The organism is Rhizobium sp. BT-226, from assembly GCF_025847085.2.
In the GTDB taxonomy this organism is placed as follows: Bacteria; Pseudomonadota; Alphaproteobacteria; order Rhizobiales; family Rhizobiaceae; genus Rhizobium; species Rhizobium sophorae.
The window spans coordinates 891,319-1,002,494 of the sequence record NZ_JAOYTI010000002.1 but is presented as its reverse complement, the minus strand read 5'-3'; the positions used below and the strand labels follow the sequence as shown (position 1 = coordinate 1,002,494).

At 61.9% G+C, this 111,176-nt stretch carries 106 protein-coding genes, 1 tRNA gene and 1 pseudogene (1 of these 108 running past the window's edge); 60 read left to right on the top strand and 48 right to left on the bottom strand.

Annotation, left to right across the window (positions count from 1 at the left end; all coding sequences use genetic code 11):
- Positions 1-946: the 5' portion of a dTDP-glucose 4,6-dehydratase gene (rfbB, locus tag OIU37_RS15185; protein WP_180693718.1), read on the bottom strand. 110 nt of this gene lie to the left of the window's left edge; 946 of the gene's 1,056 nt are visible here — the first part of the coding sequence; its start codon is at positions 944-946; its stop codon lies beyond the left edge, outside the window.
- Between the two features lie 181 nt (positions 947-1,127).
- Between rfbB and gmd the strand changes: the two genes are divergently transcribed.
- A complete protein-coding gene (gmd, locus tag OIU37_RS15180; RefSeq protein WP_168317439.1) occupies positions 1,128-2,189 on the top strand; it encodes a GDP-mannose 4,6-dehydratase in 1,062 nt (353 codons plus the stop codon).
- Positions 2,190-3,143 (top strand): GDP-L-fucose synthase, encoded by a 954-nt coding sequence (locus tag OIU37_RS15175; RefSeq protein ID WP_264257993.1) that lies wholly within the window; start codon positions 2,190-2,192, stop codon positions 3,141-3,143.
- Positions 3,144-3,304: 161 nt separating this feature from the next.
- Here the strand turns inward: OIU37_RS15175 and OIU37_RS15170 are convergent, their stop codons facing one another.
- Positions 3,305-5,281, bottom strand: coding sequence for an acyltransferase family protein (locus OIU37_RS15170; RefSeq protein WP_264257992.1), 1,977 nt, complete (start codon positions 5,279-5,281; stop codon positions 3,305-3,307).
- A 500-nt stretch (positions 5,282-5,781) separates the two neighbouring features.
- Positions 5,782-5,855 (bottom strand) — tRNA-Gln (locus OIU37_RS15165).
- Between the two features lie 244 nt (positions 5,856-6,099).
- On the opposite strand from OIU37_RS15165, the gene OIU37_RS15160 reads away from it, so the two are divergent.
- The 3 genes from OIU37_RS15160 to OIU37_RS15150 all read left to right on the top strand — a co-directional run bounded on the left by OIU37_RS15160 (position 6,100) and on the right by OIU37_RS15150 (position 8,941).
- Positions 6,100-7,665: an exopolyphosphatase gene (locus OIU37_RS15160; RefSeq protein ID WP_264257991.1), complete on the top strand. Its 1,566-nt coding sequence runs from the start codon at positions 6,100-6,102 to the stop codon at positions 7,663-7,665.
- Positions 7,666-7,679: 14 nt separating this feature from the next.
- On the top strand, positions 7,680-8,399 hold the full coding sequence (locus tag OIU37_RS15155; RefSeq protein WP_018497452.1) for an RlmE family RNA methyltransferase: 720 nt from the start codon (positions 7,680-7,682) through the stop codon (positions 8,397-8,399).
- Positions 8,400-8,557: 158 nt separating this feature from the next.
- Positions 8,558-8,941 carry a VOC family protein gene (locus OIU37_RS15150; RefSeq protein ID WP_264257990.1) on the top strand — a complete coding sequence of 128 codons (384 nt, stop codon included), beginning with the start codon at positions 8,558-8,560 and terminating at the stop codon, positions 8,939-8,941.
- 7 nt (positions 8,942-8,948) lie between these two features.
- Here OIU37_RS15150 and OIU37_RS15145 read toward each other — a convergent pair whose 3' ends face one another.
- Complete coding sequence (locus OIU37_RS15145; protein WP_171601526.1) at positions 8,949-10,373, bottom strand: DHA2 family efflux MFS transporter permease subunit; 1,425 nt, start codon at positions 10,371-10,373, stop codon at positions 8,949-8,951.
- Positions 10,374-10,634: 261 nt separating this feature from the next.
- Between OIU37_RS15145 and OIU37_RS15140 the strand changes: the two genes are divergently transcribed.
- The 3 genes from OIU37_RS15140 (at position 10,635) to OIU37_RS15130 (ending at position 13,847) form a co-directional block, all read left to right on the top strand.
- Positions 10,635-11,627: an MBL fold metallo-hydrolase gene (locus OIU37_RS15140; RefSeq protein WP_264257989.1), complete on the top strand. Its 993-nt coding sequence runs from the start codon at positions 10,635-10,637 to the stop codon at positions 11,625-11,627.
- Between the two features lie 178 nt (positions 11,628-11,805).
- Positions 11,806-13,290 carry an IMP dehydrogenase gene (gene guaB, locus OIU37_RS15135; RefSeq protein WP_128440017.1) on the top strand — a complete coding sequence of 495 codons (1,485 nt, stop codon included), beginning with the start codon at positions 11,806-11,808 and terminating at the stop codon, positions 13,288-13,290.
- A 2-nt stretch (positions 13,291-13,292) separates the two neighbouring features.
- Positions 13,293-13,847, top strand: a complete 555-nt coding sequence (locus OIU37_RS15130; RefSeq protein WP_168311475.1) for a hypothetical protein — start codon at positions 13,293-13,295, stop codon at positions 13,845-13,847.
- Positions 13,848-13,855: 8 nt separating this feature from the next.
- On the opposite strand, the gene OIU37_RS15125 is transcribed toward OIU37_RS15130, so the two are convergent.
- Complete coding sequence (locus OIU37_RS15125; protein WP_171602161.1) at positions 13,856-14,773, bottom strand: LysR family transcriptional regulator; 918 nt, start codon at positions 14,771-14,773, stop codon at positions 13,856-13,858.
- A 91-nt stretch (positions 14,774-14,864) separates the two neighbouring features.
- Here OIU37_RS15125 and OIU37_RS15120 point away from each other — a divergent pair, with 91 nt between their 5' ends.
- The 3 genes from OIU37_RS15120 (at position 14,865) to OIU37_RS15110 (ending at position 17,065) form a co-directional block, all read left to right on the top strand.
- Positions 14,865-15,620 (top strand): SDR family oxidoreductase, encoded by a 756-nt coding sequence (locus tag OIU37_RS15120; RefSeq protein WP_264257988.1) that lies wholly within the window; start codon positions 14,865-14,867, stop codon positions 15,618-15,620.
- Positions 15,621-15,728: 108 nt separating this feature from the next.
- Positions 15,729-16,145 carry an MAPEG family protein gene (locus tag OIU37_RS15115; RefSeq protein WP_168311473.1) on the top strand — a complete coding sequence of 139 codons (417 nt, stop codon included), beginning with the start codon at positions 15,729-15,731 and terminating at the stop codon, positions 16,143-16,145.
- Positions 16,146-16,423: 278 nt separating this feature from the next.
- Positions 16,424-17,065: a TetR family transcriptional regulator gene (locus OIU37_RS15110; RefSeq protein WP_244956110.1), complete on the top strand. Its 642-nt coding sequence runs from the start codon at positions 16,424-16,426 to the stop codon at positions 17,063-17,065.
- Between the two features lie 4 nt (positions 17,066-17,069).
- Here OIU37_RS15110 and OIU37_RS15105 read toward each other — a convergent pair whose 3' ends face one another.
- The gene (locus tag OIU37_RS15105; protein WP_206679624.1) at positions 17,070-18,026 is read right to left on the bottom strand and encodes a LysR substrate-binding domain-containing protein; all 957 of its coding nucleotides are present in this window, start codon (positions 18,024-18,026) and stop codon (positions 17,070-17,072) included.
- Positions 18,027-18,241: 215 nt separating this feature from the next.
- On the opposite strand from OIU37_RS15105, the gene OIU37_RS15100 reads away from it, so the two are divergent.
- Complete coding sequence (locus OIU37_RS15100) at positions 18,242-18,541, top strand: DUF1127 domain-containing protein (protein ID WP_180693713.1); 300 nt, start codon at positions 18,242-18,244, stop codon at positions 18,539-18,541.
- 155 nt (positions 18,542-18,696) lie between these two features.
- Here OIU37_RS15100 and OIU37_RS15095 read toward each other — a convergent pair whose 3' ends face one another.
- The 7 genes from OIU37_RS15095 to OIU37_RS15065 all read right to left on the bottom strand — a co-directional run bounded on the left by OIU37_RS15095 (position 18,697) and on the right by OIU37_RS15065 (position 25,010).
- Positions 18,697-19,563 carry a DUF937 domain-containing protein gene (locus OIU37_RS15095; RefSeq protein WP_171601521.1) on the bottom strand — a complete coding sequence of 289 codons (867 nt, stop codon included), beginning with the start codon at positions 19,561-19,563 and terminating at the stop codon, positions 18,697-18,699.
- Between the two features lie 174 nt (positions 19,564-19,737).
- Positions 19,738-20,067: a MurR/RpiR family transcriptional regulator gene (locus tag OIU37_RS15090; protein WP_129418033.1), complete on the bottom strand. Its 330-nt coding sequence runs from the start codon at positions 20,065-20,067 to the stop codon at positions 19,738-19,740.
- 56 nt (positions 20,068-20,123) lie between these two features.
- On the bottom strand, positions 20,124-21,143 hold the full coding sequence (locus OIU37_RS15085) for a Gfo/Idh/MocA family oxidoreductase (RefSeq protein ID WP_097621000.1): 1,020 nt from the start codon (positions 21,141-21,143) through the stop codon (positions 20,124-20,126).
- Between the two features lie 29 nt (positions 21,144-21,172).
- The gene (locus OIU37_RS15080; RefSeq protein WP_264257987.1) at positions 21,173-21,967 is read right to left on the bottom strand and encodes a TIM barrel protein; all 795 of its coding nucleotides are present in this window, start codon (positions 21,965-21,967) and stop codon (positions 21,173-21,175) included.
- 77 nt (positions 21,968-22,044) lie between these two features.
- Positions 22,045-22,833, bottom strand: a complete 789-nt coding sequence (locus OIU37_RS15075) for an ATP-binding cassette domain-containing protein (protein ID WP_029872562.1) — start codon at positions 22,831-22,833, stop codon at positions 22,045-22,047.
- A complete protein-coding gene (locus OIU37_RS15070) occupies positions 22,833-23,954 on the bottom strand; it encodes an ABC transporter permease (RefSeq protein ID WP_264257986.1) in 1,122 nt (373 codons plus the stop codon). The genes OIU37_RS15075 and OIU37_RS15070 overlap by 1 nt, the downstream gene beginning before the upstream one ends.
- A gap of 105 nt (positions 23,955-24,059) precedes the next feature.
- A complete protein-coding gene (locus OIU37_RS15065) occupies positions 24,060-25,010 on the bottom strand; it encodes a sugar ABC transporter substrate-binding protein (RefSeq protein ID WP_097620997.1) in 951 nt (316 codons plus the stop codon).
- A gap of 181 nt (positions 25,011-25,191) precedes the next feature.
- Between OIU37_RS15065 and OIU37_RS15060 the strand changes: the two genes are divergently transcribed.
- From OIU37_RS15060 to OIU37_RS15050, 3 genes are all read left to right on the top strand, one after another.
- Positions 25,192-26,187 carry a LacI family DNA-binding transcriptional regulator gene (locus OIU37_RS15060; RefSeq protein WP_264257985.1) on the top strand — a complete coding sequence of 332 codons (996 nt, stop codon included), beginning with the start codon at positions 25,192-25,194 and terminating at the stop codon, positions 26,185-26,187.
- 75 nt (positions 26,188-26,262) lie between these two features.
- Positions 26,263-27,174, top strand: coding sequence for a myo-inosose-2 dehydratase (gene iolE / locus OIU37_RS15055; RefSeq protein ID WP_264257984.1), 912 nt, complete (start codon positions 26,263-26,265; stop codon positions 27,172-27,174).
- Positions 27,175-27,241: 67 nt separating this feature from the next.
- Positions 27,242-28,126, top strand: coding sequence for a hypothetical protein (locus OIU37_RS15050; protein ID WP_264257983.1), 885 nt, complete (start codon positions 27,242-27,244; stop codon positions 28,124-28,126).
- A 66-nt stretch (positions 28,127-28,192) separates the two neighbouring features.
- On the opposite strand, the gene OIU37_RS15045 is transcribed toward OIU37_RS15050, so the two are convergent.
- From OIU37_RS15045 to OIU37_RS15030, 4 genes are all read right to left on the bottom strand, one after another.
- Positions 28,193-29,566 carry a glutamate--cysteine ligase gene (locus tag OIU37_RS15045; RefSeq protein ID WP_264257982.1) on the bottom strand — a complete coding sequence of 458 codons (1,374 nt, stop codon included), beginning with the start codon at positions 29,564-29,566 and terminating at the stop codon, positions 28,193-28,195.
- A 147-nt stretch (positions 29,567-29,713) separates the two neighbouring features.
- Positions 29,714-30,451: a 16S rRNA (uracil(1498)-N(3))-methyltransferase gene (locus tag OIU37_RS15040; protein ID WP_171601512.1), complete on the bottom strand. Its 738-nt coding sequence runs from the start codon at positions 30,449-30,451 to the stop codon at positions 29,714-29,716.
- Between the two features lie 20 nt (positions 30,452-30,471).
- Complete coding sequence (locus OIU37_RS15035) at positions 30,472-31,968, bottom strand: inorganic phosphate transporter (protein ID WP_264257981.1); 1,497 nt, start codon at positions 31,966-31,968, stop codon at positions 30,472-30,474.
- A gap of 62 nt (positions 31,969-32,030) precedes the next feature.
- Positions 32,031-32,561 (bottom strand): NUDIX hydrolase, encoded by a 531-nt coding sequence (locus OIU37_RS15030; protein ID WP_171601510.1) that lies wholly within the window; start codon positions 32,559-32,561, stop codon positions 32,031-32,033.
- Positions 32,562-32,793: 232 nt separating this feature from the next.
- On the opposite strand from OIU37_RS15030, the gene OIU37_RS15025 reads away from it, so the two are divergent.
- Both OIU37_RS15025 and OIU37_RS15020 read left to right on the top strand, forming a co-directional pair.
- The gene (locus OIU37_RS15025; RefSeq protein ID WP_171601509.1) at positions 32,794-33,705 is read left to right on the top strand and encodes a LysR substrate-binding domain-containing protein; all 912 of its coding nucleotides are present in this window, start codon (positions 32,794-32,796) and stop codon (positions 33,703-33,705) included.
- 280 nt (positions 33,706-33,985) lie between these two features.
- Entirely contained in the window at positions 33,986-35,146 is a 1,161-nt protein-coding gene (locus tag OIU37_RS15020) for an adenosylhomocysteinase (protein WP_264257980.1), read from the top strand.
- An 18-nt stretch (positions 35,147-35,164) separates the two neighbouring features.
- Here the strand turns inward: OIU37_RS15020 and OIU37_RS15015 are convergent, their stop codons facing one another.
- The gene (locus tag OIU37_RS15015) at positions 35,165-36,061 is read right to left on the bottom strand and encodes a LysR family transcriptional regulator (protein WP_171601507.1); all 897 of its coding nucleotides are present in this window, start codon (positions 36,059-36,061) and stop codon (positions 35,165-35,167) included.
- 262 nt (positions 36,062-36,323) lie between these two features.
- Between OIU37_RS15015 and OIU37_RS15010 the strand changes: the two genes are divergently transcribed.
- The 4 genes from OIU37_RS15010 to OIU37_RS14995 all read left to right on the top strand — a co-directional run bounded on the left by OIU37_RS15010 (position 36,324) and on the right by OIU37_RS14995 (position 41,027).
- Entirely contained in the window at positions 36,324-37,763 is a 1,440-nt protein-coding gene (locus OIU37_RS15010; protein WP_240602035.1) for an FAD-linked oxidase C-terminal domain-containing protein, read from the top strand.
- A complete protein-coding gene (gene glcE / locus OIU37_RS15005) occupies positions 37,760-38,959 on the top strand; it encodes a glycolate oxidase subunit GlcE (protein WP_264257979.1) in 1,200 nt (399 codons plus the stop codon). Before OIU37_RS15010 ends, glcE begins: the two co-directional genes overlap by 4 nt.
- Before the next feature lie 251 nt (positions 38,960-39,210).
- Complete coding sequence (glcF, locus tag OIU37_RS15000; protein ID WP_264257978.1) at positions 39,211-40,521, top strand: glycolate oxidase subunit GlcF; 1,311 nt, start codon at positions 39,211-39,213, stop codon at positions 40,519-40,521.
- Between the two features lie 65 nt (positions 40,522-40,586).
- Positions 40,587-41,027: a hypothetical protein gene (locus OIU37_RS14995; protein WP_264257977.1), complete on the top strand. Its 441-nt coding sequence runs from the start codon at positions 40,587-40,589 to the stop codon at positions 41,025-41,027.
- Positions 41,028-41,045: 18 nt separating this feature from the next.
- Here the strand turns inward: OIU37_RS14995 and OIU37_RS14990 are convergent, their stop codons facing one another.
- The 3 genes from OIU37_RS14990 to OIU37_RS14980 form a co-directional block, all read right to left on the bottom strand.
- Positions 41,046-41,720 (bottom strand): outer membrane protein, encoded by a 675-nt coding sequence (locus tag OIU37_RS14990; RefSeq protein WP_017959134.1) that lies wholly within the window; start codon positions 41,718-41,720, stop codon positions 41,046-41,048.
- Between the two features lie 120 nt (positions 41,721-41,840).
- Complete coding sequence (locus OIU37_RS14985) at positions 41,841-42,533, bottom strand: L,D-transpeptidase (RefSeq protein ID WP_264257976.1); 693 nt, start codon at positions 42,531-42,533, stop codon at positions 41,841-41,843.
- 135 nt (positions 42,534-42,668) lie between these two features.
- Positions 42,669-43,418, bottom strand: a complete 750-nt coding sequence (locus tag OIU37_RS14980; protein ID WP_264257975.1) for a L,D-transpeptidase — start codon at positions 43,416-43,418, stop codon at positions 42,669-42,671.
- Between the two features lie 248 nt (positions 43,419-43,666).
- Here OIU37_RS14980 and OIU37_RS14975 point away from each other — a divergent pair, with 248 nt between their 5' ends.
- Both OIU37_RS14975 and OIU37_RS14970 read left to right on the top strand, forming a co-directional pair.
- Positions 43,667-44,296, top strand: coding sequence for a DNA-3-methyladenine glycosylase I (locus OIU37_RS14975; RefSeq protein ID WP_264257974.1), 630 nt, complete (start codon positions 43,667-43,669; stop codon positions 44,294-44,296).
- The gene (locus OIU37_RS14970) at positions 44,293-44,799 is read left to right on the top strand and encodes a hypothetical protein (protein ID WP_171601500.1); all 507 of its coding nucleotides are present in this window, start codon (positions 44,293-44,295) and stop codon (positions 44,797-44,799) included. Before OIU37_RS14975 ends, OIU37_RS14970 begins: the two co-directional genes overlap by 4 nt.
- A 121-nt stretch (positions 44,800-44,920) precedes the next feature.
- Here OIU37_RS14970 and OIU37_RS14965 read toward each other — a convergent pair whose 3' ends face one another.
- A complete protein-coding gene (locus OIU37_RS14965; RefSeq protein ID WP_171601499.1) occupies positions 44,921-45,625 on the bottom strand; it encodes an HAD family hydrolase in 705 nt (234 codons plus the stop codon).
- Between the two features lie 343 nt (positions 45,626-45,968).
- On the opposite strand from OIU37_RS14965, the gene OIU37_RS14960 reads away from it, so the two are divergent.
- Positions 45,969-47,018: an aldo/keto reductase gene (locus tag OIU37_RS14960; RefSeq protein WP_264257973.1), complete on the top strand. Its 1,050-nt coding sequence runs from the start codon at positions 45,969-45,971 to the stop codon at positions 47,016-47,018.
- A gap of 65 nt (positions 47,019-47,083) precedes the next feature.
- Here the strand turns inward: OIU37_RS14960 and OIU37_RS14955 are convergent, their stop codons facing one another.
- The 3 genes from OIU37_RS14955 to OIU37_RS14945 form a co-directional block, all read right to left on the bottom strand.
- Positions 47,084-47,443 carry a DUF305 domain-containing protein gene (locus tag OIU37_RS14955; protein ID WP_264257972.1) on the bottom strand — a complete coding sequence of 120 codons (360 nt, stop codon included), beginning with the start codon at positions 47,441-47,443 and terminating at the stop codon, positions 47,084-47,086.
- A 75-nt stretch (positions 47,444-47,518) separates the two neighbouring features.
- The gene (locus OIU37_RS14950; RefSeq protein ID WP_264257971.1) at positions 47,519-47,881 is read right to left on the bottom strand and encodes a hypothetical protein; all 363 of its coding nucleotides are present in this window, start codon (positions 47,879-47,881) and stop codon (positions 47,519-47,521) included.
- Positions 47,882-47,937: 56 nt separating this feature from the next.
- Positions 47,938-48,699, bottom strand: coding sequence for a hypothetical protein (locus tag OIU37_RS14945; RefSeq protein WP_264257970.1), 762 nt, complete (start codon positions 48,697-48,699; stop codon positions 47,938-47,940).
- Positions 48,700-48,828: 129 nt separating this feature from the next.
- Between OIU37_RS14945 and hisS the strand changes: the two genes are divergently transcribed.
- The 3 genes from hisS (at position 48,829) to hisG (ending at position 52,394) form a co-directional block, all read left to right on the top strand.
- Positions 48,829-50,400, top strand: coding sequence for a histidine--tRNA ligase (gene hisS, locus OIU37_RS14940; RefSeq protein ID WP_240602043.1), 1,572 nt, complete (start codon positions 48,829-48,831; stop codon positions 50,398-50,400).
- A gap of 180 nt (positions 50,401-50,580) precedes the next feature.
- Positions 50,581-51,702 (top strand): ATP phosphoribosyltransferase regulatory subunit, encoded by a 1,122-nt coding sequence (locus tag OIU37_RS14935; protein WP_264257969.1) that lies wholly within the window; start codon positions 50,581-50,583, stop codon positions 51,700-51,702.
- A complete protein-coding gene (gene hisG / locus OIU37_RS14930) occupies positions 51,699-52,394 on the top strand; it encodes an ATP phosphoribosyltransferase (protein ID WP_180693693.1) in 696 nt (231 codons plus the stop codon). Before OIU37_RS14935 ends, hisG begins: the two co-directional genes overlap by 4 nt.
- An 81-nt stretch (positions 52,395-52,475) precedes the next feature.
- On the opposite strand, the gene OIU37_RS14925 is transcribed toward hisG, so the two are convergent.
- Positions 52,476-52,892, bottom strand: coding sequence for a DoxX family protein (locus tag OIU37_RS14925; RefSeq protein ID WP_180693692.1), 417 nt, complete (start codon positions 52,890-52,892; stop codon positions 52,476-52,478).
- Positions 52,893-53,207: 315 nt separating this feature from the next.
- Here OIU37_RS14925 and OIU37_RS14920 point away from each other — a divergent pair, with 315 nt between their 5' ends.
- Positions 53,208-53,918: a glutathione binding-like protein gene (locus OIU37_RS14920; protein WP_264257968.1), complete on the top strand. Its 711-nt coding sequence runs from the start codon at positions 53,208-53,210 to the stop codon at positions 53,916-53,918.
- 216 nt (positions 53,919-54,134) lie between these two features.
- On the opposite strand, the gene OIU37_RS14915 is transcribed toward OIU37_RS14920, so the two are convergent.
- From OIU37_RS14915 to groES, 3 genes are all read right to left on the bottom strand, one after another.
- Positions 54,135-54,587 carry a hypothetical protein gene (locus OIU37_RS14915; protein WP_264257967.1) on the bottom strand — a complete coding sequence of 151 codons (453 nt, stop codon included), beginning with the start codon at positions 54,585-54,587 and terminating at the stop codon, positions 54,135-54,137.
- Positions 54,588-55,320: 733 nt separating this feature from the next.
- Positions 55,321-56,961: a chaperonin GroEL gene (gene groL / locus OIU37_RS14910; RefSeq protein WP_018244970.1), complete on the bottom strand. Its 1,641-nt coding sequence runs from the start codon at positions 56,959-56,961 to the stop codon at positions 55,321-55,323.
- 72 nt (positions 56,962-57,033) lie between these two features.
- Positions 57,034-57,330, bottom strand: coding sequence for a co-chaperone GroES (gene groES / locus OIU37_RS14905; protein WP_003545797.1), 297 nt, complete (start codon positions 57,328-57,330; stop codon positions 57,034-57,036).
- A 395-nt stretch (positions 57,331-57,725) separates the two neighbouring features.
- On the opposite strand from groES, the gene OIU37_RS14900 reads away from it, so the two are divergent.
- The 4 genes from OIU37_RS14900 to OIU37_RS14885 all read left to right on the top strand — a co-directional run bounded on the left by OIU37_RS14900 (position 57,726) and on the right by OIU37_RS14885 (position 63,532).
- Positions 57,726-58,574: a TIGR01459 family HAD-type hydrolase gene (locus OIU37_RS14900; protein ID WP_171601490.1), complete on the top strand. Its 849-nt coding sequence runs from the start codon at positions 57,726-57,728 to the stop codon at positions 58,572-58,574.
- A 31-nt stretch (positions 58,575-58,605) separates the two neighbouring features.
- Positions 58,606-59,589 carry a bifunctional riboflavin kinase/FAD synthetase gene (locus OIU37_RS14895; RefSeq protein ID WP_264258493.1) on the top strand — a complete coding sequence of 328 codons (984 nt, stop codon included), beginning with the start codon at positions 58,606-58,608 and terminating at the stop codon, positions 59,587-59,589.
- A gap of 288 nt (positions 59,590-59,877) precedes the next feature.
- The gene (gene ileS / locus OIU37_RS14890; protein WP_171601487.1) at positions 59,878-62,769 is read left to right on the top strand and encodes an isoleucine--tRNA ligase; all 2,892 of its coding nucleotides are present in this window, start codon (positions 59,878-59,880) and stop codon (positions 62,767-62,769) included.
- Between the two features lie 133 nt (positions 62,770-62,902).
- Positions 62,903-63,532 carry a hypothetical protein gene (locus tag OIU37_RS14885; protein ID WP_171601486.1) on the top strand — a complete coding sequence of 210 codons (630 nt, stop codon included), beginning with the start codon at positions 62,903-62,905 and terminating at the stop codon, positions 63,530-63,532.
- 269 nt (positions 63,533-63,801) lie between these two features.
- Here OIU37_RS14885 and OIU37_RS14880 read toward each other — a convergent pair whose 3' ends face one another.
- Positions 63,802-64,239 carry a nucleoside deaminase gene (locus tag OIU37_RS14880; protein WP_240602551.1) on the bottom strand — a complete coding sequence of 146 codons (438 nt, stop codon included), beginning with the start codon at positions 64,237-64,239 and terminating at the stop codon, positions 63,802-63,804.
- 90 nt (positions 64,240-64,329) lie between these two features.
- On the opposite strand from OIU37_RS14880, the gene OIU37_RS14875 reads away from it, so the two are divergent.
- Genes OIU37_RS14875 through OIU37_RS14865 form a run of 3 tightly spaced genes read left to right on the top strand, consistent with a single transcriptional unit; the run spans position 64,330 to position 67,888 of the window.
- The gene (locus tag OIU37_RS14875; RefSeq protein ID WP_264257952.1) at positions 64,330-66,453 is read left to right on the top strand and encodes a pseudouridine synthase; all 2,124 of its coding nucleotides are present in this window, start codon (positions 64,330-64,332) and stop codon (positions 66,451-66,453) included.
- Positions 66,434-66,994: a 16S rRNA (guanine(966)-N(2))-methyltransferase RsmD gene (gene rsmD / locus OIU37_RS14870; RefSeq protein ID WP_264257951.1), complete on the top strand. Its 561-nt coding sequence runs from the start codon at positions 66,434-66,436 to the stop codon at positions 66,992-66,994. The genes OIU37_RS14875 and rsmD overlap by 20 nt, the downstream gene beginning before the upstream one ends.
- Positions 66,995-67,006: 12 nt before the next feature.
- Positions 67,007-67,888: a patatin-like phospholipase family protein gene (locus OIU37_RS14865; RefSeq protein ID WP_018244977.1), complete on the top strand. Its 882-nt coding sequence runs from the start codon at positions 67,007-67,009 to the stop codon at positions 67,886-67,888.
- A gap of 13 nt (positions 67,889-67,901) precedes the next feature.
- On the opposite strand, the pseudogene OIU37_RS14860 reads toward OIU37_RS14865, so the two are convergent.
- The 4 genes and pseudogenes from OIU37_RS14860 to OIU37_RS14845 all read right to left on the bottom strand — a co-directional run bounded on the left by OIU37_RS14860 (position 67,902) and on the right by OIU37_RS14845 (position 72,120).
- Positions 67,902-68,332, bottom strand: a pseudogene (locus tag OIU37_RS14860) (copper uptake system-associated protein).
- 12 nt (positions 68,333-68,344) lie between these two features.
- Positions 68,345-69,718, bottom strand: coding sequence for a PepSY domain-containing protein (locus OIU37_RS14855; protein ID WP_264257943.1), 1,374 nt, complete (start codon positions 69,716-69,718; stop codon positions 68,345-68,347).
- 89 nt (positions 69,719-69,807) lie between these two features.
- Entirely contained in the window at positions 69,808-70,215 is a 408-nt protein-coding gene (locus tag OIU37_RS14850) for a hypothetical protein (protein ID WP_171602158.1), read from the bottom strand.
- A gap of 90 nt (positions 70,216-70,305) precedes the next feature.
- Positions 70,306-72,120 carry a monovalent cation:proton antiporter-2 (CPA2) family protein gene (locus tag OIU37_RS14845; protein ID WP_264257941.1) on the bottom strand — a complete coding sequence of 605 codons (1,815 nt, stop codon included), beginning with the start codon at positions 72,118-72,120 and terminating at the stop codon, positions 70,306-70,308.
- Between the two features lie 119 nt (positions 72,121-72,239).
- On the opposite strand from OIU37_RS14845, the gene OIU37_RS14840 reads away from it, so the two are divergent.
- The 6 genes from OIU37_RS14840 to lpxK all read left to right on the top strand — a co-directional run bounded on the left by OIU37_RS14840 (position 72,240) and on the right by lpxK (position 78,067).
- Positions 72,240-73,586: a TldD/PmbA family protein gene (locus OIU37_RS14840; protein WP_171601480.1), complete on the top strand. Its 1,347-nt coding sequence runs from the start codon at positions 72,240-72,242 to the stop codon at positions 73,584-73,586.
- 16 nt (positions 73,587-73,602) lie between these two features.
- Positions 73,603-74,412 (top strand): 3'(2'),5'-bisphosphate nucleotidase CysQ, encoded by an 810-nt coding sequence (locus OIU37_RS14835; RefSeq protein ID WP_171601479.1) that lies wholly within the window; start codon positions 73,603-73,605, stop codon positions 74,410-74,412.
- 61 nt (positions 74,413-74,473) lie between these two features.
- A complete protein-coding gene (locus OIU37_RS14830; protein ID WP_017962996.1) occupies positions 74,474-74,722 on the top strand; it encodes a DUF4170 domain-containing protein in 249 nt (82 codons plus the stop codon).
- A gap of 172 nt (positions 74,723-74,894) precedes the next feature.
- A complete protein-coding gene (waaA, locus tag OIU37_RS14825; protein WP_129418081.1) occupies positions 74,895-76,214 on the top strand; it encodes a lipid IV(A) 3-deoxy-D-manno-octulosonic acid transferase in 1,320 nt (439 codons plus the stop codon).
- 9 nt (positions 76,215-76,223) lie between these two features.
- On the top strand, positions 76,224-76,946 hold the full coding sequence (locus tag OIU37_RS14820; protein ID WP_264257932.1) for an HAD family hydrolase: 723 nt from the start codon (positions 76,224-76,226) through the stop codon (positions 76,944-76,946).
- A gap of 77 nt (positions 76,947-77,023) precedes the next feature.
- Entirely contained in the window at positions 77,024-78,067 is a 1,044-nt protein-coding gene (gene lpxK / locus OIU37_RS14815) for a tetraacyldisaccharide 4'-kinase (protein ID WP_171601477.1), read from the top strand.
- Positions 78,068-78,072: 5 nt separating this feature from the next.
- Here the strand turns inward: lpxK and OIU37_RS14810 are convergent, their stop codons facing one another.
- Complete coding sequence (locus tag OIU37_RS14810; RefSeq protein WP_003545832.1) at positions 78,073-78,303, bottom strand: DUF2093 domain-containing protein; 231 nt, start codon at positions 78,301-78,303, stop codon at positions 78,073-78,075.
- A 67-nt stretch (positions 78,304-78,370) separates the two neighbouring features.
- Positions 78,371-80,173, bottom strand: coding sequence for a DNA mismatch repair endonuclease MutL (mutL, locus tag OIU37_RS14805; protein ID WP_171601476.1), 1,803 nt, complete (start codon positions 80,171-80,173; stop codon positions 78,371-78,373).
- A 184-nt stretch (positions 80,174-80,357) separates the two neighbouring features.
- Between mutL and OIU37_RS14800 the strand changes: the two genes are divergently transcribed.
- Both OIU37_RS14800 and OIU37_RS14795 read left to right on the top strand, forming a co-directional pair.
- Positions 80,358-82,082, top strand: a complete 1,725-nt coding sequence (locus OIU37_RS14800; RefSeq protein ID WP_171601475.1) for a response regulator — start codon at positions 80,358-80,360, stop codon at positions 82,080-82,082.
- A 153-nt stretch (positions 82,083-82,235) separates the two neighbouring features.
- Positions 82,236-83,600, top strand: a complete 1,365-nt coding sequence (locus OIU37_RS14795; protein ID WP_003545835.1) for a bifunctional diguanylate cyclase/phosphodiesterase — start codon at positions 82,236-82,238, stop codon at positions 83,598-83,600.
- A 71-nt stretch (positions 83,601-83,671) separates the two neighbouring features.
- Here the strand turns inward: OIU37_RS14795 and OIU37_RS14790 are convergent, their stop codons facing one another.
- The 5 genes from OIU37_RS14790 to OIU37_RS14770 all read right to left on the bottom strand — a co-directional run bounded on the left by OIU37_RS14790 (position 83,672) and on the right by OIU37_RS14770 (position 87,729).
- Positions 83,672-84,280, bottom strand: coding sequence for a PRC-barrel domain-containing protein (locus OIU37_RS14790; RefSeq protein ID WP_171601474.1), 609 nt, complete (start codon positions 84,278-84,280; stop codon positions 83,672-83,674).
- 234 nt (positions 84,281-84,514) lie between these two features.
- Positions 84,515-85,402 carry an SMP-30/gluconolactonase/LRE family protein gene (locus OIU37_RS14785; RefSeq protein ID WP_182210435.1) on the bottom strand — a complete coding sequence of 296 codons (888 nt, stop codon included), beginning with the start codon at positions 85,400-85,402 and terminating at the stop codon, positions 84,515-84,517.
- Positions 85,399-86,040 (bottom strand): 2-dehydro-3-deoxy-6-phosphogalactonate aldolase, encoded by a 642-nt coding sequence (locus OIU37_RS14780; protein ID WP_264257925.1) that lies wholly within the window; start codon positions 86,038-86,040, stop codon positions 85,399-85,401. Before OIU37_RS14780 ends, OIU37_RS14785 begins: the two co-directional genes overlap by 4 nt.
- A gap of 13 nt (positions 86,041-86,053) precedes the next feature.
- On the bottom strand, positions 86,054-86,965 hold the full coding sequence (locus OIU37_RS14775) for a 2-dehydro-3-deoxygalactonokinase (protein ID WP_264257923.1): 912 nt from the start codon (positions 86,963-86,965) through the stop codon (positions 86,054-86,056).
- On the bottom strand, positions 86,965-87,729 hold the full coding sequence (locus tag OIU37_RS14770; protein ID WP_372353369.1) for an SDR family NAD(P)-dependent oxidoreductase: 765 nt from the start codon (positions 87,727-87,729) through the stop codon (positions 86,965-86,967). Before OIU37_RS14770 ends, OIU37_RS14775 begins: the two co-directional genes overlap by 1 nt.
- 105 nt (positions 87,730-87,834) lie before the next feature.
- On the opposite strand from OIU37_RS14770, the gene OIU37_RS14765 reads away from it, so the two are divergent.
- The 11 genes from OIU37_RS14765 (at position 87,835) to OIU37_RS14715 (ending at position 99,140) form a co-directional block, all read left to right on the top strand.
- Positions 87,835-88,632 carry an IclR family transcriptional regulator gene (locus tag OIU37_RS14765; protein ID WP_264257922.1) on the top strand — a complete coding sequence of 266 codons (798 nt, stop codon included), beginning with the start codon at positions 87,835-87,837 and terminating at the stop codon, positions 88,630-88,632.
- A gap of 250 nt (positions 88,633-88,882) precedes the next feature.
- Complete coding sequence (locus tag OIU37_RS14760) at positions 88,883-89,617, top strand: LuxR family transcriptional regulator (protein ID WP_264257920.1); 735 nt, start codon at positions 88,883-88,885, stop codon at positions 89,615-89,617.
- Between the two features lie 531 nt (positions 89,618-90,148).
- The gene (locus OIU37_RS14755; RefSeq protein ID WP_180693675.1) at positions 90,149-91,321 is read left to right on the top strand and encodes an Mrp/NBP35 family ATP-binding protein; all 1,173 of its coding nucleotides are present in this window, start codon (positions 90,149-90,151) and stop codon (positions 91,319-91,321) included.
- A gap of 445 nt (positions 91,322-91,766) precedes the next feature.
- On the top strand, positions 91,767-92,744 hold the full coding sequence (locus OIU37_RS14750) for a magnesium transporter CorA family protein (RefSeq protein ID WP_319004728.1): 978 nt from the start codon (positions 91,767-91,769) through the stop codon (positions 92,742-92,744).
- 18 nt (positions 92,745-92,762) lie between these two features.
- The gene (locus OIU37_RS14745) at positions 92,763-94,661 is read left to right on the top strand and encodes a potassium transporter Kup (protein WP_171601466.1); all 1,899 of its coding nucleotides are present in this window, start codon (positions 92,763-92,765) and stop codon (positions 94,659-94,661) included.
- 333 nt (positions 94,662-94,994) lie between these two features.
- On the top strand, positions 94,995-96,224 hold the full coding sequence (locus OIU37_RS14740; protein WP_180693673.1) for a cell wall hydrolase: 1,230 nt from the start codon (positions 94,995-94,997) through the stop codon (positions 96,222-96,224).
- Positions 96,225-96,495: 271 nt separating this feature from the next.
- Positions 96,496-96,834: an AtpZ/AtpI family protein gene (locus OIU37_RS14735; RefSeq protein ID WP_012756239.1), complete on the top strand. Its 339-nt coding sequence runs from the start codon at positions 96,496-96,498 to the stop codon at positions 96,832-96,834.
- Positions 96,835-96,896: 62 nt separating this feature from the next.
- Complete coding sequence (locus OIU37_RS14730) at positions 96,897-97,649, top strand: F0F1 ATP synthase subunit A (RefSeq protein WP_064651444.1); 753 nt, start codon at positions 96,897-96,899, stop codon at positions 97,647-97,649.
- Positions 97,650-97,716: 67 nt separating this feature from the next.
- Positions 97,717-97,944, top strand: a complete 228-nt coding sequence (locus OIU37_RS14725) for a F0F1 ATP synthase subunit C (protein ID WP_003545854.1) — start codon at positions 97,717-97,719, stop codon at positions 97,942-97,944.
- A 77-nt stretch (positions 97,945-98,021) separates the two neighbouring features.
- A complete protein-coding gene (locus OIU37_RS14720; RefSeq protein ID WP_065282341.1) occupies positions 98,022-98,645 on the top strand; it encodes a F0F1 ATP synthase subunit B in 624 nt (207 codons plus the stop codon).
- A gap of 3 nt (positions 98,646-98,648) precedes the next feature.
- Positions 98,649-99,140, top strand: a complete 492-nt coding sequence (locus OIU37_RS14715; RefSeq protein WP_171601464.1) for a F0F1 ATP synthase subunit B — start codon at positions 98,649-98,651, stop codon at positions 99,138-99,140.
- 357 nt (positions 99,141-99,497) lie between these two features.
- Here the strand turns inward: OIU37_RS14715 and OIU37_RS14710 are convergent, their stop codons facing one another.
- Positions 99,498-100,187 (bottom strand): ribonuclease HII, encoded by a 690-nt coding sequence (locus tag OIU37_RS14710; protein ID WP_168311404.1) that lies wholly within the window; start codon positions 100,185-100,187, stop codon positions 99,498-99,500.
- Between the two features lie 224 nt (positions 100,188-100,411).
- Entirely contained in the window at positions 100,412-101,569 is a 1,158-nt protein-coding gene (locus tag OIU37_RS14705) for a PA0069 family radical SAM protein (RefSeq protein WP_168311403.1), read from the bottom strand.
- Between the two features lie 139 nt (positions 101,570-101,708).
- Between OIU37_RS14705 and OIU37_RS14700 the strand changes: the two genes are divergently transcribed.
- Together OIU37_RS14700 and OIU37_RS14695 are read left to right on the top strand one after the other, a co-directional pair.
- Positions 101,709-102,227 carry a glycosyltransferase family 2 protein gene (locus OIU37_RS14700; RefSeq protein ID WP_171602156.1) on the top strand — a complete coding sequence of 173 codons (519 nt, stop codon included), beginning with the start codon at positions 101,709-101,711 and terminating at the stop codon, positions 102,225-102,227.
- A 388-nt stretch (positions 102,228-102,615) separates the two neighbouring features.
- A complete protein-coding gene (locus OIU37_RS14695) occupies positions 102,616-102,951 on the top strand; it encodes a hypothetical protein (RefSeq protein WP_171601463.1) in 336 nt (111 codons plus the stop codon).
- Positions 102,952-102,973: 22 nt separating this feature from the next.
- Here the strand turns inward: OIU37_RS14695 and moaB are convergent, their stop codons facing one another.
- The 4 genes from moaB to OIU37_RS14675 form a co-directional block, all read right to left on the bottom strand.
- Positions 102,974-103,525, bottom strand: a complete 552-nt coding sequence (moaB, locus tag OIU37_RS14690) for a molybdenum cofactor biosynthesis protein B (RefSeq protein ID WP_020048682.1) — start codon at positions 103,523-103,525, stop codon at positions 102,974-102,976.
- The gene (locus OIU37_RS14685) at positions 103,525-104,421 is read right to left on the bottom strand and encodes a 4-(cytidine 5'-diphospho)-2-C-methyl-D-erythritol kinase (RefSeq protein WP_264257878.1); all 897 of its coding nucleotides are present in this window, start codon (positions 104,419-104,421) and stop codon (positions 103,525-103,527) included. The genes moaB and OIU37_RS14685 overlap by 1 nt, the downstream gene beginning before the upstream one ends.
- Positions 104,422-104,433: 12 nt before the next feature.
- Complete coding sequence (locus OIU37_RS14680; protein WP_264257876.1) at positions 104,434-106,266, bottom strand: tetratricopeptide repeat protein; 1,833 nt, start codon at positions 106,264-106,266, stop codon at positions 104,434-104,436.
- A 134-nt stretch (positions 106,267-106,400) separates the two neighbouring features.
- Complete coding sequence (locus tag OIU37_RS14675) at positions 106,401-107,417, bottom strand: polyprenyl synthetase family protein (protein WP_171601460.1); 1,017 nt, start codon at positions 107,415-107,417, stop codon at positions 106,401-106,403.
- Positions 107,418-107,524: 107 nt separating this feature from the next.
- Here OIU37_RS14675 and OIU37_RS14670 point away from each other — a divergent pair, with 107 nt between their 5' ends.
- Positions 107,525-107,752, top strand: coding sequence for a DUF2007 domain-containing protein (locus OIU37_RS14670; protein WP_264257874.1), 228 nt, complete (start codon positions 107,525-107,527; stop codon positions 107,750-107,752).
- 6 nt (positions 107,753-107,758) lie between these two features.
- Positions 107,759-108,529, top strand: coding sequence for a tRNA1(Val) (adenine(37)-N6)-methyltransferase (locus OIU37_RS14665; protein WP_264257873.1), 771 nt, complete (start codon positions 107,759-107,761; stop codon positions 108,527-108,529).
- Positions 108,530-108,558: 29 nt separating this feature from the next.
- On the opposite strand, the gene OIU37_RS14660 is transcribed toward OIU37_RS14665, so the two are convergent.
- The gene (locus OIU37_RS14660; RefSeq protein ID WP_264257871.1) at positions 108,559-109,899 is read right to left on the bottom strand and encodes an Nramp family divalent metal transporter; all 1,341 of its coding nucleotides are present in this window, start codon (positions 109,897-109,899) and stop codon (positions 108,559-108,561) included.
- Positions 109,900-110,069: 170 nt separating this feature from the next.
- On the opposite strand from OIU37_RS14660, the gene OIU37_RS14655 reads away from it, so the two are divergent.
- Together OIU37_RS14655 and OIU37_RS14650 are read left to right on the top strand one after the other, a co-directional pair.
- On the top strand, positions 110,070-110,930 hold the full coding sequence (locus OIU37_RS14655) for a S49 family peptidase (RefSeq protein WP_171601457.1): 861 nt from the start codon (positions 110,070-110,072) through the stop codon (positions 110,928-110,930).
- Positions 110,931-110,948: 18 nt separating this feature from the next.
- Positions 110,949-111,140: a hypothetical protein gene (locus tag OIU37_RS14650; protein WP_168311394.1), complete on the top strand. Its 192-nt coding sequence runs from the start codon at positions 110,949-110,951 to the stop codon at positions 111,138-111,140.
- Positions 111,141-111,176: the final 36 nt, after the last annotated feature.

Here is a 111,176-nt window from a genome sequence, read left to right as displayed (position 1 = left end):
ATGTTTCGACCGGGCGCCAGTCCAACTCTCGCTCGATCTTGGTCGCATCGATGGCGTAACGGCGATCATGACCGGGCCGATCACGCACAAAGGAGATCTGGGCCTTGTAGCTCGCCCCGCGTGGCAGGGGCCTCAATTCATCAAGGATCTCGCAGAGCGTATTGACCACCGATAGATTGGTCAGCTCGTTTCTGCCGCCGACATTATAGGTGTCCCCAACCTTTCCATTCTCCATAACGCACCGGATCGCGCTGCAGTGGTCCTTGACGAACAGCCAGTCGCGCACCTGCATCCCGTCGCCGTAGATTGGGATCTGCTTTCCCGAGAGTGCATTATGAATGACCAGGGGAATAAGCTTCTCGGGAAAATGATAGGGACCATAATTGTTCGAACAGTTCGTCGTCAGAACCGGTAACCCGTAGGTGTGATGATAGGCGCGAACCAGATGATCGCTCGCTGCCTTGCTTGCGGAATAAGGGCTGTTGGGTTCGTATTTGCGATGCTCGCTGAAGGGAGCCTCCGCCGGGGCAAGCGAACCGTAGACTTCGTCCGTCGACACGTGAAGAAAACGGAAGCTCTCTTGGAAGGCTTCATCCTGTGAGGCAAGAAATCCGCGGATAGCCTCCAACAGGCGAAAAGTACCGACAATATTCGTCTGGATAAATTCCTCAGGCCCGTGGATCGATCGATCGACGTGACTTTCGGCAGCGAAATTCAGGATTGCGCGAGGACGATGGGAGCGGAGCAATTCTTCGATAAGATCATAGTCCGAGATGCTGCCTTTGACGAACAGATGGCGCGGGTCCTCCCAGACGGAGGCGAGGTTCTCCAGGTTGCCGGCATAGGTCAGCACATCGAGGTTGACGATCGGCTCATCATGAAGCGCAAGCCAATCGAGTACGAAATTCGCACCGATGAAACCTGCCCCTCCCGTCACCAGGATCATATTTTCCCCCTTGGAGATCTGATAATTTGGAAAACTCTAGTCTCATTGTGCCAGTCCCACGTCAACCGCAGAGATCCGCGATGGCCATTTCGATTGCCTTGCTCGGTTACATGGGGGTTGCGCTAGTTCGGCCGTTTCCATAAACACATCCCGAAGATTGCATCGAAAGACGGCGTAGAAAATGACAAAAACCGCGCTTATTACTGGGGTGACTGGTCAGGATGGTGCCTATTTGGCCGAATTGCTTCTGAGCAAGGGCTATACGGTGCACGGTATCAAGCGGCGGTCCTCGTCTTTTAATACCGGCCGCATCGAACATATCTATCAGGATCCGCATGAGGCACATCCTCGCTTCATTCTCCACTATGGCGATATGATCGACTCGACCAACCTGCTGCGGATCGTGCAGCAGACGCAGCCCGATGAAATCTACAATCTTGCCGCACAAAGCCATGTGGGTGTCAGCTTCGAAACGCCTGAATATACGGCGGATGCCGATGGCATCGGGACGTTGAGGTTGCTCGAAGCGATCCGTATCCTGGGGCTTGAGGAAAAGACTCGATTCTACCAGGCATCGACCTCGGAACTCTACGGTCTTGTGCAGGAAGTGCCGCAGAACGAGAAGACGCCCTTTTACCCGCGTTCTCCCTATGCCGCAGCCAAGCTCTATGCCTACTGGATCGTCGTGAATTATCGCGAGGCCTACGGCATGCATGCGTCGAACGGCATTCTTTTCAATCACGAAAGCCCGCTTCGCGGCGAAACCTTCGTCACGCGCAAGATCACGATGGCGGTGGCTGCCATCCATCTGGGGCGGCAGGATAAGCTTTTCCTCGGCAATCTCGACGCCAAGCGTGACTGGGGCCACGCGCGTGAATATGTCGAGGGCATGTGGCGCATGCTGCAGCAGGACAAGCCGGATGACTACGTCTTGGCGACCGGTGAGACGACGAGTGTCCGCCAGTTTGTGGAGTGGGCTTTTGCCGACGTGGGCATTGCTTTGGAATGGAAGGGGTCCGGCGTCGACGAAAAGGGTTATGACTCCGTGTCCGGCGCCTGCCTTGTGGAAATCGACCCGCGGTATTTCCGCCCGACGGAAGTCGACCTTTTGCTTGGCGACCCGACCAAGGCACGTCAGAAATTGGGCTGGCACCACAAGACCCCGGTTCGCGAACTCGCCGCCGAAATGGTGCGTGAAGATATCAAGCACTGGAAGGCCCTGAACAGCAGGAAAGATAGCTGAGTGTCCGACTTGTCCAACAGGAAAATCTGGGTCGCCGGCCATCGCGGCATGGTGGGCAGCGCGCTTGTGCGCAGGCTTCACTCAGAAAATTGCACTGTCATCACGGCAACGCGACAGGAGCTTGATCTCAAACGGCAGGACGAGGTCGAGAGATTCGTCCAGACGAACAGACCGGATGCGATCATCCTCGCTGCTGCAAAGGTTGGCGGTATTCTTGCGAACGATGCCTTCCCGGCCGATTTCCTCTACGATAACCTGATTATTGAGGCCAATATCTTCGAAGCCGCACATCGTAACGGCGTCGACAGGCTTCTGTTTCTGGGCTCAAGCTGCATTTATCCTAAATTCGCGCCGCAGCCGATTTCTGAAGATGCGCTTCTGACCGGACCGCTTGAGCCGACCAACGAGTGGTATGCTGTCGCCAAGATTGCCGGGATCAAGCTGGCCGAATCCTACCGCAAGCAGCACGGACGCGATTATATTTCTGCCATGCCCACCAACCTCTATGGTCCGGGCGATAATTTCGATCTGCAATCCAGTCACGTTCTGCCGGCGCTAATTCACAAAGCGCACCTCGCAAAGGTGACGGGGGCATCCGAAATTGCCATCTGGGGAACCGGAAAGCCACGACGGGAATTCCTCCACGTTGACGATTGCGCGGATGCGCTGGTTTTCCTGTTGAAGAACTATTCGGACGCGCAGCACATCAATGTCGGTTCGGGAGAGGACATTGAAATCATCGAGCTCGCGCGGTTGGTTTGCCGTGTTGTCGGTTACGAAGGAAAAATTGCCCACGACCTCTCCAAGCCTGACGGGACGCCGCGTAAGCTCATGAGCACCGACAAGCTGAAGAACATGGGCTGGAAGCCACGCATCTCGCTGGAGGAAGGTATCCGCGCAGTGTATGATTGGTTTCTGCAGTTCGAAGGTAACGCCGCCGTGGCGCAACAATAGGTCGGGCATCCAGAACTCCAAAGGGCGGCGATTGGCGTGACGTGTGAGCCGTCAGCTTTAGGCGACGTGGCTGCTGCCCTTGATCGAGACGATGGGGTATGCCGAAAGTCCGGACTTGAACACCAATTTCACCGTCGTTCCCGGCGTCTGTCCGCTCAATCTCATGGAGAAGCGGAAGACGTTCGACCAGCGTTCGGCTGAGAACTTGCAGTTCGTTCGGATTGCCTGGCGTGCGGCGGTACCAGGAAATCGAGGAGACCGTCGCCCCGCAGGTCGGCGGTTCTCTTTTCCAGAATGTCACCGATCAGGGTCGTCAGAAATTCGGCTGTCAGATGGTTCCAGTCTGTGATGAACGGAACACCCCTGCTGCTCGTGAGGCATTTCTCCTTGTCGTAATCACAGTGAAGCTTGACGATATCGACGTAGGTGAAAGCAAGATGAGATGGGAAAAATGGCAGTTGATCCAAATGCTGGTTGGCCGGCGGATAGGTCGCTTCCCGCAGGCATATAGAGGCATCGGATCTTCTCTGAAACATGAGCCCCAGGCACGATTGCGATTCCTCGAGCTGGAAATAATTTCCGAAAACGAAAATTCGCGCGTCATCCGAGTGGCTTTTCATCCAGGAAAGAAGCTCAAACCTGAAGGGGTTGACGGTGTACTCAAAAGGCCGAAGGCTCGTGAGGAATATCGCTTTCGTTCGGCTGAGCAATGACTTGTCGTTGATATATTTTTCAAAGGGAATGCAGTATTTATCGTAAATGCTGGCGCGAGAGGGGGCCTTAACAATATCGTTCTTGATCTCTACCATGCAGTTCAAGTAGCTGACTGCCACGATTTGATATCGGTCGGTATCGATGTAATTTTTCAGCGCGATTGACCAGTTTCTGGCGTGCGAGTCCCCGATGATGAAGATAATGGGTTTCGCAGCTTGAATGTTGTCGTTCAGGCTTAGAAAAGTGCTTTCGAGCCGTGCTTCGTTCGCCTGTGCGAGAGGTGAATAGACTTCATCCAGCCTGTGAGGAAAACCGGCCATAGAGATTGCTGACAGGACAGCAGCCGCGATGGTTGCAACTGATGAGCTCAGGGTGATCCAGAGAGCGCGGCTTCTCCTGGTGTGGCGAAAGGGCTTTTCGATGACGACAAAGCTGACGACCGCGACCAGGACCGTCACTGCGATGGCGAGAAGCTTGTCACCATTGTCGAAATTCAAGCTTGTCAACCGCCAGAAGGCGAAGACCGGATAGTGCCACAAATATAAGGAGTAGGATATTAATCCGGTGAATGCCGCAGGCCGAGAAGCCAACAGGCGCCCGGCTGCGTTCTGCTGACCGGCGAATGCGAGCACCAGACAGGTCCCGATGACTGGGATCAAAGTCAACCGGCCAGGATGAACCGTATCCTTTCCAAAAAAGATGAGTGAACCAAGAACGAGGACAAGCCCGGCCGCCGCGAGGAACGGCCGAGGGCGAGTTCGTCCACGCCTCACCTCATGATAGGCGAGAAGTGTTCCGGCCAGCAGTTCCCAGGCCCGGGTGAGCGGCGAGTAGAAGGCCTGCTGCTGATCATACCGTACAATTAAGACACATAATACAAAGCTGAGTGATGCCACGAGCAAGACGCATGGCAAAAATCTTGATTTCAGGTATCGGAGCACGATCAGCAATAAGAACGGAAACCCGATATAAAATTGCTCCTCGACGCTCAACGACCAAGTGTGCAGAAAAGGCTTGAGAAGGGTGCTGGGCTCTCCGTACAGAGCCGCCGTTAAATAGAAATAGATATTCGATCCAAATATGAGCGCCGAACCTATGGAGTTCGCGTAATCCAGCAGTTCCGATGGTAGTAAAAGGCAATAAGCGAAAGGAATTGTCGCGAAAATGACTGCGAACAACGCAGGAAGAATTCTTCGCGCACGCCGAGCGTAGAATTTAAGGAAATCAATACGCCCGGTTGCTTCGATTTCTGTCAACAAGATTTGGGAAATCAGAAAGCCGCTGATCACAAAAAATACATCGACGCCGATGTATCCGCCCTGCAACAACGTGTGGCCGGCAACCGTGAACTCGGCGTGATACAGAATAACCGCGATCACCGATATGGCCCTTAGGCCATCGATCTCTGGTCTGTAAACCTTCAATGCTAGCGCCTGCCTTCGATATCCAGAGCGTAACTTTGTCGCGCCCAACATTGGCGCTTTTGGGCTGCCTAACACAGAGATCTTGGAGGGAGAACAGTATGGCCTGATAAAAGATTTGCGGGCGCGGCCGATTTCAATCTTTATTTTCTGCGCTGTTGTAAATCAGCATTCCGGAAGCCTAATTTGTTTTCCCAGTCGCTGACCAATTTTGTCTATCGGCCGTTCCAGAAGCGACAAGACGTCAGGCCGGCGCCAATAGCGCCTACCGTCGCTGCCCACCACGGCGCGCCCGAAATCAACTAAAATCGAAATGGGCGCGTGTAATGCGTAGATGCTGCAAGATGCTCGCCCAAGCCACGATGTCGGATTCGCCGACATGCTGCGCCAATCGATCCAAGTCATCAGGGCAGCGAAAAGGAAGCAGGCATTGGAGGAGGGGACGGGGAGGGCAGATAAAAGCAAACCCGTTTTGCCGTAAAATCAATCGCTTAGTAAAACATTGGCTGGGGAACCTGGATTCGAACCAAGATTAACGGAGTCAGAGTCCGTCGTTCTACCATTGAACTATTCCCCAGCATAAGCGAACCGGCGGGCGGTCGGCTGGTGTGCGGCGCTTATAACCAAAAGCCGGGGAATTGCAAATAGCTGTTTTGAAAAAAATCGGTGCTGCCGCGGAAAGCTGAAAACCGCCGCAAATCCCTTGGTCCAAAAAAGAATTTGGCGATTTCGGCGGGCGCTGATATTCTTGCGGCAACGCAAAAATCGAATGAGCGCCTGCTGCATATCCCAGGACTTGCGCGGCGCGGTGGAAAAATAACGTGGAAGACCCCGAAGGCGGCGCAAAGCTGCAATTTGACGGGGCGTCGGCGGCAGGGCGCAAGGACGGCAAGAAGTCCAGGCGCCGCAAGGGCAAGCGTGGCGGGCAATCCCGCAACGCGGCTCATCCCGCTTCGCATGAGCCTTCCGGCGGTGCCGGACAGCCTGCGCGCCCGATAGAAGATGCAGCCGGGAATCCGGCCCGCAAGCGCAAGCGTCGCCGTCGTGGTGGCCATGGTGCTGCGCAGGAAGGTTTACCTCATCCTCAGACGATGGATCAGACGGCGGGGGCGGGCAATATCGCCCGCTCCGATGGTGATTCGGCACCGAGCCGGCGCAATCGCCGCAAGCATCGAGGCAAGCGTGGCCTGCAGGGCCGGCCGCTGACATCGACAAAACCATCAGGTGCCCAGCAACAGGAAAGCCGCGCAGAAGAAACGGTGCTCAGGGCCGAACTGCGTGAAACACTGAATGGCGCGAGCGCCAACCGCAGGGGCCGCCAGGAAAGCCATTCCAGTTCCGGGCAGGGGGATCGTCAGACCGGCGAGCATATGTGGCCCGAGGAGCTCTACGCTGCCCTCGATCTCGGCACCAACAATTGCCGTCTCCTCATTGCCCAGCCGACCCGTCCGGGACAATTTCGCGTCGTCGACGCCTTTTCCCGCATCGTACGCCTGGGCGAAGGCCTTGCGGCCAGCGGTCGTCTGTCGGATGAGGCGATGGAGCGGGCGATCGAGGCGTTGAGGATCTGCGCTTCCAAGCTCAGGAGCCGGGAGATCCGCCGCATGCGGCTGATCGCCACCGAAGCCTGCCGCCAGGCCGTCAATGGCGAGGAATTCCTCAGCCGGGTCGTTGCCGAAACCGGCCTTGCGCTCGAAATCATCGATCGCGAGACAGAGGCGCGGCTTGCCGTCTCCGGCTGCTCCTCGCTGGTCGGTCGCGAGACGCGCTCCGTCGTGCTCTTCGATATCGGCGGCGGCTCGTCGGAGATCGCCGTCATCCGTATCGGCGACAACCGCTTCAGCCGCCTTGCCAATCACATCACCCACTGGACCTCGCTGCCGGTCGGCGTCGTGACGCTGTCGGAGCGCCATGGCGGGCACGACGTCACGCCGGAGGCCTTCGAAGGCATGGTGCGCGAAGTCGAAGGCATGCTTGGACGCTTCGATTGCCCGGAGATCGAGGTCGCCCAGACCGGCGACTTTCACCTGATCGGCACATCGGGCACGGTGACGACGCTTGCCGGCGTGCATCTCGACCTGCCGCGTTATGACCGGCGCAAGGTCGATGGCATCTGGCTGTCCGACGATGAGGTCTCCGCCATGCAGGCAAAGCTTCTCTCCTGGGATTTCGCAAGCCGCGCCGCCAATCCCTGCATCGGGCCTGATCGGGCCGATCTGGTGCTCGCCGGCTGCGCCATTCTCGAGGCGATCCGCCGCCGCTGGCCGAGCCCGCGCATGCGCGTTGCCGATCGCGGCTTGAGGGAAGGCTTGCTCACCGACATGATGGCCGATGACGGCGTGTGGCGGCGCAACCGCAACCGCCGCGGCCAGCGCGTGAGATCGTGAGATAAGGAAAAGGCATGACCAAGGCACCGATCGCGGGAAACCGTACCGGCCGCAAGCTCGGCCAGCGCGTCAAGAACAAGAAGATGAAGGCCTCCTCCCGCCAATGGCTGGAGCGTCACATCAACGATCCCTATGTGCAGCGCGCCCAGCTTGAGGGATATCGCGCTCGTGCCGCCTTCAAGCTGCTGGAGATCGATGAGAAACACCACATCCTGCGCGGCGCCAGGCGCATCATCGATCTCGGCGCTGCCCCCGGCAGTTGGTCGCAGATCGCAGCCAAGGTCACTGGCTCGACGGATGATGATATTCGTGTGGCTGCGATCGATTTCCTTGAAATGACCCAGCTGCCGGGGGTCAAGATCCTGCAGCTCGATTTCCTTGATCCGACGGCGCCGGAAAAGCTGTTGGAGGCGGTCGGCGGCACGCCCGATCTTGTCATATCGGACATGGCTGCACCAACCACCGGCCACCATCGCACCGATCATCTGCGCACCATGCATCTCTGCGAAGTCGCGGCACATTTCGCCGTCGAAGTGCTCCAGGAAGGCGGGCATTTCCTCACCAAGACCTTTCAGGGCGGCACCGAGCGTGAGCTGCTCGCCATGCTGAAGCAGAACTTTCGCCAGGTCGTCCATGTCAAGCCGAACTCGTCGCGCGCCGAATCGGTCGAGATGTTCCTGCTGGCCAAGGGGTTCAAGGGGCGCAAGGCCGAAGGCGAAGCAGAAGAAGCTTGATCTTCGGGCCGGTCCTGACGGATGATGGCGATCGACTGCATAATTCCTTAAATCGGGATCGATTTAAGGATAAAATAGGCAGCAATGGAAAGCGTTGCCGCGTCCCTTGTGGGTCCAAAAGGACGCGTGGCGCTGTCAGGATTTGAACCGCTGATCCCATGCTTCTTTACGTCACGCTCGGAACCAACGACCTCTATCACGCAGGGCATTTTTATGATGCGGTGCTGTCTCCCCTCGGTTATCGCCGCCAGCGCTCTTCCGAAGAGGAAATCGGCTATTCCGCCGACGGCGATACGCGCTGCCGTTTCTGGGTGGTGACGCCCTTCAATCGCCGCCGGGCGACCTCAGGCAATGGCGCCATGGTGGCACTTGCAGCCGAAACGCAAGCAGCTGTCGATGCCTTCCATGCGGCGGCAATCGCGGCAGGCGCCGTGGATGAGGGCGCGCCTGGCCTGCGCTCCTACCATGCCCATTTCTATGCCGCCTATGTGCGTGATCTCGACGGCAACAAGCTCTCCGCCGTCTGTGAAAACCCGGAGTAGCGGCTGCCTATTTCACCGCATGCTGTTCGGCTTCAACAGTTGCTGCCGATATTGCCTTGGAGCGGTGGCCGGAAACGAGTGCGCCGGCATTGCGGTCCATTCGGATGAAGGGAATGGTCGCAATGACCGTCAGTCCGGCGATGATGTAGAAGGCGAGGTGGAAATCGGCCACTTGCAGCGCTTCGCCGCGGAAATAGATCGAGCTCTCCAGGATCGCGGCGGCGACCGCGACGCCGAGCGCCAGGCTGACCTGCTGCATCACCGAACTCATCGATGTCGCCTGGCTGGCTTCGGCATCATCGATATCGGCGAAGGCAAGCGCATTGACGCCGGTGAACATGAAGGAGCGGGAGAAGCCGCCGAGCAGCAGCACGCCGATGATGACGAGGTGCGGCGTCGACGGCGTGAATAGGCCGGTGACAACAGTCACGAGCGTCGTCACCATGGCGGCGCCGAGAAGTGTGGTGCGGAAGCCGGCGGCGGCGAAGACGCGCTTTGCCATGAACTTGGTGGTGATCGCCCCGATCGCGCCGGCAAAGGTGATGAGGCCGGATTGAAACGGCGTCAGCCCGAAGCCGAGCTGCAGCATCAGCGGCGTCAGGAAGGGCATGGCGCCGACGCAAATGCGAAACAGCATGCCGCCCAAGGTGGAGGCCCGGAACGTCGGGTTCTTGAACAGGTTGAGATTGAGGATCGGCGCCGGATGCCGCTTGGCATGGCGCACGTAGAGGACGCCGCAGATGAGGCCGATCAAGGTGGCGGTGACGCCGATGATCGGGGGCAGGGCCGGCAGACTGACCACCGACAGCCCGAAGACGACACCCGCGGCCGAAAGCGAGGTCAGCACGAAACCGGTGAAATCGAGCTTCGGCGGCGCCGTCGCCTCCACCTCCGGCAGGAAGATCGTCGCCAGCCAGATGCCGACGATGCCAACCGGCACATTGATCAGGAAGATCCAGTGCCAGCTGAAATAGGTGGTGATGAAGCCGCCGAGCGGCGGTCCTGTGAGCGGACCGACAAGTGCGGGGATGGTGAGCAGCGCCATGGCCGAGACCAGATCGCTGCGCTGCGTCGTGCGCACCAGCACGAGGCGGCCGACCGGTGTCATCATCGCGCCGCCCATGCCCTGCAGGAAGCGGGCGAAGACGAATTCGACGAGGTTGGACGAGATGGCGCAGAAGATCGAGCCGATGACGAAGACGGCGATGGCAAGGCGGAAGATTTTTTTGGCGCCGAACCTGTCGGCCATCCAGCCGCTCACCGGGATGAATACCGCCAGCGCCACCATGTAGGAAGTCAGCGCCAGCTTCAGGGTGATCGGCCCGACATTGAGGTCCGCCGCGATCGCCGGCAGCGCCGTCGCAATGACGGTCGAATCCATCTGTTCCATGAAGAGGGCGACGGCAAGGATCAGCGGGACGATGCGATTCATAGGCGGGGGCCTTGATGGGCGCGGAATGGAGCGGGGGAAGGCCGGTGCTGTTTAGTCCCAGCTGCGGGTTCTGCCAATCCCCAAATCCGGGTCCCAATTCGGGTCGATGACACGTTTGCTTCACGTCTGCGTGAGACGGCTTGCCCGACAACCTCGGCTATCAACATTGACATATGTTTACCCAGCTGGGGCAAGAAATCCGGCCGGAAACGTCATTGGGGCCGAGCGGCGGCACACCGCACGTCATGGGAGAATGGATATATGACAATTTCGACGCGAATGAAGCGGCGCACGCTTCTTGCCGCAGGCCTTGGCTTGGCTGCGGCGCCGGCAATTTTTAGAGATAAGGCCGAAGCGGCTGCGACTGGAGAAAACAGAAATATGGATGGAACGCCTTTGCCCGAAATCGATCAATTTAAGCTCGGTTCCTATAAGTTCACCGTCGTCCGCGACGGCATCAACATCTCAGAAAAGCCCTACGAAACCTTCGGCACCAATCAGGATCCCGAAACGGTCAAGGCGTTGCTCACCGCAAATTTCCTGCCGGCTGACAAGTTCCTGAACGGCTATACGCCGGCTCTCATCGATACCGGTTCCGATGTCATCCTCATCGATACCGGCTTCGGTGCGGCCGGCCGAGCACGCGGCGCCGGCCAGCTTGCCGAAGGCCTGAAGGCGGCGGGGTATTCGGCCGAGGATGTCACCATCGTGGCGCTGACCCATCTGCACGGCGATCATATCGGCGGCTTGATGGAAGACGGCGCGGCTGCTTTCAAGAATGCCCGCTATGTCGTCGGCCAGGCAGAGTATGATTTCTGGTCGAACAAGGCCCGTGAAGGCACGCCCGCCGAAGGAGGCCATAAGGCCGTACTCGCCAACGTGACGCCGCTTGTCGAAAAAGCCACCTTCATCAAAGACGGTGACAGCGTCGCGCCGGGCATGACGGCGGTGCTGGCAGCGGGCCACAGCCCGGGGCATATGGTGTTCCACGTCGAATCCGAGGGTAAGCGCCTGGTGCTTGCTGGCGACACGGCCAACCATTATATCCTGTCGCTGCTGCGCCCGGATTGGGAGGTGCGCTTCGACATGGACAAGGCGCAGGCGGCGGCCAGCCGCCGCAAGGTTTTCGAGATGATCGCGACCGATAAGATCGCCTTCCTCGGCTACCACATGCCGTTCCCGGCGGTCGGCTTCGTCGAGAGGCAGGATGGCGGTTATCGCTTCGTGCCGAAGACCTATCAATTCGACATCTGAGCGAGATGCATGGCTGCCATGACGAGCCCGGCGGCCATGCCGGGCTTTTTGCTATTTCCTTCCTGTCATAGACGTGTTACCAGCCCTCGCCAACTTCCAAGCAACCCATGCAGACCGCCGGGGCGGACGATTCGTTTCCGGGCAGGGTCGCATTTTTATTAAATGAAGGAATTTGGCCATGGCACGCATCATTGAAACGGCAACCGGCGCAGACGCGCTTACCTTCGACGACGTGCTGCTGCAGCCGGGACATTCCGAGGTCATGCCCGGCCAGACGAACATCTCCACCCGCATCGCCCGGGATTTCGAACTCAACATCCCGATCATCTCTTCAGCCATGGATACCGTCACCGAGAGCCGTCTGGCGATCGCCATGGCCCAGGCCGGCGGCCTCGGCGTCATTCATCGCAACCTGACGCCGATCGAGCAGGCCGAGCAGGTCCGGCAAGTGAAGAAGTTTGAAAGCGGGATGGTCGTCAATCCGGTGACGATCGGCCCCGATGCGACGCTTGCCGATGCGCTCGGGCTCATGAAATCCTACAGCATTTCCGGCATCCCTGTCGTCGAGAAGTCCGGCCGCCTCGTCGGCATCCTGACCAACCGCGACGTCCGCTTCGCTTCCGATCAGGAACAGAAGATCCATGAGCTGATGACCAAGGACAATCTGGTCACCGTCAAGGAAAACGTCGACCAGCAGGAGGCCAAGCGCCTGCTGCATTCGCATCGTATCGAGAAGCTGCTGGTGGTCGATACCGAGGGCCGCTGCGTCGGCCTCATCACCGTCAAGGATATCGAGAAGTCGCAGCTGAACCCGAATGCTTCCAAGGATGCGCAGGGCAGGCTTCGCGCCGCCGCCGCCATCAGCGTCGGCGATGACGGCTTCGAGCGCGCCGAACGGCTGATCGAGGCCGGCGTCGACCTTCTGGTCGTCGACACCGCCCACGGTCATTCGCAGCGCGTCCTCGATGCCGTCACCCGCGTCAAGAAGCTTTCCAACTCGGTGCGCATCATGGCCGGCAACGTCGCCACCTATGACGGCACCAGGGCGCTGATCGATGCTGGCGCGGATGCCGTCAAGGTCGGTATCGGTCCGGGTTCAATCTGCACGACGCGCATCGTCGCCGGCGTCGGCGTTCCCCAGCTCGCCGCCATCATGTCGGCGGTGCAGGCCGCGAATGATCAGGACGTGCCCGTCATAGCCGATGGCGGCATCAAGTTCTCCGGTGATCTTGCCAAGGCGATCGCCGCCGGCGCTTCCGCCGTCATGATCGGCTCGCTGCTTGCCGGTACCGATGAAAGCCCCGGCGAGGTCTATCTCTACCAGGGTCGTTCCTTCAAGGCCTATCGCGGCATGGGCTCCGTCGGCGCCATGGCCCGCGGCTCGGCCGACCGTTACTTCCAGGCCGAGGTGCGAGACACGCTGAAGCTCGTGCCCGAGGGCATCGAAGGTCAGGTGCCGTACAAGGGGCCGGTTTCGGGCGTCATCCACCAGCTCGCCGGCGGTCTCAAGGCGGCCATGGGTTATGTCGGCGGCAAGGATCTGAAGGATTTCCAGGAGCGGGCCACTTTCGTGCGCATCTCCGGTGCCGGTCTTCGCGAAAGCCACGCCCATGACGTGACGATCACCCGCGAGAGCCCGAACTATCCAGGCGCCGGCCTCTGATCATGAAGGCGGGCAGCGGGATTCCTCTTTGGGTCGTCGCGCTGCTCGCAGCCCTCTGCCTCGCCGTGCTCGCCTGGACGACATTCGGGTTCGTCGTTCCCTTCAAGCACGAAACCGGCCAGGCAGTGCTCGATACCTATTTCGCCGGTTACGACGAGTCGGCGGTATTCCACATGCAGAAGCTGCTCGATGAGAACGAGACGGCGACCAGGCTGCTGCGCGCCATGTATTTCGGGCCGGAGCTGATCTTTCCGGCATTGCTGACGGCGCTACTGTTCCTTGCCTTCCTCAAGCTCGGTCCCGTCGGTTCGTGGTTCGGCCAATCGGTGCATCCGCTCGTCGGCAAGGCGATCTACCTGCTGCCGTTCATCTACGGCATAGCCGATTACGGCGAGAACATCTCGAGCCTGGTCGCGTTCGGCGACGGTGCGCCCTCAACGCTTGCGACGCAGCTGCTGCCGTGGATGACACGGCTGAAATTCGCAAGCCTCGCCATCTGCTTCATCCTCATCGCCCGGCTTGCCATCGCCCGCTGGCTCTCTTCGCGTGAACCCTGAAGCGGCTGTCAGCTCCTCCACCGCCAGGCGGGATTTGAAAGTCTTGTCACCATGAAATCGGAAAGGACCTCGACCTTCGCAGGTCGGCTCCGAGCAGAAGGGGTGACGAAATACAGTGCGCCGGCAGGCAGCGTCCAGCCGGAAAGGATTGGCTTCAGCCGGCCGTCAATGAGATAGTCATGCGCGAGAAATTCCGGTAGTTCGATGATCCCGAGGCCGCGTAGCGCCATCGGTACCAAGGCTTGCGAATTGGTGGCCCTGAGCGCACCACTTGGCACTATGACCTCCTCCTTACCTTCACTGTTACGCAAGCGCCAGACGTCTTGGCGCGGTCTGTAGGCGTATCCGAGGCAATGGTGAGCAGCCAGGTCGCGAGGGTGTTCCGGCGCGCCATGTCGATCGATGTAGGCGGATGCAGCGAGAATGAAGCGATCCACCGGTGTGAGCCTGCGCGCGACCAGTGATGAATCCGGCAATACCGCAATTCGGAGCGCCGCATCAAAGCCGTCTCCCACGATATCGACGACGGCATCGCTCATATGCAGGTCGATGGAAATGTCCGGATAGAGCTCGAAAAAATCGGGTAGGATGGGCGCCAGCCAGCGTGTGCCGAAGGCCATCGGCGCGGCTAGCCTGATGAGGCCTCTCGGCCGGGTAGCAAGCTCCCGGGCTGTGTCTTCTGCTGCCTCGGCCTCAGCATAGATCCGTGCGGCGCTGTCGATCAGTCGCAGGCCAAAATCCGTCAACGCGAGCTGCCGCGAAGTACGGTTGAAAAGCCTTGCGCCCAGCCTGTGCTCAAGCCGGCTGACGGCACGCGAAACGGTCGGCACGGACACCCCAAGCGTTTGAGCAGCCCGCGCGAAAGAACGTTCTTCGGCGACTTTTGCAAACATCGCCAGGCCTTCGAAATCCGGAAATTTAGTCATGTCATTCCTGAAACGATAGCTTTCAGTTCTTTCTATTTCGAAACGGTGCCGCCGTCCATATCTCAGCTCCAGTCGAACAAAGGAGACGAGAATGACACAAAGACTGGATGCAAAGATTGCGGTCATCACCGGCGCCACCTCAGGCATTGGTCTTGCAACAGCCAAGCGCTTCGTGGCTGAGGGCGCTCGGGTTTTCATTACCGGCCGTCGCAAGGCTGTTCTCGATGCAGCCATCGCTGAGATCGGCGGAGGGGTTGTCGGCATTCAGGCTGATTCGGCCAATCTTGCCGACCTCGATCAACTCTATGAACGGGTAAAGGCAGAGGCCGGGCGAATTGACGTGCTCTTCGTCAACGCGGGTGGAGGGTCCATGCTGCCCCTCGGCGAAATTACCGAAGAGCAGTATGACGATACTTTCGATCGGAACGTGAGGGGGGTTCTCTTTACGGTGCAGAAGGCCCTGCCACTGCTTGCCCGAGGATCATCGATCATATTGGCGGGATCGACAGCAGGCTCGACCGGCACGCCCGCCTTCAGTGTGTATGCCGCATCGAAAGCTGCTTTGCGCAGCTTTGCGCGCAACTGGATCCTTGACTTGAAGGATCGCGGCATTCGGATCAATACGCTCAGTCCCGGTCCGACGGAAACGACTGGGCTGGTCGAATTGGCAGGTAAGGACCGAGCTCAACAGCAGGGCCTGCTTGATTATCTTGCGGCCCAGGTGCCAATGGGCAGGGTCGGCCGTGCCGAGGAAGTTGCCGCAGCCGCACTCTTCCTTGCCTCGGATGATTCCAGCTTCGTCACCGGTGCCGAACTCTTCGTCGATGGCGGCAGCGCCCAGGTCTGATGATACCGGGCGGCCCGCTATTCTGATGGCGGGCTGCCGACGCTGGTATCCTTTTCTCCTTTCGGCTACTGCTCGCAAGGAATGCGAAAGCGGAAAGGAAACAGCCATATGACCGGCTATCAAATCTTCTGGCCACTCTTCGCCCATGTGGCCCTGGTTTACGGTCTTTATGCGCTTCTTGGGCTTCGGCGCGCGAAAATGGTCCGCGCCGGAAAGATCAACAAATCGGAATATCGGGAAAACCGCGGCGAACCGGCCGAAAGCCTTGCCGTCAAGAACTGCCTCGCCAACCAGTTCGAACTGCCTGTGCTCTTCCATGTCTGCTGCATTCTTCTTTATATCACGGACGCCGACAATATCGTCACACTCGGGCTTGCCTGGATCTTCGTCGCCCTGCGTTATGCTCACGCCGCTGTCCACGTCAGCAGCAACGAATTGCGCTATCGCAGCCCGCTTTTTGCGGCAGGCTATGTCGTACTCGCTGCCATGTGGATCTGGCTCGCCGTTTGGATGGCAATGGGCTGAACCTGCGTCGATCGCAGCCAATCGGACGGCGTGCTCTATATCCTCGACAACGCGATGACTGTCTCTTCTCTGCGGGAGCGTGGCACAACCTGTCGAGGTCTTTTCGATGCTCCATCAATTGCCGCGATATGTTGTGAGACCTTGATTTCACAGGCTTTTGACGACCGTTAAAATCTGAATGTTTCCATTTACGGCAGGTGAAGGCTTGCATGTCATACCCGCCCGACGCGGTGGTTCGGCACATGCCTTCCGCCGTGAACAATAAGAATGGGAACGACATGGGCGCGGAAAGCATGGATCGGATCGGCTTGCGCAGGAAGCCGAAGCAGGAGCGCAGCATCCAGAGGCTGGACCTCATTCTCGCCGCCGCCGCCAAGATCATCGCTGAAAAGGGCGTCAGCGCCATGCGGATGACGGAACTCGCAATCGCCGCCAAGGTGCCGATCGGTTCGGTCTACCAGTATTTCCCGGAGAAGGCGGCGATCGTCAAAGCCCTGTTCGACCAGCACGCCTCGGCTATCCAGGCGAAGACGGCGGCGATGTTGGCTGATGTCAGGTCGCTCGACCAGGCGCTGGACCGCGTCTGCGCCACCATCGACTGGTATTACGATTCCTATCACAACGATCCCGTCTATCTCGGCGTCTGGATGGGAACGGAAACCGATCAGGATCTGCTGCGGCTGAATATCGAGCATAGCGGCCGCGTCGCCGGCATCTTCCATGACGCCGTGCGTCAGCTGGCTCCCGACCTTTGCGACGAAGAAATGTACGCGCGCACTTACCTATTCAGCCACCTGATCGGCGCCGTCATCCGGCTTGCCGCCGTCAGCGAGGAGGCCTTGGCGCGGCGCATGCTCGACGAATGGAAGCGCGTCATCCGCGCCTCGCTTTTCGCCGCCACCGTGCCGCGCGCCGCCTGAGCTCTTACCAGCTTGGTACCATATTGGCGGCCTTCAGCCGCGGATAAAGGCGCGCCTGGGCGGATTTGACATCCGCTTCGAGGCTGTCGTCGACGTCAGCGGGCGTGATATTGTCGAGGCAGGCGGTGATATGCGCCGTGATCGCATTCATCAGCGAGAGCGAAACGCCCGGACGCTTCATGATGCCGATCTGCACCGGCGGCAGCGTCGGAAAGCCGTCCGCCTGGCTCAGCACTTTCATGCCCGTCCGCAGCGCCGATTCCGGCATCACCGAAACCGCCATCCCGGCAAGCACGGCGGCGGCAACGACGGTGCAGGACCAGCTGGTGAACAGGATTTGGTGTTCGCGTCCCACAGCATCGAGCGCCGAGCAGGCGAGCTGGCGCCACTGGCAGTCGCGCCGGCCGACGGCAAGCGGTACCGGCGCGTCGTCGCGGATCGGATGGTTGGCCGAGCCCACCCAGCAGAGCGGCTCGGTTCTCACCACATCGGACATGCGCTCGCGCGGATTGTGGGTGACGAGAGCGATGTCGAGCTCGCCCTTATGCATGCGTTCGGCAAGATCCACCGAGGGCTCGCAGACGATATAGAGCTCGACATTCGGATGCGTCTTGGCGAAGCGGCCGATGATTTCCGGCATATAGCGGTCGGCATAATCGTCCGGCGTGCCGATCCGCAGCGTCCCCTCCAGCCTGTTGTCGTCGAAGGCCGCGATCGCCTCATTGTTCAGGCGGATGATGCGCCGGGCATAGTTGAGCAGCTTTTCGCCCTCGACCGTCAGCCGGTTGCCGCGCCCATCCTTGATGAACAGCTGCTTGCCGATGCGCTCCTCGAGGCGGCGCATCTGCATGGAGACGGCCGATTGGGTCTTGTAGACCCTGTCGGCGGCCTTGGTGAAGCTGCCGGAATCGACGATGGCGATGAAAGTCTGCAATTGGTCGAGATCAAGAGGCGCGGACATGTTGTCACCCATAAAGATAGCTGATGATAATCATTAGAAACATTCGTTGGACTGATCAATAGGTCTTTGGCATCTTCGGGATGCAAATCAAGCAAAGTGAAGGACAGACGCCCTGCCTGTCCGAGCCCAATACAGCCTTGCTCCTTCTCGCACGACATCGCGTGAGGGGTGGGTTGTTGTGCGCCTAAAAGAAAATCGAAAGAAAGGAGAGTCCCATGCGGATGACAGACAGAACAATAGAACTCGACTGCGGCAAGCTCACCCCGACGTTTTCCCAGCGTCTGGCAGCAGGCCTCGCACCGTTGACCTCCCTCTTTCGCGGGCTCCGCAATCGCATGGAGATCAACGCGCTGCACGATCTGAACGACACGCAGCTGAGGGATATCGGCCTTACCCGGGCCGACCTGACCTCCGCGTTCCTGGCGTCGACCTTCTTCGAGGACCCGTCGGAACATCTGACGCGCTCAGCCCGCAATCGCTGGCGCCTGTCGTTCTTCCGCTCCCACGAAGAGTAGGAGCGTCGAGTTTCCCCGCAGGGTGATAGCCAATAGCCCTGCCGCTTGACCCGGTGATCGGCTTTCCCAAGCCATCTCCGGGTTTTTTTATGCGAGGATTGAAAGAGTTAGGCGTCCTTTGTGCTTCCGAAAGGACGTACGGCGCTCTGATGCGCTTATTCGTTCGTCTCGGCGGAGGGCTTTGGCCGATAGGTTTCGAAGATCGCTTCCAGGTTCTTCTGGTAGCTCTTCTGCACTTCCAGTCCGCTGTCGAACATGGCGTTCAGCATCTCGGTATAGCTGTCGGCATTGACCTTCGCCTCCTCCTTGGGCGCCTCCGACGTCTTGGTATTAGCTTGGGCCTGGGCCGCTGGCTGCTGGCCGAGCCCGCCCATCATCTCCTGGAAGGCCTTGGCGAAGGGATTGTCGAGGAAGGGGTTCGGCGTCTGCGTTGGCGCGGGCTTCGGCACCGAAAACATCTGCTGCATCGCCTGCGTGAAGGGATTGTCGAAGATGCTGGGCTCGGGGGCCGGCTTCGGCGCGAAGCCGGTACTCTCAAGCCATTTCTGCATGGTCTCGCCCATCGCCGTGTTGACGAAGGGGTTGACCGGCGAGGCCATCTGGCCGGTCGTCTGCTTGAAGAGCCCGCCCATCAGCGTATCGGCGAGCACCGGCAGCATCCGCTTGTAAATGTCCTGGCCGATCCCGGTCATCTGCGCCGCCTGAGCGGCGACCGCGCGCGAAACCTCCTTCGAGCCGAAGAGCTGGGCGAGGATGTTGTTGCCGTCGGAAATGCCTTCCGGCGTGAAGGCCCGGCTCATATCTTCGAAATATCGCGCATAGTTGCCGGAGGAGACCGCCTGCATCAGCCCGACGAAATCATAAGGATTGCTGGTGCTGCGTTTCAGGCCGGCGGAAAAGGCCGGCATCAGCGCCGCCATCGCCTTCGTCGCCTGTTCCTGCGCAAGGTTGAACTGCCGGGCGATCGCTTCCATCGCCGCGCCGTTTTGCGCCTGCATCATCATGTCGAAGAGTGGCAGCATGGAAGTCCCTTTCCCCGAGTCGTGACGCGTGTCACGTCACTATAACCTGAAATGCTAATGCGCAAACGGCTTTTTGCCATAAGAACTTAGGGAGGAATTTTTTGCTGGAGCATGCGGTCGAGCCTCAGCGGCAGATCAGTGGAACACCGCCGCCGGCCCTCTCGCTTCAGGACATCATCGGTTCGGGATGGGAGGCGCGTGTCGGGCAGTGTTTATGCTCTGCTCGGCAAGGCGGGATGTTTTCAGATGCTGCCGGAAAAATGTCTTGAAGTCGCGAAAGCTCGCAAATCCGAGAGCGGTGGCAACGCGAACGACGGTGGAGGGGGAGACGGAGCACTTGAGCGCGACTGAAGCGACGGTCCCGAACGCGATCAGTTCCGGATTTGTGAGCGCCATGCGGGCAGCGCGTTCCTGCTGTTCGGGCAGCGTCAGGCCTGTCTTGACGATCATGGCCTTGAGTTCGGTCAGATCGTTCGGCCGCTTGAGATTTTCCTCAGAATTCATGACCGTGGTTCCTTCGAGATGCGGTGCGCCGGCTCCGGGCCCACCGCGGTTGGCCTTCAGTTCAGCGGGATTGCCTGCTTTTTCGAAACCGATGCGATGCAGGCAAGCGCGATTGCGAGGGCATTGCGAGCATCCGTACCCGTCGGCCCTTTGGTTAGTTCACGATTACGAACGGAGCGGACGAAAGAGGCGAGTTGGGCCGTGTAGCCGTGAACGAAGTGCTCGGTGTCGCGGCGCCATGTGTCGTTCGAGACGCCATTGCCGTCGAAGAGCGTCATGCTGGAGCGGCGCACGTCGCCCATCGTGACCATCCCGCCGGAGCCGAAGACTTCGCCGCGAATGTCGTAGCCGTAGAGGGCGGAGAAGTTTGCCTCGGCGACCGCGATCGAGCCATTGTCGAACCGGATGGTCACTACAGCCGTATCGAGGAAGCCTTTCTCCCGGGCGTCCGGCCGGATGAGGGCGTCGGCCATTGCATGGACCTCGACGGGCTTTGCTCCGGGATTGAGCCAAAGCAGCGTGTCGAAGTCGTGAATGAGGGTTTCGTAGAAAATCGTCCAGAGCGGAATGCGATCGGGATCGGCGCCGAACGGGCCGGGATCGCGCGTCAGCGAGCGGATCAGCTGCGGCGCGCCGATCTTTCCCTCGTCGATCGCGGCACGGCCTTCGGCAAAGGCCTGATCCCAACGCCGGTTGAAACCGACCTGAAGGGGAACGTTGGCCGCGCGTGCCGCTGCAATGGCGCGATCGGCATCCTCCAGCGTCAGCGCCATCGGCTTTTCGCAGAATATCGCCTTGCCGGCTTCGGCGGCCTGGACGAGGATATTGGTGTGGAAGCGGGCCGGTGTGGCGATGATCACGGCATCGAGCCCGGGATGGGAAAGAAGCTCCGCGACGCCGGTATAAGCGGTCTCGACGTCGAGCGTCTCGCCGAGCCTGGCGGCAGCGCCCGGTGCAGGATCGGCGATGGCGACGAGATTGGCGTTGACGAGGCGGCGGGACACGGTCTCCCCATGAAAGGAACCGATGCGGCCGGCGCCGATGAGGCCGAGATTGACGGGTTTGTTGGCTGGCATGGCAGCAATCCTGTGCGTATCGAGATGGATCAGAGGGTGAAGACGGTGCGGAAGGCTTCAAGCGCGGCTTCGGGATCGCCGGCCGACCAGGCTTCCATGCCGACCGGGCCGGAATAGCCCATGGCGTTCAGCGCGCGGGCGATGCCGCGCCAGTTGATTTCGCCGGTCCCCGGCTCGCAGCGGCCCGGCACGTCGGCCACCTGGATTTCGCCGATCCAGGGCAGGCATTTGCGGCAAAGCTCGATCAGGTTCCCTTCGCCGATCTGGGCATGGTAGAGGTCGAGATTGAGGCGAAGCCGGGGGTGATCGACGCTCGAGACCAGCGCCAGCGTGTCTTCCGCGCGTCCGAAGGGCACGCCCGGATGATCGACCGGTAGATTGAGGTTTTCGAGCGTGAAGGTGACGTTTTCCTCTTCGGCCATGTCGACGATGCGGAGGAGCGTGTCGCGCGCTTTCAGCCACATCGCGCCGGTGACCACTTCGACCGGCTGGACGGGTAGGCCCCCATCTCCGAGGCCGGTGCCGTGCAGGTTCAGCCGCTGCACACCGAGCCGCTTGCCGATCTCAGCGGTTTGGCGCGCCGTCCTTAAAAGTTCGGCGGCGCCCTCGTCGTCGGTCAGGCGGCCGGTGAGATAGCCGTTCATGATCGTGAAGGTCGCGCCTGTTGCTTCCAGTTTGGCGAGGTCGTGCTCCGGCCAGTTCCAGAGACCGACGCCGAAGCCCATTTCCTTCAGGCGCGCGGCGCGCCATTCGATCGGCTTGTCGCGCCAGAGCATTTCGGCGCAGGCGGCAAGCGAGAAGGGGGAAGTCTTGGCAGCACTCATGGCAGGGTTTCCATATCAAGGGTCTGAGGTGGAGAGAGCGGCGCGAGCGCCGCATCGTAGTTCGGGGTGAAGGTCGGTCAGATCGTTCCGCCGAGTTCTTCCGATAGGGTCTGCAGCTCCTTGCCGCCGGCCATCAGGTTTTGAAGGTCCTCGATGCCGATCTCGCTCTTCGAATAGGTGCCGAGCGTGCGGCCGCGGTTGAGCGCGGTGAAGCGGTTGCCGACAGCATAGGCGTGGCGAACATTGTGGGTGATGAAGATCACGCCGAGGCCCTTGCCGCGGACCTGGTTGATGTATTTCAGTACCATCGATGTTTGCGCCACGCCGAGTGCCGATGTCGGTTCGTCGAGGATCAACACCTTGGCGCCGAAATAGACCGCGCGCGCGATCGCCACGCATTGGCGCTCTCCGCCGGAAAGCGTGCCGACGGCCTGCTCGGGATCGCGCACATCGATGCCGATCCTGTGCATCTCGTCGCGCGTCACGTTGTTTGCGTGTTCCATGTCCATGCGCTTGAAGGGGCCGAAGCCTTTGAGCGGTTCGCGTCCCATGAAAAAGTTCCGGGTCACCGACATCAGCGGGATCATCGCGAGATCCTGATACACGGTGGCGATACCGGCATCGAGCGCGTCGCGCGGACCGGCAAAGGCGCGCGGCTGCCCTTCGACCAGGAATTCTCCCGATGTCGGCTTGAAGACGCCGGCGAGCGTATTGATCAGCGTCGACTTGCCGGCGCCGTTATCGCCGAGAAGGCAAAGCACTTCGTTGGCATTGACGGTGAGCGACACGCCGTTCAGCGCGATGATGGAGCCGAAGTGTTTGACGAGGTTCTTCACCTCGACGAGGGGCGTCTGAGACATGCTCATCAGCGTTCTCCCGTGACGCGTTTGCGAATGACATTGTTGAAGATCACCGCGATCAGCAGCATGCCGCCGAGGAAGACGAGGTACCAATCCTGGTCGATCGAGGTGTAGGTCAGGCCGATCAGCACCATGCCGAAGACGATCGAACCGAAGAATGCGCCGATGGCCGAGCCGTAGCCGCCTGTCAGCAGGCATCCGCCGATGACGGCGGCGATGATGGCTTCGAATTCCTTCTGGAAGCCGCGGCGCGCATCCGTCGAGCCTGCGTCAAGCACGGTCAGGATGGCGACCAGCGTGGCGCAGAGGGCAGTGATTACGAAAAGCGTGGTCTTGACGCGGGCAACCGGGACGCCCGATTTTCTGGCAGCGCGCGGATCGCCGCCGGCTGCGAAGATCCAGTTTCCGAAGCGGGTTCTGAGCAGGACCCAGGTAGCAAGAATGGCGATGCCGAAGAACCACAGGATCTCGACCGGAATTCCCGGCACTTTCGGCGTGCCGTTCGGGAAGGTCTCGATGATGCCGTGCCTGGCGAGCCATGAGAACAACCCGATGAAGGCGTCGCCCGAGAAGAATGGCGCGAGCGGGCTGCCGGCTGCGGCTTCCTTCATGCCACGCAGCTGCGTGGCGCCGCCGCTTGCCCATTTCAGGCCGACGAGCGTCAGGCCGCGCAGGATGAACAGGAAGGCAAGCGTGACGATGAAGGAGGGAAGGCCGGTACGCATGGTGATCTGGGCGTTGGTCACGCCGATCACGGCTGCGAAGGCCAGCGCAACGAGGATTGCCACGCTGAGCGGCAGGTGCAGAACGACGAGGGCGGTGCCGAAGACCAATCCGGCAAAGGCCACCATCGAGCCGATCGACAGATCGAATTCGCCGCCGATCATCAACAATGCCGCGCCGATCGCCAGAATGCCGAGCTGCGCGGCCGGCGCCATGAAATTGATCACGCCGGCCAGCGTGAACATGGCGGGATTGGCGGTGAAGAAAAAGAAGATGGTGACGAGCACCAGACCGGCGACGGCGCCGAGTTCCGGCCGCCGCAGCAGCGCGGTCAAACCCGAAACCTTTTTCAGCCGCTCATCGGATCGGGTGGCAGCCCCATTCTGTTCATTGGCGAGCGTCATGGTTCATTCCTCAAGGATTGGTCGTTGCCGTGCGTGCGCCTTCACGCGTGGAGGCGCGGCGTTGGAGGCAGCCTCCGCCCAGGCGGAAGCTGCCGCGGCTCCGCCTCAGCGGATGCCCTGGGAGGATTTCTCGATGACCGATGCGGCCGCATCCTTCTCGACGAAGCTCGGGCCGGAGGCGACGTTGCCTGCCGGGATCGTGCCGTAGCGGGCGTTGAGCGCCAGGAAGGTCACGGGGAGATAGCCCTGGAGGTATGGCTGCTGGTCCACCGCGAACAACGCCTTGCCGTCGGCGACAGCCTGCAGGAAGCCGGCGGACAGATCGTAGGATGCGACCTTGACCTTGTCGCCATTGCCCATCTTCTCGACGACGGCGACCGCACGCTCGCCGACGAGCGGAGCCGACAGGCCGAGAACGACATCGATGGACGGATCGGAGGTCAGAGCCGCCTGGATCTTCGCTTCAATTTCGGCCGGATCGGCCGTGGTCGGTAAAACGGTGACCTTGCCGCCTTCAAAGCCCTTCTCGGTGCCGGCGCAACGCTGATCCAGCGCTGCGTTGCCAACTTCCTGGTTGACGCAGAGGACGTGCTTCAGGCCGAGAGATTTGAGCTTGGCGCCGACCTTGACGCCTGCCGGCAGTTCGTCCTGGCCGACATGCAGCTTGATGCCGAGCTTTTCGGCCGCCGAAATGCCGGAGTTCATCGAGATGACCGGGATGCCGGCGGCAACGGCCTTCTCGATCGCCGAACCGAGCGCATCGGGATCGGGGTTCGAGATGACGATGCCCGCAGGGTTCTGGTTGACGGCGGCCTCGATCAGCTGTGCCATCGCCACCATGTCGAAGGTTTCGGGAGCGCGATAGTCGACCTTGACGTTGCTGTCCTTGGCCGCCTGCATCATGCCGTTCTTGACGATCGACCAGAACGGATCGGACGCCTGGCCGTGGGTGACGGCGATGATCGTCGGCTCCTGGGCCTTGGCTCCGACAGCCGCCGTGGTCGCAACGCCAAGGGCGAGGGCGCCGAATGCGAGCTTCTTCAAAATAGATGTCATGTCTTCCTCCTCTAGACCATCCACTCCTCAGGATGGCAAAAACGAATGCTACCGGGTGCAAACGTGCTTGCTACCGGGTGCAAACGGGTGCATCTTATTCACGGATGCGCTAAAATCAAGCATTCATTTCATCTGAATCATAAAATGGAATGTTTGTTTCATTTTTTGCGGGGAGGCATCATTGCGAAAAAGAGCGACGGCCAAAGAGGTCGCGGATGCGGCAGGCGTCTCGAAGTGGACGGTCATCCGGGCATTTACGCCGGGCGCCTCGATTACCGAGGAAAGCAAGCGTAGGGTTCTCGAGGCGGCGGCCGTGCTCAATTACACGCCCAACCTGCTCGCCCGTAGTCTCGCGACCAATCTGACGCATCAGGTCGCGGTCTTCGTCGACGACTTCGCCAATCCCCAGAAGCTGCCGTTCCTGGAAACCCTGACCGAACGTTTGCAGGCGGAAGGCCTGGTCGCGGTGCTGATCAATATCAACAATCACTTCGATCACGTCCATGCGCTGCTGAACGCCGATCAGCGTCAGGTCGACGCCGTCATCCTCTTCGGCACCGCCTTTCGCAACGAAACGCTGAGCGACCGGCAATTGGGCAGGGGCATGCCGCCGATGTTCGTCCTGGCGCGTGACAGCCAGATCGACGGGGTGCCGGCCGTCGTCTGCGACGCCGAACTGGCGCTGCGCGACATTGTCGACCACCTCTATGAAAGGGGATACCGGCGTCCCGGTTTCATGACCGGTGCGCCGGCGCTATCGACGGCGCTGCGGCGCCGGCAGCATTTCATCGATTTCTGGAAGGGGAAGGGGGTGGACGAGATCACCATTCTGTCCGCCGACAGATACAGCGCCGAAGCTGGGGCAGGATCCGTCCGTCACTATCTGAACGACATCGACCCGGCCGCAAGGGTCGACGTCCTCATGTGCGAAAATGATATCCTCGCCCTCGGAGCGATGGACGAGATCCGCGGCAATTTCGGACTGGGGATACCTGATGACATCGCCGTCGTCGGCTTCGACAATTACGAACTCGGCGGCGCCTCCTGCTATGGCCTGACGACCTATGAGCAGCCGAGGATCGAGATGGTGCAGGCGGTCATCGGCATGATCAAGGGCCGGCTGGAGCCGGAAACCGTAACCCTTCCCGGCAAGCTGGTCGTGCGCACATCCACATAGGCCATTTCCACATGGGGCGCTCCTTTTCGCGGCCACCAAGCGGCACTCTCAAGACATATCTCGGAGGAAATATCGATGACTGGACATATCACTGCCTTGCCCGTTGGCGTGCGTCTGGCGGTCAGTCCGCTGTCATGGGCCAACGACGTTCTGGAGGACCTCGGCGCCGACATATCGCTGGAAACCTGCCTCCGGGACGCTGCCGAGAGCGGCTATGAGGGGATCGAGCTCGGGCGGAAATTCCCGCGCGAGGCAGGAGCGCTCCGCTCGCTGCTGGACAGCCATGGACTTGCTCTCGCATCCGGATGGCATTCCGGCGAGTTGGCCGAGCGCAGTGTCGACGACGAGATGAAGGCCGTTGCCGGGCACGCCGCGCTGCTGCGAGCGATGGATTGCAAGGTGATGGTCTATGGCGAAGTCGCGATGATGACGCCTGGATTGCCGCTGGATGCACCGATGTCGCAGCGGTTGCGCATGCCGGCGGCCGAGGTGGCGGGATATGTCGGGCGCCCGACCGATTTCGCCGGACGCCTGGCGGCGGAATATGGTCTGACGCTTGCCTACCACCATCACCTGATGATGATCGCCGAAACGTTCGACGAGATATCGGCAATCTTTGACAAGACAGGCTCGGCGGCGGGACTGCTTCTCGATACCGGCCATGCCGTTGCCGGCGGCTTCGACTATGCCAGGCTGATCGATCGGTTCGGCGATCGCGTCGTGCACATTCATCTGAAAGACATTCGCGGTCCTGTTATCGACAAGGTGCGTGCGGGTGACATGAGCTTCAATGCCGGCGTGCGCCGGGGCATATTCACCGTCCCCGGCGACGGCATCATCGATTTCAAGCCGCTGGCCCGTTTCGTCAGGGACAGCGGCTATCGCGGATGGCTGGTCGTCGAAGCCGAGCAGGACCCCGCCGTCGCTGAACCACGCCCCGCCGTCGAGCGGGCATTTAAGCATGTGCAGGCAAATTTCCGGAGCTGAGCCGATTTCTTCGGCGGCATGATATCCTCACCGGAAACCGATCCCTGCGCGCCGGCGTTCTCCTTCCATGGCCGAAACGAAATCCCCCGCTGATCACGACGAGGCGCCGCCTGGCGAAGACGGTGCAAAGCCGGGCGCGGATATTTCCTTTCCCTATGACAGGATGACCGTCGAGCAATTCCGAAGACGCTTCCCCCGTGCCCGCTGGAGCGATGTCCGCAAGGCTTGGTTCGTTCCCGGGCGGACGGCGTCCCGCCGCATCGGACGATGGCTTGCCGAGATGGAGGCCGAGACCGACGCCCATGCGGATGCGAAGGGACGCGACGCCTTCGTCTTCGATCCCATCGACAGTCCATATCTCGAACTCGGCAAGGCAGGCTTCCGAATCCGCACGCCCTATTCGAAGACCGTCGTCGACGAACTGCGCGAGGTGCCATTCTCGCGATGGGATGGCGATCTCAGGATATGGCACGTGCCCTTCCGGTCCTATGAGGAACTCCGACGCCGGTGGCCTGATATCGAGGCGGCGGCGCGCGGAAACGAGCCGGAGGAGAGACGGCGTCGCGCCGAGGAGCGGAAGGGGAGCGAACAGGACAGGCGCAGCAAGCTCCGCTCTGCGGAACGAAAGCGTCATCGCTACCCGCTTCAGGGCGACGACTTGCCGCCGATAGGCCGTCCTGTGGTCATCGCCTACGGAATCGTCGTCTTTACCGATATCACCGGCGAACTGGTCGACCCGAACATCGTTACGGACTTCTATCCCGGCGTGACCGAGGATCACGTCTGGGGATTTTGGCGGGTGCCCACATTGGAAGAACTCGTCCGCACCTGGCCTGCGAAGATGCCATCAGTTCAGGACGCCGAGTGGTGGCTGCCGACGATCGAGGAACTGAGGCCTGCCCGCCGCACGGCAAGATCGCGCGAAGCCAGGAAGCGCGCGACGGCGCCGTGACCACAGCTTCCCACTGCATATTCTTTGAATCAGTTCCGATTTAGGTAACTATCCAATGGCTCAGGCTCAGTACTGATAGTCCTCGAAGACCGGTTCCACGGAGCCGTGCCAGCGGCCGTGATAGAGCGACAGCAGATCCTCGGCGAGCGTCGCCTTTTTGGCGAGCACTTCTTCGAGCGGCGCCAGGAAGATGCTCTCGTCCTGGCCTTCCCGGTTGAGCCTGCCGCGCGCCTTGAGGCCGGCTCTTGATATGCCGATCACCTCGCGCGCCATGTCGAACAGTGGATGGCCGCGGAATTGCGCCTTCAAGCCTTCGGCGGGAACGGCGTTGCGCAGCGCCCCGATCTCGGCAAAGCTCCAATCCTTGGTCAGTTCGTCGGCGGCTTCGAGTGCCGCATCATCGTAGAGCAGGCCGACCCAGAAGGCCGGCAAGGCACAGATCCGGCGCCACGGGCCGCCGTCGGCGCCGCGCATTTCGAGGAAACGCTTCAGCCGCACGTCGGGGAAAAGTGTCGAGAGATGGTTCGTCCAGTCACCCATCGTCGGCGCCGGATCGGCGACCTCGCCCTTCAATGCGCCGTTCATGAACTGGCGGAAGGTGACATGGGTACAGTCGTGATAGCGGCCATCGCGGACGATGAAATACATCGGCGCGTCGAGCGCCCATTCGGCATAGTCGCGGAAACCGAAATCATCGCGGAAGGTGAAATCGAGCAGGCCGGCGCGCCGGTTGTCGACATCGCGCCAGATATCGCCGCGCCAGGAGAGCAGCCCGTTCGGCTTGCCCTCGGTAAAGGGCGAGGATGCGAAAAGCGCGGTCGCCAGCGATTGCAGCTTCATCGACACGCGCATCTTCTTGCGCATGTCGGCTTCCGAGGAGAAATCGAGATTCACCTGGATCGTGCAGGTGCGGTACATCATGTCGAGACCCTGGGTGCCGACCTTCGGCATATAGCGGGTCATGATCTCGTAGCGTGATTTCGGCATCTGCGGGGTTTCCGCATAGGTCCATTTCGGACTGCCGCCGATGCCGAGGAAGCGGATGCCCATCGGTTCGGCAATTTCGCGCAGCGTCGCCAGATGCTGGTTCGATTCCTTGCAGGTCTCGTGGATCGTCTCCAGCGGCGCGCCGGAGAGTTCGAATTGGCCGCCGGGCTCGATCGAAATCGCGCCCATGCCGTGCCGCTCGGCAAGACCGATGATGTTGCCGCCGTCGGTGATCGGCTCCCAGCCGCTTTTTTTCTGCAGGCCGGTCAAGAGGGCCGAAATACTGGCATTGCCGAAATAGGGAACCGGGCTGTTGTCGGCGCGGAAGAAGGCGAATTTCTCGTGTTCGGTGCCGATCCGGAAGCGCTCCCGCGGCTTGTTGCCCGCGGCGATATAATCGGTCAGATCCTGGACCGAAGAGAGCGGTGTCTGGTCGGTGGTGTCGCGGGCCATGCGGGATACCTGTATTCGAAAAGGCGCCCAGGGGGCCGGGCAATTGGAAGGGTGATTTGGACCCAAGCCACCCATGTTGCAAGTGAAATTGTTTCAACGACGCATCAAAAAAATAGCAGCGATTTCCATGTCAACCCGTTTCTGTGGTCAGTTCCAGTCGCCGATCGCCGCCTGCACCACCGCCAGGGCCGCGACAGCTGCCGTATCGGCCCTCAGGATGCGCGGTCCGAGCGGAATGGCGGTGACGAAATCAAGGCTTCGAAGCCGCGCGCGTTCCTCTTCCGAAAAGCCGCCTTCCGGCCCGACGAGCAGAGCGAGATGTCTTTCCCTGATCGCCGACAGCACCGGCAGCGGGTTCTGCCCGGCATCGCCCTCGTCGCAATAGATGATGCGGCGCTCTTTCGGCCAGCGGTCGAGCAGGTCGAGAAGCTTCACCGGCTCGGCCACATCGGGGATGCCGAGGATGCCGCATTGCTCCGCCGCCTCGACGACATTGGCGCGCAGCTTGTCGAGATTGGTGATCTTGCCCTGGACGTGCTGGGTCATGACCGGCTGCAGCAGGCCGGCTCCCATTTCGACCGCCTTCTGCACAAGGTAGTCCATGCGGCCGACCTTGAGCGGCGCAAAGAGATAGTGCAGGTCGCAAGGCAGCGGCTGCGGCCGCGTCTCTTCGGTTGCCGTCAAAAGGATGCGTTTGCGCGTGGGGAAGGTAAGGGTCGCTTTCCACTCGCCGTCGCGGCCGTTGAAGAGCAGGATCTCCGCACCTTCCTCCATCCTCAGCACATTGCCGAGATAGTTGAACTGATCGGCATTCGCCTCGATGACGGCGCCGCGGGAAAGCGGCGCGTCGACGAAAAGCCGTTGCATACGGAAATTGGCGCGCATTCGAAAAAAAACTCGGGGTTTCAGATGAAGAGCGCGAACATAACCCAATAAATCATAGCCGCAAGCACTCCCGAAACCGGCACGGTGACGATCCAGGCGGCGACGATCGTCATGAAATGCGAACGGCGCACGAGATAGCGCCGCCGGGTCTCGTGGATATTCGGCTCTTCCGGCTCGTCGATGTCGAAGCTTTCGGCCTTGCGCCGGATATAGGCGATGCGGGCCTTCGAATGGCGCGTGTACCATTCGCGGAAGAAGCCGACGCCGAACACGGAGCCCACGGCGATATGCGTGGTGCTGACCGGCAGGCCGAGCCAAGAGGCGACGATGACGGTGAAGGCGGTCGACAACGCGACGCAATAGGCCCGCATCGGATTGAGCTTGGTGATCTCCTCGCCGACGAGGCGGATGAGGCGCGGCCCGAAGAGCAACAGGCCGACGGAGATGCCGAAGGCGCCGATCAGCATCACCCAGAGCGGCGGGTGCCCGATGGCGTCACCGCCGATGCCGACCGAATGGACGATCGCCGAAAGCGGCCCGACCGCGTTCGAAACATCGTTGGCGCCATGCGCGAAGGATAGCAGTGCTGCGGAGCCGATCAATGGCAGCTTAAACAGCACACGCAGCGAGCTGTTGCGGTTTTCGAGATCCCGCGCTTGGGCGAGAACGAGCGGCCGGACGGCAAACCAGCTCACCAGCCCGATGCCGATCCCGATAAGGATGATGGTGAAAGACTGATATTTCCCCGTGGGCGACAGCTGCAGCACCATATAGGCCATGAAGCCGCCGGCCATCACTGCGACCAGCACCGGCACCCAGTGCCGCGCGGCCGCGACCTTGTCGTCGCGATAGACGATCAGGGTCTTCACAAGATAAAGCAGCCCGGCGGCAATCAGCCCGCCGATCAGCGGCGAGGTGATCCAGCTCGCGGTGATCTCCAGCATCACCCGCCAGTTCACCGGCTCCGGCCCGACGGCTGAGATGCCGGCGCCGATCACCGCTCCGACGATCGCATGGGTGGTGGAAACCGGCGCGTTCATCCAGGTTGCGAGGTTGATCCAGAGGGCGGCGGCCGTCAGCGCCGCCATCATGATCCAGCCGAGTATGGCTGGCGGCACCTGGACGGCATCGACGATGTTTGCGGAAATTGTCTTGACGACCTCGCCGCCGGCGATCGTGGCGCCAAGGATTTCGAAAATCGCAGCGATGATGAGTGCCTGGCCCATCGTCATGGCGCGCGCGCCGACGGCGGCGCCGACATTGTTGGTCACGTCATTGGCGCCGATGTTCATCGCCATGTAGCCGGCAAGGGCTGCCGCCGCCACGACGAGCACTGCCCCCGGCTGGTCGAACACATAAACACCGGCAAAGAGCATGGCCAGACCGACAAAGATCAACCCGAGACCAGGTGTCACCAGCCGCCGCAAAACATGCTTCGCCGCGTCCTCGGCATGGGTGATCTTGTCGAGGTCCTTGTCGAGCGTGCGTTTCGTGAGGACTGCGGGACGTGGCGGCATTCTTTTTCCTGAGGATGAATCTGCTTCTACGCTGCTTTCCTAGCAGCGCAAGATGGCAGGATTCATTCTGCCGGAATTTGTTTCATTGCCGGACTTTGCTTTGCCGCCTTAGCCGAAAGCCTGTCGGCCATCCTTTGTTTGAAGGCGAGGAAAAGGTGGCGGAGCTCCGGTTCGCGCACGCGCCCGGCCGCCTCGTCGAACGAGACCCATTCGATGCGGCGCTCGCCCTTTTCCTTGAAGTTCTTCGCCATGTCGGTGACTTCAAGTGCATAGACCTGCACCTTGCAGATCACCTGCACCCCGTCACGCAGCACCTTCGAATAGGTGTAGGCGCCAAGCGTCTCCGTTTCGACCATGCCGCGTACGCCGGCTTCCTCGAAGGCTTCCTGCATCGCGACCTCATGGGCGCATTTGCGCGTCATCGGCCAGCCCTTGGGAATGACCCAGCGGCCGGTGTCGCGGCTGGTCATCAACAGTACCTCGACCTCGCCGCTCTTCTTCTTTACCCGATAGCAGAGCGCACCATATTGCTGTCGCGGCGGACGCCGGAACATCAGTTGCACATCGGAAGCCAGTCGGGCGAAAAGAGTCAATGGTCGGGTCACCTTCGCAGTCGTCGTTAGGAATCACTCATATACGTATATCACGGAAAGCTTACTCAATCCAAAATAGGCATGACGATTCGAAGCGCGATTTGATCGCCGTTCATAGGGGAAATCGAGGTGGAACAGGTCGGAAAATCCGTCACACCCTGTCTCGAATCCGTCACTTTGCACAGCTGTACAATATGGCGTGATCTTGCCTTTCGTTCAATGGCGAGATCTAGTGATCCACTATGATTTTGTGAATGTCGTCCTCATGCGTCTTCCACCGCTCAATGCCATCCGCGCCTTCGAGGCCGTCTGCCGTCACGGCAGTATTCTGAAGGCTGCCGAAGAGCTGAACGTGGTGCGGGGCGCTGTACGCCAGCAGATCGACACGCTGGAGAATCACTTCGGCCGCAAGCTCTTCACGCGTGACGGCCGCAGGCTGGTCCCGACCCCGCAGGCCAGTGCTTTCGCCGAGGCTTCGAGTGCGGCTCTCGACATTCTGCAGCGCGCCGCTTCGGAACTCGAAGGCGCCGCGCCGGCCCGCATCCGCCTTGGCGTGCCCTCCGCCTTCGCGGTCTGGTGGTTGATGCCGCGCGTGGCAGGCATGCAGGCAAGCCTCGGCGATATCGCGGTCGATATCGTGCCGATGGCGGTGGTCGAGCCGCTGCAGATGCACCCGGAATTGGACGCTGTGATCATGGGCGGAGAATACCGTCCAGCCACGGGCATCACCGCCCTGCGGTTCATGGAGGACGAGTTCGGCCCGGTCGCCACGCCGGCGCTTGCCGCGACACTATCGAGCGACCCTGCATCGATGGCCACGCTGACGATGCTTATCAGCCGCAGCGTTCCGAAGCTCTGGGACGAATGGTTTGCCGAAAGCGGCACGGCGCCGGTCGTCTTTCCCCGCGCCCAAGAATTCGAGGATCTGCTCCTGGCGCTGGCTGCTGCCCGTTCCGGGCTGGGCGTCGCGCTTGCGCCACGCGCTTCGATCGAGGACGATCTTCAGCGCGGGCATCTGGTCGCGCCCTACGGTTTCATCTCCCGGCCATCGGGCTATAGCCTCTGCTGCCGAACGCCGGATGCGAAACGGCCGGCCTTTGCAAGTTTATCCGCCTGGCTGCTTCGCTGCGGGACGTCGGCTTGAAGGGGCGTGGCTGTGAGGTTCGCGCTAAATGGCTGCCCCTCACCCTAACCCTCTCCCCGTAAAAACGGGGCGAGGGGACGTGCCCTGCGAGAGGCTGCGAGGGACGGAGAGGTTGCGGCATATCCCCTTCGCCCCGCGTGCGGGGAGAAGGTGGCGGCAGCCGGATGAGGGGCTGCTTCCAACCCGAAAGGGCAGATTTTCTGCCCCTTGGCCAGAATTACTTCCATATTCGCAGCCCTGTTGCTCCGCTAAACAGCACCAACACGCAAATAGGAAAGAGATGATGGAAAAGAGCGCAACCCGCATCGACTGGATCGGCAACAGCTGCCGGCTGCTCAAGGCGTCGGCCGCCGAATTCGAGCGGACGCGTCCTTTCGAGGGCCTGTCGATCGGCACCGGCATTCATCTGGAGCCGAAGACGGTGGCGCTGCTGATGACGCTTCGTGCCGGCGGCGCGCGTCTCGTCTGCACCGGCAATCTCAACAGCACCCAGCCTTCGACGGTCGCGTTCCTGCGTTCGGAAGGCATCACGGTCTTCGCCACGCAGACGACCGATCCCGTCGCTCATCATCAGAGCCTCGAAGCAGTGATCGCGGAAAAGCCGGACCTACTGCTCGACAATGGCGGCGATCTCTTCGCCATCGCGGCGGAAAAACCCTACGCCAATCTCCGCGGCGGCACCGAGGAGACCACCTCGGGCCGCACCCGTCTGCTGCCGTTGCGCGAGCGGCTGAAGATGCCGATCCTCGTCATCAACGACAGCCCGATCAAGCAGTTCGCCGAAAACAGGCATGCCGTCGGCCAGAGCCTGTTCGAAAGCTACCTACGCTTCACCAACCGCTCCACCAACGGCAAACGCGTGACGGTCTTTGGCTACGGCGCCTGCGGCAAGGGCACGGCTGCCTGTTTCCGCAATGCTTTTTCCACGGTCAGCGTCGTCGATATCGATCCGGTGACGACGCTCGAAGCCCATCTCGATGGTTTCACCACACCGCTGCGCGACCAGGCGATCCGCTCGGCCGATATCATCGTCACCGTCACCGGTTTTGCCGGCATCGTGACGGCAGCCGACCTGCCGCTCGTCAAGGACGGCGCGATCCTGATGAATGGCGGCCATTTCCCGCATGAGATCGATGTCGAAGCCTTCCGCCGCCATCCCGATGTCATCGGCATCGACCGCTATGAGGCCGATCACATCGAGACCTTCCATCTCGGCGACGGCCGCTCCTTCCACGTGCTCGGCGACGGCCACATGGCCAATCTCGCCGGCCCGCGGCCGCTCGGCAATACCGTCGAATCGATGGATCTCGGCTTCACCCTTCAGGCCCGCTGCCTGGAACGCATCGCCAGGGGCGAAGCCGGTCCCCAATCCTGCCTCGTGCCGGTGCCCCGCGATATCGATGCGATGGTGGCGAGCGCCTACCTCGATCTGGCGCGCTGAATCGGCGTCGAAGCGGCCTCAACGCTCCCAATAGGGGACAGGCCCATAAAGCTCTGCCAGATAGTCGATGAACAGCCGCACCTTGGCCGGCAGGAACTGCCGGCTGGGATAGACGGCCGACAGCGCGACATTGTGCGAGCTTTCATAGGCCGGCAGCACCTGCACCAGGCGGCCGGCTTTGAGCTCTTCGCCGATATCCCAGGTGGAGCGGAGCGCGATCCCGAGGCCGGCGATCACCGCCTCGCGGATCACCTCGCTGGAATTGGTGATGAGCAAGCCTTCCGGCCTGATGCTGAGCGCCCCGTCCGGCCCCTTCAGCCGCCAGGTGTCGTTATTGTGCGCCGGCAGGCAGCGGTGGTGTTTCAACTCGTCGATGTGCTTCGGCTCGCCATGCGTTGCAAGATAGTCCGGCGAGGCGCAGAGCAGCCGGCGCACCGGCGCCAGCCTTCGGGCCACGAGGCTCGAATCGGTGAGTTCGGCGATGCGGATCGCCAGATCGAAACCGCCGCCGACGATGTCGCTGAATTCGTCGGTCAGCACCAGGTTGATCGCAAGCTCCGGATGCGCCTCCATGAAATCCTTCAGATGCGGTGCTATATGCATGCGCCCGAAGGAGGTCGGCGCTGAAATCTTCAGCGTGCCGTGCATCTGCGCCGAGCGGCCGGAAATATAGAATTCCGCCTCTTCGAGCCCGGCGAGAATGCCGAGGACGCGGTCGTAGAAGCCCTGTCCGGCCTCCGTCAGCGAGATCTGCCGCGTCGTGCGCTGCAGAAGCCGGGTGCCGAGCCGGTCCTCCAGCCGCTTGATCCGTTTGGAGACGACGGCCGGCGAAAAGCCGAGCGCCCGCCCGGCGAGCGACATGCTTCCGGTCGAAACGACCTTGGCAAAGATTTCGAGATCACCCAGATTGGTCATAAGGTTTTGCGACTTTTCCCCTTTTGGCATAAGTGCTTAGCATTTGCGCCACTTTCGGGAAAGTGCTAGAGCAATTCCAGGAAAAGTGCGAAGCGGTTTTCCGTCCGGAATTGCGTAAAAACAAAAAATTAGAACGGTTCTGCGCTTCCATGAAAAGCTGAACCGCTCTAAGCCGGTTTATCGGCGGCAGGGAGGTTCGCGGCCGGTTTCCTCTACCATCTTCCCGCTGTCATTCCCCGTCGTCAGGGCCAGGGAGAACGCCATGTCCGACGCCATTTCGTTTCTCAGCCCCCGCGCCGATGTCTTGGCACGCAGAGCCCAGATCGTTACCGATCTGACCGATCTTCTGCCGCCGGAATGCCTGGTGCATGAGGCGCGCGAGCTGGTGCCGTTCGAGACCGATGCCTTCGTGTCCTACCGCCGCCTGCCGCTCGCCGTCGCCCTGCCGCGCACCACGGCCGAGGTTTCGGCCGTCATGCGCTATTGCCATCGCTATGGCATTCCGGTCGTGCCGCGCGGCGCCGGCACCTCGCTCTCCGGCGGCGCCATTCCGCAGGAGGACGCCGTCGTTCTTGGCCTGTCGAAGATGAACAGCATCCTCGAAATCGATCTGCCGAACCGCGTCGCTGTGGTTCAGGCGGGCGTCACCAATCTCAATATTTCCGAATCCGTCACCGCGGACGGCTTTTTCTATGCGCCTGACCCGAGCTCGCAGCTTGCCTGCACCATTGGCGGCAATATCGGCATGAATTCCGGCGGCGCCCACTGCCTGAAATACGGCGTCACCACCAACAATCTGCTCGGCGTCAGGATGGTGCTGGTCGACGGCACGGTGATCGAGCTTGGCGGCAAGGCGCTGGATGCGGCAGGCTATGACCTGCTCGGCCTCGTCTGCGGCCATGAAGGTCAGCTCGGCATCGTTACCGAGGCGACGGTGCGGTTGATCGCCAAGCCGGAAGGCGCGCGCCCCGTGCTCTTCGGCTTCGAAAGCTCGGAGGAGGCCGGCGCCTGCGTTGCCGATGTCATTGCCGCAGGCATCATCCCGGTTGCGATCGAATTCATGGACAAGCCGGCGATCGAGATCTGCGAGGCCTTCGCCCATGCCGGTTACCCGCTCGATGTCGGCGCGTTGCTGATCGTCGAGGTCGAGGGGTCGGAAGCGGAGATGGACGCCGCGCTGAAGGACATCGTCGAGATCGCCCGCCGGCACGCTGTCAAGACCGTGCGCGAATGCCAGTCGGCGACCGAGGCGGCGCTGATCTGGAAGGGCCGCAAATCCGCCTTCGGCGCCACCGGCCGCATCGCCGACTATATCTGCATGGACGGCACCGTGCCGCTCAGCCAGCTTTCCTACGTGCTGAAGCGGACCGCCGAGATCGTCGATCATTATGGCCTGCGTGTCGCCAACGTCTTCCATGCCGGCGACGGCAATATGCACCCGCTGATCCTCTTCAACGCCAATGATCCGGAGGATGCCGCCCGCGCCGAGGCGGCCGGCAACGATATCCTGAGGCTCTGCGTCGATGCCGGCGGCTGCCTCACCGGCGAACATGGCGTCGGCATCGAGAAGCGCGATCTGATGCGGCACCAATATTCCGAGGCCGATCTCGCCCAGCAAATGGCGGCGCGCGCCGCCTTCGATCCTGGCTGGATCCTCAATCCGTCGAAGGTCTTCCCGCTCGAAGGGCGCCCCGCCGCATGATCGATCTGATGCCGACGAGCGAGGAAGAGGCAGCAGTGATCGTCCGCGCCCATACGGAAAGCGGCCAGCCGCTCGCGATCTGCGGCGGCGATAGCCGCTCGGGCTTCGGCAATGCCGTTGCCGCCGAAGACCGGCTGCGCTCGACAAAAATCTCCGGCATCGTCGCCTATAATCCCGGCGAAATGGTCATGACCGTCCGATCCGGCACGCCGCTTGCCGAGGTCGAGGCGGCTCTTTTAGAGAGCGGCCAGATGCTCGCCTTCGAGCCGATGGATCATCGCCCTGTAATGGGCACATCGGGCGAGCCGACCATTGGCGGCGTCTTTGCCGCCAATGTTTCCGGTCCGCGTCGGCTGATCGCGGGTGCCGCCCGCGACAGCCTGCTCGGTGTGCGCTTTGTCAACGGCAGGGGCGAGATCATCAAGGCCGGCGGCCGGGTGATGAAGAATGTCACCGGCCTCGACCTCGCCAAGCTGATTGCCGGCTCGCATGGCACGCTGGGTTTCCTCACCGAAGTCACCTTCCGCGTGCCGCCGCGCCCGAAGACGGAGCGGACGGTGGTGCTATCAGGTCTCAACGACGCCGCGGCGGCAAACGCCATGGCGGCGGCAATGGCGCTGCCGGTCGAAGTCTCGGGCGCCGCCCATCTGCCGCTGACGGTGACGTGGAAATTCCTCGCCGGCAAATTGCCCGAAGGCGAGGCGACGGTCCTGCGCATCGAAGGCCTGCCGGGCTCGGTCAACGTGCGCATCGAAAAGCTTGCCGCGGCAATGTCGGGCTTCGCCACGGTCACGCGCCTGGAGCAGCCGGAAAGCTCCAGCCTGTGGCAGGAAATCCGTGACGTCCTGCCCTATGCCGACGGCACCGCGCGGCCGGTCTGGCGAGTCTCGGTCGCCCCCGGCACCGGCCATCAGCTGGTCGCGGCTCTCCGCCTCGAAGCCGGCGTCGACGCCTTCTACGACTGGCAGGGCGGCCTCGTCTGGATGCGCATGGAGGCAGGCCCAGAAGCCGAACTGGTCCGCCGCTTCATCAAGGCGCTCGGCGGCGGCCATGCGACGCTGATCCGCGCATCGGCTGAGGCGAGGGCGGTCACCGCTGCCTTCCATCCGGAGCCCGAGGCGGTGGCAATGTTGTCGCGGCGGGTGAAGGAGAAGTTTGATCCGGCCGGCATATTCAACCCGGGGAAGATGGGGTGAGGAACAAGATGAGTCTGCGTCTGGGTTACCCCCCTCTGTCCTGCCGGACATCTCCCCCACAAGGGGGGAGATTGAGCAGGAGCCGTGCCGGTCTCACTCCAAAGTACCGGAATTACGAACTCGAAGATTGCGAGATGGGAAACCGTTGCGGCATACCGATCTCCCCCCTTGTGGGGGAGATGTCCGGCAGGACAGAGGGGGGTATTCCAAGCGCTACGCCCGAGATTCTCCCGAAGCGGAGATCCCGCTAGATGCAAACCAACTTCACCCTGACCCAGCTCCTCGATCCCGATGTCGCCGAATCCGAGCAGATCCTGCGCAAATGTGTCCATTGCGGATTCTGCACCGCCACCTGTCCCACCTATGTGACGCTCGGAAACGAGCTCGACAGTCCGCGCGGCCGCATCTACCTGATCAAGGATATGCTGGAGAACGGCCGGCCCGCCGATGCCGAGGTCGTCACCCATATCGACCGCTGTCTGTCCTGCCTTGCCTGCGTCACCACCTGTCCCTCCGGCGTCGATTACATGCATCTGGTCGATCACGCCCGCGCCCATATCGAAAAGACCTACAAACGCCCGTTCATGAACCGGCTGACGCGCGCCATCCTTGCTGCCGTGCTGCCCTATCCCGGCCGTTTCCGCCTGGCGCTCAATCTCGCCCGTCTCGGCCGGCCCTTCGCCGGTCTGATGCGGGGTGGCGCGTTGAAACCCTTTGCCGCCATGCTGGCGCTTTCGCCGCGCCGCATCCCGGCCGCTTCGGACTTCGCAAAGCCCGGCAGCTACATGCCCGAGACGGAACGGCGCGGCCGGGTGGCGATCCTTTCCGGCTGCGCCCAGCCGGTGCTCGATCCCGGCATCAACGCGGCGGCGATCCGCCTGCTGACGCGGTTCGGCGTCGAGGTCGTGATGCCGGAAGGCGAGGTCTGCTGCGGCTCGCTGGTCCATCACATGGGCCGCGCCGAACAGGCACTCGGAAGTGCCCGCGCCAATGTCGATATCTGGACGCGCGAGATCGACGGGCAGGGCCTCGACGCGATCATCATCACCGCTTCGGGCTGCGGCACGACGATCAAGGATTACGGCCACATGCTGCGCCTCGATCCCGCCTATGCCGCAAAGGCGGCCAGGGTTTCGGCGTTAGCCAAGGACGTCACCGAATATCTGGCAACCCTCGACCTGCCGGCGCACATGCCAAAGGGCATCACCGTCGCCTACCATTCCGCCTGTTCCATGCAGCACGGCCAGCGCATCACGCTCGCGCCGAAGCAATTATTGAAAGCGGCGGGATTTACGGTGCGCGATCCGGCCGAAGGCCATCTCTGCTGCGGCTCCGCCGGCACCTACAACATCATGCAGCCGGAGATCTCGGCTGCGCTGAAGGCGCGCAAGGTCAAGAACATCGAGGCCACCAAGGCCGACGTCATCGCCACCGGCAATATCGGCTGCATCACCCAGATCGCCACCGGCACCGGCATGCCGATCCTGCATACGGTCGAGCTTCTCGATTGGGCCTATGGCGGCGCTGTGCCGGAAAAATTAACAGGTTTGCCGTTAGGCTGAGACCTATTGCAGCGCCGCGCATCTTATCGAGAGCCGCAAAGGACGCTGTCTCGGGAGGTTAGGCGATGTGGCGTGGAATGATCGTATTTGCGGGACTGCTCGGTGCGGCAGGCACTGCCCATGCGAATAGTCGTTTTTTCTGTTCCGCCGACGACAAGGAAGCGCGCTTCACGCTGGAAAGCGGTTTCGAGAGCGCCGCCGGCCACAAGCTCAACCATTTCCGCGGCGCGCTGATCATCAAGGATCCGGCCCAAGAGGCGGTGTTCGGAAAGCGTGTTTTCGAATCGCAGCACCTGACCAACCATTGGTCGCGTGACGGCGAACTGCTCATGGAAGTCTTCGACGGCGGCGAAGATGACACCGGTGGAGCAACGCTGGATCTGGTGGTTGTCGCCGGCGAGCGCGGCAAGCCGGCAGCAAATTTCAGCGGCAGCTATTCCCTGACGATCGAAGGCGGTGAAAAACCCTATGCCGTCGAGGGCAAGGTCAGCTGCGGCACGAAATAGCACCGCAGCTGAAATTTATCACCAATGGAATGATACGCCGACATTGACGGCATTGGTGAAGATGTTGGTCTTCAGCCGGTCGCCGCTGTCGATCGGAACGTCGACGCGCGAATAGGTGCCCTTGTATTCGACGAAGGTCGACCAGCGCTCGGTCACCTTGAAGTCGACGCCGGCCTGGGCCTGCAGCGTCACGCCGCCGAATTCATAAGCCCAGGTCTTGCCCTCGGGGCGAATCACTTCGACATGCGGAATGTTCACGCCGATGCCGGCGCCGAGATAGGGCGTCCAGCGGCGGGCCGGATCCTGGAAGCGGTAGAGACCGTTCACGGTGAGCAGGTTCAGGCCGTCGGTGAACTCGAAATGCGACCAGCCGGCCTTGGCGAGCGTGTCGTCGTCGGCATAGACCTTGTCATGGGTAAAATCGAGCGAGATCCCCCAGTTCGGCTTGTTGAAGTCCTCGAGCCACCAGGTGACGCGGGCGCCGTAATAAGGCGGGCTGCCGAAGGACTTGCCTTCCCAGCCGGCGGTGAAACTCGTGCCGTCCGAAACGTCGACGCCGCTATGCGGGGCGGTCTGGTAGCCGCCGTAAATGGAGAATTGCAGGTCTTCCGCCGAGGCGGAAACTGCCGAACAGATGGTAAAAAACGCGATGCCCGCAAACAGGGAAGCGGAGGAACGCAGCGCAGATGTCATTGAATAGCCCCGATATAAATATGTCGACTCTTAGGCACGTGTGCCAGCTTTTCGCCGCAAAGTCTAAGCAAAACAAAAGGCGCGTCAAATTGCGCCTTTCGTTTTTTTGGTAAGTGTTGCTCAGCCGCCGAACATCGTGCGTAGCACGTCGATGCCCCTGTCCTCGAACGCCACCTTGCCCTGCCTGTTGCCGGGGCCGATGACGATCACCTTGGTGCCGACGGAGGCGCGATCGTAAAGATGCATGACGTCGGCGTTCATCATGCGGATGCAGCCGGAAGACATGTTGAGGCCGATCGTCCAAGGCTGGTTGGTGCCGTGGATGCGAAAGATCGTGTCGCGGCCGCCCTGGTAGAGATACATGGCGCGGGCGCCGAGCGGATTGTCCTCGCCGCCTTCCTGGAAAGCGGGAATGATGTGCCCTTTGGCGGCTTCGCGGCGGCGCATCTCGGCCGGCGGCGTCCAGCTCGGCCATTCGGCCTTGCGGCCGATCTTGACGACCCCCGACCAGCCGAAGCCGTCGCGGCCGACGCCGATGCCGTAGCGGGTGGCGCGATTGTTGCCTTCGACGAGGTAGAGATACTTGTTGTTGGTATCGATGATGACGGTGCCGGCGGCTTCCGTCGTCACCAGCCGCACTTTCTTGCGCTTGAACTGCGGCTTCACATATTTCGGCATCTGCGCCACGCGCACGATCTGCGCCGGGCGCCGTGCATTGTCGGACGCGGAGCCGGCGGGTGCAGCAAAGACGGATGTGGACATCAAGGACAGGACAAGTCCGGCAGCAGCCAGACCCGGCATTAGTTTGATCATGATCGATTCCCCTCAAGCAAATCCGCTCGAAGCTACATGAACTTCTGCCCGATTCAAGATCGGTGTGGCCGGATAAAGCATTTTTAGAGAAGGGAACCGCTTGTTCTTGCGGCTCCCTGAATATTAGGTGTGCCGTTACATGACGATGACGCGGGTCCCGACATTGACGCGGTCGTAGAGGTCGACGACATCTTCGTTGCGCAGTCGAATGCAGCCCGAAGAAACGGCGCTGCCGATCGACCAGGGCGCATTGGTGCCATGGATACGGTAGAGCGTCGAGCCGAGATACATGGCGCGGGCGCCGAGCGGGTTTTCCGCCCCGCCGTCCATGCGCGCCGGCAGATAATGGCCCTTGGCGGCTTCGCGGCTGATCATCTCGGAAGGCGGCGTCCAATCCGGCCATTCGGTCTTGCGGGTGATCTTGTGGACGCCTGCCCATTCGAAGCCGGGCTTGCCGACGCCGACGCCATAGCGCCGTGCCTTGCCGCCTTGCATCACCAGATAGAGGAAACGGTTATTGGTATCGATGACGATTGTGCCGGACTTTTCGGTGGTGTCGTAATCGACCATCTGCGGCAGGTATTGCGGCTCGATCGGACGGCGGATCGACGGGATGCCCGGATTGATCGCCGAAACGGTCTGCGGTGCGGCCTGCGGCGCCTGGCGCAGCACGCGGCGCTGGAAAAGGCCGCGCTGCTGCTGGCGGACGACCGGCCGCTGATAGACGACGGGACGAACCCTGCCGCCGCCCAGCTGGTTGATCCAGGGCGCGGTCAGATCGGGGCTGAGCACGACGGGCGGGCGGGTGGCATAGCGGTCGTCTGCAATGGCGGCCGTGGAGAAAATGCCGAAGAGGGCTGCGGCAAGGACAAGCTGTTTCATCATCGGACGAACTCTCTATAAATGACCGAAAATGCGCTGGCGGGACATGTCCGCCCGGGCGGAGATATTCCGTCCGGGAAAGACGCTGCCACCTGATCCGCCAGCGAATGGTAAAGATCGATTCATGAAAGACCGACCGGCCGGATAAACTTTTCGTCAGGGTTACCGTTCGGTTTGGAAAGACGGTTTGCAAATGGTAAAGCCGGAATCATGAGCAGAGAACGAAGCGGATCCCCGCAGAATGAAGGATCATGAGCGCGACAGGCATCATCATCGGCGAGGACGGCAGGAGCCGCTGCCACTGGCACGCCAATCTGCCCGATTATCTCCGATACCATGACGAGGAATGGGGCCGCCCTGTCACCGATGATATCCGCCTCTTCGAGAAGATCTGTCTCGAAGGCTTCCAGTCCGGTCTTTCCTGGCTGACGATCCTGCGCAAACGGGAGAATTTCCGCGCCGGCTTTTCGGGTTTCGATTTCGACAAGGTCGCTCTCTTCGGCGAAGGGGATGTCGCTCGCTGCCTTGCCGATGCCGGCATCATCCGCCATCGCGGCAAGATCGTCTCGACCATCAACAATGCCAAACGCGCAATCGAACTCAAGAACGAATTCGGCTCGCTCGCCCATTATTTCTGGCGCTACGAGCCCGGCCATAACGAGCGGCCGGCGGTGGTCGACCGCGAGCATATCATCGCCAATCCGACGACGCCGACATCGGTGGTCATTTCGAAGGATCTGAAGAAACGCGGCTGGACCTTTGTCGGCCCGACCACAGTTTATGCTTTCATGCAGGCGATGGGTCTCGTCAACGATCATCTGGAAGGCTGCTTCTGCCGGCCCGAGGTCGAGGCGATGCGCACCGCTCTGGTTCGCCCATGAAAGATCATTCCGTGAGAACTCTGATCGCCGCCGCTGCCCTTTTCCTCTTGACCGTCTCCGCCATGGCGCAGACGCCGCAGCTCGATCCCGGCGAGAAGCTGGAGAAGCTGCAATTCCCGGCCGTTACCATGCAGTTGACGGGCTGGACGAAGTTCGGCAATGGCCATGTCTATACGCTGCCGGTGCGGGCCGGCCAGCACCTGAAGATCAGCTTTTCGACGAAAAGCAAATTTGCCTTCCTGGCGATCTTCGACCTGTCGAAGCCGGATGACGAGGCCTTCTTCGGCACCGACGAGGACGGCATGAGCTTCGAGACGACGGTCAAGGAAAACGCCACCTGGCTGCTGCGTCCCTATTATTCCAAGGTCTCGCCGCGCCGCGGCCTCGGCGCTCCCTTCAGCATCCTGATCGAGCCGCTGGCGGCTGCCCCGCCGCAGCCGAAACCGCCGGCCGAGCCGGAGCGCCCCTCGCTGTTCCCGAAGGCCCCGCCGAAGCCGCAATGAGGCAGAGGTAGCGCTCGGCTTAGAGCAATTCCAGGAAAAGTGCGAAGCGGTTTTCCGTCCGGAATTGCGTAAAAACAAAAGGCTAGAGCGGTCCTGCGTTTCCGTTAAAAGCTGAACCGCTCTAGCCGAGCCGGTCGATCAGGTCGCGCAACTCGCCGAGATGGTCGATCTTGCGGAAACGCGGCGCCTCTTTCGGCTCGTCCACATGTTCCAGCACCCAGGTCAGTTCATGCGGCACGAAAACGCCGTAGCTGCCGGCGGCGATTGCCGGCACGATGTCCGATTTCAGCGAATTGCCGACCATCATCGCCCGTTCCGGCCCATCGCCGACCTTGGCGAAGATGCGGCGATAGGTGACCGCCGTCTTCTCGGAGACAATCTCGACGGCATCGAAGAAGTCGCCGAGCCCGGATTGGGCAAGCTTGCGCTCCTGGTCGAAGAGATCGCCCTTGGTGATCATCACCAGCAGGTATTTGCCGGCAAGCGCCTCCAGCGTGTCGCGCACATGCGGCATGGTCTCGACCGGATGGTTGAGAAGATCGCGGCCGGTGTCGAGGATCTTGGCGATGACGCTCGCCGGAACCTTGCCCTCGGTGATCTCGATCGCGGTTTCGACCATCGACAGTGTGAAGCCCTTGATGCCGAAGCCGTAATGGCGAAGGTTGCGTTTTTCGGCCTCCAGCAGCCGTTCGGAAATTTTCGGTCCTTCGGCGAAATCGGCAAGAAGCCCGGTGAAATGCGCTTCCGTCAGTCGATAATATTGTTCGTTCTGCCAGAGTGTATCATCGGCATCGAAGCCGATCGTGGTCAGTGGTCGCGTCGCCATATGCGTACCTCTAGAGCATGATGCCGAAAAGTGTGAGCGGTTTTCGGACGACATCATGCTCTCACTATTTAACTTGGAACAGGATTCAGATTTTAGGCCGACCCGGCCTAAAATCATCCTGTTCCCGAAATAAGGCCGGTAATCTATCGGCCGCCTGTGTCGAGACAAGGGCATCGCCTTCGCGGCAGGACGGCGTTGAAAAGCTCCGGCGCCGCACTACATCGAACCTGCCTCACCCTGCAGCCAGCCACGGCTGTGCCTGTCACGCGCAGGCCAATAATCAAAAAATGAAGTTCAGCGGTTCGCAAGCCTCTTGCGGCAGACACAAAGGATTTTTTCGACCATGCGTTACAATCAACTCGGAAATACGGGACTTTTCGTCTCGGAAATCTGCCTGGGCACGATGACCTTCGGCGAAGCCAAACAGGGCAGTCTGTGGGGCGCCATCGCCGATGTCGACCAGGATGCCGCCGACCGGATCGTCGAGCGCTCGCTCGGCTCAGGCGTCAACTTCATCGATACGGCCGACGTCTATTCATCCGGTGAGTCCGAAAGGTTGCTCGGCCAGGCGCTGAAGAACCTCGACGTGCCCCGCAAGGACGTCGTCATCGCCACCAAGGTCTACGGTGTCATGGGCGACAAGCCGAACGACCGCGGCGCCTCGCGCGGTCACATCATGGATTCGGTGGAGGCGAGCCTCAAGCGCCTGCAGACCGATCATATCGATCTCTATCAGATCCACGCGACCGATACGGTGACGCCGATCGAGGAGACGCTGCGCGCTCTCGACGATCTCGTTTCCCGCGGCCTCGTGCGTTATATCGGCGTCTCCAACTGGCAGGCTTGGCGCATTTCCAAGGCGCTCGGCCTCTCCGAACGCCGGGGTTTTGCCCGTTTTGAAACCGTGCAGGCCTATTATTCCATCGCCGGCCGCGATCTCGAACGCGACATCGTGCCGATGATGCAGGAGGAAAAGCTTGGCCTGATGGTCTGGTCGCCGCTCGCCGGCGGTCTGCTCTCCGGCAAGTATGGTCCCGGCGCGCCCGGCAATGGTGAAGGCCGCCGCGCCAGTTTCGATTTCCCGCCCGTCGACAAGGACAAGGCCTGGGCCTGCGTCGCCGTCATGCGCGAAGTCGCCGAAAAGCACGGCGTCAGCGTCGCCACCGTGGCGCTCGCCTATATCCTCGCGAAGCCCTTCGTCACCACAGTCATCATCGGCGCCAAGCGTGTCGACCAGCTCGACCAGAACCTTGCCGCCGTCAAGCTGAAGCTCGATGAAGACGATATGAAGAAGCTCGACGAGGTGAGCGCGCTTGCGCCCGAATATCCGGGCTGGATGCTGGCGCGACAGGGCGCCGGCCGCCGGCCGGCCGATTTCGAGCCGAAGGATTGACCTCGCCGGCATAAGTCTTGGGGAACGCCTGACATTCCGGCGTTCCCCTTTTCATCAACGATCGATTACTTGCCGTGGGCTTTGAGCCAGGCGTTCATCTCGGCGATCTCGGCCTCCTGCGCCTTGATGACGGATTCGGCGAGTTTGCGGATATCGGGATCTTTTCCATATTGCAGCTCGATCCTGGCCATATCGATCGCACCCTGATGATGCGGAATCATGCCGCTGACGAAATCCGCATCGGCATCGCCGCTATACTCGATCATCATATCCTTGTGCATCTTGGCGTTCGCGTCGCTGAAGGCGTGGCTCGCCGCATCGTGGTTGCCCATCGGTTTGCTCATGTCCATCGGCTGGTCTTCGGCAAGGACGGAAGTGGCAATGATGGTGAGCATTGCGGAGAAGGCGATGACTTTCAAAGACATGAGAGTTCCTTCCTCTGTCTGACGATAGGTCTTCCAGGCGGCCGGGCCGCCCATTCTGCATAGATAGGCGTTGTCTCAGGACAGTCGGGGAGGAGGCGGCCGCAGTGTCGGCTTCTCGTCGTCCAGGGCGCGGGCAAGCGCCGGGGCGGGATAGCCGAAAATGGGCTTTCCGCCATCCATGACCGTCACCGTCGCGGGCAGCAGAAGACAGGCGGCGCAAAGCGGCATATGCGCGGCGTTGCCGGCGGCGCAGGGGGCTTTCGAGGGAGCGGTCTTCTCCGCCACCTGGGGCATGTCCATGCCTGCCATCTCATGATGCATGCCGGTTTCGATGGCAGCTGCATTCATCGACGCACAGGTCGGACAGCCCGCCCATGCTAACATGGCGCTGTAGACCAGCCAGCCGAGAAACATCGTGACGAGGGCGAGCATGCGCATGTTTTTTTATAGGCGAATGCCTGATGCAAGCCAAGGCGACCGGTGTCACATCGTGATCACCAAGCAGCCATGACCTTGTGCTCGATCCGATAATCCCGGCTCTCCTCGCCGAGCGGCGCCACAGGCCATGTCCAGGCCGCCTTTGCCGGCGGCGGCAAAACGCCATGCAGCAGGTCGGCCTCCTCATGCGTTTTGCCGTTGCGGTCGATGACGGCATAGGCGATGTCGGTCACCAGGCAGCTGCGGCAGGGAAGGCCCGAAAGCCCGGCAAGATGTGCCGCGATCAGCCTTTCCACCGTGTCTTCAGGCATCCGGTCGGCCTCGGCCTCGTGGCGCCGCTTCACACCGCGACCGATCTGCGACAAGAGGTTGGCGGAAACCACGAAATCGAGATAGGGCACGCCGCGCAGGAAGCCGAGCGGTTCGGGCTCGCGACCGGCGGTAAGGTCGTCATAGCCGGAGAGATCGCGCTCGATCAGCCGGACATTGCGATAGGCTTTGGCCGGCAGCCACAGGCGCACCGAGGCGAGATGAACGAGATCGACCAGCACCACGGTGTCGAAATCTCGCGCCAGCACCTCGATCGGCACGTCGCGCAACAGGCCGGAGCCGAGGACGACTGCGGTCCGCTTCTGCCTGAGACCCGCCGCTGCCGCCAGGATCGCCTTCCGGCTCATCTCCTCGTGTTCGGCCCAATCCGCCGCGCAGCGCCCGGCCCGCGACCAGAGATTGACGGAATAGCGGATGAACTTTCGATGCGGCTTGCCGGTCAGCGGCAAGGTTGCGGCATAGAGAAGCGCCTCAGTGATCATGAGCATATCCGCATTTCTGATGGAGCTCCTTCGTTCAATCGATTCTCGCAGCCACATCAAGACCCTTCGCCCTTGCCGCTCCCCGCCCAATCCGCTAGGAAACCGCCACTGTCACAGTCAGTGGAATCCCCGGAAATGAACGACAAGCAGAAGAAACCGCAAAAGCTCAAGGCCCGCCTGCCGCGCGGCTTCGTCGACCGGACGGCCGGCGATATCCGCGCCGTCAACGAGATGACGGCAAAGATCCGGGAAGTCTATGAGCATTATGGTTTCGATCCGCTGGAAACGCCGCTGTTCGAATATACCGATGCGCTTGGCAAGTTCCTGCCCGACAGCGATCGGCCGAACGAGGGCGTCTTCTCGCTGCAGGACGATGACGAGCAATGGATGTCGCTGCGTTACGACCTGACGGCGCCGCTCGCCCGTCATGTCGCCGAGAATTTCAACGAGATCCAGCTTCCCTACCGTACCTATCGCGCCGGTTACGTCTTTCGCAACGAGAAGCCAGGCCCCGGCCGCTTCCGTCAGTTCATGCAGTTCGATGCCGATACCGTCGGCGCGCCTGGTGTTCAGGCCGATGCCGAAATGTGCATGATGATGGCCGATACGCTGGAAGCCCTCGGCATCAAGCGCGGCGACTATGTCATCCGCGTCAACAACCGCAAGGTTCTGGATGGCGTGCTCGAGGCGATCGGTCTCGGCGGCGACGACAAGGCCGGCCAGCGGCTCAACGTGCTGCGCGCCATCGACAAGCTCGACAAGTTCGGCCCGGAAGGTGTGGCGCTGCTGCTCGGTCCAGGCCGCAAGGATGAATCCGGCGACTTCACCAAGGGCGCCGGTCTCGATCAGCCGCAGATCGACAAGGTGCTGTTCTTCGTCGGCATCAAGGACTATGCCGAAAGCGCTCAACGCCTCGCCGAGCTCGTTGCAGGAACCTCCAAAGGTGGCGAAGGCGTCGAGGAGCTGAATTTCATCGGGGCTCTCGTCGCGAGCGCCGGCTACCGGTCCGACCGCATCAAGATCGACCCCTCCGTCGTCCGCGGCCTCGAATATTATACCGGCCCGGTCTACGAGGCCGAACTGACCTTCGACGTCACCAACGAAAAGGGCGAGAAGGTCGTCTTCGGTTCGGTCGGCGGCGGCGGCCGTTATGATGGCCTCGTCTCCCGCTTCATGGGCCAGCCGGTTCCGGCGACGGGCTTTTCGATCGGCGTCTCGCGGCTGATGACGGCGCTGAAGAACCTCGGCAAGCTCGGCGCCAGCGAGGTCATCGAGCCGGTGCTGGTGACCGTCATGGACGGCGATGTCGAAGCGATGGGCCGTTATCAGCGGATGACGCAGGAACTGCGCGCCGCCGGCATCCGCGCCGAGATGTACCAGGGCAACTGGAAGAAGTTCGGCAATCAGCTGAAATATGCCGATCGCCGCGGCTGCCCCGTCGCCATCATCCAGGGCGGCGACGAGCGCGCCGAAGGCGTTGTGCAGATCAAGGATCTGATCGAAGGCAAGCGGCTCTCCGGCGAGATCGAAGACAATGCCAGCTGGCGTGAGGCCCGTGTGGCGCAGGAAACGGCGCCGGAAGCCGACCTCGTCGCCAAGGTGAAGGAGATCCTTGCTGCGCAGGCCGAGGATCGGAAGAGGGCGGGCTCCGGCTTCGAAACTCCATATGATCCCGCTCAAGCCGGTGACACAGATGACGACGTTTAAGAGAGATCTCCCCTTCTCCCCTCGGGGAGAAGGTGGCCCGAAGGGTCGGATGAGGGGGCACCACGGCAGAAGCTGTCCTTCGCTCGCCGCTCAGGACATTCGTCGTTTACACTCCTCATCCCCCTCATCTGCCCTGTCGGGCATCTTCTCCCCGCTGGGGAGAAGAGGGAAGTCAAGCCTATGCCCCTGATCAACCTCCCCGAATTCGCCAACGACCTCATCACCGAATTCGTCGCGCGCAACGCCGAGCGCATCGATACGCCTGTGATTCAGCCGGCCGAACCTTTCCTGGATATCGCAGGCGAAGATCTGCGCCGCCGCATCTTCATGACGGAAAGCGAAACCGGCGCCAGCCTTTGCCTGCGTCCCGAATTCACCATCCCCGTCTGTCTGCGCCACATCGAGACGGCTACCGGCACGCCGAAGCGTTATGCCTATCTCGGCGAGGTTTTCCGCCAGCGCCGCGACGGTGCCAATGAATTCTATCAGGCCGGCATCGAGGATCTTGGCGATATCGACCTGTCAAACGCCGACGCCCGCGCCATCGGCGATGCCACCGGCATTCTCGCCCGCCTGCTGCCGGGCCGGCGCTTAGCCGTGACACTAGGTGACCAGGCAGTGTTCGAGGCCGTCGTCCAGGCGCTTGGTCTGCCGCTCGGCTGGCAGAAGCGCCTGATCCACGCCTTCGGCAATATGACGCAGCTGGAAGCACTGCTTGCCAGCCTCGTCAGCCCGCAATTCGTCACCGGGCTGGACGACGATATCGCCAGGCTTGTCGCATCAGGCGACGAGCAGGCGCTGGTCGCCCATCTCGAGCGGGAGATGCAGAAGACCGGCTATTCGACGAATGCCGGCCGCTCGGCCCTGGAGATTGCCCGAAGGCTCAAGGAAAAGCTCATCCTGTCCGAAACGCGCCTCGACGATGCGGCCTTCCATGTGCTGGAAGAGTTCCTGTCGCTCGACGTGCCGCTCGTCAATGCTTCCGCGGCCCTTTCCGGTTTCGCTGATGCTGCCGGCCTGAAACTCGGCAACGCGCTCGCCCGCTTCAATGGCCGCGTTGCAGCACTTTCCAATGCCGGCGTCGATCTTTCCTGCCTCGACTACCGCGCCGCCTTCGGGCGGCCGCTCGACTACTACACCGGCCTCGTCTTCGAGGTGACGGTGGAAGGTTCGACCGCGGTGCTCGCCGGCGGCGGCCGCTTCGACCGGCTCCTGACCTTCCTCGGTGCGACGGACCGCATCCCGGCCGTCGGCTTCTCCTTCTGGCTCGACCGCATCGAAACCGAAAGGGCAGCCGTATGACCATCACCATTGCGCTTCCCTCCAAGGGCCGGATGAAGGAAGACGCTTCGGCGATCTTCGAACGTGCCGGCATGACGATCTCGGCTGTTGGTAACGACCGCTCCTATCGCGGCCGCGTCGAAGGCTGGGACGATGTGGAAATCGCCTTCCTCTCGGCTTCTGAAATCTCCCGCGAAATCGGCAACGGCACCGTCGATTTCGGCGTCACCGGCGAGGATCTGATGCGGGAAGGTTTCGCCGAGGTCGACAAGCGCGTCGAATTCTGCGCCCGCCTCGGCTTCGGCCATGCCGATGTCGTCGTTGCCGTGCCGGAGATCTGGCTCGATGTCGACACCATGGCCGATCTCGTGGATGTTGCCGCCGATTTTCGTGCCCGCCACGGACGGCGCCTTGCCATCGCCACCAAATACTGGCGGCTGACCCAGCAGTTCTTTTCGAGCCAGCACGGCATCCAGCTTTATCGCATCGTCGAAAGCCTGGGCGCCACCGAGGGCGCTCCCGCCTCCGGCTCGGCCGATATCATCGTCGATATCACCTCCACCGGCTCGACGCTGCGCGCCAACCACCTCAAGGTGCTCCAGGACGGCATCATCCTGCATTCGCAGGCCTGCCTCGTGCGCGCTCGCAAGGAAAGCCATGCCGGCGAACCGGCTGTGCAGGCCATCGTCGAGGCAGTGCGCGCCGCCCTCTGATATCCCGGCCGCCAAGGCATAAGAAAACCCGCCGTCGGATGACGGCGGGTTTTTCTGCTTCTGGGAGGATGTCTGCTGGTGTTAGGCAACTGCGTAAGCGCCGCGGCGGGCGTCGAGCGAGTAGGCGCCGGCACCGACGGTGGCGAGCAGTATGTACGCACCGGCCAGCGTGATATTCTTCATGACCATGATCTGGTTGAGAATGTTCACGAGTTCCGTGCCACTCGCGTAGGGCAGGTGGAAGGCAATGCCGGTGAAGACACAGAAGGCGGCGAGCAGCCAGCCGGCAATGCGGACCTGGAAGCCTGTGAGAACCGCAAGGCCGGCCAGCAGTTCGAAAAGGCCTGCGACATAGGCCAGCAGGGTTGCTGCCGGCAGGCCGGCACCGGCGATCATGCCCGCAGTACCGGCAGGATCGGTGAGCTTCATGAAGCCGGAAAGGATGAACATGAAGGAAAGAAGAATACGGGCAATCAGGATGATGACGTTGTTCGACATGGACGTTGTCTCCGTTTCAAGGACTTTGGAGATCTTGGTGCCCCGGCACCGGTTCGACCTCGGATGCCTCTATGTCGCTCTTTTCTTGCGTTGTGGAAAGATAAACGAACGGGGACACTTCGTTCACTAATATGGAACGATCTCCAAAGCGCGTCGCGTTCGACCGGATTCATGCGACGCGCTTGGATCTTTTGTTGTCATGCATGTCGTTGTCCCAAAACCGCTGCGCACTCTTGGGCGACATGCATTGGCCGTCCCCCGCTTGCCTTTGCCGAGCCCGGTCTTTTATGGTCGGCGCCCAACATGGAGAATCCGATGGCAGATCTTTCCGCATTTCCGATTACGACGCGCTGGCCGGCGAAAAATCCCGATATCATCCAGCTCTATTCCCTGCAGACGCCGAATGGGGTGAAGGTCTCCGTCGCTCTCGAAGAGCTCGGCCTCGCCTATGAGCCGCACTATGTTTCCTTCGCCGCCAACGAGCAGAAGTCGACGGAATTCGAATCTCTCAACCCGAACGGCCGCATTCCGGCGATCATCGATCCGAACGGTCCGGATGGAAAGCCGATCGGCCTTTTTGAATCCGGCGCCATCCTGCTTTATCTCGCCGAAAAAACCGGCAAGCTCATCCCTGCCGATGCCGCCGGCCGCTACGAAACCATCCAGTGGGTGTTTTTCCAGATGGCGGGCATCGGCCCGATGTTCGGCCAGTTCGGCCATTTCTACAAATTTGCCGCCGATAAGGTCGCCAACAATTCCTACCCGGTCGAGCGTTATCGCGATGAATCCAAACGGCTGCTCGGCGTGCTCGAAGACCGGTTGAAGGGCCGTGAGTGGATCATGGGCGATCAGTATACGATCGCCGACATCACCACCTTCACCTGGGTTCGCGGCGCCGATATTTTCTATGGCGGGCGCGAGGTGCTCGAATACGCGAAATTCCCCGCCGTCTCGGATTGGCTGGAGCGCTGCATCGCCCGTCCGGCAAGTGCCAGGGGCCTCAACATCCCGGTCAAGCCGGAGTAACGAACAGATCGCTGGAAAGTAGAAAGGTCGCCCTCGAGGCCGCTTCAGACTGCTGGCAAAGTTGGCCAACTCCTCTTTCGTTATGCTCGGGCTTGTCCCGAGGATCTGCAGCCGGTGCAGCAGATCCTCGGCACAAGGCCGAGGATGACGCCGAGTAAAAAGCGAGGTTTGTCGCCGCCTAAGACTGCCTTCGAGGCTGGCCTTTATCTTAATTTTTCAGCCTTGTCGCCGGCTTGAGATCTGCCTTGCGCCTTCCAGCTTGAAGCGCGGAAAGACGAAGACGCCGACCATGCTGCCGCTGAATTTTTCTTCCAGACCGTTGGACTCGCCCATGCAGAAGAGCGGCTGGCGAAAGCCGTTCGGCATGATGATCGTCGTCGAAAAACAGAAAGAGGAGCAGAGCGTCGCCGCCTGCTCGAACAGCTCCAATATGTGGCTGCGGTCCTTGGCATCATAGCAGCGGATCAGGCTCAGCAATCCGCATTCCTGTGCGGCGAGGCCGTGCAGCATCGCGCTCCACTCGCCGAGACGGAGCATGCCGCTCGAAAAATCTCCAGTCCAGGCTTCGGAAACGGAAAACTGCGCCAACATCTCGTGATTTTGATTGGCGTCATCAAACGAGCCGGGCGTCAAAGGTACGGCTGCATTGGCTCTGGCGATCTTAAACAAGGCGTTCCCCCGTTCGGATGCGGCTCCCGCCGCACGCTCGGCAAACACAAAGAAACAGGATCACGCAGCAGCGGGCATGATGCCCGCGCTTCATCCGGCGATTATTGCCACGGCCACCTTGCCTCCGTAACCGGAGCCCCTCGAGCCGAACGTTCACCTATCGCCTTCCGCGCTCCGGCCCCGTCTATTGGCGAAAAATTATCGCCGGGCGCGCTTTAATTGCAGCGCGGATTTATAGGAGCTTTTGGACAAACGGCAACGGCTTTTTAAGGGGTATTCGGATCCGCCTCCCTTCCAGCGATGTCCGCATCTGCGCGCGATTTCGCGAGAAACAGCATCGCAAGATCATCCTGGAGGGCTTTGCAAACGTTTTCACTCCACGTCAGGCCGGAAATGTTCCGGCAGCACTCCGATTTCTCGCAAGTCGGCAGGCTGAGAATTACGCAGGCAACGCAAGTTTGGCGCAAGCTTCGCGCCCGGGACCTGCACGAGGGAGCTGGGTAAACGTTTCGTCGGCTATGCCAATCAGGGCGCCGCGCTTCGAATCGCTTTGGGCAAAAGAAAAGGGCGACCCAAGGCCGCCCTTCCTGTTCCGGATGCCGGAAATGGTGGTCAGTGATGGCTTTCGCCTATCACATCATGTCCATTCCGCCAGTTCAGCGCGCTTGACGCGCTGAACCATCTTAGATGATGGGCGGATTTATGAACGATGCTGTGAAAGGCCGTTGGCCTATCACATCATGTCCATACCGCCCATTCCGCCCATGCCGCCCGGCATGCCAGCAGGGGCATCCTTCTTCGGCAGTTCGGCGATCATGGCTTCGGTGGTGATCAGCAGCGATGCGACAGAAGCAGCGTTCTGCAGCGCCGTGCGAACGACCTTGAGCGGGTCGACGATACCCATGGCGATCATGTCGCCATATTCGGACGTCTGGGCGTTGTAGCCGAAGTTGTCTTCGTTCTTGTCGAGGACCTTGCCGACAACGATCGAGGCTTCGTCGCCTGCGTTTTCAGCGATCTGACGAACGAGCGACTGCAGGGCGCGGCGAACGATGTTGATGCCGGCTTCCTGGTCGTCGTTTGCACCCTTGACGGTGATCTTCGTGGAGGAGCGGAGCAGAGCGATACCGCCGCCGGGGACGATGCCTTCCTGAACAGCAGCGCGCGTCGCGTTGAGCGCGTCGTCGATGCGGTCCTTCTTTTCCTTCACTTCGACTTCCGTCGAGCCGCCGACGCGGATGACGGCAACGCCGCCGGCCAGCTTGGCAAGACGTTCCTGCAGCTTCTCGCGGTCGTAGTCCGAAGTGGTTTCTTCGATCTGCGCCTTGATCTGGGCAACACGGCCTTCGATGTCGGTCTTGGCGCCCGAACCGTCGACGATCGTGGTGTTTTCCTTGGAGATCGAAACCTTCTTGGCACGGCCGAGCATGTCGAGCGTGACGGATTCGAGCTTGATGCCGAGGTCTTCGGAGATGACAGTGCCGCCGGTCAGGATGGCGATGTCTTCGAGCATGGCCTTGCGGCGGTCGCCGAAGCCAGGAGCCTTGACGGCAGCGATCTTCAGGCCGCCGCGCAGCTTGTTGACGACGAGCGTTGCGAGGGCTTCGCCTTCGACGTCTTCAGCGACGATGAGGAGCGGCTTGCCGGTCTGAACGACGGCTTCGAGAACCGGGAGCATCGACTGCAGGTTCGAGAGCTTCTTCTCGTGAAGGAGAATGAAGACGTCTTCGAGGTCGGCGATCATCTTTTCCGGGTTGGTCACGAAGTAGGGGCTGAGGTAGCCGCGGTCGAACTGCATGCCTTCGACGACTTCGAGTTCGGTTTCGGCGGTCTTGGCTTCTTCAACCGTGATGACGCCTTCGTTGCCGACCTTCTGCATGGCTTCAGCAATGTCGAGACCGACCTGCTTGTCGCCATTTGCCGAAATCGTGCCGACCTGTGCAACTTCTTCCGAAGTCGAGATCTTCTTGGCCTTGGCCTGGAGATCCTTCACGACGTCGGCGACAGCGAGGTCGATGCCGCGCTTCAGGTCCATCGGGTTCATGCCGGCTGCAACGGCCTTGTTGCCTTCGCGAACGATCGCCTGGGCAAGAACGGTAGCCGTCGTGGTGCCGTCGCCGGCGATGTCGTTGGTCTTCGAAGCAACTTCGCGGACCATCTGGGCGCCCATGTTTTCGAACTTGTCTTCGAGTTCGATTTCCTTGGCGACCGAAACGCCGTCCTTGGTGATGCGCGGCGCGCCGAAGGACTTGTCGATGATGACGTTACGACCCTTCGGGCCGAGCGTGACCTTCACTGCATCGGCGAGAATGTCGACGCCGCGCAGCATCTTTTCGCGCGCGGTGCGGCCAAACTTGATTTCTTTAGATGCCATATTCTTAACTCCTGAATTCGAGTTGTTCGGGCAAAAGGCCCGTCAGCCATTTCGGGAAAGCAGGTCGGCCGATCAGCCGATGATGCCCATGATGTCGGCTTCCTTCATGATCAGAAGGTCTTCGCCGTCGATCTTGACTTCGGTGCCGGACCACTTGCCGAACAGGATGCGGTCGCCAGCCTTGACGTCGAGTGCGACGACCTTGCCGGACTCATCGCGCGCGCCGGAGCCGACGGCGACGATTTCGCCTTCCTGCGGCTTTTCCTTGGCGGTATCGGGAATGATGATGCCGCCCTTGGTCTTGGCTTCGGACTCAACGCGGCGAACAACGACGCGGTCGTGAAGGGGGCGGAAGTTGGTGCTTGCCATTGTCTAATCCCTCGATCGAATGACATTCGCGGACCGGAGTGGCCCACATGGATAAATGTTAGCACTCCCTTGCGGTGAGTGCTAGCGACGAGCATTTAGGGATGGCTCCGAGAGGAGTCAATGAGAGCAATCACGAATTTTTGTGCCGGAATTGTGAAGAGGCCGGAGAATAGTCGGAGATTGCGGCCGAAACTCGGGGCGCAGCCGAACTTTGCCGAACTCGTCCGCCGCCGGCGATCTGCCGCTTCGCGATAATCATCAAAACCCTTTGCCCTTCCGCTCCGCCGGATCGCCGTTCGAGTTTCTCGCATTGGCCCGGCGGCGAAGAAAATGCCTTGCCATCGCCTTGCGCCTTTGCAATGTCACCGGTGACTGAAGCAAATCGGGAAATCGGAATGGCCAAGCGGATAGAAAACTTCTCGGAGATATCAGGTCACTATGATGTGGTGCTCTGCGATGTCTGGGGCGTCGTTCATAACGGCGTCGATCCGTTCCCGAAGGCGGCCGCAGCCCTTGAAGCGGCACGCGACAGCGGCCTCGCCGTCGTCCTCATCACCAATTCGCCGCGCCTTTCCTGGCAGGTGGTCGAGCAGCTGCGCCAGATCGGCGTTCCCGACAGCGCCTATGACAGGATCGTCACCTCGGGCGACGTCACGCGCGGATTGATCGCAGAGGGGCCGAAGACCGTCTTTCTGCTCGGCCCCGAGCGCGACAAGGCGCTTCTCGAAGGCATTGGCGTCGAGCGCCGGCCGGCGGGCGAAGCGCAATCGCTGGTCTGCACCGGCTTTTTCGACGACGAGACGGAGAAGCCGGAGGATTACACCGACATGCTTCTCGATTTCAAAGCCCGCGACGTGCCGATGATCTGCGCCAATCCCGACCTGGTCGTCGAGCGTGGCCATCGCATCATCCCCTGCGCCGGCGCCATGGCCGCCTATTACGAGCAGCTTGGCGGAAAAACCCGCATCGCCGGCAAGCCGCACCGGCCGATCTATGAGGCGACGCTTGCGGCTGCCCGCGAGCTTCGCGGCGATTTCCCGGTCGAGCGCGTGCTGGCGATCGGCGACGGCATGCCGACCGATGTGCGCGGCGCCTTGAATTACGGCCTCGACCTCCTCTACATCAGCGGCGGTATCCACGCCAAGGAATACACACTCAACGGCGAGACCGACGAGGCGATCCTCAACGCCTATCTCGAACGGGAAAACGCCGCGCCGAAGTGGTGGATGCCCCGCCTTGCATGAAGATACGCCTTGCATGAAGAGAAGCCAGCCGATGACCGTCTTCCACCGCAATGAAACCCGGGAACCCCTACCCGCCCATCTGAAGGGCGGCGTCATTGCCATCGGCAATTTCGATGGCGTGCACCGCGGCCATCAATCGGTGCTGAGCCGGGCGTTGGAGATCTCGAAGGCGCGCGGCATTCCCGCCTTGGTGCTGACCTTCGAGCCGCATCCTCGAACGGTCTTCCAGCCTCAGACGCCAGTCTTCCGGCTGACGCCCGCGCCGCTCAAGGCCCGCATCCTGGAAACGCTTGGTTTCAACGCGGTCATCGAATATCCGTTCGACTATGAATTTTCACAGCGCTCGGCCGACGATTTCATCCATTCGATCCTGAAGGATTGGCTCGGCGCCTCCGAAGTCGTCACCGGCTTCGATTTCCATTTTGGCCGCGGCCGCGAGGGCGGTCCGGCCTTCTTGATGAATGCCGGCCAGACCTACGGCTTCGGCGTCACCCTGATCGATGCCTTTCGCGACGAAAACGCCGATGTCGTCTCCTCAAGCCATATCCGCGCGCTGCTGAAGGAGGGCAATGTCAGCGAAGTCGCCGGCATGCTCGGTTATCGCTATACGGTGGAAGCCGAGGTGATCGACGGCGAAAAGCTCGGCCGCCAACTTGGTTTCCCGACGGCCAACATGCGCCTGCCACCGGAGGTCGATCTTGCCGCCGGCATCTACGCCGTCCGCTTCCGCCGTCAGGACGGCACACTCCACGATGCCGTCGCAAGCTACGGCCGCCGCCCGACGGTGACGGAAAACGGCGCACCGCTACTCGAAACCTATCTTTTCGATTTCAGCGGTGATCTCTATGGCCAGCTCTGCTCCGTCTCCTTCTTCGGCTATATTAGACCCGAGCTGAAATTCGACGGCCTCGATCCGCTCGTCGCCCAGATCAAACGCGATGAGGAAGAGGCGAGGGCGCTGCTTGCCGGCGTTAAACCGCTCAGTGCGCTTGATGGGAAACTGTGCTTTTCCTGAGGTCGCCTTGAGTGCGGCTGTCGCTGGGACGCCGGCGATTCCAGCCGTTGAAGCCGATTGCGGGCGCGCGAATTCTTCTCTTCCTTTTCCCGGCAAAAACGCCTATGAACCGGCGCTATGACGAAATTTCGGCTGGCGATCACGATGCGAATTATCGGCCCGGCCTTCCGCGCGCGCTAAGCGGCCGGGAGGTCCGGGTTTTTGGCGCTCGGATATGAGCGCTTCCGTCACCAGCTTTTTCACGCCCGTTGCGCCCCTTTCCGGGCCGCCAGAAACGATTGTCCCGATATGACCGACACAGCCGAAAAGATCGATTATTCGAAGACCCTCTATTTGCCCGAAACCGATTTCCCGATGCGCGCCGGCCTGCCGCAGAAGGAGCCGGAGCTCGTCAAGCGCTGGCAGGAGATGGGTCTCTACAAGAAACTGCGCGCTTCCGCCGCCGGCCGCGAGAAGTTCGTGCTTCACGACGGCCCGCCCTATGCCAACGGCAACATCCATATCGGCCACGCGCTGAACAAGATCCTCAAGGACGTCATCAACCGCTCGTTCCAGATGCGCGGCTACGACGCCAATTACGTGCCCGGCTGGGATTGCCACGGCCTGCCGATCGAATGGAAGATCGAGGAAAAGTATCGCGAGAAGGGCAAGAACAAGGACGAGGTTCCGGTCAACGAATTCCGCCGGGAATGCCGTGAATTCGCCGCCGGCTGGATCAAGGTCCAGGCGGACGAGTTCAAGCGCCTCGGCATCGAGGGTGACTTCGACAATCCCTATACGACGATGAATTTCCACGCGGAAACGCGCATCGCCGGCGAACTCCTGAAGATCGCCGCCAGCGGTCAGCTTTATCGCGGCTCCAAGCCGATCATGTGGTCGGTCGTCGAGCGCACGGCGCTGGCCGAGGCCGAGGTCGAATATCAGGATTATGAGAGCGACACGATCTGGGTGAAATTCCCGGTCGTCGAAGGCCCGGGCGCGCTCAAGGATGCGTTCGTGGTCATCTGGACGACCACGCCCTGGACGATCCCCGGCAACCGCGCGGTCTCCTTTGCCGCGCGTGTCTCCTACGGCCTCTATGAGGTGACGGCCGCCGAGAACGATTTTGGTCCGCGTCCCGGCGAAAAGCTGATCTTTGCCGATAAGCTGGCCGAGGAATCCTTCGCCAAGGCCAAGCTGCAGTACAAGCGCTTGAGCGATGTCTCTGCGGCCGACTTCGCGGCGATGACCTGCGCCCATCCCTTCAAGGGTCTCGACGGCGGCTATGAATTCCGTGTGCCGTTGCTCGACGGCGACCACGTCACCGATGACGCCGGCACCGGCTTCGTCCACACCGCACCCAGCCACGGTCGCGAAGACTTCGATGCCTGGATGTCGGCTGCCCGCACGCTCGAAGCGCGCGGCATCGAGACCAAGATCCCGTTTCCGGTCGACGATGGCGGCTTCTACACATCGGACGCCCCCGGCTTCGAGGGCGCCCGCGTCATCGATGATAACGGCAAGAAGGGCGATGCCAACGACCGAGTCATCAGGGAACTGATCGCCCGCGGCGCACTCTTTGCCCGCGGCCGGCTGAAGCATCAGTATCCGCATTCCTGGCGCTCGAAGAAGCCGGTCATCTTCCGCAATACGCCGCAATGGTTCGTCTACATGGACAAGACCCTTGCCGACGGCACGACGCTGCGTTCGCGCGCCCTGAGCGCGATCGACGACACACGCTTCGTGCCCGCCGCCGGCCAGAACCGCCTGCGCGCCATGATCGAGGGCCGCCCGGACTGGGTTCTTTCCCGTCAAAGGGCATGGGGCGTGCCGATCGCCGTCTTTGCCGACGATGAGGGCGAGGTCCTGGTCGATGACGCCGTCAACGCCCGCATCCTCGAAGCTTTCGAAGAGGAGGGCGCCGACGCCTGGTTCGCCGAAGGCGCCAAGGAGCGCTTCCTCGGCAATGACCATGACCATTCCCGGTGGACGCAGGTCATGGATATCCTCGACGTCTGGTTCGACTCGGGTTCGACGCATACCTTCACGCTGGAAGACCGTCCGGACCTGAAGTGGCCGGCCGACCTTTATCTCGAAGGCTCCGACCAGCATCGCGGCTGGTTCCATTCGTCGCTCCTGGAATCGGCTGCCACCCGCGGCCGCGCGCCTTACAACGCCGTCCTCACCCATGGTTTCACCATGGACGAGAAGGGCGAGAAGATGTCGAAGTCGAAGGGCAACGTCACCGCACCGCAGGAGGTGATGAAGGATGCCGGCGCCGATATCCTGCGCCTCTGGGTGATGACCTCGGATTATGCCGACGACCTGCGCGTCGGCAAGACGATCATCCAGACCAATGTCGATGCCTATCGCAAGCTGCGCAACACCATCCGTTGGATGCTCGGCACGCTCGCCCACGACAAGGGTGAGGAGATCGCGCTTGCCGACCTGCCGGAGCTGGAGCAGTTGATGCTGCACCGGTTGGCCGAGCTCGACGAACTGGTGCGCGAGAACTACGATGCCTTCGACTTCAAGAAGATCGCCCGCGCGCTGATCGATTTCGCCAATGTCGAGCTGTCGGCCTTCTATTTCGATGTCCGCAAGGATGCGCTCTATTGCGACGCACCGTCGAGCCTGCGCCGGCGCGCCAGCCTGCACGTCATCCGCCAGATCTTCGATTGCATGGTGACGTGGCTTGCCCCGATGCTGCCCTTCACCACCGAGGAGGCCTGGCTGTCGCGCAATCCGTCCGCCGTTTCCGTGCATCTGGAGCAGTTTGCCCCGGTCGCGAAGGAATGGCGCAACGACGCCCTGGCCGAGAAGTGGAAGAAGATCCGCGCCGTGCGTTCGGTCGTGACCGGCGCTCTGGAAATCGAGCGCAAGGACAAGCGCATCGGCTCCTCGCTGGAAGCGGCTCCTATCGTTCATATCGCCGATCCGGAATTGCTGAAGGCGTTGGAAGGCCAGGACTTCACCGAGGTCTGCATCACCTCGGCAATCGAGATCAAGGCCGGTGAAGGACCGGTGGATGCCTTCCGCCTGGCGGAGGTGCCGGAGGTCAGCGTCGTGCCGAAGCTTGCAGAGGGCGAGAAATGCGCCCGCTCCTGGCGCATCACCAGGGATGTCGGTTCCGATCCGGAATATCCCGATGTTTCGGCCCGCGACGCTGCTGCCCTTCGCGAGCTTGCCGCGCTCAAGTGAAGAATATTGCCGGGTGAATTGCGTTTTCGCGGTTCATCCGGTAAAAGCTGCCTGAAAATGGCCGGATTTTTGCGTCAGGGGGACGGTTGTCCGGTTGGACGAGGATTGCACCGGCAGGGCTGGAAGGGTTTTCATGTTAGCAACGCATTGGTTCCGTATGGGCGCCTGCCTGTCTGTTGTAGTGGCGGGATGTTCCCTGGTGTCCGGTTGCGCCAGCAGCCCGACCTACGGCACCGACAAGACCGCCATGGAACAGTTGACCGACGATCTCGGCCAGTCCGTGTCGTTGACCGGCCCGGACCCGAAGAACAAGGGCGTCAAATACACGCCGCGTCCGACGCTGGTGCTGCCGGCTCAGGCGCAAAAAGAGACCCTCGTCCCGCCGCAGCAGACGGTTGCCAACAAGGACAATCCGCAATGGCTTGAATCGCCGGAGGAGACGCGTGCTCGTCTCGTTTCGGAGGCCGACGCGAATTCGGACAATCCGAATTACCGCTCGCCGCTCGCCAGTTCTGCGATCGAAGGCGGCCGGCGCACGACGGAAGCCCAGACCAAGGCCTATCGTGAAGCCCGTGCCCTGCAGAAGGGCTCCTACGTCGACCAGCGCCGCTATATATCGGATCCGCCGACCGGCTACCGCACCGTCGACGATCCGGCAAAGCTCGATGATGTCGGCGAGCCCGAGCTCAAGAAGGCTAAGAAGCGCAAGAAGGAAGCAGCGGTCGCCAACACCGGTAAGCAGTGGTGGAACTTCCTGCAATAGCGGGTTTTCCAGGGGCGTAGGCGCTGTCTGCTGATTCAACGTCATACTAAATCACCGGCGCAGGAGATCGTCGAGAGCGGCCCTCATCCGGCTGCCGCCACCGTCTCCCCGTAAACGGGGCGAAGGGAGATGCCGCGACCTCTCCGTTCCTCACCAATCTCTCGCAGGGCACGTCCCCTCGCCCCGTTTTTACGGGGAGAGGGTTAGGGTGAGGGGCAACTCGCACGAACCGGACAGCCGCAGCGCGGGCAGGGATGACGGCGCCGGAATTACGGCGCCTCTCTCCTTTGCAAAAAGAACTTTCGCAGCAGATCGGCGGATTGGACCTCGTTGAAGCCGGAATAGACCTCCGGGGCGTGGTGGCAGGTCGGCTGCCCATAGAATCGCACGCCATTGTCGACGGCGCCGCCCTTCGGGTCCTCGGCGCCGTAATAGAGCCTGCGGATACGCGCAAACGAGATGGCTGCCGCGCACATTGTGCAAGGCTCCAGCGTCACATAGAGATCGGCGCCGACAAGACGTTCCTGTCCGAGTGCTTCGCAGGCGAGCCGGATCGCGGCGATTTCGGCATGTGCAGTCACGTCTTTAAGCTCCCGCGTCCGGTTTCCCGAGCGTGAGACGGCAATATCGTCGACAACGACCACGGCGCCGATTGGCACCTCGCCGCGTTCTCCGGCGGCACGCGCTTCTTCGAGCGCCATCTCCATGAAACGATTTGTCTTCACGATCGCAAGAATTTCCACTTAACCGCAGATGCGTGACCTGATAGACAGGCCCAAAAGGCAGGCAAACAACAAATGACACCCAAAGACAAGCCAAAACGCCCGGGCGCAAAGCCCCTTTCGCGGGATATCAGGTCGAAAGCCGGCCCGAAGGCGGACGGCGAGAAGCCGGCAAAGCCTGCGGTCGCCGCCGAGACCGATGGCGAGGCCAAGGCCGAACGCATTTCCAAGGTGATGGCGCGTGCCGGCGTCGCCTCTCGCCGTGACATCGAACGCATGATCATGGACGGCCGTGTGACGCTGAACGGCAGGGTTCTCGAAACCCCCGTCGTCAATGTCACGCTCGCCGACCGCATCGAGGTCGACGGCGTGCCGATCCGCGGCATAGAGCGCACCAGACTGTGGCTTTATCATAAGCCCGCGGGCCTGGTGACCACCAATGCCGATCCGGAAGGCCGCTCGACCGTGTTCGACAACCTGCCGGAAGAACTGCCGCGCGTCATGTCGATCGGCCGCCTCGACATCAACACCGAAGGCCTGCTGCTGTTGACCAATGACGGCGGTCTCGCCCGCGCGCTCGAGCTGCCGGCGACCGGCTGGCTACGGCGCTATCGCGTCCGCGCCCATGGCGAGATTGATCAGGATGCGCTCGACAAGCTGAAGGACGGCATCGCCGTCGACGGCGTGCTCTACGGCTCGATCGAGGCGACGCTCGACCGCACGCAAGGCTCGAATGTCTGGATCACCATGGGGCTTCGCGAAGGCAAGAACCGCGAAATCAAGAACGTACTCGGCGCGCTCGGCCTCGACGTCAATCGCCTGATCCGCATTTCCTATGGCCCGTTCCAGCTCGGCGACCTGCCGGAAGGCCATGTCGTCGAAGTGCGCGGCCGCACACTGCGCGACCAGCTCGGCCCGCGCCTCATCGAAGAAGCCAAGGCGAATTTCGACGCGCCGATCTACAATGCGGCGGCGGTCGCTGCCGAGGAAGAGGCAGAGCCCGCAGCACCGGAAAAGCGCGAGCGTCCGCGCCGTGACGAGGACAAGCGCGAACGGGCGCTGAGCCGCCTCGACACAAAGCGCGACGACCGCCACGGTGGCGCGCGCAAAGAGGACGACCGCCGCGATGGCGGGCGCCGTGACGATGAAAGGCCGAAGCGTCCCCAGCCGCTCGGCCAGCGCCGCAGCGCCAATGTCTGGATGGCGCCGGGCGCCCGGCCGCTCGGCGAAAAGGCCGCGGCGAAAGCCGCCAAGAATGCGCAGACCGCACGTAAACGCGGCGAGTTGGCGCCTGCAAAAGGCACTGGTTTCGATCGCATCGAAGATCGCCCGCGCACCCAGGTGAACCGGGTGCGCGAAGAGGATGGCGAGTGGATCCGTTCGAGCGAGGAGCCCCGTCGCAAGGATGAGGGCGAGGGCTTCGGCCGCAAGCGCGGCTTTGGCGATCGCCCCGCCCGCGAAGGCCGCGGTTCTGGCGACCGCCCGGCGCGCGGCGAACGGCCGTTCGGTGATCGGCCCTCGCGTGGGGATCGGCCCTTCGGCGATAAGCCGCGCGGTGATCGTAAGCCGCGTACGGACGGTGACGAGCGTCCTCGGGCCGCGAGAAGCTCTGCCGGTGAGGGCCGTTCGGAACGTCCGCGCGGCGACCGGCCGTTCGGTGATCGTCCCCCGCGTGGGGATCGCCCCTTTGGCGACAAGCCGCGCGGCGATCGCAAGCCGCGTGCGGATGGCGACGAGCGTCCTCGGGCCGCCAGAAGCTCTGTCGGTGAGGGCCGTTCGGAGCGTCCGCGCGGCGACCGGCCGTTCGGGGATCGTCCCCCGCGTGGAGATCGGCCTTTCGGCGACAAGCCGCGTGGCGATCGCAGGCCGCGTGAGGACGGCGACGAGCGTCCGCGGGCCGCGAGAAGCTCTGCCGGCGAGGGCCGTTCGGAGCGTCCGCGCGGTGAAAGGTCGTTCGGCGACAAGCCTTCGGGTGACAGGCCTTCTGGTGACAGGCCGCGCGGCAAGGGCTTTGCGGCCAAGCCCGGTGGGTCCAAGCCTGGTGGGGCCAAGAGTTTTTCCGGCAAGCCGAAAGGCGCCAAGCCGGGCGGTGCCAAATCGGGCGGTGATGGGCCGGGCGGCGACAGGCCTGCGGGCGGGCCGTCCAGAGGTGGTGCTAAAGGAAAAGGAATGACGAGCGGTGCGGATCGTCGGCGGTGAGTTTCGCGGACGGCCTCTCGCCGTGCCAAAATCCAACGAGATCCGGCCGACTGCCGACCGGACGCGCGAGAGCCTGTTCAACATCCTGAGCCACGCTTATCCGGAATGCGTCGATGGCACCCGGATTCTCGACCTCTTTGCCGGAACCGGCGCCGTCGGCCTCGAAGCGGTTTCACGCGGCTGTCGCCATGCGCTCTTCGTTGAAAACAGCGTCGAGGGCAGGGCGCTGCTCTGGGAGAACATCGATGCGCTTGGCCTGCATGGCCGCACGCGCATCCTGCGCCGGGATGCGACCGATCTCGGCAGCGTCGGCAATCTCGAACCCTTCGACGTGCTCTTTGCCGACCCGCCCTATGGCAAGGGTCTCGGCGAAAAGGCGATGGCGGCGGCGGCCACGGGCGGCTGGCTGCGGCCTGGTGCAATCGCCGTGCTCGAAGAACGCGCCGATATTGTCGTTTCCGTCCATCCTTCCTATGTTTTCCTCGAAAGCCGCATCTTTGGCGATACGAGGGTGCATTTCTTCCGATATCAGCCGCAATAAGCGGGGGCGGGCGTGCAGCAGGCAGAGATCATCAGCCCGAAATTGCCTGCGATCAGCGATCTGCCAACGGTTGCGGTCGCTTTCGGCGGCGGCGGCGCGCGCGGGCTTTCCCATATCCACATCATCGAGACGCTGGATGAACTCGGCATCCGCCCGGTGGCGGTATCGGGCTCGTCGATGGGCGCGATCATGGGCGCCGGCATGGCTGCCGGCATGTCCGGCGCCGAAATCCGCGAACATGCGCTGACGACCGTCGGTAACAAGACGGCGGTCGTCGCCCGCATCTGGGGCCTGAGACCGGCGACGGTGCGCGACGCGGTGGCCAAGGGTATCCGCATCGGCCAGTTCAATCTGGAGCGGATCCTCAAGGCCTTCCTGCCCTCCGAGCTGCCGGCCCGCTTCGAGGATCTGCTGGTCCCGATGAAGGTGATCACCACGGATTATTACGGGCAGTGCGAAGTCATAATCGAACAGGGCGAGCTGTTTCCCGCACTCGCCGCCTCTTCCGCCATCCCCGCCGTATTCATGCCGGTGCGCCTGCGCGACCGCGTGATGATCGACGGCGGCATCAGCAATCCGGTGCCCTATGAATGCCTGATGGATCTTGCCGACATCGTCGTCGGCATCGATGTCGTCGGCGCGCCGGAAGGTGACGGCACCCATATTCCGAACCGCATGGAGAGCATCTTCGGTTCCGGCCAGCTGATGATGCAGACGGCGATCTCGCTGAAGCTGAAGCTTCGCCCGCCGCATATCTTCCTGCGCCCGACGGTCGGCCGCACCGGCGTCATGGATTTCCTCAAGGCCCGCGAAGTCCTCGCCATGTCCGTCGGCGTCAAGGACGACTTGAAATTCGCCCTTGACCGGGAAATCGAAGCGCGGCTGAAACGCTAGCGGTCCGTTTCCCTCATTGGGCGTGGCCCTCGTGACCGCTGCCCGCACCGTTCGATGTCTCATTCATCATCATCACCGTGCCCTCGAAGCTTGAGAAGAGCGCAAGCGCGGAAGAATCGAGGCCGCAGCCAGCGCGGCGGCGTCATGTGCGGAGAGCCCGATCGTCTCCAGCGTCCCGGTATCCTTCAGACTATCGCCGCTGCAGAGATAGATGCTCCAGCCATGATACGTCTTCTTCAACAGGGCCCGTCCGCCGCGTCCGTCCTGCCGCCAACCGACGATCGCCCAATCGGCCTGAACGACGACCGGCGCGATATCAAGCGGCTTGTCTGGCCCCTCGAACATCACCTTCAGCCTTGCCGGGATCGCCTGTTGCGGATCGCCATCCGCAGATGCCATGGATGCAAGCAGCACGCCGGCAACAATAGCGATGATCTTTTTCATCTGATGGCCTCCTCAAGCGAGAACGCGTTTCAGCAACGGTACGAACCGCACGACGATCTGGTCGAAGGCGATCATGACGAGGATCGCCAGCCCGCTCATCGGGAAGGTGACGGCGAATATCCCGACAATCGCCCACAGGCCGTAATAGCTCGAAGGCTTTGGCGGCATGGGTGGCACGCCGAGGCGGCCGAGCGGGCGACGTTTCCACCACATGACGACGGCGGTCACGCAGCTGAGCACAATTGCGAGGCATGTTGCGAGCATCAGCAGCTGGTTGAAACGCCCCCATTCCTGTCCCTGGTGGACATTGATGCCCCACTCGATCGCTTTGCCGAGGAACGGATATTGATCGAAGCCGATATCGACCAGTGGTTTGCCGGAATACTGGTCGATATGGAGCGTGCGTTCGTCGGTAAGATCGTCGGGAAAGAGCGAGGCGGTATAGACACCGGTCTGGTCGGAGGGGATCGCCATGCCGAAGCCCGGCGCCATGCCCAGCCGTTTGGCGATCTCCACGGCTTTGTCGAGGCCGATTGGCCTTGCTGATTGCGCTGCGGCGATATCGGAAAGCGGAACGGGCGCCTTCTCGACGATCCAGCCGCTGTTCGGAAGGATATCCTCGGTGACTTTCCGCGACTTCGGCACGTCGTCCCAGAGCTGCACCGGATAGCCGAGGCCATGTTCGGTCAGCCAGGCATTGGCGTTCGCCCCCCAATAGCCCGACCATGGCATACCTGACATCGCAAGGAAGAAGATCAGGACACCGGCCAAGGCTCCGGTCACCGCATGCAGGTCGCGCCAGAAAACGCGGCGGCCGGGCGTTCCCCGCACGCTGATGACGCCGCCCGTCTGGCGTCGCGGCCACCAGAGATAGATGCCGGTGACGACGAGCACCATGGCAAAGCCGCCGGCAATTTCGATCAGCCGGTTCGTTATGGTGCCGAAATAGGCGAGGCTGTGGATGCGCTTGACGACATAATTGAACTCGTCGGTCGATCCGACCACATCGAGCACCTTGCCGTCATAGGGGTTGACGAAGACCAGCATCGAGCCGGCATCGCCGGAGAGAGTGACGATGGCTGACCGCTCGGGCAGGACCGGGTCTTTGTAGGATGTGACGGTTGAGCCCGGCACGGCGGAGGCGGCGATCTCTGCGATCCGCTCCGGCGACAGCGTTTCGCCAGCCGGCTGGACACTGTAGCGGTAGCCGAAGAAGGTGTTGTTGATCTCGTCCTTGAAGAGATAGAGCGATCCGGTAACGGCCAGATTGAGCAGAAAGGGTATGACGAGGAGCCCGGCAAAGAAATGCCAGCGCCAGATGGCACGGTAGAGGGAAACGCCGTTTGCGACGTCCTCTGCCGGTTCGGCAGCAGTAATAGTCGACATGAGAATGGATCCGTATCCACGACCGACGGCACGTATGCAGGTCGGCCGGCGTTGAAAGGCGCATCACGGCGCCTGCCGCAACGCGAAATTCAGGCAGGGATCGGATCGGAAGGAGGAGCCCGAGGACCGGTATTGGGCGGGAAAAGCTGGCGATGGAAGGCCTCGGTCCGGATCGGCAGTTCAACTGCAGCCGTAAAGGGTATGGCAGCACCGGCGATGTCCGTCGGCGCCGGCAGGAGGATGGAGGCGCTGATCCGGCAGGCTTCGCAACCGTGCGAATGCGCCTTGTCGTGCTGGTCTTGACCGGATTTGTCCGTCGTGGTGACGCAAAGCGTCGGCAGCGTCCCGTCCGGAAGCACATATTGGTTAAGTTCAGCCGGATCAAATTCGCCAGCCGCTGCGGCGGGCAGCTGATGGGCGAAGCCGACGAACACCAGTGCGACCGCGCACAGGATGCGCAGCGCCCATTGTTCGATCTGTCTCGTCCGTCTGATCAAGATTCCCTCTTGGATCGCTCCGATCGGAGGTTTGATAAACGCCGCCCCCTTGATATTCAATGCGTCAATTTCGCAAGCAGGTCGGGGCGATCAGGCATCCGCCGTTGCATCCGCGGTTCCGGCCAGCGGATCGTCCTCGAAAGGATCGGCGGCGCGCTTCGGCTTGACCAGCGGTTCGGGGCGGACAGGGTGGGAAAACAGCATGTCGCGCCCGGCCTGCAGCCCTTCGGACACCTGCAGCACCAGGCGTGCCTCGTCGCGTTTGCGGATATCCTCGCCGATTTCATAGGCGTCAACCTCGGAAACGCCGAGCGCCTCCAGCGTTCGCCGTCCGAAGAGCAGGCCCGATTCCAGCGTTTCGCGCAGCTCGTAGTCGACGCCCTTGTTGCGCAGTTCGATCGAATGGATGCGGTCGTAGGAGCGCACGTAGAGCCGTGTATGCGGATAGTCGGCCTGCACCAGCTCCACCACCTTGTCGGTGATTTCCTTCTTCTGCGTGCAGACGAGCACGATCTTCGCCCGGTCGATGCCGGCCGAGCGCAGCACGTCCTTGCGGGCGCCGTCGCCGAAATAGATGCGGAAGCCGAAGGAGGAGGCCTGGCGGATGCGGTCGGCCGAAAAATCGATGACGGTGACGCTGCGCCCGCCGGCAAGCAGGATCTGGGCGGCGATCTGGCCGAAACGCGAAAAGCCGACCATCAGCACATCGGCGCCGGCTCCCTCGAAATCTTCGTCCAGCTCCTCCTGCTCATCGCCGCGCAGCAGCCGCTTCGAAAAGGCCGACCCGATCGGCGTCAGCGCCATGGACAGAGTGACGATCGCGACCAGCAGCGAGGCCGTGCTCGTCGACATCAGCCCGGCCGCCCCCGCCGTGGTGAACAGCACGAAGCCGAATTCGCCGCCTTGCGGCAACAGGAAGGCGATGCGGATCGCATCGTCGTGCGGGGAGCCGGAAATCCGGCAGATCCCGTAGATGACGATCGCCTTGACGGCCATGACGATCGGCACGGCGACGATGACGAAGAGCGCGTTGTCAAAGAGAACGTCGAGCTGCAGCGACAGGCCGACGGCGATGAAGAAGATAGCGAGCAGCACGCCGCGGAAGGGCTCGATATCCGCCTCTAGCTCGTGCCGGTAGGAGGATTCGGCGAGCATCACGCCGGATAGAAAGGCGCCCATCGCCATCGAAAGCCCGGCAAGCTGCATCAGGCTCGCCGATCCCATGACGACGAAGAGGGCAGCCGCGATCATTGCCTCGCGCGCGCCGGTCCGGGCGATGATCTGGAAAAGCGGCGTCAGCAGGTAGCGCCCCATGACGATCATCGCCGCAACCGCGCCGACGGCGATGGCGAAATCCAACAGCGGCGCGTTGCTGCCCTTGTCGCCGCCGTCGAGGATGGTGATCAGCGCCAGCAGCGGCACGATCGCCAGGTCCTGGAACAGCAGCATCGAAAAGGAGCGCTGCCCGTATCTGGTGTTGATGTCGCCGTCGCCCTCGAGGATCTGCATGGCGAAGGCGGTCGACGACAGCGCCAGGCCAAATCCGGCAACGATGCTGCCGCGCCAGTCGAGAACCTGGGAAAACCAGGCAAGCGCGGTCAGCGCCAGGCCCGTCAGCACCACCTGCGCCGTGCCAAGGCCGAAAATGTCGCGCCGCATCTGCCAGAGGCGGGTGGGTTTCAGCTCCAGTCCGATGATGAAGAGCAGGAAGACGACGCCGAGTTCGGCGACGGCGAGGATCTGTTCACCATCGGTGATGCCGTGGAAGACCGGGCCGATGACGATGCCGGCGGCGAGATAGCCGAGCACCGTGCCGAGCCCGAGTTTCTTGAAGATCGGAGCGGCGACCACCGCCCCGCCAAGCAGCAGGATCGTTTCGGAAAAAAAGGCATTGGACGCTGACATGCTGACAATTTCTTTCAACGGCAGGGAGCACGCAGGCAGCCCCGATAAAGAATCGGCGGCGGCGGCCTTGATGCTTGGGAGAGTGCACAATAAATGGAAGCCGAAGGAAAGGCCAAATCATGTCCTCTGAAATTGATTCCTCGACACTTCTTTCCCGCGCAAGTCAATTGATCGATCTGGCAAGGAAGGCAGGGGCCGATGCCGCCGACGCCGTCGTCGTCCGGTCGCGCTCGCAATCGGTGAGCGTCCGCCTCGGCAAGGTCGAGGGCACGGAGTCTTCCGAAAGCGACGATTTTTCGCTGCGTGTCTTCATCGGCAAGCGCGTCGCCAGCGTTTCGGCCAATCCGGGTTTCGATCTTCAGGCGCTGGCCGAACGCGCCGTCGCCATGGCCAAGGTTTCTCCGGAAGACCCCTTCGCCTGCCTGGCGGATGAGGCGAGCCTTTCGAGATACTATCCCGACCTGCAATTGCTCGATACCACCGAGGTCTCCTCCGAGATGCTGCGGGAGGCGGCTCTTGTAGCTGAGGCCGCCGCGCTTGCGGTCAAGGGTGTCACCAATTCCTCCGGCGCCGGCGCTTCCGCCGGCATGGGCGGCCTCGTGCTTGCCACCTCGCACGGTTTTGAGGGCAGTTACATGGCCTCGCGTTTCGGTCATTCCGTCAGCGTCATCGCCGGTGAAGGCACCGGCATGGAGCGCGATTATGATTTCGACAGCCGCCTCTATTATGCCGAGCTCGACGATCCCTCTGAAATCGGCCGGCGCGCCGGCGAACGGGTGATCAAGCGCGTCAATCCGCGCCAGGTGCCGACCGGCAAGGACGTCACCGTCATCTTCGACCCGCGTGTCGCCCGCGGCTTCGTCGGCCATATCGCCGGTGCGATCAATGGTGCTGCGGTCGCCCGCAAATCCAGCTTCCTGCGCGACAAGATGGGCCAGCAGGTGCTGAAGTCAGGCCTGTCGATCACCGACGATCCGCTGATCGTGCGTGGCCCTTCCTCGCGGCCCTTCGATGGCGAGGGCGTGTCCGGCGAGCGGCTGGTGATGATCGAGGACGGTGTCCTGAAGCACTGGTTCCTCTCGACCTCGACCGCGCGCGAACTCGGCCTCGAAACCAACGGCCGCGGCGTGCGCGGCGGCACCGCCGTCTCGCCTTCCTCCACCAATCTTGCCCTGGAACCCGGCGATATCTCGCCGGAGGATTTGATCCGCAGCGTCGGCAACGGCTTTTATGTCACCGAATTGATCGGCCACGGCGTGAACATGATCACCGGAGAATACAGCCGCGGCGCCACCGGCTTCTGGATCGAGAACGGCGAACTCACCTTCCCCGTTTCCGAGGTGACGATCGCCTCGAACCTCAAGGAGATGTTCATGCGCCTGACGCCGGCAAACGACATCGATCGCAAGTTCGGCGTCGCGGCCCCCACCTTCGCCATCGAAGGCATGACGCTCGCAGGGCAGTGAGAAACGGATTGACGGGATGAGCGATAGGGAAAAAGCCCGCTGGCAGAGCGATCTCGCGCTGATCGCCGATGCTGCGAAAGAGGCGGGCGCCGTCGCTTTCGGCTTCTTCAACCAGTCTCCCGAGGTCTGGTGGAAGAACGAGGACCGTTCTCCCGTCAGCGCCGCCGATTTCGCCGCAAACAAGACGCTCGAGACTATCCTGCGCAAGGCCCGGCCGGATTATGGCTGGCTGTCGGAGGAAACCGACGACGATGCCGACCGTCTCTCGCGCGAGACGCTGTTCATCATCGATCCGATCGACGGGACGCGCGCCTTCCTCGGCGGCCAGAAGGTCTGGTGCGTCAGCGTCGCGGTCGTTCATCGCGGCCGGCCGGTCGCCGGCGTGCTCTATGCCCCGGCGCTCGAGGAGCTCTATGAGGCGGTCGAGGGCGGCGTGGCGCTGAAGAACGGCGTTCCCTTCACCGTCTCGGCGGCCGGACCGGAAGAGATGAGCCGCCTTGCGATCGGCGACGACCTGCTGAAGACCTTTCCGCCGGAGTTCCAAGAGCGGGTGACGCGCGAGAAATACATTCCCTCGCTCGCCTATCGCATCGCCATGGTGGCGGACGGTCGTCTCGAAGGCACCTTCGTCAAGGGTAATTCACATGATTGGGACCTTGCCGCTGCCGATCTGATCCTTGTCTGCGCCGGCGGCGGCCTCGTCGACATCGAGGGCCAGCCGATCGTCTACAATCGCGCCGAAGTCACCCACAAGGTCCTCTGTGCGGCGCCAACGCCCCGCATCAGTGAATTCCTCGCGGCCTTTGCGGGGCGACGAGGCAGTTGACGTTTCCGTCAAAATCCCGCAGATGGGTGGCGGAGGAGAATAGGCAGAAAGAGAATAAAAAATGACTGAATCCGGTGACAAGAAGCAACTTTTGCATCTCGTTTTTGGCGGCGAACTGGAAAGCCTCGATGACGTCCAGTTCCGTGACCTGCAGGGTCTCGATATTGTCGGCATTTTCCCGGATTATGCCACGGCGCTGACGGCCTGGAAGGCGAAGGCGCAGCAGACGGTCGACAATGCGCATATGCGCTACTTCATCGTCCACATGCATCGTTTGCTCGATCCGCAGGAAAAGGCCAAGGGCAACTGACCCGAGCCAAGTGCCGGCGGCCGGCCGCTCGTCGAGCGGGCTTTGGTGCATGGCGCGCGCCGTCGATCCGGATTGCTTGACGCATTCTGAACAAACTAATCGGCCATTGCGGCCGCAACGATAATTAGGGAATGGGTTTGATGTCGATCGGTTTTGATCGGAGGCTGGCGCGATGAGTTCCCGGATGGCGCGGTTCGGTCTGAACGCATACCGTCTGGCGGGAACCGTGGCCTCTCCTGTCGTCGGCCTCTATATCACCTACCGCACGGCCAAGGGCAAGGAAGACCGAGCCCGCCGCCTGGAACGTTTCGGTTATCCGAGCGCAAACCGGCCGCAGGGGCCGCTCGTCTGGTTCCATGCCGCAAGCGTCGGTGAAACCAACGCCGTCATTCCGCTGATCCGCGAAATCCGCCGCCGCGACATCCATGTCATCCTGACGACCGGAACTATCACGTCGGCCAAGCTTGCCGCCGAGCGCCTCGGCCAGGAAGCGATCCATCAATATGTGCCGCTCGACCTGAAGCCCTCCGTCAGCCGCTTCCTCGATTATTGGCAGCCCGATTGCGCCATCATCGCCGAATCCGAGATCTGGCCGGCAACGGTGCTGGAGCTCGGCCGCCGCCGCATTCCGCAGATCCTGATCAATGCCCGCATGTCGGACCGCTCCTTTGCCCGCTGGCGCCGCCGCCCGGCGATCGCCGAAGCCCTGTTCGAAAATCTCGCCCTGGTCATCGCCCAGTCGGATGTCGATGCCGAACGCTTCCGCGATCTCGGCGCCGTGCCCGTCATCACTTCCGGCAATCTGAAGGTCGATACCGACGCGCCGCCTTATGACAGCGCTGTGCTTGCCCGTTACAAGAAGCAGATCGGCGAGCGCAAGACCTGGGCGGCGATCTCGACCTTCGACGGCGAGGAGAATGCCGCCGCCATCGTTCATCGGGCGCTCAGGGAGCGCGACCATCAATTGACGATCATCGTGCCGCGCCATCCCGAGCGCAGCGACGAGATCGAGGCGGCGCTCGTCAAACAGGGGCTGAAGGTCGCTCGCCGCACCCGCGACGATGTCTTGTCCGCCGATGTCGATATCTTCCTTGGCGATACGATCGGCGAAATGGGCCTCTATCTGCGCCTGACGGAAATCGCCTTCGTCGGCCGTTCGCTCTTTGCCGAAGGCGGCCAGAACCCGCTGGAGCCTGCCATGCTCGGCTGCGCCATTCTCTCTGGCGGCCATGTGCAGAATTTCCGCGATGCCTATCAGAAGCTTGCCCGCAGCGGCAGCGCCCGCATGGTGCGCGATACCGAAATGCTGGCCAAGGGCGTGCATTACCTGCTGATCAACGACGACGCCCGCCGCAACATGATCGAGGCCGGCATCACCGCCGTGCACGAGATGCGCGGCGCACTGACGGCGACGGTGAAGGGGTTGGAACCCTATATCAATCCGTTGACGGTGAAGGCGCGGCTGCTGCCCAAGGCCGTGGCCCAGGTCTAAGGAGATATGATGTCGGCTGCGGCGACTATCAAAGGCATCCTCTTCGACAAGGACGGCACGCTGCTCGATTATGACGAGAGCTGGCTGCCGGTCAACCGCGAGCTTGCCCGTATCGCCGCCAAAGGCGATCCGCTTCTCGCCGACCGGCTGCTGTCGGCCTGCGGCATGGATCCGGTGACCGGCCATATCGTTCCCGATAGCCTGCTTGCCGCCGGCAATACCCGCCAGATCGCCGAGGGTCTGGTTGCCGCGGGCTCGATGGTCGATGTCGGCGAGCTGACGATCCGCCTCGACGATCTCTTTTCCAGCGCCGCCGAACTTTCCGTGCCGGTTACCGATCTCGCCGGCTTCTTCGCTCGGCTGCATCGGCGCGGCTTCAAGCTCGGTGTCGCCTCTAGCGACAATGAGCGGTCGATCCGCCAGACGGCGGAACGTTTCGGTTTTGCCCGTTATGTCGATTACATCGCCGGCTATGACAGCGGTTTCGGTGTCAAGCCGGAGCCGGGCATGGTGCTCGGCTTCTGCGCCGCGACCGGTCTTTTGCCTGAGGAAGTCGCCATGGTCGGCGACAACAATCACGATCTGCACATGGGTCTGAATGCCGGCACGGGCCTGAGGATCGCGGTGCTGACCGGCACCGGTTCGCGGGAGACGCTTGCCGCTGCGGCCGACCACGTGCTCGACGATATCACCGCCATCGAGACGCTCTTGCCGGATCTGCAGCCGGCCTAATCCGTAAGGGCTTGCATTTTCATCGATTTTGGCTTCTCAATCCGGCCGGTCGAGGGACAGGGGAGCGGGACGGCAAGATGATATCTGAAGCGCCACCGTTCTGGTGGAGGAAAGCCGATTGGCGGGCCTGGCTGCTGCTGCCGCTTTCTTTTCTCTATGGCCGTATCGCCGGCCACCGCATGGCCCATGCGCGCCGCGCCTCCGTTCCTATTCCCGTCATCTGCGTCGGCAATTTCACCGTCGGCGGCGCCGGCAAGACGCCGACGGCGTTGACGATTGCCCGCGCCGCCAAGGCGAAGGGGCTGAAGCCCGGTTTTCTCAGCAGGGGTTATGGCGGCTCGCTCGATGTGACCACCGTGGTCGACCCCGATCATCACCGGGCGATTGCCGTCGGCGACGAGCCCTTGCTGCTTGCCCAGGAAGCGCTGACGGTGATTTCCCGCCGGCGCGTCGAAGGGGCTCAGCGGCTGGTGGCGGAGGGCGCCGATCTCATCATCATGGATGACGGTTTCCAGAGTGCCCGGCTGGCGATCGACTATGCCCTGCTCGTCATCGACGCGACGCGCGGCCTCGGCAACGGCCATATCGTGCCGGGTGGTCCGGTCCGCGCGCCGATCCGCCAGCAGCTGCGTTCTGCGACCGCTTTGCTGAAGGTCGGTGGCGGCAATGCGGCCGACAGGATCGTCCGCATGGCGGCGCGCGCGGCAAAGCCCTATTTCACCGCATCGCTGAAAGTCCGCGGCGACAACACGCTGGCCGGCACCAAGGTGCTCGCCTTTGCCGGCATTGCCGATCCCGCCAAATTCTTCCGCACGGTTGAAGCGCGCGGCGCCGAGATCGTCGTCGCCAAGAGCTTCGGCGACCACGAGCACCTGACCGAAGAGGAGATCGACGACATCCTGACGACCGCCGAGCGTCAAGGTCTCCTGATCGTCACCACCTCCAAGGATTTCGTCCGCCTTTCCGGCCATAACGGCAAGGCGGCGCGGCTCGCCGAAAAGAGCCGGGTGATCGAGGTCGACATGGTCTTCGAGGATCACCGCGCACCAAGCCTCATCATCGACCGGGCGATCGCCGCCTGCCGCGAGCGGCGCCTGCGGGAGATGAAGGCTGGGGCCTAATTGCTCTAGCGCCGCTGGTTCGGCAGCACGCCGGCGCGTTTGTCGGCATCGATGGCCGAGATCACGTCGGCATAGGGTTCCTGCCGGGCGACGCTCCAGTAGCGCAATTCGTCAAGCGGGATCTGTTTTCCCGTCATCGCACAGACGACATAGGAGCCGGGCGAGAGAATCTGGAAATCGCCATCGAGATACCGGATCTTCGCTTCGCGGTTTCCATGGCCTTCGAACAAATTCATGCGCTCCGTTCCCTGCAGTCTGTCATCCCCTTGCCATACTCTCGAAAGGACTGCTTTTCCAGCTTTTTTAGCTTCTGCCGAAAAGCCGCTCGATATCGCTGAGTTTCAATTCGATGTAGGTCGGCCGGCCGTGATTGCACTGGCCGGAGCCGGGCGTCACTTCCATTTCCCGCAGCAGCGCGTTCATTTCCTCCGGCCGCAGCCGCCGTCCGGAGCGCACCGATCCGTGGCAGGCCATGGTCGCCGCCACATATTCGAGCTTAGCCGACAGGCCGGACGCCGTGTCCCATTCGGCGATCTCGTCGGCAAGCTGGCGGATCAGCCCATGCGCATCGACCTCGCCGAGCATGGCCGGCGTCTCGCGCACGGCGATTGCCCCGGGGCCGAAACGCTCGATCGAAAGGCCGAGTTCGGAAAGCTCGGCAGCATGAAGCATCAGCCGGTCGCAATCCTCTTCCGGGATATCGATGATCTCGGGGATGAGCAGCACCTGCGAGGCCAGCCGCTTCGAATGCAGCGCCTTGCGCATCGCCTCGAAGACCAGCCGCTCATGCGCAGCATGCTGGTCGACGATGACGAGCCCGTCCTCGGTCTGGGCGACGATGTAGTTTGCGTGGATCTGCGCCCGCGCCGCGCCGAGCGGATACCGTGCGGTTGGTTCAGGGGCTGCCGGCTGCGGCGAAAACTGAGGCTCGGCCCGCGCCGTCGGCATCGAAAGTCCGTCAAAGGACGCCTGTGGCCGCTCACTGAGACCCGTTGTCGGCTGATAGGGCCGGGAGGGCGAGGTCTCGGCCGACCATGCCGTTTGCGGCCGCTGGGCGGACGGCTGGAAGCCGGGGCGGAAGGAACGCAGCATGTCGCTCGCCCCGGTCGTCGCCGCCCGGCTGCCGTCGCGCGCCAAGGCCTCGCGGATGGCGCCGACGATCAGGCCGCGCACCAGGCCCGGGTCGCGGAACCGCACGTCGGATTTTGCCGGATGCACGTTGACGTCGACGAGAGCGGGATCGAGCGTGATCGACAGTACCGCCACCGGATGGCGTCCGGAGGGGATCGTCTCGGCATAGGCGCCGCGGATCGCCGAGAGGATCAGCTTGTCCTGCACCGGCCGGCCGTTGACGAAGGCGTATTGATGGGCGGAGTTGCCGCGATTGAAGGTCGGCACGCCGGCAAAGCCGGTAAGCGCGATCTCTTCGCGCACGGCGTCAAGCGCAATGGCGTTGTCGCGGAACTCCTTGCCGAGCACCTGCGCCATGCGGGCCAGATCGTCGTCGCCGGTCGCCGGAAATTCCAGCGTCGTGCGGTCCGAGCCCGACAGTACGAAGCGCACGGCGGGAAAGGCGATCGCCATGCGCTTGACGATTTCGGTGATGGCGCCGGCCTCGGCTTTTTCCGTCTTCAGGAATTTGAGCCGGGCCGGTGTGGCGAAGAACAGGTCGCGCACTTCGACGATCGTCCCGGGATTGGCGGCGGCCGGGCGCAGATGCGTGATCTTGCCGCCGGCAACGGCAATCTCGTGGCCGCCGGCACTGTCGCGCCTGCGGCTTGCGATGCTGAGCCTCGCGACCGAGCCGATCGAGGGCAGTGCCTCTCCGCGGAAGCCGAGCGTGCGGATATCCTCGAGCGTCTCCGAGATCTTCGAGGTGCAGTGGCGCCTGACCGCCAGTTCCAGATCGGCCGCATTCATGCCCGAGCCGTTGTCGCTGACGCGCAGCAGCGCCTTGCCGCCGCCTGATGTGGCGATTTCGATGCGCGTCGCGCCCGCGTCGAGCGCGTTTTCGATCAATTCCTTGGCAGCGCTCGCCGGCCGTTCGATGACTTCGCCGGCGGCGATCTGGTTGATGAGCGTTTCGGAAAGCTGTCTGATGGCCATGGGCTATTTTCGGGGATTCGCGGGCCGGAGGGAAGGGGTTTCGACGGGCTTTCCCGAAACGTGATCCGGTCCTCCCCCAAATTTGGGAATAGGTAATGTTAAGCCGGTTTTAACATAAAAATGGCATTTCTAATCACATACCTCCGGAAGCTTTCGAAATCGAACAGATGTGGGACGCAATAGCATGAGTGCCGGCTTCGAAAAGGCGGACACATCATCAGAAATCGATGGGTCTCCCGCCGAGGCCGATCTGCAGACGGCGCTTTTCGATGTGGTGTGCGACAGCCTTTCGGCAGCTTTCATCATCTATGACAAGAACGATCATCTGATCTTCGCCAGCCGCCAGACTCTCGATTTCTTTCCGCTGCCCGCCGAGATGCTGAAGCCGGGCACGCGGCTTCGCGATTTCCTCGGCGCGATGTATGACACCGGCATTCGCCAGCAGTATGATGTCAGGCAGGGTGGCTCGCTGAGCCGTGAAGACTGGCTGTCGCAGAAAATCGCCTCGCATTGGCGCGAGCGCTTCGACGCCATCGAGCGCCACGGTGCCGATAGCTGGGTCCGCTTCGTCAAGCGCAGGCTGCCGGGCGGTTACGGCGTCACCATCATCTCCGATATTTCCGAGAACAAGAAGCGCGAAGAGCAATGGCGCTCCGATCTGGAGCGGGTGCAGCTCACCGAGGATATTCTCGACAATCTGCCGTTCCCGCTCTTCGTCAAGGATCGCAACCTCACCTATGTCGCGGTGAACCTTGCCTTCTGCGAGAAATATCAGACGAGCGCCGACGAAGTGCTCGGGCGCAAGAGCGGCGATCTTTTTTCAGAAGAGATCGCAAAGCGCTTCGAAGAAAGCGACCGCCATGTGCTGGAGACCGGCGAGATGTCCGTCTCCCGCCAGCGGCAGATCTCCCGCGACGGCATCGAGCGCGATATCGTCAGCCGCAAGCACCGCATCGGCAAGCCTGGCCGCTATTTCCTGGTGTCGACCATGCAGGACCTGCCGCGTGACGGCGCCGATCTCGACGAGTTCGGCCAAGCGTCCGCCATCACCGCCTCCAGCAATCAAAGCTATCGCCGCGCCTATGTGCCGGTACCAACCGGCATCGCACGGCGCGAACCGGCGGCGATGGAAGCGATCGTTCCGGAGAATTTCTCCGGCCGCAAGGTCCTCGTCGTCACGGCCGACCTCGCCGCCGAGACCGCCGCGCTGCGGACGCTGACGAAATACGGCTTCGAATCCTGCTCGGTCCGCGGCGAGGATGAAGAGGAGCGGTTCCTGGAAATCGCCACCTCCTCCGGCATCTCGCTCGATCTTCTGATCATCGACAACCAGATGGGCATGCGCTGCCTCGAGCTTGCCGAGCAATACGGCATCCCGGCGCTCGTCATGGACGGTTTCCAGATCGCCAACGAGCTCACCTTCCAGATCGCCCGCCATTTCAATCGCAACAGCCGCAGCGCCGCCGGTTCGGATGCGGATTGGGAAATTAGTATTTCCGACGATCCGGTCGGCCTGCAGGTTCTCGTCGCCGAAGACAATGATATCAACCAGATCGTCTTTTCGCAGATCCTCGAAGGTCTCGGCTATCGCCACATGCTTGCAGCGACCGGCGACGAGGCCGTGCGCGTCTGGGCCGAGCACCGGCCGCAGATCGTGCTGATGGATATTTCCCTGCCGGGCTTCAACGGCTTCGAGGCCGCGCGCCTCATCCGGCAGATGGAGGAAACCGGCGGCGGCATCCGCACCCCGATCATCGGCGTGCTCACCCAGGCCTTCGAGCGTGACCGCGCCGAATGCGTCAAATCGGGCATGGACGACGTCATCATGAAACCCGTCAGCCCTGACATGCTCGAGACTATATTTCAGAAATATCTAATGAATGAGGGCATGCGGGCGGCCCGAAACTGAAGCATGTCGCGCAAACGTGTGCAGGTGCCAAAATACCCGTCAACTCCCTAGATTTTAGGGAGGTTCAAGCGGTTATGCCGCTGATTTACTATCGAATTGTTAAGACCTGCCGGTCATTCTTCTGCATGGCTCCGGAGGAAAGCTCGGGTTTGGATGATGAAATCGGCGGATATAGCTTTCTTGACCGTCGGTCAGAATGAGCTTCAGGCGATGGCCTATACCGATCCGCTGACCGGATTGGGCAACCGCAATCGCATGCGGGACAAGGTCTTGCAGATCTCCGCTGAGCGCGCCAGCGATCCGGCCCCCTTCACCATCGGCATCGTCAACCTGGATAGTTTCAAGCCGATCAACGATCTGTTCGGCTCGACAGCCGGCGATGAAATCCTCTGCCAGGTCGCCCATCGTCTCAGGGCCTGCATTCCTGACGGCGCGCTGGTCACCCGCCACGATGGCGACGAATTCGCCTTCGTATTGCCGTTGATCTTCGAGCGGGCGAGTGCCGAGAAATTCGGCCAGATGATCCGCGAGGTGCTGTCGGCGCCTTATGACCTCGGTGACCGCAACGTCCGTCTCTCCGCTTCCCTCGGCTTTTCCATCTATCCCTTTGCCGGAGAGGATTGCGAGGAACTGCTGAAGAGCGCCGAAACCGCCCTCTATCGCTCCAAGCGCCGCGGCCGCGGCCAAATCACCGTCTATTCGCGCGAGATCGCCCAGGAAATGAAGCGCGCAACGCAGCTGGAGCAGGCGCTCAGAAACGCCATCATCTCCGACGCGATCGACGTGCATTTCCAGCCGATCGTCTCGCTGTCCAACAACCAGGTCGTCGGCTTCGAGGCGCTCGCCCGCTGGAACGATCCCGATCTCGGCTTTGTATCGCCCGGCGTCTTCGTGCCGCTCGCCGAGGAGCGCGGCTTCATCGATGCACTGTCGGAGGCGTTGCTGCGCAAAGCCGCGGAAGCCGCACTTTCCTGGCCGCGCGAACTCTTCCTATCGTTCAATCTCTCCTCGGCCCAGCTGATGGATCCGGGCACGAGCAGCAGCGTCCTGTCGATCCTCGGCCGCGTCGGCTTCGATCCGCATCGCCTGGAGCTGGAGATCACCGAGACCGCGGTGATGAGTTCGGCCGATACCGCTCACCGCATCATCGCCGATCTGCGCGCCGCCGGTGTACGCATCTCGCTCGACGATTTCGGCACCGGCCAATCGAGCCTTGGGCGCTTGCGCGACTTCATCTTCGACAAGATCAAGATCGACCGCGCCTTCGTCTCGCGCATCAATTCCGATCGTGCCTCCGAACACATCATCAAGGCGATCCTGACCATGTGCGAGGGCTTGGAGCTGGAAGTCGTGGCGGAAGGCATCGAAGATTATGCCGAGGCGGTGAAATTACGCACGCTCGGCTGCGGCATGGGCCAAGGCTATCACTTCGGCCGTCCGGCCGACGGTATCGCCACGCTGCGCTTCCTGCACGAAAACTATTACGACCCGACCATGGCGGAGCGGGCCAGCGCATAAGGCGATGGCGCCTCATAAAGCAATGGCGCCCCTAGGAGCGCCATCGCCTACGCTATACTACCGCGCACGGATTACTTGGGCGTGGTCGAGCCGGTTGCCGTGGTATCGGTACCGGTGGCAGCCGGAGCCTTTTCGGCCGACTGCATTGCCAGCGTCTTGAACTCAGGTGCGGCCTTCAGCGATTCAGCCGTTTCACTGGTCGTCAGCTTGACGCTGCCGTCCTGGGTGTTCTGGGCGACGGTGATCTTTTCCATCGGCACAGCGACGTTCTTTTCACCGATGCCGAGGAAGCCGCCGACGCCAACGATTGCAGCAACCATGCCGCCGTCCTTCTTGAGGATCAGGTCGTTGACGCTGCCGATGCTTTCATTGTTGCCGTTATAGACCGACTGGCCGATATAGGTATTGGCGCTGACCTGATCCGGAGACTGTTCCGTCAGATAGCCGGCCTGAGCCGTGTCTGCCGTCGGGGCCGGGGCGGGCGCCTGTGCGGCATCGCCTGCAGGCTTGGTGACGTCAGGGGTGATCGGCGGCTTCGGGGCTGCCGGATCGGCGGGAGCTGCCTGTGTCGGGGCGGCGGGGTCCGCAGGCTGCGGCGCCGTCTGCGAGAATGCCGCCGGTGCGAAAGCCGTGGCAAACAGTGCGCCAGCGGCAACGGTCGTCAGGAGTTTGCGTGTCATTTCGAACCTACCTTCGTTTTTCCCTAGAGTGATCGCTGACCCGGCAACACCTGTTTCTCAGGTCACGTTGCCGCGTCGGTTCGAAAGGAGAATGGCTGGTGGCGCGATTGGTTCCGGTTGAAAACACGGAAAATTTCTCGATTCTCACGGAACATTTATCGAAGGGCTGCCGCCAAAACGAGAAAAAGGCGCCCCGATGGGGGAGCGCCTCTGATCGCCGCTGGCAAGCAAAAATCAGATCACATAGACGGGATCGAACACGCCTTTGACGTCGATGCCGAGTTCCAGCAGCGCACCGGCGCTCGGCTGGGCCGAACGGGCATCCTCGTCGAGCCCTTCCCAGGCGGTCGTCACCGCCAGGCGGTCGGCATTGACGCCGATGAAGGCGGGGCAGGAGGGCTGGACGGCGGGAACCTTGTAGCGCGAGATGCGCAGGCCGTCCGGACTGTAGCGGTCGACGACGCCGGCGCCCCAGCGCGCATTCCACAGATAGCCGTCGGCATCGACCACCGAGCCGTCGATGTCGCCGGGGTCGTCCATGCTGTCGACGAGCACGATCGGTTCGCCCGAGGGCAGGCCGGTCTGCGGATCGACCATGACGCGCATCAGCCGGTTGATGCGGGAATCCGTAAAGTAGCCGATGGTGCCGTCCGGCGAGAAGCAGATCGAATTCGGGATGCTGATGCCGTTGAAGATCTTCGTCACCTTGCCGCTGGCGACATGATAGATGGCGCCGGCCTGGTTTTCCGCCCGCTTGCTCATCGTGCCGATCCAGAGCGCGCCGGAAGGATGCGTGCGGCCGTCGTTCGAACGGTTTTCCGGCCTGTCGTTTTCGAGCGCGGCGTAGAAGGTGAGGTTGCCGCTCGCCACATCGCGCACGAAAAGCCCTTCTTCCGTCGCGATCAGCTGCCGCCCGGCGTCGATGCGGGCAAGCACGCTCGCCATCACAGGCAGCGGATGCACCTTTTTCTCGCCCGTCGAAAGATTGAGCTCGTGCAGTTCCTTGCCAAGGATGTTGAACCACCAGACGGTGTTGCTGTCCGGATCATAGGTCGGGCCTTCACCGAGAACGGAATTGGTATTGCAAAGTGTTTTGCCCTCGAACTCATAAATATCGGTCATACGTTCACGCTCCCAATGGCTGCATCATAGGCGTAAATGGTCGCCTTGGCGCGCTCGGCAACCTCTGACGCAGTCATTCCTGGCTTGTAGATGCTGGTGCCGAGGCCGAAGGCGAAGATGCCGGCCTTGGTATAATCGCCGAAATTCTTGTCCGAGACACCGCCGACCGCGGCAATCGTCAGTTCCGGCGGCAGGATGGCCCGGATCGCGGTGATGCCGGAAGGGCCGAGCACGCTGGCCGGAAAGAATTTGAGACCGGTGGCGCCGGCGCGTGCCGCGGCCAGCGCCTCGGTCGGCGTGAAGACGCCCGGCATCGTCACCATGCCGTATTCGCGCGCCCGGATGATCACCTCGGGCTCGACATTCGGCGTGACCAGCAGCGTGCCGCCGGCCGCATGCAGGCTGTCGACCGCCTCGACGCTCAGCACCGTGCCGGCGCCGATCAGCACGTCTGCCGGCGCCATCTTCGCGGCGATCTCGATGGATTTGAACGGCTTCGGCGAATTGAGCGGGATCTCGATCGCTGTCAGGCCATTGTCGATCAAGGCACCGACGACGCTTTCGGTCTCATCAGGCCTAATACCGCGAAGGATGGCGATCAGCGGGCGCTTCATGTGGGGGAAGGGGATACGGTTCATCGTGTCAGCTTTCTCAATTCGGCCAGATGGCTTCGGCGGCGGCCGAAAGCCCGCGGCGCACGGCGGCGTCGGCGTCGATGGCGGTGAAGGCAAGGGAGAGGGTTTTGAAGGCCTGTTCGTAGAGCGCCTGCAGGCGCCCGGAGGCGACGAGGGTGATGCCGGTGGCCGCGTCCTGCAGCGCCCCGGCGATTTCGAGGCCGATCAGCGTGCCGGAAAGCCGGGCTTGCGCGGCGGCGGCCGAGATCCCGTGCAGGAGCTGTCCTGAGCGGGCGGCAAAGAGCAGGTTGGAAGCAAGGGCCGGGCGTGCGAAAGCGGCCGCGACCGCCGCCTCGAAGGCTGCCGCATCCGCCGGCTGCTCTTCTGCGCCGGCAACGGCGTGCGAAAGGATCGTGTGTTTGCTGATGACGTCGAAAAGCTCGCCGGTCATGAAGGTCGAAAAGCCGGTGACCTTGCTGTCCGTCACATGCACCCATTTCGAATGCGTGCCGGGCATGCAGACTGCCTGCGCCCCGGAGCTTGCGCGGCCGAGTGCGCCGATAAGCTGGGTCTCCTCGCCGCGCATGACGTCGGGCGTTGCGATGTCCCGCTGGGCAAGGCCTGGCAGGATACGAATGTCGCGGCTTTCCCCGGGTACGGAGACGGCCCCGGTCAGGATCGAAGCGAGCGGCGCCGGCACATCGATATAACCGGCCTCGACCCAACCCTGCCGCGCGCCGGCCATGCCGCAGACGATCACCGGCAGGTTTTCCGGCGCCTCGATGGCGGCGAGATGGCCGGCAAGCACGGCGGAAAAGCCGGTCTTTGCGGCGCTCGTCATGCCTTCGCCGCTGCGGCGCTCGGCAAGGACGGTGCCGTCCCTGCCGATCAGCCAGAGCCGAAAGCTGCTGGTGCCCCAGTCCACCGCGACATAAGCTGGATTTGCCATTACAGAACGCCTCCATCGACAATCAGGGACTGGGCGGTCATCGCCGATGCACAGTCGGATGCAAGAAACAGGCAGGGACCGACGATCGCATCGGGTTTGAGCGCGACCTTCAGGCACTGGTCCTCGACCGAGCGCGCAATGCTCTCCTCGGTGAGCCAGTGCTGCATCTGCCGCTCGGTGACGACCATGCCGGGCAGGATGCAGTTGACCCGGATGTTCTCCGGCCCGAGCCTGCCCGCCAGGCTCTTCGTCAGCCCGACGACCGCAGCCTTGGCTGCCGCATAGGCGGGAAAACCGCCCATGTTCAGCTTGAAGGCGATTGACGACATATTGATGATCGCCCCGCCGCCGGCCGTCCGCATCGACGGCACGACTGCCTGCGAGGTGAAGAACACATGTTTGAGGTTGACCGCCTGATTGTTGTCCCAATAGGCCTCGGTCACCGCGTCGAATTCATGGCGGTCGTCCCAGGCGGCATTGTTGACCAGCACCCGGATCGGCCCCGAGCTGGCAGTGACGGTATCGACCGTGTGCCGGATCGCCGCGATGTCGCGCAGGTCGCCATGGTAAAAGGAGACCGGATGCGCCGTCTCCCGCGATAGCCTTTCGGCAAGTTCGCGGCCGGCGGCCTCGGCGATATCGATGAACGAGACCTTGGCGCCCTGGCGCGCGAAACCTTCGACGATCGCAGCACCTATCCCCGATCCGCCGCCGGTCACCAGCACGGCTCGTTCTTTGAACTCGGGAAATTGTGCTGCCATCATGGTCACCGTCGCCTCCCGACTTGATTGTTCCATTATTTGGAACCTAATTTGACTATATGGAATTATCGAATTACACTGCCCTTTCTGTCAAGGGCGGACGAGGCGATGAATTCAAACGGCGAAAGCACGGCACAGGCACGCGAGACCGGCACGCTCGGCAAACTGATGGTTCTGCTCGATCTCGTCACCCATGCCGATGCGCCGTTGCGGTTCACCGATATCCTAGCCCTTGCCGGCCAGCCGCGCGGCACGCTGCATCGCCAGCTCACCCACCTGGTGGAGGAGGGGCTGCTCGAGCTCGATGGCGACGGCCGTTATGCGCCCGGCCTGCGCCTTCTCGATTTCGCCGCGCGCAGCTGGGCGCGCAACGAATTTCGCCTGATTGCCGAACCGCACCTCAGAGATCTGCAGCAGGCGACCGGCGAAACGGTGCATCTCGGCGTCCTCAGGGGGCAGTCGATCATCTATCTCGACAAGGTCGAAGGCCGTCAGCCGGTGCGCATGTATTCGCAGATCGGCAATGCCTCGCCCTGTTATTGCACCGGCGTCGGCAAGGCCGCCCTTTCGCTGCTGCCGGCCGAAAACCTCGTCGATCTGCTTGCCGGCCTGAGCTTCACCAGCTTTACCGCCTCGACCCATGTCTCTGCCGAAACGCTGCTTGCTGAAATCCGCGAGATTGCCGATCAGGGCTATGCCTTCGACCGCGAAGAACATGAGGCCGGCATTCGCTGCGTTGCCGCGCCCGTCTGGTCGGAGGATCGGACCTTCATGGGGGGCATTTCGATTACCGGCCCGGCCTATCGCTTGTCGATGGAACTTCTGCACCAATGGGTCGTTCCGGTTCAACTGGCGGCTGTCAGGATCATGGAAGGCATGCGCGTCCGTCTCGGTCCGCGCCGCTGACGGAAAAATCGCCATCGGCTACTGCTGGACGTAGTCGCAGAGCATACTTATGATAAGCGCGATATTGAGATTTTTCGGCGAATCACCACAACTAGAACGGTCCGCGAAATCTACAACCAGCCGGCCGAACGCTCAACGCTCAAGCCGATTTCAACCAGCGATCGTCGTTCTCCGATGCAATCGAAACCCCCATGGTGGGCAGGTTTCGCGAATGGTTTGCCGGCCGCTGTGCCGAAGATGAAGAAATGTGATGGCACCCTTGTCGCAGACATCCACGGAAGAAGACGACTATGTTCAGGAAATAGCGGGCCTGAAGACCCAGTTCGATATTTTCCGTTTCATGAAACGCGTGACGGAAGCCTATCGCAGCCGTGCCTTCATGGTTCTCAACCTGCCGCCGATCACCTCCTTCGATCTTCAGGGCAGCACTGTCATCACCAGCTGGCCGGCCGAGCTTCTGGCGCTCTACGACCAGGAAGGCTTGTTGGTGAACAGCCCGGTCCTCAGGCGGCTCAGAACATCCGCGCGGCCCTTCTTCTACGACATGTCGCGGCAGAACTGGTCGCGGGACGACGGCAAGTCCATTCTCGTCGCCTCCCTGTTCGAGCGTTTCAAGATGATGCGCTGCGCCTATTTCCCGACGCATGAGCCCTCCGGCCTGCGCGGCGCCGTCTCTTTCGCCGGCGACCGCGAGCCCTTCAGCCCGGCGGAAATGCGCGAGCTCTGCTACATCGCCATCCATGTCTTCGACAGGCTCGCCGAGATCCGCAACCTCGATACGCGCATGACGGACACGCTGACCGACCGCGAGATCGATTGCCTCAACTGGACGGCGGCCGGCAAGACCAGCGCCGAAATCGCCGAAATCCTGACGCTGTCCGAGCATACGGTCAATCACTACCTCAACCGCGCCACCAAGAAGCTCGACACGGTCAACCGCACTCAGGCGGTCGCCAAGGCGTTGCGCATCGGCCTGATCAAATAAGTTGCAAAAAACAACCGACGGCTTTCGAAGTCGCCCAGCGCGTAGGCATATCTTTCCCGCCGAGGGGCTGTCGCAAACGCTTTTGCGCTGTTTTTACTAATTTTCCATCTGGCACGCTTTCTGCATCTCTTGTGCGAGAGGTCCAGAGGGGACTTTGAGACCAGCGCCAGGAAATGGCGCGGCCGACACACCGCTGCCCGACGCCGATGCCGCTTCTCTCCCGGCTCTTCGGTGTCGGCGGCGGTTGTTGCGTTTTGGCACCGCTTCTTTCCCGGCTGTCTGCGATTTCGTCTTCCTCGTTCACTTTTCGCTGGTCTTTTTTTCGGCTTGCTCTAGTTCGCCCCGGATTGCGCCGGTTCTCGGGGACCGTTGCGGCCATCAGGGCGAAAGCCCGGCGGACTTGATGGCCGCAACGGATTGCCAAGTCTCCCCGGCGCTCTTTTGGCGCGCCGGATTTTCCTCCCGATGATTTTGTTTGGCGAAGGCTTCCGTCTCCACTATTTGTGATCTGCAAGAAGCAGTGAGGGTGGAATGGCCGACGTCACCAAGGAACAGGTTCTCGAAACGCTGAAGACCGTGCGGGGACCGGATCTCGAGCACGATATCGTCGAGCTCGGCATGGTCTCCGATGTCTTCATCTCCGACGGCAAGGTTTATTTCTCCATCACCGTCCCGGCCGATCGCGCCAAGGAGCTGGAGCCGATGCGGCTCGCCGCCGAGCGGGTCATCAAGGAAATGCCGGGCGTCAAGGGCGCCCTCGTCACGCTGACTGCCGACAAGAAGGCGGCGGCGGCCGCTCCGGCGGCCCGGCCGAACCCGCCTCACGGCCATGCCGGCCACGATCACCAACATGATCATGCGGGCCACGCCCACGCTCCTCAACAGCCGCAGCGCGCCGGCAAGATCGGCGTGCCCGGCATCGGCGCCATCATCGCCGTCGCCTCGGGCAAGGGTGGGGTCGGCAAATCGACCACCGCCGTCAATCTCGCACTCGGCCTGCTCGCCAACGGTCTTCGTGTCGGCATTCTCGATGCCGATATATATGGTCCCTCGATGCCGCGGCTCTTAAAGATATCCGGCCGCCCGACGCAGATCGACGGCCGCATCATCAATCCGATGGAGAATTATGGCCTCAAGGTCATGTCGATGGGTTTCCTTGTCGACGAGGAGACGGCAATGATCTGGCGCGGGCCGATGGTCCAGTCGGCGCTGTTGCAGATGCTGCGCGAAGTCGCCTGGGGCGAGCTCGACGTTCTCGTCGTCGATATGCCGCCCGGCACCGGCGACGCCCAATTGACCATGGCCCAGCAGGTGCCGCTTGCCGGCGCCGTCATCGTCTCGACGCCACAGGATCTCGCGCTGATCGATGCCCGCAAGGGTCTCAACATGTTTCGTAAGGTCGAGGTGCCGGTGCTCGGCATCGTCGAGAATATGAGCTATTTCATCGCCCCGGATACCGGCACCCGCTACGACATCTTCGGCCATGGCGGCGCCCGCAAGGAGGCAGAGCGCATCGGCGTGCCCTTCCTCGGCGAAGTGCCGCTGACGATGAATATTCGCGAAACCTCCGACGCCGGCACGCCGCTCGTCGCCTCCGAGCCGAACGGCGTCGTCGCCGGCATCTATCGCGGCATCGCCGCCAAGGTCTGGGAACAGATCGCCGGCCAGTCCCAGCGTCCGGCACCGACAATCGTCTTCGAATAATGCATGCCGCCCGGAAGTGTGCAACGGTTCCGGGATAACGGCATGCAGAAACAAATGCATGTCGCCCGGAAGTGTGAAGCGGTTCCGGGATAGCGGCATGCATAAACAAGAAGCTGAAGCGCATCGCATGGATCAGCTGCAATGCGCGGCACGTTAGAGGGCGCCGAATCGCCGCGGCGGATACCCCTAATTGTGGGGGAAACGTGGTGAAAAGCCGCGTTTCACGGAAGATGTCTTGATTATTTCACGGCTTTGCTTCATATGCCGCGGCGCCATGATGGCATTTTGCTGCAGATGCTCAGTGACGGCTGTCTTCGTTTCGAAGAAGCCGGCCCGCCTGCAAGTTCGGAGTTGTCTTGTCGATCGAAGGGTTGGGAACTGCGATGCGGTTGAGCACAACGCGCATGCCGGCCTTTAGGGTTGGATGCAGCCGGAGAGACGACCGGTGATTACCGCTTACTGTTCCAATTGCAGGTCGGTCGAGATTCGCGATCTGTCGCACGCCGCGTCCTTTCCCGAGGATGTCGTCTGGATCGACATGATCGAGCCGACCCGCGATGAGGAACTCTATGTGGAGAAGGTTCTCGGCATCGAGGTCCCGACCCGCGACGACCTCAAGGATATCGAGCCTTCCGCCCGTCTCTATGTCGAAAACGACGCCGTCTTCATGACCGCCTCGCTGCTCTGGAAGGCTGACACCGACGTGCCGACGCTGACAGATGTCGCTTTCATCCTGGCTGGAAATCGCCTGGTCACCATTCGCTACGCCCATCCCAAATCCTTTGCACTGTTCATCGCCGCTCTCCACCGGCTGCCGGAAAACTGGCGCAGCGGCGCTGCCCTTCTCGCCAAGCTCTTGGAGACGATCGTTGACCGCACCGCCGAGATCCTCGAGATCTCCGTCTCGCGCATCGACATCTTGTCGATGCATGTCTTCGGCGACCGGGCAAGGAAAGTGCGCAAGCCCTCGAACTACCTCGAGGAGAAGTTGCGCGATATTGCCGGCCATCACCGGATGATCAGCAAGGTGCGTGACAGTCTCGGTTCGCTTGCCCGCCTACTGACGTTCTTTCACACGATCCCGGCGATCCAGCAGGACCGTGAGGCGAAGGAGCTCTGCCGCACTGTTTCCCGCGATATCCAGTCGCTGTCGGAGCATGCTTCCTTCGTCGCCGCCAACATCACCTTCCTGCTCGATGCTTCGCTCGGGCTGATCAACATCGAGCAGAACTCAATCATCAAGATTTTCTCGATTGCCTCAGTGGTATTCTTGCCGCCGACATTGGTCGCCTCCGTCTATGGTATGAACTTTCAGGTCATGCCGGAACTCACCTGGGCCGCGGGTTATCCCTATTCGCTGGCCCTGATGGTGTTATCCGCCGTCATTCCTTTTTTCTTTTTCCGCTGGAAAGGCTGGCTCTGAGGAGCCTGTTGAAACTTCATGTCCGAAGATAGCCATCCGAACGAACGCCATATGACGCCGAAAAAGCTGTTCTATCTCGGGCTAGGTTCCGTCGGAGTCGTCTACGGCGATATCGGCACCAGCCCGCTCTATGCCTTTCGCGAGGCACTGAAGCCGGTGGCCCATGACGGCGTCACCCGTTTCGAAGTCATCAGCCTGATCTCGCTGATGATCTGGGCGCTGACGATCATCGTTACGATCAAATATGTGCTCTTCCTGCTGCGCGCCGACAATGACGGCGAGGGTGGCACGCTGTCGCTGCTTGCCCTGCTGATGAAGACCGCCAACGGCCACACCGCCATTCTGATGCTGCTCGGCCTGATGGGTGCTGCCCTCTTTCTCGGCGATGCGATGATCACGCCGGCTCTATCCGTGCTGTCGGCCGTCGAGGGTCTGAAGCTTGTCACACCCAGCTTCGCGGAATATATCGTGCCGATCTCGGTGGTGATCCTGGCGCTGCTCTTCGTCGTGCAATCGCGGGGCACCGGCGCCGTCGCGAAGTTCTTCGGCCCGATCACCGCCGTCTGGTTCCTCGTCATGGCTGCCGCCGGCATTTCCCATATCTCGGACGATTACGGCATCCTTGCCGCCTTCAATCCCTATTATGCCGTCGCCTTCCTGCTGCATGAGGGCTTTTACGGCGTCGTCGTGCTCGGCGCCGTCTTCCTGACGGTGACGGGCGCCGAGGCGCTCTATGCCGATCTCGGCCATTTCGGCCGCCGCCCGATCCAGTGGGCCTGGTTCCTGCTGGTTTTCCCGGCGCTGACGCTGAACTATCTCGGGCAGGGGGCGCTTGTTCTCGGCAATCCGATGACGATGTCCGATCCCTTCTATCTGATGTATCCGAAATGGGCTCTGCTGCCCGTCGTCATACTGGCGACCGCCGCAACGATCATCGCCAGCCAGGCGGTCATCACCGGCGCTTTCTCGATGGTGCGCCAAGGCATCAACCTCGGCTTCCTGCCGCGCATGGAAATCCTCTTCACCTCGGAAACCAATACCGGGCAGATCTTCGTACCTTCGGTCAACGCCGTGCTGTTCATCGGCGTCATCTTCCTAGTCTTGAGTTTCAAGACTTCGGACGCGCTGGCGACCGCCTATGGCATCTCCGTCACCGGCGCCATGGTCGTCACCTCGATCATGGCCTTCGAATTCGTCCGCGCCCGCTGGAACTGGTCGCTTCCCGTTGCTGTGATCGCGCTCGCGCCGCTGGTCGTGCTCGAATTGATCTTCCTCGGCGCCAACCTTTTGAAGATCCACGACGGCGGCTATATCCCGATTCTGATCGCCACCGCCTTTACCGTCGTCATGTGGACCTGGCGTCGCGGCACCGCGATCCTGATGGAAAAGACCCGCCACACCGATATTCCGCTCGCCTCCTTCGTCAGCTCGATCGAGCGCAAGAGCGAACATTCGCCGGCCCAGGTTCCGGGCACCGCGATCTTCCTGACCAGCGATCCGGAGTCCGCTCCCGCCGCGCTTCTGCACAATCTCAAGCACAATCATGTACTTCATGACCGCAACGTCATCCTGACGATCCGCACGGTCAACAAACCGCGCGTGCCAAGCCACGACCGCTACAGGGTCGAGCAGATTTCCGAGCGTTTCTCCCGCGTCGAACTGCTCTTCGGCTTCATGGAATCGCAGAACGTCTCGCAGGCCTTGGCGACATTGCGCAAGACAGGACTGAAGTTCGACATCATGTCGACCTCCTTCTATCTCGGCCGCCGCAAGCTGGTGCCGGACGCCAAGTCGGGCATGCCCTACTGGCAGGACAGGCTCTACATTGCGCTTGCCAACGCCGCCGCCAACCCTTCGGATTACTTCCGCCTGCCGGCCAACCGCGTGGTGGAGCTCGGCTCGCACGTTATTATTTGATGGGTGGGGCGAAATTGCTGATGCGGGTGCTTTGAATGGCCCCCCTTCCGCCGCCTCGTCCTCCGTCATGCTCGGCCTTGAGCCGAGCATCCACACGGCACCCACCAGCAGCTGTGGCATGGGTCCTCGGCTCAAGGCCGAGGACGACGGAGATCGGGGAATCGTTCCCCTCGAACTCGCCCTAGGGAGCCAGGCCAACAGGTATAGGGCCAGGAGGAGCGCATCCGCCCTAGCTGGACGAAATTATCCCCAACATTAGAACATCCAAAAGTTCTCATGGGCACATTTCGGCACAGCTGTTAACCGGACATCAAGGTTAATGCGGGATTTTCAATGGAATGTTCCCGCGTTCCATGCCCGGAGTCCGTGTTGCGTCGAAAGAGCCCTTCCCGTAGCAAGCTGCGTCTTATTCCCGAGAATTGGGTGTCGCCCGCAATCTTCGGTCTCGCCGGCTGGCTGATCTTCCCGAGCGTCGCATCCCATGCCGATCTCGCCGCTATGCTCACCGGCCTCGATCATGAGGGGGAGAACTGGCGCATGGTGCTGACCAATTCGCCGGCCGGCTCTATCCACCAGGCCGAACTCGCCTTCTCCGAGCCGATGGTGACGGGTTCGATCTCCGCCGGCGCCGGCATGGTGCTGCCCGATGGCCGCAAGGTCGCTTTTACCGCTAAAGACAAAGGCACTGCCAAGGATAGGGGCCACGAGGACACGCCGGACGAGGATCGCGTCAACCGCGGCAGCAAGAAAGGCCGCGTCGTCGCCGTCGAGAAGATGCAGCCGCCGAAGGATTTTTCCGCCGGCTCGATCCTCGAGCGCACGAAGATGCTCTTCACCCCGAGCTTTGATCTCAAGGACAGGTCGGCCTTCGTCAAACCGAAGATCCAGGGCAAGGAAATCGAGATCGCCACATCTTTCTATAAGACGCAACCGGTGGTGACCGATAATGGCGTGCCGGCGATGCTCGCAAGCCTCGTCACCAGCAGCAAGGCCGATGTGCTGGCCACCGCCTATGGGCCGGCAGCACCCGACTATGCCCGCCAATCGCCGTTCGATTCGATCCTGACCGAGCAGGACAGCGGCCGCTTCGTTCCGGAGATCGGTCCGCGCGACCATGCTTGGGCCGCAAGCATATTGGCGCCGAGCGTCTTTTCAGCCCGCGAACAGCAGTGCCTTGCCTCCGGCATCTATTTCGAGGCGCGCGGAGAATCGGTGAAGGGGCAGGCGGCCGTCGCCCAGGTCATCCTCAACCGCGTCCGCAACCCTTCCTATCCGAAGACCATCTGCGGCGTCGTCTATCAGAACGAGGATTGGCGCAACCGCTGCCAGTTTTCCTTCGCCTGCGACAGCATCAAGGACAGGGTGAATTCGGAATATCACTGGAGAGTCGCCCGCGACGTGGCGATGGCGGTGACATCAGGCAAGATCTGGCTGCCACAGGTGGGTTCGGCGACGCATTACCATGCCGTTTATGTTCGCCCGAAATGGGCAAAGACCATGGAAAAGGTCGGCCGCATCGGTCTTCACGTCTTCTATCGCACCTATGGCGGCGGCTGGAGCTGAGATAAATCGCCGGGGCAAGCCGATTTCCGGCCCGGAAAAGCGGATTCTTTCCGTCGAATTTGCGCGATCGATCCAGAGTCGATTTATCTCTTTGATTTGATGGAATTATTTTCTCGCTGGACAGATGCTGTCTACGCCTTGACTATGCTAATCCCTAAAACTATGTTGCGCGCGACTTCAGAACGGGCCGGAAGGGTCTCAACCTTCGCGTCCGGGGTCCGAATGACCGGGGTAGCGGGAGTGCGGGCGACGGGCAGGCGAGGAGAGATCCATGGCGGACGACCGCGAGGAAAGTCTAGAAAAGCGCCGTGCGCAATTGGGAGCAAAACTCGCGACCAAGGGCGTCGAGACGGGAGAAGACGAGGCTAGGGAAGCCCGCGCCGAGGTAAGCCGCAAAGGTTATGCCCAGGCGATGAAGCTTTCCAGCGAGTTCATTTCCGCAATCGTCGTCGGTGCTCTCCTTGGCTATCTCCTCGACCGTTTTGTTGGCACGGCGCCTTGGGGTTTGATTGTTCTTCTGCTTCTTGGATTTTGTGCCGGCGTTCTGAACGTGCTGCGTTCTGCGGGGGTGGTGGCCCATCCCCTGGACGACAAAGACGACAAGAAATAAGGACCGGTCCCGGTCCAGTGCAATGACCCCGCGTCCTGCGGGCCAAAGAGAGAGAACAAGCGGTGTCTAACGATCCGACTCATCAGTTCCTGATCCAGAAGATTGTGCCGATCGAAATCGGCGGAATTGATTTTTCGTTCACCAATGCATCGCTCTTCATGGCCGTTTCGGCTGCCGCTGCTGCAGGCTTCCTCTATTTCGCGACCTCGAACCGCGCCATCGTGCCGGGCCGTTCGCAGTCGGTTGCGGAAATGTCCTATGAATTCATCGCCAACATGCTGAAGGAAGGCGCGGGCAAGCAGGGAATGAAGTTCTTCCCGCTGGTCTTTTCGCTCTTCATGTTCGTCCTGACGGCGAACCTGCTCGGCATGTTCCCGTATTTCTTCACGGTGACGAGCCAGATCATCGTCACCTTCGCCCTTGCCCTGCTCGTCATTGGCACGGTTCTCGTCTACGGTTTCTATAAGCACGGCTTCCACTTCCTGAATGTCTTCGTGCCTTCGGGCGTGCCGGGCCTTCTGCTGCCGCTAGTCATCGCGATCGAAATCATCTCCTTCCTGTCGCGTCCGATTTCACTCTCGGTTCGTCTCTTCGCCAACATGCTCGCCGGCCACATCACGCTCAAAGTGTTCGCAGGCTTCGTCGCCTCGCTCGGAACCATGGGTGCTCTCGGTATCGGCGGCGCCGTTCTTCCCCTCATCATGACCGTCGCCCTGACCGGTCTCGAGTTCCTCGTCGCCTTCCTTCAGGCTTACGTCTTTGCGGTGCTGACTTGCATGTACCTCAACGATGCAATCCATCCGGGCGGGCACTAAGGATAACGACATCGACGTCAAAGGGCGTCAGTCATTCGCCGCAACAACCATTTCAAAGGAGTTCAACATGGAAGCGGAAGCAGCAAAGTACATCGGTGCAGGCCTGGCTTGCTTTGGTATGGCCGGTACGGCTCTCGGCCTCGGCAATATTTTCGGCAGCTACCTCTCCGGCGCACTGCGCAATCCGTCTGCCGCTGACAGCCAGTTCGGCCGTCTGGTATTCGGCTTCGCCGTTACGGAAGCTCTGGGCATCTTCTCGCTGCTCGTCGCTCTCCTCCTCCTCTTCGCCGTCTGATATCGGCGAATAGATGGATCACGGCCTGCGACCGCAAGCCGTGATCCTTTGCATTTGCAGTCCACCTGGAGGTGAGCATGTTTTTTGTGACCCCGGCTTACGCTGAGGAAGCACCGGCGGCAGCGACGGGTACGGATGCGCACGCCGCTCCGGCCGCAGGCGAGGTCCATACCGAGACTGGTGTTGCCGAAGGCGAACACGCCCGCGGCCCTTTCCCGCCTTTCGATTCGACGACCTTCGCGTCCCAGCTGCTCTGGCTGGTGATCACGTTCGGCGTCTTCTATTTGCTCATGCAAAAGGTCATCGCGCCGCGCATCGGGGCCATCCTCGATCAGCGTCACACGCGCATCTCCCAGGATCTGGAAGAAGCAGGCCGCCTGAAGGGCGAAGCCGACGCCGCCGTCCAGACCTATGAAGGTGAACTGGCCGCTGCCCGCGCCAAATCCAACGCGATCGGCTCTGCCGCACGCGACGCCGCCAAGGCCAAGGCCGAAGAGGAACGCCGCGCTGTCGAGGCGAGCCTTTCGGAAAAGATCAAGGCTGCCGAGCTGCGTATCGGCGAGATCAAGGCCAAGGCCTTCGCCGACGTCGGCACCATTGCCGAGGAAACGGCGGCTGCGGTGGTCGATCAGCTGATCGGCGGTACCGTTGCCAAGGCCGATGTCGCCGCCGCCGTCGCGGCTGCCAAGAAGGAGGCTTGATCGATGGAATTTGCCTTTGACGCGACTTTCTTCGCCTTTGTCGGCCTCGTCCTCTTCCTGGCGCTGGTCGTTTACCTGAAGGTTCCGGGCATGTTGGCACGGTCGCTCGACGATCGCGCCGACCAGATCCGCAACGAATTGGCCGAAGCCAAGCGCCTGCGTGAGGAGGCCCAGCACCTGCTCGCCGAATACCAGCGCAAGCGCAAGGAAGCGGAAGCCGAAGCGGCCCACATCGTTGCCGCCGCCGAGCGCGAAGCCGAAATGCTGACCACTGAGGCGAAGAAGAAGACGGAAGAATTCGTCGCCAACCGCACGGCGCTGTCCGAGCAGAAGATCAAGCAGGCCGAGGTCGAGGCGATGAAGGCGGTACGTTCCGCCGCCGTCGATCTCGCAATCGCGGCCGCCGAAACCGTGCTTGCCAAGCGGGCCGACGCCAAGGTCCAGTCCGAGCTCTTCGGCACTGCCGTCGGCCAGGTCAAGACACGGCTGAACTGAGCAATTTCGAAAAGATTGAGAGCGAAGGCCGGGCATGTCCCGGCCTTTGGTTTTTGGCAAAGCTCTTTTTTCGCAGCCTCTACCTCAAACGCCGGAACGGCTGAGAACGAGGCGTGACGCCGCCACTTGTCTCTTCTCCCCAGCGGGGAGAAGTGCCGGCAGGCGGATGAGGGGGCCACACGGTACAGCATTCATTCCCTTCGCTTTCGCTCAGCACAACAACAAATGTTCTGCCGTGAGGCCCCCTCATCCGACCCTTCGGGCCACCTTCTCCCCGCTGGGGAGAAGAGGGAGCAAGACGCGCCGACTTCCTAACCTGGCCGTTGCGTTTGGCATGCCGGTCTCCTGAAAAGCGCACTACTCAGAAAGCAGCTCGTCCGTCTCGGGACCATCCTCGGTCTTGCGCAACGGCCTGAAGCTCATCCGGTGCAGCGAACAGGGGCCGTGCCTCTCAATGCCGGCGCGGTGCTGCGCCGTGCCGTAGCCCACATGCGCGGCAAAACCGTAATCCGGAAATACACGATGGGCCCGCGCCATCATCCGGTCGCGTGTCACCTTGGCGACGATCGAGGCGGCGGCGATGGAGACCGAGCGGGCATCACCCTTGACCACGGCCTGTCCGGGGCAATCGAGGCCGGGCGGCACGTCGAGCCCGTCGGTCAGCACATAGCTGGCCGGAATGGCGAGGCTGCATATGGCGCGGCGCATGGCGTCGAGGCTTGCCTTGCGGATATCCGTCTCGTCGATGCGCGTCGAGCTCGAGGAGGCGATGGAAACGGTCGCGGTCGCCAGAATCTGCACGAACAGTTCCTCGCGCCGTTGCGCCGAAAGCTGCTTGGAATCGTTCAGACCCTCGGGGATGCGCTTTGGATCGAGGATGACGGCGGCAGCGACGACCGGTCCCGCCAGCGGCCCACGGCCAGCCTCATCGGCGCCGGCGACCGGCCAATGGCCGGCCTTGCGGGCTTTGAGCTCGAGTTTGAAATCCGGCACGAGCGGTGCCGTGTCGAAAAGCAGGGGAGAATCGGGTGGCGTGCGAGGTTTCATGCGGCTGAACCTCGCACGCCAACCCGATTTCCCGCAAGTCCCCGGATCAGGGCGGCGGCCGGGGACCGGTCCGGCGGATGGTGGCGGTCAGGGCCATCCGCGGGAATTGCGCTCGGAGCTCGAAAACAGGGCGGTTTTATCGAGAAGCCGATGCGCAAGCTTGAAGCAATTCCAGGAAAAGTGCGAAGCGGTTTTCCGTCCGGAATTGCGTAAAAAACAAAAGGCTAGAGCAGCGACAGCTGCACGCCGCTGCCGTCCGGCGGCACGAACAGGTCGTCGCGCAACGGCACGCTGCGGCGCGTCAGGCCGAAACGTCGGGCGGCCATCTCAAAGCGCCTTGCGATCTGCCAGGCATAGGGACCGGCGCCCTTCATGCGCTTGCCGAATTCGGCATCATAATCCTTGCCGCCGCGCATCGAGCGCACCAGCGACATCACGTGCCGGTAACGATCGGGATAATGCTGCAGCAGCCAGTCGCGAAACAGCGGGCTGACCTCGAGCGGCAGCCTGAGGATGACATAGCTCGCCTCGGCGGCGCCGGCAGCCTTGGCCGATTCGAGGATGCGCTCCAGCTCGTGGTCGTTCAGCGCCGGGATGAGCGGTGCGGCCATGACAGCCGTCTGGATGCCTGCTTCGGCAAGGGTGTGGATCGTCTCCAGCCGCCGCGGCGGTGTGGCGGCACGCGGCTCCATCGTCCGGGCAAGCTTGCGATCCAGCGTGGTCACCGAGATGCCGACGCGCACCAGGTTCTTAGCTGCCATCTCCTGCAAAATGTCGAGATCACGCAGGATCATCGCCGACTTGGTGACGATCGATACCGGATGGTTCGCCTTGTTCAACACCTCGAGAATGCCGCGCATGATGCGCCATTCCTTCTCGATCGGCTGATAGGGATCGGTATTGGTGCCGATCGCGATCACCCGCACCTTGTAGCCGGGCTTGGCGAGTTCCCGCTCCAGCAGTTTTGCCGCATCGGGCTTGGCAAAGAGCTTCGTCTCGAAATCGAGCCCTGCAGAAAGGCCCATATAGGCGTGTGTCGGCCGGGCGAAACAATAGATGCAGCCATGCTCGCAGCCGCGATAGGGATTGATCGAGCGGTCGAAGGAAAGGTCCGGCGATTCGTTGCGGGTGATGGCCGTGCGCGGCTTCTCGACCTGTACTTCGGTCTTGAAGGGCGGCAGCTCTTCCCACGTCTGCCAGCCATCGTCGACGGTCTCGCGCTGCTGTGCTTCGAACCGACCTGTCGGGTTCAGTCCCGCCCCACGTCCACGCCGCCGGTCGACCTCGACTCTCAGACCGGAGGACACGATCATCGCATCGGCAATATCTGCCGTATTGGCAGGCGCGAATGCGGCCTGCCCTGCCAGGGACTGCTCTCTCATCGGATTCTCCCGCGGCGGAAAGCCATCGCCTCCGCCCGTTTTGCTGATTAAATTCCTATCCGCAAAACGAGAACAATGCAAGAACAAAATGAGGAAAACGGCGCTGGCAAAAATTTGTGCGGCGCATTATAAATGGTCAATGTTGACGGTTGTTCTCGAATGTCAGGATCAGGAATCTGAGCTGGCACAGACATTATCGGTATTGGTGGCAGGCGCGGTGGAGGGGCTGGTGAGCGACGTGGTCGTACTCGATCACGGCTCGCGCGACGGCACCTCGCGGGTCGCCGACGCCGCGGGCTGCCGCTTCCATTCGCAATGGGATATCAAGGACATCGTCCGCTCCGCCCGCGGTGAATGGCTGCTCTTCGTCGAGCCGGGCGCGAGACCACAGGCCGGCTGGATCGATGAAATCGCCGAATACGTCGCACTGAACAAACTGCCGGCGCGCTTCACCGCTTCGCGCGGCTATCGGCGCCCGTTCTTCCAGCGTGTCGGCCGGGCCGTGCCGCCGCTGGAGCTTGGTTTGCTGATGCCGAAGAAGCTGGCGCTCGCCACCGCCAAAAGCGGGATGGCTCTTACGGAATTCGTCAAAGGCCAGAAGCCGCGCAAGCTCGCGAGCGAACTCATTCCGTCCTGGGTCGCCCGCGCCGCACGCTAAGCAATTCCGCTCTTCGTCATCCTGCCTTCGCGCCAATGGCAGCCCCTCACCCTAACCCTCTCCCCGTAAAAAACGGGGAGAGGGGACGTGCCAAACGCAGCGTCGAGATTGAGGGAAGCAGGTGCGGCATGTCCCTTCGCCCCGTTTACGGGGAGAAGGTGGCGGCAGCCGGATGAGGGGCGGGTCGCCGAACCTCGGAGGAGTATCATGCTCCTCCCGTCATCGCGCAAAAGATGGCGCCCAATAGGATTTCGCGCTATAATTAGTGCATGGCGCCGTCGAAGCGCCGCGCTTCGCAACGGAATGGCCATGAAATGCCGGTGAACGGCAGAACAGGTCAGCGAAAAATCTCCTCTTCTGCCGGGTACCCGGCGAAAGGAGGTGCGTCATGACACGCGGTAGGATCTACGGCGTACGCAGTATGATCTACGGCCTCATGGCCGTCATATTGCCGACATTGGTGATCGCGCATCCGCATTCGGCAGCATCGCAGATGATGCGCAGTTGCGCAGGCCGACCCGAAATCGTCAATTTCCTGGACAAGAACTTCGCCGAAAAGCTCACGGCAGTCGGACTGATCAACCAGAACGCCATTCTCGAGGTCTATGCCGCCGAAAGCGGCACTTGGACCCTCATCGTCACGGATGTTCACGGCATAAGCTGCGTCCTGCTGTCGGGTGACAGCTGGGACACGATGCCCGTCCTGCCGGGCCTTGCGACATAAGAATGCCGCTGTTGCAGGCAGTCTATTTTGTCGCGCCGCGTTTCAGGTGCTCGTCCAGACGCGGCATGATCTCGACGAAATTGCACGGCGCGCTGCGATAGTCGAGCTGTCCTTTCAGAATGCCGTCCCAGGCATCCCGGCAGGCGCCGGGCGAACCCGGCAGCACGAAGATGAACGTGGCGTTGGCAACACCTGCCGTGGCGCGCGATTGAATCGTCGCCGTGCCGATCTTCTCGTAGGAGATGCGGTGGAAGATGGCGGAAAAGCCGTCCATCCGCTTTTCGAACAAAGGCTCCAGCGCCTCTGGCGTCACATCGCGGCCGGTAAAGCCGGTGCCGCCTGTGGTGATGACGACGTCTATGTCTTGGTTCTCAGTCCAGGCCTTCACCCGCGCGGCGATCTTTTCGCGATCATCGGGCACGATCCCCCGGTCGACCAGCCTGTGCCCCGCCTCCGTGATCCGCGCCGCCAGCGTGTCGCCTGACTTGTCCGTTTCCGGCGTGCGTGTATCCGAGATCGTGAGAACCGCAATGCCGACCGCGATGAAGGGCCGCTTTTCGTCCAGACCTGCCATCATGCGCCTCCCGAAACCGTTTCCGTCGCCTGGAAATACCAGTCCGGCCGCTCGCCGTGAAGAGTTGTCACCGCCTCTTGCGCAGCGGCCATAGTAGTAAAGATGCCAAAACAGGTGGCGCCGGAGCCGGACATGCGGGTGAGCAGGGCGCCGCGGGCCTGCAGCATTGCCGAGATCGCCGAAATCTCGGGCACGAGTTCGCGCGCCGGCGGCTCCAGGTCGTTGCGGGCGATGCCGATCGCCGCGAGCCAGTCGGCAGTCCCAGCGAGATTTGAAGCCAGTTTCAGAGGCGGATTGTTCTTCGCGGGCAGCCGCCGGAAAACTTCCGGCGTCGAGACGCCTTTCAGCGGATTGGCGAGCACAATGGCAAAGGCCGGCAGTTCCGGCACAGCTTCGATTTGTTCGCCGATGCCGCGGGCAATCAGCGGCCGGCTCTCCAGGCACATCGGCACATCGGCGCCGAGCTTCAGCGAGAGCGTAGCAAGCGCTTCCACCGGCAGGCTCATGCCCCAGAGCCGCATCAGGCCGCGCAGGGTCGCCGCTGCATCGGCCGAGCCGCCGCCGATGCCGGAGGCGATCGGCAGGTTCTTTTGCAGGTGGATATGGACAGGGAAGGCGAGGGCGCCGACCGCTTCGCGCAGCAGATCGCGCGCCCGCAGCACCAGGTTGGTGCCGCCATCGTCGGCAAGCGTTTCGCCGAAGCGGCCAGACAGGGTGAACGTGTCGGCCTGCGAAGGCAGGAAGCCCAGCCGGTCGCCGCAATCGGCGAAGGTCACCAGCATGTCGAGCAGATGATAACCATCTGCCCGCTGGCCCGTCACATGCAGGGCGAGGTTGATCTTCGCGCGCGCCTCTTCGGTGACGCCGAAAGCCTCGGCCAAGCCCCCTTCAGGCATATTGTCAGCCCGTCAGGATTTCTTGTCGACCGGTGGCGGGGTAACCGGCGCCGGATCCGGCTGCTTCTTGTCGGCCGCCTTGGCATCGTCGCTGACGGGAGGCAGGCCGTTGGCGACCTTGTCCTTGATCTTGGGGATCTCGGCAGCTTCGGGCTCGGAGGCGAGCGCCCGGTTCCACTGGTAGACGGCCTCGAGCTTGCGCCCGACGCGCCAGTAGGCATCGCCGAGATGGTCGTTGATCGTCGCGTCGCCGGCCTTGATCTGTGCGGCCCGCTCCAGCTCGTCGACGGCCTCGTCGAAGCGGTTGAGGCGGAAATAGGCCCAGCCGAGGGAATCGATGATGTAGCCGTCGTCAGGGCGAAGCTCGACGGCCTTCTTGATCATGCCGAGACCTTCGTCGAGGTTCCGGTTCATGTCGATCCAGGAATAACCGAGATAGTTCAGCACCTGCGGCTGGTCGGGATTGAGCTCTAAGGCCTTGCGGAAGTTCGGTTCCGCCTGGTCCCACTTTTTCAGCCGCTCATAGGCGATGCCGCGCTGGAAGAAGACGCTCCAGTTGGCGCGGCCGGGAATGGGGCCGATCGTTTCGACGGCCTTGTCGTAATTCGTGGCCATCGCCTGGTAGTCCTTGGCGTCGGAGAGCACGCTGCCATAGGCGAGGTAACTGCGGATGTCCTTCGGGTCGGAGGCGATCAGCGCCTGCAGGTGCTTGCGCGCCTCGTCCACCTTGCCGCCCTGGGCAAGGGCAAGGCCGAGCTGCAGCTCGGAGATGCGCCGCATCGGCGAATTCTCCGGCACCTTCTTGTAGAGCGCGATGGCGCGGTCCATCTGGTTCTGCTTTTCGGCGATGCCGCCGAGCAGCACCAGCGTATCGGCGCTGTTCGGGTCGAGCGCCTTGGCCGTCTGCAGGTAAAGCGAGACGATGTCCTCGGCGCCGTCGCGGTTCAGCGCGCCGCCGACCGAAAAGAGCACGCCGGCGGCACCTTCTTCGGCCGTCCTGACCTGCTGTTCCTGCTTCTCGTTCTTTTCGATACTGTCGCGCAGCGCGTTCAGCGGCGCATAGTTCGGCAGCAGATTGTCGCCGACGGAAACGGCGTCGAGCGCCTTCTGCTTATTGCCTTGTGTTGCTTCGAGGCGGGCAAGCGCCATCACGGCGCGCATGAAGGTGTCGGGCGCCGTAGCACCCCCTTCCTTGTCGAGCACGGCATCGTTCAGATGCTTGCGGGCGGATTTCACGTCGCCGATGGCGATGGCGATGGCGCCGGCATTGTAATTCTGGAAGATGCGAAACCAGTCCGGCCCCTTCATCTTCTCGACCATCGTGAGCGCTTCCTTGCCGCGGCCGGCACCGACGCGGGCCCAGGCAAGCAGCAGGTCGTTCATCATCCGGTCGAGATCGTTTGGCCCCTTATATTTCAGAATGGCCTCGGCGGACTTGTAGTCGCCGCGGCGCACGGCATCCATGCCGCGCACGATCGTGGTGATGCGCTCGACGGAAGGATCGCCCTTCAGGTCATTGGCATATTTGACGCCGTCCTTGATATCGCCATTGAGCAGCAGCGAGATCATCAAACGCTGGCGAATCTCGGGATTGCCGGGCTCGATCTGCAGCGCCTTCTTGTAGAGTTCGATCGCCGTTTCGTAGTCATGATCGACATCGGCGGTGCGTGCGGCGAGAAAGGCGCCGGAGAAAGTGGTGACGCTGTCCGCATCGAAGTGAACGGCAGTGCCGGCATCGTCTGTCTTGGCCGCATCCTCGGCGTTCGCGCCGCCGACACCGCTGAGCGAAAGGACAGCGGCTAGCGCTGCGCTCGTAAGAAGACGGATGGCGATTCTCTGCCGCATTAGGAAACCTTTCTTCGACAGCGTCCCGACAAATGGTGCCGGTCGCAAAATCAGTTGCGATCACTGATTCATAACAGGATGGCTTTTTTGAAGCGGCGCTGCAAGAAAATCAGCCGGCGATCAAGGACGTTTGATCAATTGACCCGCTCGATGCAGAAGTCGATCACTTCCATCAGGGCGGATTTCCAGACCGTATCGGGAAGGGGCGCAAGCGCATCGCGCGCGATCGTCCCGTAATGGATCGCGCGGCCGATCGTGTCGCTGAGCGTACCGTATTTGGTGATCAGTCCCAGCGCTTTTTCGAGGTTGGCGTCGGTGCTGTTGCCGGCCTCGATCGCATCGCGCCAGAAGGCGCGCTCATCCGCGGTGCCGCGGCGATAGGCGAGAATGACCGGCAGGGTGATCTTGCCCTCGCGGAAATCGTCGCCGACATTCTTGCCGAGATCGGCGGCCTTGCCGCCGTAGTCGAGCGCGTCGTCGACCAGCTGGAAGGCGAGCCCGAGATTCATACCGTAGGATTTCAGCGCATTGCGGCCGGACCGGCCGGCCTCGGCGACGATCGGCCCGACTTCGGCGGCGGCGGCAAAGAGAGCTGCCGTCTTGGCGCGGATGACAGAGAGATAATCGTCCTCCGTCGTCTCCATGTTCTTGGCGACGGAAAGCTGCAACACCTCGCCTTCGGCGATCACGCAGGCGGCGGAAGACAAGACGTCGAGCGCATCGAGCGAGCCGACATCGACCATCATCCGGAAGGCCTGGCCGAGCAGGAAGTCGCCGACCAGCACGCTTGCCTGGTTGCCCCAGATCATCCGCGCCGTCGATTTGCCGCGGCGCAGATCGCTTTCGTCTACGACGTCGTCATGGAGCAGCGTTGCCGTATGCATGAACTCGACCGATGTGGCGAGTTTGACGTGGTTTTCGCCCCTGTAGTCGAACAGCGATGCGGCGGCCAGTGTCAGCATCGGCCGCAGCCGCTTGCCACCGGACGAGATCAGATGGTTCGCCACTTCGGGGATCATCTGCACATCGGAGCCGGCCTTAGACAGAATGAGCTGGTTTACTCGCTCCATATCCGCCCTGGTGAGATCGACCAACGGCTTTATGGATGCCAGTTTGTTTTTGCTTTCTTCAAGCGGTATGACCACGCCCAACGACCCGGACTCCTATTCATTCATTGCACCTGACAATAGAAAGGGGCGATGGACGCGGCAAGGGGTGAATTGTCGCGCTGGGCGAAATTGGAAGGAAAACGACGGCAATGCATGAGCTTATCCGCGCCAACGACCCCGTGCTTCTCTCCTTTGCTGAGAGTTTGATGAAGGATGCCGGAATTCACTGCTTCATCGCCGATCAGGGCATGAGCGTGCTGGAAGGCTCGCTCGACATGCTGTCGCGCCGCCTGCTGGTGGATGAGGAGATGGCCGATCAGGCGCGCCGCATCCTTACCGATGCCGGTCTCGGCGGCGAGCTGCGTGAGCGGAAGTGAGTTCCGATGACCGCCACTGAGACTGTCGATGCCTTTCATCGCGGCGGCTTCCATGTGGTGCAACCGAAGGGCAGGGGCCATCGCTCCGGCATGGATGCGATGCTGCTTGCGGCTCTGGTCGCCGACGATCGAAAGGTCAGGGTCGCCGATCTCGGTGCCGGCGCCGGTGCTGCCGGCCTTGCCGTCGCCTCGCGCCTTGCCGATGCGGAAGTGGTGCTTTTCGAACGCTCGGCCGAGATGGCCGATTATGCCCGCCGCAGCATCTTGCTGCCCGACAATGCCCACATCGCCGGCCGCGTCAGCGTCGTCGAGGCCGATGTGACGCTGACCGCCAAGGCGCGCAACGTTGCCGGGCTCACCGATGAGAGCTTCCACCACGTCATCATGAACCCGCCCTTCAACGACGCCGGCGACCGGCGCACGCCGGATGCGCTGAAGGCCGAAGCCCATGCGATGACCGACGGCCTGTTCGAAAGCTGGATCCGCACGGCCGGCGCCATCATGATCCCCGGCGGGCAATTGTCGCTGATCGCCAGGCCTCAGTCGATCGCCGAGATCGTCACTGCCTGCGGCCGGCGCTTCGGCGGCATCGAAATCACCGCCATCCATCCGCGTCCGGGTGAAAACGCCGTGCGGATACTGGTGACTGGTATCAAGGGATCGCGGGCGCGGCTGTCGCTGCGGGCGGCCCTCATCATGCACGAAGAGGGGAGCCATAAGTTCTCCCCTCTCGTCGATGATTTCAACAATGGTCGGGCGGCCTATGCCAGGCTTTAGACTGGCTTCACACTTTTCCTGAAAATGCTTCAGCTGGTGACGAAGTCGAAGAGCAGCTTGACGTTCAGCCCGGCGATCACGATCGCGATCAGATAGGCAATGCCGCTCAGCCAGCGCGGCGCCACCAGTTCTCCCATCTTGGCCTTGTCGGCGGTAAACATCACCAGCGGGAAGACGGCGAAGGAAAGCTGCAGGCTGAGCATCACCTGGGTGAGGATCAAAAGCTCCGCCGTGCCCTGGTCGCCATACCAGATGGTGACGATCGCCGCCGGCACGATGGCGATGGCGCGGGTAATCAGGCGGCGCACCCACGGCTTCAGCCGGATCTTCAGGAAGCCTTCCATGACGATCTGGCCGGCAAGCGTCGCCGTCACCGTCGAGTTGAGGCCGCAGCAGAGAAGCGCGATGCCGAACAGCGTCGGCGCGATGGCGAGGCCGAGCAGCGGCGACAGCAGCGAATAGGCATCGCCGAGTTCGACGACGTCGGTCTTGCCGTGCGCATTGAAGGCGGCGGCCGCCAGGATCAGGATCGAGGCGTTGATCAGCAGCGCGAAACAGAGTGCGACCGTCGAGTCGATCGTCGCAAAGGTCAGCGCCTCCCTCTTTTCGGGAACCGTATGGCCATAGGCCCGCGTCTGCACGATGCCGGAGTGGAGATAGAGATTGTGCGGCATGACGGTCGCGCCGAGAATGCCGAGCGCCAGGTAGAGCATCTCGGGATTCGTGACGATCTCGGTCGTCGGGAAGAAGCCGGTGAGAACAGCGCCCCATTGCGGGTCGGCCAGCAGGATCTGCACGCCGAAGCAGACCGCGATGACGCCGAGCAGCGCGATGATGAAGGCTTCCACCCAGCGGAAACCGAGCTTCTGCAGGAAGAGGATCACGAAGACGTCGAGCGCGGTGATCAGCACGCCGAGTTCAAGCGGGATGCCCATCAGCAGATTGAGGCCGATCGCCGTGCCGATCACCTCGGCGATATCGGTGGCGATGATGGCGATTTCCGCAAAGGCCCAGAGCGGCAGCGAGACATATTTCGGAAAGGCGTCGCGGCAGGCCTGCGCGAGATCGCGGCCGGAGGCGATCGCCAGGCGCGCGCAGAGCGATTGCAGCACGATCGCCATCAGGTTGGAAAGCAGCGCGACGGTGAGCAGCGCATAGCCGAATTTCGAGCCGCCGGCGAGCGAGGTCGCCCAGTTGCCGGGGTCCATGTAACCGACGGCGACCATGTAGCCCGGCCCGGCGAAGGCTGCCGCCCTTCGCCACATCGAGCTGTGACGCCCGGTTCCGACGGTGCGGTAGACATCCGACAGCGACGCTTCTCCGCGTTCGTGGCGCCAGCCGCTCTTTGTATTCGGATTGAGCACGTCCATGCGATTTCCACCTGTTTTATCGTGCGTGCACTATGACGAGTTAGAATGATAATGCAAGTCATTCGCAACAACAAAGTCAAGCCCAATGTTTTCAGGAACGCAGCCATTGCGTTTGTCGTTCCAGCGCATACATGGGTGACGATCGTGCGACCCGAAGCAAAGGATGGGAAATGGCCGGATTCTTGAGAAAGCTGCTGCCGAAACGGTTCCGCAAGGACGGCATCACCATTCCGGTCGTCCGCCTGCAGGGGGCGATCATCAGCGGCGGCGGCCAGTTCCGGCCGACCCTCAACCTCGCCAATGTCTCTCCGGTTCTGGAAAAGGCTTTCGCCATGAAGGACGCACCGGCGGTGGCCATCTCCATCAATTCGCCGGGCGGCTCGCCCGTCCAGTCGCGCCTGATCTTCACCCGCATTCGCGAGCTCGCCCGCGAAAAGCAGAAGAAGGTTCTGGTCTTCGTCGAGGATGTCGCCGCCTCGGGCGGTTACATGATCGCGCTGGCCGGCGATGAGATCATCGCCGACGCCACCTCCATCGTCGGCTCGATCGGCGTCGTCTCCGGCGGTTTCGGCTTTCCCGAACTGCTGAAGAAGATCGGCGTCGAACGCCGCGTCTATACGGCGGGCGAAAACAAGGTGATCCTCGATCCTTTCCAGCCGGAAAAGGAAAAGGACATCGAGTATCTGAAGAGCCTGCAGCTCGAAATTCACCAGGTCTTCATCTCCATGGTGCGCGAGCGCCGTGCCGGCAAGCTGACGGACGATGCGACGGTGTTTTCCGGCCTGTTCTGGAGCGGCACACGCGGCCTCGAACTCGGCCTCATCGATGGCCTCGGCGACATGCGCCAGGAACTGAAGAGGCGTTACGGCCAGAAGACCAAGCTGGAGCTTGTCACCGCCGGCCGCGGCCTGTTCGGCCGCCGGATTCCCGGTGTATCGCCAGTCTCGCTCGAAGGTGCTGCATCCGGCCTCGCTACGGGGCTTGTCGAAGCGGCGGAAGAGAGAGCATTGTGGAGCCGTTTCGGACTTTGAAGGGAGCAAGAGAGGGGCATGGCACAGCTTATTACGATCCTGGTCCTGGTTTTCTCAGCCTGGTGGCTCTACCGCCGCTTCGTCTCCGATGCCCGCAAGCTCGCCGAAAAGTCGCGGCGCGCTGAAAAGGAGCGCCAGACCGGCGCAATCGGCACGCTGATCAAGGACCCGGCGACGGGAGAATACCGGTTGAAGCGCGAGGGAGAATAAAAGGCGTCGCCACTCATCTGCCTCTCATCCGGCAGT

What these genes read in the sequence shown, in the direction of transcription:
- OIU37_RS14775 (WP_264257923.1), bottom strand. Translation starts at nt 86,965, where the DNA reads ATGGCAAATCCAGCTTATGTCGCGGTGGACTGGGGCACCAGCAGCTTT.
- OIU37_RS15095 (WP_171601521.1), bottom strand. Translation starts at nt 19,563, where the DNA reads ATGCTGCCACTCTTCGACATGATGATGCAGGCGCAAAACGGCGCGGCG.
- OIU37_RS15090 (WP_129418033.1), bottom strand. Translation starts at nt 20,067, where the DNA reads ATGAATTCTGAGGAAAATCTCAAGCGGCCGAACGATCTGACCGAACTC.
- OIU37_RS14760 (WP_264257920.1), top strand. Translation starts at nt 88,883, where the DNA reads ATGGCACCCTTGTCGCAGACATCCACGGAAGAAGACGACTATGTTCAG.
- OIU37_RS14880 (WP_240602551.1), bottom strand. Translation starts at nt 64,239, where the DNA reads ATGGAGATGGCGCTCGAAGAAGCGCGTGCCGCCGGAGAACGCGGCGAG.
- OIU37_RS14830 (WP_017962996.1), top strand. Translation starts at nt 74,474, where the DNA reads ATGACTGAATCCGGTGACAAGAAGCAACTTTTGCATCTCGTTTTTGGC.
- OIU37_RS15115 (WP_168311473.1), top strand. Translation starts at nt 15,729, where the DNA reads ATGACCGGCTATCAAATCTTCTGGCCACTCTTCGCCCATGTGGCCCTG.
- OIU37_RS14740 (WP_180693673.1), top strand. Translation starts at nt 94,995, where the DNA reads ATGGAATGTTCCCGCGTTCCATGCCCGGAGTCCGTGTTGCGTCGAAAG.
- OIU37_RS14965 (WP_171601499.1), bottom strand. Translation starts at nt 45,625, where the DNA reads ATGGCGACGCGACCACTGACCACGATCGGCTTCGATGCCGATGATACA.
- OIU37_RS14665 (WP_264257873.1), top strand. Translation starts at nt 107,759, where the DNA reads ATGACCGCCACTGAGACTGTCGATGCCTTTCATCGCGGCGGCTTCCAT.
- OIU37_RS14950 (WP_264257971.1), bottom strand. Translation starts at nt 47,881, where the DNA reads ATGCGCATGCTCGCCCTCGTCACGATGTTTCTCGGCTGGCTGGTCTAC.
- OIU37_RS14715 (WP_171601464.1), top strand. Translation starts at nt 98,649, where the DNA reads ATGGAATTTGCCTTTGACGCGACTTTCTTCGCCTTTGTCGGCCTCGTC.
- OIU37_RS14725 (WP_003545854.1), top strand. Translation starts at nt 97,717, where the DNA reads ATGGAAGCGGAAGCAGCAAAGTACATCGGTGCAGGCCTGGCTTGCTTT.
- OIU37_RS14925 (WP_180693692.1), bottom strand. Translation starts at nt 52,892, where the DNA reads ATGTCGAACAACGTCATCATCCTGATTGCCCGTATTCTTCTTTCCTTC.
- OIU37_RS15045 (WP_264257982.1), bottom strand. Translation starts at nt 29,566, where the DNA reads ATGGCCCGCGACACCACCGACCAGACACCGCTCTCTTCGGTCCAGGAT.
- OIU37_RS14975 (WP_264257974.1), top strand. Translation starts at nt 43,667, where the DNA reads ATGAGCGCGACAGGCATCATCATCGGCGAGGACGGCAGGAGCCGCTGC.
- OIU37_RS14810 (WP_003545832.1), bottom strand. Translation starts at nt 78,303, where the DNA reads ATGAATTTGTTCGAAGGCCATGGAAACCGCGAAGCGAAGATCCGGTAT.
- OIU37_RS14685 (WP_264257878.1), bottom strand. Translation starts at nt 104,421, where the DNA reads ATGCCTGAAGGGGGCTTGGCCGAGGCTTTCGGCGTCACCGAAGAGGCG.
- OIU37_RS14955 (WP_264257972.1), bottom strand. Translation starts at nt 47,443, where the DNA reads ATGTCTTTGAAAGTCATCGCCTTCTCCGCAATGCTCACCATCATTGCC.
- OIU37_RS15015 (WP_171601507.1), bottom strand. Translation starts at nt 36,061, where the DNA reads ATGACCAATCTGGGTGATCTCGAAATCTTTGCCAAGGTCGTTTCGACC.
- OIU37_RS15020 (WP_264257980.1), top strand. Translation starts at nt 33,986, where the DNA reads ATGATGGAAAAGAGCGCAACCCGCATCGACTGGATCGGCAACAGCTGC.
- OIU37_RS15080 (WP_264257987.1), bottom strand. Translation starts at nt 21,967, where the DNA reads ATGAGTGCTGCCAAGACTTCCCCCTTCTCGCTTGCCGCCTGCGCCGAA.
- OIU37_RS15075 (WP_029872562.1), bottom strand. Translation starts at nt 22,833, where the DNA reads ATGAGCATGTCTCAGACGCCCCTCGTCGAGGTGAAGAACCTCGTCAAA.
- OIU37_RS14780 (WP_264257925.1), bottom strand. Translation starts at nt 86,040, where the DNA reads ATGAACCGTATCCCCTTCCCCCACATGAAGCGCCCGCTGATCGCCATC.
- OIU37_RS14680 (WP_264257876.1), bottom strand. Translation starts at nt 106,266, where the DNA reads ATGCGGCAGAGAATCGCCATCCGTCTTCTTACGAGCGCAGCGCTAGCC.
- moaB (WP_020048682.1), bottom strand. Translation starts at nt 103,525, where the DNA reads ATGGCAGGTCTGGACGAAAAGCGGCCCTTCATCGCGGTCGGCATTGCG.
- OIU37_RS14790 (WP_171601474.1), bottom strand. Translation starts at nt 84,280, where the DNA reads ATGACACGCAAACTCCTGACGACCGTTGCCGCTGGCGCACTGTTTGCC.
- OIU37_RS14795 (WP_003545835.1), top strand. Translation starts at nt 82,236, where the DNA reads ATGATGAAATCGGCGGATATAGCTTTCTTGACCGTCGGTCAGAATGAG.
- OIU37_RS14935 (WP_264257969.1), top strand. Translation starts at nt 50,581, where the DNA reads ATGCCCCTGATCAACCTCCCCGAATTCGCCAACGACCTCATCACCGAA.
- guaB (WP_128440017.1), top strand. Translation starts at nt 11,806, where the DNA reads ATGGCACGCATCATTGAAACGGCAACCGGCGCAGACGCGCTTACCTTC.
- OIU37_RS14770 (WP_372353369.1), bottom strand. Translation starts at nt 87,729, where the DNA reads ATGATGGCAGCACAATTTCCCGAGTTCAAAGAACGAGCCGTGCTGGTG.
- hisG (WP_180693693.1), top strand. Translation starts at nt 51,699, where the DNA reads ATGACCATCACCATTGCGCTTCCCTCCAAGGGCCGGATGAAGGAAGAC.
- OIU37_RS14990 (WP_017959134.1), bottom strand. Translation starts at nt 41,720, where the DNA reads ATGACATCTGCGCTGCGTTCCTCCGCTTCCCTGTTTGCGGGCATCGCG.
- OIU37_RS14820 (WP_264257932.1), top strand. Translation starts at nt 76,224, where the DNA reads ATGTCGGCTGCGGCGACTATCAAAGGCATCCTCTTCGACAAGGACGGC.
- OIU37_RS14765 (WP_264257922.1), top strand. Translation starts at nt 87,835, where the DNA reads ATGAATTCAAACGGCGAAAGCACGGCACAGGCACGCGAGACCGGCACG.
- OIU37_RS15040 (WP_171601512.1), bottom strand. Translation starts at nt 30,451, where the DNA reads ATGCGCGCCAATTTCCGTATGCAACGGCTTTTCGTCGACGCGCCGCTT.
- OIU37_RS14945 (WP_264257970.1), bottom strand. Translation starts at nt 48,699, where the DNA reads ATGCTCATGATCACTGAGGCGCTTCTCTATGCCGCAACCTTGCCGCTG.
- OIU37_RS14970 (WP_171601500.1), top strand. Translation starts at nt 44,293, where the DNA reads ATGAAAGATCATTCCGTGAGAACTCTGATCGCCGCCGCTGCCCTTTTC.
- OIU37_RS15010 (WP_240602035.1), top strand. Translation starts at nt 36,324, where the DNA reads ATGTCCGACGCCATTTCGTTTCTCAGCCCCCGCGCCGATGTCTTGGCA.
- hisS (WP_240602043.1), top strand. Translation starts at nt 48,829, where the DNA reads ATGAACGACAAGCAGAAGAAACCGCAAAAGCTCAAGGCCCGCCTGCCG.
- OIU37_RS14670 (WP_264257874.1), top strand. Translation starts at nt 107,525, where the DNA reads ATGCATGAGCTTATCCGCGCCAACGACCCCGTGCTTCTCTCCTTTGCT.
- OIU37_RS14800 (WP_171601475.1), top strand. Translation starts at nt 80,358, where the DNA reads ATGAGTGCCGGCTTCGAAAAGGCGGACACATCATCAGAAATCGATGGG.
- OIU37_RS14710 (WP_168311404.1), bottom strand. Translation starts at nt 100,187, where the DNA reads ATGAAACCTCGCACGCCACCCGATTCTCCCCTGCTTTTCGACACGGCA.
- OIU37_RS14920 (WP_264257968.1), top strand. Translation starts at nt 53,208, where the DNA reads ATGGCAGATCTTTCCGCATTTCCGATTACGACGCGCTGGCCGGCGAAA.
- iolE (WP_264257984.1), top strand. Translation starts at nt 26,263, where the DNA reads ATGACTGGACATATCACTGCCTTGCCCGTTGGCGTGCGTCTGGCGGTC.
- OIU37_RS15150 (WP_264257990.1), top strand. Translation starts at nt 8,558, where the DNA reads ATGCTTCTTTACGTCACGCTCGGAACCAACGACCTCTATCACGCAGGG.
- OIU37_RS14785 (WP_182210435.1), bottom strand. Translation starts at nt 85,402, where the DNA reads ATGACCGATATTTATGAGTTCGAGGGCAAAACACTTTGCAATACCAAT.
- OIU37_RS14960 (WP_264257973.1), top strand. Translation starts at nt 45,969, where the DNA reads ATGCGTTACAATCAACTCGGAAATACGGGACTTTTCGTCTCGGAAATC.
- OIU37_RS15125 (WP_171602161.1), bottom strand. Translation starts at nt 14,773, where the DNA reads ATGACTAAATTTCCGGATTTCGAAGGCCTGGCGATGTTTGCAAAAGTC.
- OIU37_RS14840 (WP_171601480.1), top strand. Translation starts at nt 72,240, where the DNA reads ATGTCCTCTGAAATTGATTCCTCGACACTTCTTTCCCGCGCAAGTCAA.
- ileS (WP_171601487.1), top strand. Translation starts at nt 59,878, where the DNA reads ATGACCGACACAGCCGAAAAGATCGATTATTCGAAGACCCTCTATTTG.
- OIU37_RS14900 (WP_171601490.1), top strand. Translation starts at nt 57,726, where the DNA reads ATGGCCAAGCGGATAGAAAACTTCTCGGAGATATCAGGTCACTATGAT.
- OIU37_RS15110 (WP_244956110.1), top strand. Translation starts at nt 16,424, where the DNA reads ATGGGCGCGGAAAGCATGGATCGGATCGGCTTGCGCAGGAAGCCGAAG.
- OIU37_RS14700 (WP_171602156.1), top strand. Translation starts at nt 101,709, where the DNA reads ATGTTGACGGTTGTTCTCGAATGTCAGGATCAGGAATCTGAGCTGGCA.
- OIU37_RS14655 (WP_171601457.1), top strand. Translation starts at nt 110,070, where the DNA reads ATGGCCGGATTCTTGAGAAAGCTGCTGCCGAAACGGTTCCGCAAGGAC.
- groL (WP_018244970.1), bottom strand. Translation starts at nt 56,961, where the DNA reads ATGGCATCTAAAGAAATCAAGTTTGGCCGCACCGCGCGCGAAAAGATG.
- OIU37_RS15145 (WP_171601526.1), bottom strand. Translation starts at nt 10,373, where the DNA reads ATGAATCGCATCGTCCCGCTGATCCTTGCCGTCGCCCTCTTCATGGAA.
- OIU37_RS14720 (WP_065282341.1), top strand. Translation starts at nt 98,022, where the DNA reads ATGTTTTTTGTGACCCCGGCTTACGCTGAGGAAGCACCGGCGGCAGCG.
- OIU37_RS15070 (WP_264257986.1), bottom strand. Translation starts at nt 23,954, where the DNA reads ATGACGCTCGCCAATGAACAGAATGGGGCTGCCACCCGATCCGATGAG.
- gmd (WP_168317439.1), top strand. Translation starts at nt 1,128, where the DNA reads ATGACAAAAACCGCGCTTATTACTGGGGTGACTGGTCAGGATGGTGCC.
- OIU37_RS14980 (WP_264257975.1), bottom strand. Translation starts at nt 43,418, where the DNA reads ATGATGAAACAGCTTGTCCTTGCCGCAGCCCTCTTCGGCATTTTCTCC.
- OIU37_RS14995 (WP_264257977.1), top strand. Translation starts at nt 40,587, where the DNA reads ATGTGGCGTGGAATGATCGTATTTGCGGGACTGCTCGGTGCGGCAGGC.
- glcF (WP_264257978.1), top strand. Translation starts at nt 39,211, where the DNA reads ATGCAAACCAACTTCACCCTGACCCAGCTCCTCGATCCCGATGTCGCC.
- OIU37_RS14650 (WP_168311394.1), top strand. Translation starts at nt 110,949, where the DNA reads ATGGCACAGCTTATTACGATCCTGGTCCTGGTTTTCTCAGCCTGGTGG.
- OIU37_RS14660 (WP_264257871.1), bottom strand. Translation starts at nt 109,899, where the DNA reads ATGGACGTGCTCAATCCGAATACAAAGAGCGGCTGGCGCCACGAACGC.
- OIU37_RS14875 (WP_264257952.1), top strand. Translation starts at nt 64,330, where the DNA reads ATGACACCCAAAGACAAGCCAAAACGCCCGGGCGCAAAGCCCCTTTCG.
- OIU37_RS15035 (WP_264257981.1), bottom strand. Translation starts at nt 31,968, where the DNA reads ATGCCGCCACGTCCCGCAGTCCTCACGAAACGCACGCTCGACAAGGAC.
- OIU37_RS14755 (WP_180693675.1), top strand. Translation starts at nt 90,149, where the DNA reads ATGGCCGACGTCACCAAGGAACAGGTTCTCGAAACGCTGAAGACCGTG.
- OIU37_RS14855 (WP_264257943.1), bottom strand. Translation starts at nt 69,718, where the DNA reads ATGTCGACTATTACTGCTGCCGAACCGGCAGAGGACGTCGCAAACGGC.
- OIU37_RS14845 (WP_264257941.1), bottom strand. Translation starts at nt 72,120, where the DNA reads ATGTCAGCGTCCAATGCCTTTTTTTCCGAAACGATCCTGCTGCTTGGC.
- OIU37_RS14835 (WP_171601479.1), top strand. Translation starts at nt 73,603, where the DNA reads ATGAGCGATAGGGAAAAAGCCCGCTGGCAGAGCGATCTCGCGCTGATC.
- mutL (WP_171601476.1), bottom strand. Translation starts at nt 80,173, where the DNA reads ATGGCCATCAGACAGCTTTCCGAAACGCTCATCAACCAGATCGCCGCC.
- glcE (WP_264257979.1), top strand. Translation starts at nt 37,760, where the DNA reads ATGATCGATCTGATGCCGACGAGCGAGGAAGAGGCAGCAGTGATCGTC.
- groES (WP_003545797.1), bottom strand. Translation starts at nt 57,330, where the DNA reads ATGGCAAGCACCAACTTCCGCCCCCTTCACGACCGCGTCGTTGTTCGC.
- OIU37_RS14735 (WP_012756239.1), top strand. Translation starts at nt 96,496, where the DNA reads ATGGCGGACGACCGCGAGGAAAGTCTAGAAAAGCGCCGTGCGCAATTG.
- OIU37_RS14885 (WP_171601486.1), top strand. Translation starts at nt 62,903, where the DNA reads ATGTTAGCAACGCATTGGTTCCGTATGGGCGCCTGCCTGTCTGTTGTA.
- OIU37_RS14985 (WP_264257976.1), bottom strand. Translation starts at nt 42,533, where the DNA reads ATGATCAAACTAATGCCGGGTCTGGCTGCTGCCGGACTTGTCCTGTCC.
- OIU37_RS15050 (WP_264257983.1), top strand. Translation starts at nt 27,242, where the DNA reads ATGGCCGAAACGAAATCCCCCGCTGATCACGACGAGGCGCCGCCTGGC.
- OIU37_RS15120 (WP_264257988.1), top strand. Translation starts at nt 14,865, where the DNA reads ATGACACAAAGACTGGATGCAAAGATTGCGGTCATCACCGGCGCCACC.
- OIU37_RS14705 (WP_168311403.1), bottom strand. Translation starts at nt 101,569, where the DNA reads ATGAGAGAGCAGTCCCTGGCAGGGCAGGCCGCATTCGCGCCTGCCAAT.
- lpxK (WP_171601477.1), top strand. Translation starts at nt 77,024, where the DNA reads ATGATATCTGAAGCGCCACCGTTCTGGTGGAGGAAAGCCGATTGGCGG.
- OIU37_RS15065 (WP_097620997.1), bottom strand. Translation starts at nt 25,010, where the DNA reads ATGACATCTATTTTGAAGAAGCTCGCATTCGGCGCCCTCGCCCTTGGC.
- OIU37_RS15130 (WP_168311475.1), top strand. Translation starts at nt 13,293, where the DNA reads ATGAAGGCGGGCAGCGGGATTCCTCTTTGGGTCGTCGCGCTGCTCGCA.
- OIU37_RS14695 (WP_171601463.1), top strand. Translation starts at nt 102,616, where the DNA reads ATGACACGCGGTAGGATCTACGGCGTACGCAGTATGATCTACGGCCTC.
- OIU37_RS15085 (WP_097621000.1), bottom strand. Translation starts at nt 21,143, where the DNA reads ATGCCAGCCAACAAACCCGTCAATCTCGGCCTCATCGGCGCCGGCCGC.
- OIU37_RS15100 (WP_180693713.1), top strand. Translation starts at nt 18,242, where the DNA reads ATGCGGATGACAGACAGAACAATAGAACTCGACTGCGGCAAGCTCACC.
- OIU37_RS15105 (WP_206679624.1), bottom strand. Translation starts at nt 18,026, where the DNA reads ATGTCCGCGCCTCTTGATCTCGACCAATTGCAGACTTTCATCGCCATC.
- OIU37_RS15140 (WP_264257989.1), top strand. Translation starts at nt 10,635, where the DNA reads ATGACAATTTCGACGCGAATGAAGCGGCGCACGCTTCTTGCCGCAGGC.
- waaA (WP_129418081.1), top strand. Translation starts at nt 74,895, where the DNA reads ATGAGTTCCCGGATGGCGCGGTTCGGTCTGAACGCATACCGTCTGGCG.
- OIU37_RS15155 (WP_018497452.1), top strand. Translation starts at nt 7,680, where the DNA reads ATGACCAAGGCACCGATCGCGGGAAACCGTACCGGCCGCAAGCTCGGC.
- OIU37_RS14895 (WP_264258493.1), top strand. Translation starts at nt 58,606, where the DNA reads ATGACCGTCTTCCACCGCAATGAAACCCGGGAACCCCTACCCGCCCAT.
- OIU37_RS14745 (WP_171601466.1), top strand. Translation starts at nt 92,763, where the DNA reads ATGTCCGAAGATAGCCATCCGAACGAACGCCATATGACGCCGAAAAAG.